General features: G+C 65.8%; 108 protein-coding genes, 2 pseudogenes and 2 riboswitches (1 of these 112 running past the window's edge). Of the genes and pseudogenes, 62 read left to right on the forward strand and 48 right to left on the reverse strand.

All coding sequences use genetic code 11. From position 1 onward, the window contains the following. Positions 1–34: 34 nt before the first annotated feature. The 5 genes and pseudogenes from ATO3_RS29630 to ATO3_RS00020 all read right to left on the reverse strand — a co-directional run. Positions 35–181 (reverse strand): annotated as a pseudogene (locus tag ATO3_RS29630) (IS110 family transposase); the annotation flags it as partial. Positions 182–300: 119 nt separating this feature from the next. Beyond that, the gene (locus ATO3_RS00005; protein WP_088647768.1) at positions 301–1,611 is read right to left on the reverse strand and encodes a hypothetical protein; all 1,311 of its coding nucleotides are present in this window, start codon (positions 1,609–1,611) and stop codon (positions 301–303) included. Beyond that, entirely contained in the window at positions 1,611–2,345 is a 735-nt protein-coding gene (locus tag ATO3_RS00010; RefSeq protein ID WP_088647769.1) for a hypothetical protein, read from the reverse strand. The genes ATO3_RS00005 and ATO3_RS00010 overlap by 1 nt, the downstream gene beginning before the upstream one ends. Beyond that, positions 2,342–2,923 carry a hypothetical protein gene (locus tag ATO3_RS00015; RefSeq protein WP_088647770.1) on the reverse strand — a complete coding sequence of 194 codons (582 nt, stop codon included), beginning with the start codon at positions 2,921–2,923 and terminating at the stop codon, positions 2,342–2,344. The genes ATO3_RS00010 and ATO3_RS00015 overlap by 4 nt, the downstream gene beginning before the upstream one ends. Positions 2,924–2,935: 12 nt before the next feature. Then, on the reverse strand, positions 2,936–4,219 hold the full coding sequence (locus tag ATO3_RS00020) for an HNH endonuclease (RefSeq protein WP_158217876.1): 1,284 nt from the start codon (positions 4,217–4,219) through the stop codon (positions 2,936–2,938). Between the two features lie 624 nt (positions 4,220–4,843). On the opposite strand from ATO3_RS00020, the gene trbB reads away from it, so the two are divergent. The 11 genes from trbB (at position 4,844) to ATO3_RS00075 (ending at position 14,499) form a co-directional block, all read left to right on the forward strand. Next, a complete protein-coding gene (gene trbB / locus ATO3_RS00025; RefSeq protein ID WP_456298933.1) occupies positions 4,844–5,794 on the forward strand; it encodes a P-type conjugative transfer ATPase TrbB in 951 nt (316 codons plus the stop codon). Then, a complete protein-coding gene (locus ATO3_RS00030; RefSeq protein ID WP_088647773.1) occupies positions 5,791–6,123 on the forward strand; it encodes a TrbC/VirB2 family protein in 333 nt (110 codons plus the stop codon). Before trbB ends, ATO3_RS00030 begins: the two co-directional genes overlap by 4 nt. A gap of 66 nt (positions 6,124–6,189) precedes the next feature. Next, complete coding sequence (locus ATO3_RS00035; protein WP_088647774.1) at positions 6,190–6,483, forward strand: VirB3 family type IV secretion system protein; 294 nt, start codon at positions 6,190–6,192, stop codon at positions 6,481–6,483. 6 nt (positions 6,484–6,489) lie between these two features. Next, entirely contained in the window at positions 6,490–9,000 is a 2,511-nt protein-coding gene (gene trbE, locus ATO3_RS00040; RefSeq protein WP_088647775.1) for a conjugal transfer protein TrbE, read from the forward strand. Continuing rightward, positions 8,997–9,779, forward strand: coding sequence for a P-type conjugative transfer protein TrbJ (gene trbJ, locus ATO3_RS00045; RefSeq protein ID WP_020042780.1), 783 nt, complete (start codon positions 8,997–8,999; stop codon positions 9,777–9,779). The genes trbE and trbJ overlap by 4 nt, the downstream gene beginning before the upstream one ends. Before the next feature lie 17 nt (positions 9,780–9,796). Beyond that, positions 9,797–10,084, forward strand: coding sequence for a putative entry exclusion protein TrbK-alt (gene trbK-alt, locus ATO3_RS00050; protein ID WP_088647776.1), 288 nt, complete (start codon positions 9,797–9,799; stop codon positions 10,082–10,084). 3 nt (positions 10,085–10,087) lie between these two features. After that, entirely contained in the window at positions 10,088–11,437 is a 1,350-nt protein-coding gene (gene trbL, locus ATO3_RS00055) for a P-type conjugative transfer protein TrbL (RefSeq protein ID WP_088647777.1), read from the forward strand. Further along, a complete protein-coding gene (gene trbF / locus ATO3_RS00060; protein WP_088647778.1) occupies positions 11,434–12,123 on the forward strand; it encodes a conjugal transfer protein TrbF in 690 nt (229 codons plus the stop codon). Before trbL ends, trbF begins: the two co-directional genes overlap by 4 nt. Beyond that, entirely contained in the window at positions 12,120–13,148 is a 1,029-nt protein-coding gene (trbG, locus tag ATO3_RS00065) for a P-type conjugative transfer protein TrbG (RefSeq protein WP_088647779.1), read from the forward strand. The genes trbF and trbG overlap by 4 nt, the downstream gene beginning before the upstream one ends. Continuing rightward, on the forward strand, positions 13,145–14,266 hold the full coding sequence (locus ATO3_RS00070) for a TrbI/VirB10 family protein (RefSeq protein ID WP_088647780.1): 1,122 nt from the start codon (positions 13,145–13,147) through the stop codon (positions 14,264–14,266). The genes trbG and ATO3_RS00070 overlap by 4 nt, the downstream gene beginning before the upstream one ends. A 2-nt stretch (positions 14,267–14,268) precedes the next feature. Further along, complete coding sequence (locus ATO3_RS00075; RefSeq protein ID WP_020042774.1) at positions 14,269–14,499, forward strand: DUF2274 domain-containing protein; 231 nt, start codon at positions 14,269–14,271, stop codon at positions 14,497–14,499. A gap of 215 nt (positions 14,500–14,714) precedes the next feature. On the opposite strand, the gene ATO3_RS00080 is transcribed toward ATO3_RS00075, so the two are convergent. Together ATO3_RS00080 and ATO3_RS00085 are read right to left on the reverse strand one after the other, a co-directional pair. Next, positions 14,715–15,308: an HAD-IA family hydrolase gene (locus ATO3_RS00080; RefSeq protein ID WP_198963177.1), complete on the reverse strand. Its 594-nt coding sequence runs from the start codon at positions 15,306–15,308 to the stop codon at positions 14,715–14,717. Between the two features lie 35 nt (positions 15,309–15,343). Next, the gene (locus ATO3_RS00085; protein ID WP_088647782.1) at positions 15,344–16,237 is read right to left on the reverse strand and encodes a LysR family transcriptional regulator; all 894 of its coding nucleotides are present in this window, start codon (positions 16,235–16,237) and stop codon (positions 15,344–15,346) included. A 69-nt stretch (positions 16,238–16,306) separates the two neighbouring features. Here ATO3_RS00085 and ATO3_RS00090 point away from each other — a divergent pair, with 69 nt between their 5' ends. Genes ATO3_RS00090 through ATO3_RS00100 form a run of 3 tightly spaced genes read left to right on the forward strand, consistent with a single transcriptional unit; the run spans position 16,307 to position 18,354 of the window. Beyond that, the gene (locus ATO3_RS00090; protein ID WP_088647783.1) at positions 16,307–17,257 is read left to right on the forward strand and encodes a DMT family transporter; all 951 of its coding nucleotides are present in this window, start codon (positions 16,307–16,309) and stop codon (positions 17,255–17,257) included. Between the two features lie 2 nt (positions 17,258–17,259). Further along, positions 17,260–17,880 (forward strand): LysE family translocator, encoded by a 621-nt coding sequence (locus tag ATO3_RS00095; RefSeq protein WP_020042770.1) that lies wholly within the window; start codon positions 17,260–17,262, stop codon positions 17,878–17,880. A gap of 51 nt (positions 17,881–17,931) precedes the next feature. After that, the gene (locus ATO3_RS00100; protein ID WP_088647784.1) at positions 17,932–18,354 is read left to right on the forward strand and encodes an ester cyclase; all 423 of its coding nucleotides are present in this window, start codon (positions 17,932–17,934) and stop codon (positions 18,352–18,354) included. 121 nt (positions 18,355–18,475) lie between these two features. Here ATO3_RS00100 and ATO3_RS00105 read toward each other — a convergent pair whose 3' ends face one another. Both ATO3_RS00105 and ATO3_RS00110 read right to left on the reverse strand, forming a co-directional pair. Beyond that, entirely contained in the window at positions 18,476–19,114 is a 639-nt protein-coding gene (locus tag ATO3_RS00105) for an FMN-binding negative transcriptional regulator (protein WP_088647785.1), read from the reverse strand. Between the two features lie 66 nt (positions 19,115–19,180). Further along, a complete protein-coding gene (locus ATO3_RS00110) occupies positions 19,181–20,074 on the reverse strand; it encodes an NAD(P)-dependent oxidoreductase (protein WP_088647786.1) in 894 nt (297 codons plus the stop codon). A gap of 144 nt (positions 20,075–20,218) precedes the next feature. After that, positions 20,219–20,337: riboswitch (TPP riboswitch) on the forward strand. Between the two features lie 103 nt (positions 20,338–20,440). Here ATO3_RS00110 and thiC point away from each other — a divergent pair. From thiC to thiE, 3 genes are read left to right on the forward strand one after another with little or no spacing between them, the layout of a single operon-like run. Further along, the gene (gene thiC, locus ATO3_RS00115; protein ID WP_088647787.1) at positions 20,441–22,243 is read left to right on the forward strand and encodes a phosphomethylpyrimidine synthase ThiC; all 1,803 of its coding nucleotides are present in this window, start codon (positions 20,441–20,443) and stop codon (positions 22,241–22,243) included. Further along, positions 22,240–23,049 carry a hydroxyethylthiazole kinase gene (thiM, locus tag ATO3_RS00120; RefSeq protein ID WP_021120406.1) on the forward strand — a complete coding sequence of 270 codons (810 nt, stop codon included), beginning with the start codon at positions 22,240–22,242 and terminating at the stop codon, positions 23,047–23,049. The genes thiC and thiM overlap by 4 nt, the downstream gene beginning before the upstream one ends. Beyond that, positions 23,046–23,684 (forward strand): thiamine phosphate synthase, encoded by a 639-nt coding sequence (thiE, locus tag ATO3_RS00125; RefSeq protein WP_020042765.1) that lies wholly within the window; start codon positions 23,046–23,048, stop codon positions 23,682–23,684. The genes thiM and thiE overlap by 4 nt, the downstream gene beginning before the upstream one ends. Before the next feature lie 4 nt (positions 23,685–23,688). Here the strand turns inward: thiE and ATO3_RS00130 are convergent, their stop codons facing one another. The 4 genes from ATO3_RS00130 to ATO3_RS00145 all read right to left on the reverse strand — a co-directional run bounded on the left by ATO3_RS00130 (position 23,689) and on the right by ATO3_RS00145 (position 26,489). Continuing rightward, a complete protein-coding gene (locus ATO3_RS00130; protein WP_088647788.1) occupies positions 23,689–24,147 on the reverse strand; it encodes an NUDIX domain-containing protein in 459 nt (152 codons plus the stop codon). Then, positions 24,144–24,962 (reverse strand): bifunctional hydroxymethylpyrimidine kinase/phosphomethylpyrimidine kinase, encoded by an 819-nt coding sequence (gene thiD, locus ATO3_RS00135; protein ID WP_020042763.1) that lies wholly within the window; start codon positions 24,960–24,962, stop codon positions 24,144–24,146. The genes ATO3_RS00130 and thiD overlap by 4 nt, the downstream gene beginning before the upstream one ends. Next, entirely contained in the window at positions 24,959–25,405 is a 447-nt protein-coding gene (locus ATO3_RS00140; protein ID WP_020042762.1) for an NUDIX hydrolase, read from the reverse strand. Before ATO3_RS00140 ends, thiD begins: the two co-directional genes overlap by 4 nt. 34 nt (positions 25,406–25,439) lie before the next feature. Then, positions 25,440–25,574: riboswitch (TPP riboswitch) on the reverse strand. Continuing rightward, positions 25,563–26,489, reverse strand: coding sequence for a LysR substrate-binding domain-containing protein (locus tag ATO3_RS00145; RefSeq protein ID WP_233151979.1), 927 nt, complete (start codon positions 26,487–26,489; stop codon positions 25,563–25,565). It overlaps the preceding riboswitch by 12 nt. A gap of 144 nt (positions 26,490–26,633) precedes the next feature. Here ATO3_RS00145 and ATO3_RS00150 point away from each other — a divergent pair, with 144 nt between their 5' ends. Then, positions 26,634–27,248, forward strand: coding sequence for a LysE family translocator (locus ATO3_RS00150; RefSeq protein WP_020042760.1), 615 nt, complete (start codon positions 26,634–26,636; stop codon positions 27,246–27,248). Between the two features lie 5 nt (positions 27,249–27,253). After that, positions 27,254–28,240, forward strand: a complete 987-nt coding sequence (locus tag ATO3_RS00155) for a LysR family transcriptional regulator (protein ID WP_088648667.1) — start codon at positions 27,254–27,256, stop codon at positions 28,238–28,240. A gap of 6 nt (positions 28,241–28,246) precedes the next feature. Here ATO3_RS00155 and ATO3_RS00160 read toward each other — a convergent pair whose 3' ends face one another. From ATO3_RS00160 to ATO3_RS00170, 3 genes are read right to left on the reverse strand one after another with little or no spacing between them, the layout of a single operon-like run. Beyond that, on the reverse strand, positions 28,247–28,852 hold the full coding sequence (locus ATO3_RS00160; protein WP_084513993.1) for an FMN-dependent NADH-azoreductase: 606 nt from the start codon (positions 28,850–28,852) through the stop codon (positions 28,247–28,249). Beyond that, entirely contained in the window at positions 28,849–29,286 is a 438-nt protein-coding gene (locus tag ATO3_RS00165; RefSeq protein WP_088647790.1) for a GNAT family N-acetyltransferase, read from the reverse strand. Before ATO3_RS00165 ends, ATO3_RS00160 begins: the two co-directional genes overlap by 4 nt. Then, the gene (locus tag ATO3_RS00170; protein ID WP_198963178.1) at positions 29,286–29,735 is read right to left on the reverse strand and encodes a carboxymuconolactone decarboxylase family protein; all 450 of its coding nucleotides are present in this window, start codon (positions 29,733–29,735) and stop codon (positions 29,286–29,288) included. The genes ATO3_RS00165 and ATO3_RS00170 overlap by 1 nt, the downstream gene beginning before the upstream one ends. A gap of 81 nt (positions 29,736–29,816) precedes the next feature. On the opposite strand from ATO3_RS00170, the gene ATO3_RS00175 reads away from it, so the two are divergent. Continuing rightward, positions 29,817–30,302 carry a MarR family winged helix-turn-helix transcriptional regulator gene (locus tag ATO3_RS00175; RefSeq protein WP_037372012.1) on the forward strand — a complete coding sequence of 162 codons (486 nt, stop codon included), beginning with the start codon at positions 29,817–29,819 and terminating at the stop codon, positions 30,300–30,302. Between the two features lie 146 nt (positions 30,303–30,448). Here ATO3_RS00175 and ATO3_RS00180 read toward each other — a convergent pair whose 3' ends face one another. The 3 genes from ATO3_RS00180 to ATO3_RS00195 all read right to left on the reverse strand — a co-directional run bounded on the left by ATO3_RS00180 (position 30,449) and on the right by ATO3_RS00195 (position 33,789). After that, entirely contained in the window at positions 30,449–31,315 is an 867-nt protein-coding gene (locus ATO3_RS00180) for an NAD-dependent epimerase/dehydratase family protein (protein WP_084513994.1), read from the reverse strand. Beyond that, complete coding sequence (locus tag ATO3_RS00185; RefSeq protein ID WP_198963179.1) at positions 31,303–32,202, reverse strand: LysR substrate-binding domain-containing protein; 900 nt, start codon at positions 32,200–32,202, stop codon at positions 31,303–31,305. Before ATO3_RS00185 ends, ATO3_RS00180 begins: the two co-directional genes overlap by 13 nt. Positions 32,203–32,892: 690 nt before the next feature. After that, positions 32,893–33,789 (reverse strand): LysR family transcriptional regulator, encoded by an 897-nt coding sequence (locus ATO3_RS00195; protein ID WP_233151980.1) that lies wholly within the window; start codon positions 33,787–33,789, stop codon positions 32,893–32,895. Between the two features lie 187 nt (positions 33,790–33,976). Here ATO3_RS00195 and ATO3_RS00200 point away from each other — a divergent pair, with 187 nt between their 5' ends. After that, positions 33,977–35,179, forward strand: coding sequence for an MFS transporter (locus ATO3_RS00200; protein ID WP_088647792.1), 1,203 nt, complete (start codon positions 33,977–33,979; stop codon positions 35,177–35,179). Here ATO3_RS00200 and ATO3_RS00205 read toward each other — a convergent pair. Beyond that, the gene (locus ATO3_RS00205) at positions 35,176–35,646 is read right to left on the reverse strand and encodes a GNAT family N-acetyltransferase (protein WP_088647793.1); all 471 of its coding nucleotides are present in this window, start codon (positions 35,644–35,646) and stop codon (positions 35,176–35,178) included. The genes ATO3_RS00200 and ATO3_RS00205 overlap by 4 nt on opposite strands. Before the next feature lie 617 nt (positions 35,647–36,263). Here ATO3_RS00205 and ATO3_RS00210 point away from each other — a divergent pair. Continuing rightward, positions 36,264–37,337, forward strand: a complete 1,074-nt coding sequence (locus ATO3_RS00210) for an alpha/beta hydrolase family protein (RefSeq protein ID WP_088647794.1) — start codon at positions 36,264–36,266, stop codon at positions 37,335–37,337. A 287-nt stretch (positions 37,338–37,624) separates the two neighbouring features. On the opposite strand, the gene bioB is transcribed toward ATO3_RS00210, so the two are convergent. The 5 genes and pseudogenes from bioB to ATO3_RS00235 all read right to left on the reverse strand — a co-directional run bounded on the left by bioB (position 37,625) and on the right by ATO3_RS00235 (position 41,620). Continuing rightward, the gene (bioB, locus tag ATO3_RS00215) at positions 37,625–38,599 is read right to left on the reverse strand and encodes a biotin synthase BioB (RefSeq protein WP_088647795.1); all 975 of its coding nucleotides are present in this window, start codon (positions 38,597–38,599) and stop codon (positions 37,625–37,627) included. After that, on the reverse strand, positions 38,599–39,153 hold the full coding sequence (locus ATO3_RS00220; protein ID WP_088647796.1) for a biotin transporter BioY: 555 nt from the start codon (positions 39,151–39,153) through the stop codon (positions 38,599–38,601). Before ATO3_RS00220 ends, bioB begins: the two co-directional genes overlap by 1 nt. Before the next feature lie 84 nt (positions 39,154–39,237). Beyond that, positions 39,238–39,906 carry a GntR family transcriptional regulator gene (locus ATO3_RS00225; RefSeq protein WP_088647797.1) on the reverse strand — a complete coding sequence of 223 codons (669 nt, stop codon included), beginning with the start codon at positions 39,904–39,906 and terminating at the stop codon, positions 39,238–39,240. A gap of 409 nt (positions 39,907–40,315) precedes the next feature. Then, positions 40,316–40,690: pseudogene (locus tag ATO3_RS00230) on the reverse strand (SAM-dependent methyltransferase); the annotation flags it as partial. Positions 40,691–40,702: 12 nt separating this feature from the next. Continuing rightward, positions 40,703–41,620: an NAD(P)/FAD-dependent oxidoreductase gene (locus ATO3_RS00235; RefSeq protein ID WP_020042238.1), complete on the reverse strand. Its 918-nt coding sequence runs from the start codon at positions 41,618–41,620 to the stop codon at positions 40,703–40,705. 121 nt (positions 41,621–41,741) lie between these two features. On the opposite strand from ATO3_RS00235, the gene ATO3_RS00240 reads away from it, so the two are divergent. Next, on the forward strand, positions 41,742–42,212 hold the full coding sequence (locus tag ATO3_RS00240) for an Rrf2 family transcriptional regulator (protein ID WP_020042239.1): 471 nt from the start codon (positions 41,742–41,744) through the stop codon (positions 42,210–42,212). Between the two features lie 312 nt (positions 42,213–42,524). Here ATO3_RS00240 and ATO3_RS00245 read toward each other — a convergent pair whose 3' ends face one another. After that, entirely contained in the window at positions 42,525–43,595 is a 1,071-nt protein-coding gene (locus ATO3_RS00245) for a site-specific integrase (protein ID WP_088647798.1), read from the reverse strand. A gap of 119 nt (positions 43,596–43,714) precedes the next feature. Between ATO3_RS00245 and dusA the strand changes: the two genes are divergently transcribed. Next, positions 43,715–44,722 (forward strand): tRNA dihydrouridine(20/20a) synthase DusA, encoded by a 1,008-nt coding sequence (gene dusA / locus ATO3_RS00250; RefSeq protein ID WP_088647799.1) that lies wholly within the window; start codon positions 43,715–43,717, stop codon positions 44,720–44,722. Positions 44,723–44,762: 40 nt separating this feature from the next. Here the strand turns inward: dusA and ATO3_RS00255 are convergent, their stop codons facing one another. After that, positions 44,763–45,956, reverse strand: coding sequence for a multidrug effflux MFS transporter (locus ATO3_RS00255; RefSeq protein WP_088647800.1), 1,194 nt, complete (start codon positions 45,954–45,956; stop codon positions 44,763–44,765). Between the two features lie 387 nt (positions 45,957–46,343). Here ATO3_RS00255 and ATO3_RS00260 point away from each other — a divergent pair, with 387 nt between their 5' ends. Next, positions 46,344–47,099, forward strand: coding sequence for a hypothetical protein (locus ATO3_RS00260; RefSeq protein ID WP_088647801.1), 756 nt, complete (start codon positions 46,344–46,346; stop codon positions 47,097–47,099). Between the two features lie 112 nt (positions 47,100–47,211). Here the strand turns inward: ATO3_RS00260 and ATO3_RS00265 are convergent, their stop codons facing one another. From ATO3_RS00265 to ccmI, 3 genes are read right to left on the reverse strand one after another with little or no spacing between them, the layout of a single operon-like run. Further along, positions 47,212–47,442 (reverse strand): DUF1289 domain-containing protein, encoded by a 231-nt coding sequence (locus tag ATO3_RS00265; RefSeq protein ID WP_088647802.1) that lies wholly within the window; start codon positions 47,440–47,442, stop codon positions 47,212–47,214. After that, positions 47,439–47,933, reverse strand: coding sequence for a Holliday junction resolvase RuvX (gene ruvX, locus ATO3_RS00270; RefSeq protein WP_088647803.1), 495 nt, complete (start codon positions 47,931–47,933; stop codon positions 47,439–47,441). Before ruvX ends, ATO3_RS00265 begins: the two co-directional genes overlap by 4 nt. After that, positions 47,933–49,156, reverse strand: a complete 1,224-nt coding sequence (gene ccmI, locus ATO3_RS00275; protein WP_088647804.1) for a c-type cytochrome biogenesis protein CcmI — start codon at positions 49,154–49,156, stop codon at positions 47,933–47,935. Before ccmI ends, ruvX begins: the two co-directional genes overlap by 1 nt. 198 nt (positions 49,157–49,354) lie before the next feature. On the opposite strand from ccmI, the gene ATO3_RS00280 reads away from it, so the two are divergent. The 6 genes from ATO3_RS00280 (at position 49,355) to ATO3_RS00305 (ending at position 55,423) form a co-directional block, all read left to right on the forward strand. Next, the gene (locus ATO3_RS00280) at positions 49,355–50,599 is read left to right on the forward strand and encodes a sarcosine oxidase subunit beta family protein (protein ID WP_088647805.1); all 1,245 of its coding nucleotides are present in this window, start codon (positions 49,355–49,357) and stop codon (positions 50,597–50,599) included. Between the two features lie 187 nt (positions 50,600–50,786). Further along, positions 50,787–50,990, forward strand: coding sequence for a hypothetical protein (locus ATO3_RS00285; RefSeq protein ID WP_088647806.1), 204 nt, complete (start codon positions 50,787–50,789; stop codon positions 50,988–50,990). 119 nt (positions 50,991–51,109) lie between these two features. Next, complete coding sequence (locus tag ATO3_RS00290; protein ID WP_088647807.1) at positions 51,110–51,445, forward strand: TfoX/Sxy family protein; 336 nt, start codon at positions 51,110–51,112, stop codon at positions 51,443–51,445. A 4-nt stretch (positions 51,446–51,449) separates the two neighbouring features. After that, the gene (locus ATO3_RS00295) at positions 51,450–51,785 is read left to right on the forward strand and encodes a sarcosine oxidase subunit delta (protein WP_088647808.1); all 336 of its coding nucleotides are present in this window, start codon (positions 51,450–51,452) and stop codon (positions 51,783–51,785) included. A 64-nt stretch (positions 51,786–51,849) separates the two neighbouring features. Further along, positions 51,850–54,867 (forward strand): sarcosine oxidase subunit alpha family protein, encoded by a 3,018-nt coding sequence (locus ATO3_RS00300; protein WP_088647809.1) that lies wholly within the window; start codon positions 51,850–51,852, stop codon positions 54,865–54,867. Beyond that, positions 54,860–55,423: a sarcosine oxidase subunit gamma gene (locus tag ATO3_RS00305; protein ID WP_088647810.1), complete on the forward strand. Its 564-nt coding sequence runs from the start codon at positions 54,860–54,862 to the stop codon at positions 55,421–55,423. Before ATO3_RS00300 ends, ATO3_RS00305 begins: the two co-directional genes overlap by 8 nt. A 63-nt stretch (positions 55,424–55,486) precedes the next feature. Here ATO3_RS00305 and ATO3_RS00310 read toward each other — a convergent pair whose 3' ends face one another. Continuing rightward, positions 55,487–56,206 carry an FkbM family methyltransferase gene (locus tag ATO3_RS00310; RefSeq protein WP_233151982.1) on the reverse strand — a complete coding sequence of 240 codons (720 nt, stop codon included), beginning with the start codon at positions 56,204–56,206 and terminating at the stop codon, positions 55,487–55,489. Between the two features lie 172 nt (positions 56,207–56,378). Between ATO3_RS00310 and ATO3_RS00315 the strand changes: the two genes are divergently transcribed. From ATO3_RS00315 to ATO3_RS00335, 5 genes are all read left to right on the forward strand, one after another. Then, positions 56,379–56,978: a superoxide dismutase gene (locus tag ATO3_RS00315; RefSeq protein WP_088647812.1), complete on the forward strand. Its 600-nt coding sequence runs from the start codon at positions 56,379–56,381 to the stop codon at positions 56,976–56,978. Positions 56,979–56,980: 2 nt separating this feature from the next. Beyond that, positions 56,981–57,889 (forward strand): metallophosphoesterase, encoded by a 909-nt coding sequence (locus ATO3_RS00320; RefSeq protein ID WP_088647813.1) that lies wholly within the window; start codon positions 56,981–56,983, stop codon positions 57,887–57,889. Between the two features lie 427 nt (positions 57,890–58,316). Beyond that, the gene (locus ATO3_RS00325; protein WP_088647814.1) at positions 58,317–58,919 is read left to right on the forward strand and encodes a PD40 domain-containing protein; all 603 of its coding nucleotides are present in this window, start codon (positions 58,317–58,319) and stop codon (positions 58,917–58,919) included. Positions 58,920–59,048: 129 nt separating this feature from the next. Then, positions 59,049–61,628, forward strand: a complete 2,580-nt coding sequence (locus ATO3_RS00330) for a S41 family peptidase (RefSeq protein ID WP_088647815.1) — start codon at positions 59,049–59,051, stop codon at positions 61,626–61,628. Then, a protein-coding gene (locus ATO3_RS00335) for an IS3 family transposase (RefSeq protein WP_088647816.1) occupies positions 61,574–62,703 on the forward strand; the annotation gives its coding sequence in 2 pieces (ribosomal slippage) (positions 61,574–61,817 and positions 61,817–62,703; 1,131 coding nt in all). The genes ATO3_RS00330 and ATO3_RS00335 overlap by 55 nt, the downstream gene beginning before the upstream one ends. 454 nt (positions 62,704–63,157) lie before the next feature. Here ATO3_RS00335 and ATO3_RS00345 read toward each other — a convergent pair. Together ATO3_RS00345 and ATO3_RS00350 are read right to left on the reverse strand one after the other, a co-directional pair. Continuing rightward, entirely contained in the window at positions 63,158–65,047 is a 1,890-nt protein-coding gene (locus tag ATO3_RS00345; protein ID WP_088647817.1) for a M10 family metallopeptidase C-terminal domain-containing protein, read from the reverse strand. 335 nt (positions 65,048–65,382) lie between these two features. After that, a complete protein-coding gene (locus ATO3_RS00350) occupies positions 65,383–65,940 on the reverse strand; it encodes an LOG family protein (protein ID WP_269845396.1) in 558 nt (185 codons plus the stop codon). Positions 65,941–66,050: 110 nt separating this feature from the next. Here ATO3_RS00350 and ATO3_RS29090 point away from each other — a divergent pair, with 110 nt between their 5' ends. From ATO3_RS29090 to ATO3_RS00375, 5 genes are all read left to right on the forward strand, one after another. Continuing rightward, positions 66,051–67,772: a LysM peptidoglycan-binding domain-containing protein gene (locus ATO3_RS29090; RefSeq protein ID WP_233151983.1), complete on the forward strand. Its 1,722-nt coding sequence runs from the start codon at positions 66,051–66,053 to the stop codon at positions 67,770–67,772. A 215-nt stretch (positions 67,773–67,987) separates the two neighbouring features. Next, positions 67,988–69,796 carry an ABCB family ABC transporter ATP-binding protein/permease gene (locus ATO3_RS00360; protein WP_088647819.1) on the forward strand — a complete coding sequence of 603 codons (1,809 nt, stop codon included), beginning with the start codon at positions 67,988–67,990 and terminating at the stop codon, positions 69,794–69,796. Positions 69,797–69,913: 117 nt separating this feature from the next. Beyond that, positions 69,914–70,237: a hypothetical protein gene (locus tag ATO3_RS00365; protein ID WP_088647820.1), complete on the forward strand. Its 324-nt coding sequence runs from the start codon at positions 69,914–69,916 to the stop codon at positions 70,235–70,237. A gap of 316 nt (positions 70,238–70,553) precedes the next feature. Then, positions 70,554–70,985, forward strand: coding sequence for an FKBP-type peptidyl-prolyl cis-trans isomerase (locus ATO3_RS00370; RefSeq protein ID WP_088647821.1), 432 nt, complete (start codon positions 70,554–70,556; stop codon positions 70,983–70,985). A 254-nt stretch (positions 70,986–71,239) separates the two neighbouring features. Beyond that, positions 71,240–71,542 (forward strand): hypothetical protein, encoded by a 303-nt coding sequence (locus tag ATO3_RS00375; RefSeq protein WP_088647822.1) that lies wholly within the window; start codon positions 71,240–71,242, stop codon positions 71,540–71,542. Positions 71,543–71,813: 271 nt separating this feature from the next. Here ATO3_RS00375 and ATO3_RS00380 read toward each other — a convergent pair whose 3' ends face one another. Next, positions 71,814–75,629: an efflux RND transporter permease subunit gene (locus ATO3_RS00380; RefSeq protein ID WP_088647823.1), complete on the reverse strand. Its 3,816-nt coding sequence runs from the start codon at positions 75,627–75,629 to the stop codon at positions 71,814–71,816. Between the two features lies 1 nt (position 75,630). Beyond that, positions 75,631–77,079: an efflux RND transporter periplasmic adaptor subunit gene (locus ATO3_RS00385; protein WP_088647824.1), complete on the reverse strand. Its 1,449-nt coding sequence runs from the start codon at positions 77,077–77,079 to the stop codon at positions 75,631–75,633. Between the two features lie 274 nt (positions 77,080–77,353). Between ATO3_RS00385 and ATO3_RS00390 the strand changes: the two genes are divergently transcribed. The 5 genes from ATO3_RS00390 (at position 77,354) to ATO3_RS00410 (ending at position 83,938) form a co-directional block, all read left to right on the forward strand. Next, a complete protein-coding gene (locus ATO3_RS00390; RefSeq protein WP_088647825.1) occupies positions 77,354–78,049 on the forward strand; it encodes a hypothetical protein in 696 nt (231 codons plus the stop codon). Positions 78,050–78,148: 99 nt separating this feature from the next. Further along, positions 78,149–79,504, forward strand: coding sequence for a PQQ-like beta-propeller repeat protein (locus ATO3_RS00395; protein ID WP_088647826.1), 1,356 nt, complete (start codon positions 78,149–78,151; stop codon positions 79,502–79,504). 49 nt (positions 79,505–79,553) lie between these two features. Beyond that, complete coding sequence (der, locus tag ATO3_RS00400) at positions 79,554–80,990, forward strand: ribosome biogenesis GTPase Der (RefSeq protein WP_088647827.1); 1,437 nt, start codon at positions 79,554–79,556, stop codon at positions 80,988–80,990. Positions 80,991–81,271: 281 nt separating this feature from the next. Continuing rightward, positions 81,272–82,258, forward strand: a complete 987-nt coding sequence (locus ATO3_RS00405; RefSeq protein WP_088647828.1) for a fatty acid desaturase — start codon at positions 81,272–81,274, stop codon at positions 82,256–82,258. A 216-nt stretch (positions 82,259–82,474) separates the two neighbouring features. Beyond that, positions 82,475–83,938: a helix-hairpin-helix domain-containing protein gene (locus ATO3_RS00410; protein ID WP_088647829.1), complete on the forward strand. Its 1,464-nt coding sequence runs from the start codon at positions 82,475–82,477 to the stop codon at positions 83,936–83,938. A 26-nt stretch (positions 83,939–83,964) separates the two neighbouring features. Here the strand turns inward: ATO3_RS00410 and ATO3_RS00415 are convergent, their stop codons facing one another. From ATO3_RS00415 to ATO3_RS00430, 4 genes are all read right to left on the reverse strand, one after another. After that, positions 83,965–85,059, reverse strand: coding sequence for a linear amide C-N hydrolase (locus tag ATO3_RS00415; RefSeq protein WP_198963180.1), 1,095 nt, complete (start codon positions 85,057–85,059; stop codon positions 83,965–83,967). Between the two features lie 317 nt (positions 85,060–85,376). Continuing rightward, positions 85,377–86,105: a hypothetical protein gene (locus ATO3_RS00420; RefSeq protein ID WP_233151984.1), complete on the reverse strand. Its 729-nt coding sequence runs from the start codon at positions 86,103–86,105 to the stop codon at positions 85,377–85,379. Then, positions 86,102–87,394 (reverse strand): serine--tRNA ligase, encoded by a 1,293-nt coding sequence (gene serS, locus ATO3_RS00425; RefSeq protein ID WP_088647830.1) that lies wholly within the window; start codon positions 87,392–87,394, stop codon positions 86,102–86,104. Before serS ends, ATO3_RS00420 begins: the two co-directional genes overlap by 4 nt. A gap of 175 nt (positions 87,395–87,569) precedes the next feature. Then, on the reverse strand, positions 87,570–88,268 hold the full coding sequence (locus ATO3_RS00430; RefSeq protein ID WP_158217877.1) for a trypsin-like serine peptidase: 699 nt from the start codon (positions 88,266–88,268) through the stop codon (positions 87,570–87,572). A gap of 350 nt (positions 88,269–88,618) precedes the next feature. On the opposite strand from ATO3_RS00430, the gene yajC reads away from it, so the two are divergent. The 11 genes from yajC to ATO3_RS00485 all read left to right on the forward strand — a co-directional run bounded on the left by yajC (position 88,619) and on the right by ATO3_RS00485 (position 96,559). Then, positions 88,619–88,903 (forward strand): preprotein translocase subunit YajC, encoded by a 285-nt coding sequence (gene yajC / locus ATO3_RS00435; RefSeq protein WP_088647832.1) that lies wholly within the window; start codon positions 88,619–88,621, stop codon positions 88,901–88,903. 51 nt (positions 88,904–88,954) lie between these two features. Beyond that, complete coding sequence (gene secD, locus ATO3_RS00440; protein ID WP_088647833.1) at positions 88,955–90,616, forward strand: protein translocase subunit SecD; 1,662 nt, start codon at positions 88,955–88,957, stop codon at positions 90,614–90,616. Positions 90,617–90,618: 2 nt separating this feature from the next. Beyond that, the gene (gene secF / locus ATO3_RS00445; RefSeq protein WP_088647834.1) at positions 90,619–91,587 is read left to right on the forward strand and encodes a protein translocase subunit SecF; all 969 of its coding nucleotides are present in this window, start codon (positions 90,619–90,621) and stop codon (positions 91,585–91,587) included. After that, positions 91,580–92,332: a sulfite exporter TauE/SafE family protein gene (locus ATO3_RS00450; RefSeq protein ID WP_088647835.1), complete on the forward strand. Its 753-nt coding sequence runs from the start codon at positions 91,580–91,582 to the stop codon at positions 92,330–92,332. The genes secF and ATO3_RS00450 overlap by 8 nt, the downstream gene beginning before the upstream one ends. Before the next feature lie 4 nt (positions 92,333–92,336). Next, positions 92,337–92,690, forward strand: a complete 354-nt coding sequence (locus ATO3_RS00455; protein ID WP_088647836.1) for an Mth938-like domain-containing protein — start codon at positions 92,337–92,339, stop codon at positions 92,688–92,690. Positions 92,691–92,826: 136 nt separating this feature from the next. Continuing rightward, positions 92,827–93,450 (forward strand): heme ABC exporter ATP-binding protein CcmA, encoded by a 624-nt coding sequence (gene ccmA, locus ATO3_RS00460; protein WP_088647837.1) that lies wholly within the window; start codon positions 92,827–92,829, stop codon positions 93,448–93,450. Further along, positions 93,447–94,103 (forward strand): heme exporter protein CcmB, encoded by a 657-nt coding sequence (gene ccmB, locus ATO3_RS00465; RefSeq protein ID WP_088647838.1) that lies wholly within the window; start codon positions 93,447–93,449, stop codon positions 94,101–94,103. The genes ccmA and ccmB overlap by 4 nt, the downstream gene beginning before the upstream one ends. A 45-nt stretch (positions 94,104–94,148) precedes the next feature. Then, positions 94,149–94,883: a heme ABC transporter permease gene (locus tag ATO3_RS00470; RefSeq protein WP_088647839.1), complete on the forward strand. Its 735-nt coding sequence runs from the start codon at positions 94,149–94,151 to the stop codon at positions 94,881–94,883. Next, positions 94,880–95,038 (forward strand): heme exporter protein CcmD, encoded by a 159-nt coding sequence (ccmD, locus tag ATO3_RS00475; RefSeq protein WP_198963181.1) that lies wholly within the window; start codon positions 94,880–94,882, stop codon positions 95,036–95,038. The genes ATO3_RS00470 and ccmD overlap by 4 nt, the downstream gene beginning before the upstream one ends. After that, positions 95,031–95,570 carry a DsbE family thiol:disulfide interchange protein gene (locus ATO3_RS00480; protein ID WP_088647840.1) on the forward strand — a complete coding sequence of 180 codons (540 nt, stop codon included), beginning with the start codon at positions 95,031–95,033 and terminating at the stop codon, positions 95,568–95,570. Before ccmD ends, ATO3_RS00480 begins: the two co-directional genes overlap by 8 nt. Positions 95,571–95,749: 179 nt before the next feature. After that, a complete protein-coding gene (locus ATO3_RS00485; RefSeq protein WP_088647841.1) occupies positions 95,750–96,559 on the forward strand; it encodes a calcium-binding protein in 810 nt (269 codons plus the stop codon). Here the strand turns inward: ATO3_RS00485 and ATO3_RS00490 are convergent. Both ATO3_RS00490 and ATO3_RS00495 read right to left on the reverse strand, forming a co-directional pair. Beyond that, a complete protein-coding gene (locus ATO3_RS00490; protein WP_088647842.1) occupies positions 96,556–97,248 on the reverse strand; it encodes an SDR family NAD(P)-dependent oxidoreductase in 693 nt (230 codons plus the stop codon). The two genes, ATO3_RS00485 and ATO3_RS00490, sit on opposite strands and share 4 nt — an antisense overlap. Before the next feature lie 12 nt (positions 97,249–97,260). Next, positions 97,261–97,878: a trimeric intracellular cation channel family protein gene (locus ATO3_RS00495; protein ID WP_158217878.1), complete on the reverse strand. Its 618-nt coding sequence runs from the start codon at positions 97,876–97,878 to the stop codon at positions 97,261–97,263. Positions 97,879–98,127: 249 nt separating this feature from the next. On the opposite strand from ATO3_RS00495, the gene ATO3_RS00500 reads away from it, so the two are divergent. Then, a complete protein-coding gene (locus ATO3_RS00500) occupies positions 98,128–98,736 on the forward strand; it encodes a glutathione S-transferase family protein (RefSeq protein ID WP_088647844.1) in 609 nt (202 codons plus the stop codon). Between the two features lie 179 nt (positions 98,737–98,915). Here ATO3_RS00500 and acnA read toward each other — a convergent pair whose 3' ends face one another. Further along, a complete protein-coding gene (gene acnA / locus ATO3_RS00505; protein ID WP_088647845.1) occupies positions 98,916–101,705 on the reverse strand; it encodes an aconitate hydratase AcnA in 2,790 nt (929 codons plus the stop codon). A gap of 221 nt (positions 101,706–101,926) precedes the next feature. Here acnA and ATO3_RS00510 point away from each other — a divergent pair, with 221 nt between their 5' ends. Further along, positions 101,927–102,628 (forward strand): DUF1223 domain-containing protein, encoded by a 702-nt coding sequence (locus ATO3_RS00510; protein ID WP_088647846.1) that lies wholly within the window; start codon positions 101,927–101,929, stop codon positions 102,626–102,628. Between the two features lie 64 nt (positions 102,629–102,692). Here ATO3_RS00510 and ATO3_RS00515 read toward each other — a convergent pair whose 3' ends face one another. From ATO3_RS00515 to purB, 6 genes are all read right to left on the reverse strand, one after another. Next, positions 102,693–103,580, reverse strand: a complete 888-nt coding sequence (locus ATO3_RS00515; RefSeq protein WP_088647847.1) for a lysophospholipid acyltransferase family protein — start codon at positions 103,578–103,580, stop codon at positions 102,693–102,695. 141 nt (positions 103,581–103,721) lie between these two features. Beyond that, a complete protein-coding gene (locus tag ATO3_RS00520) occupies positions 103,722–104,627 on the reverse strand; it encodes a DMT family transporter (RefSeq protein WP_088647848.1) in 906 nt (301 codons plus the stop codon). A 499-nt stretch (positions 104,628–105,126) separates the two neighbouring features. Further along, the gene (locus ATO3_RS00525; protein ID WP_088647849.1) at positions 105,127–106,251 is read right to left on the reverse strand and encodes a flagellar motor switch protein FliG; all 1,125 of its coding nucleotides are present in this window, start codon (positions 106,249–106,251) and stop codon (positions 105,127–105,129) included. Positions 106,252–106,331: 80 nt separating this feature from the next. Beyond that, a complete protein-coding gene (locus ATO3_RS00530) occupies positions 106,332–106,880 on the reverse strand; it encodes a tetratricopeptide repeat protein (RefSeq protein WP_088647850.1) in 549 nt (182 codons plus the stop codon). Positions 106,881–107,086: 206 nt separating this feature from the next. Next, entirely contained in the window at positions 107,087–107,245 is a 159-nt protein-coding gene (locus ATO3_RS00535) for a chitin-binding domain-containing protein (RefSeq protein ID WP_143747197.1), read from the reverse strand. Positions 107,246–107,361: 116 nt separating this feature from the next. Further along, positions 107,362–108,666 (reverse strand): adenylosuccinate lyase, encoded by a 1,305-nt coding sequence (purB, locus tag ATO3_RS00540; protein WP_088647852.1) that lies wholly within the window; start codon positions 108,664–108,666, stop codon positions 107,362–107,364. Positions 108,667–108,760: 94 nt separating this feature from the next. On the opposite strand from purB, the gene ATO3_RS00545 reads away from it, so the two are divergent. The 3 genes from ATO3_RS00545 to ATO3_RS00555 form a co-directional block, all read left to right on the forward strand. After that, positions 108,761–109,792, forward strand: coding sequence for a sodium:calcium antiporter (locus ATO3_RS00545; RefSeq protein ID WP_332888684.1), 1,032 nt, complete (start codon positions 108,761–108,763; stop codon positions 109,790–109,792). A gap of 11 nt (positions 109,793–109,803) precedes the next feature. Further along, the gene (locus ATO3_RS00550; protein ID WP_088647853.1) at positions 109,804–110,238 is read left to right on the forward strand and encodes a DUF6314 family protein; all 435 of its coding nucleotides are present in this window, start codon (positions 109,804–109,806) and stop codon (positions 110,236–110,238) included. A gap of 97 nt (positions 110,239–110,335) precedes the next feature. After that, positions 110,336–110,636 carry the 5' portion of a biotin transporter BioY gene (locus tag ATO3_RS00555; protein WP_088647854.1) on the forward strand. The gene runs 299 nt beyond the window's last position, so only the first 301 of its 600 coding nucleotides appear in the window; it begins with the start codon at positions 110,336–110,338; its stop codon lies beyond the right edge, outside the window.

Genomic DNA, 110,636 nt, shown 5'->3' on the forward strand with positions numbered 1-110,636 from the left:
AATTCTACTTCCGCATCCCACTAAGATCGGGGGGGATTACCCCGGGCGACAGTCGCTCGAAGAACGCCAGCACCTGCGCCCAACGCAAAGGCCGATTGAAAGCGACCTCTCCGGTCTGGGTAACTCCGTGGACGTGGAAGATGTTCTTGGCCAGGTCGAGGCCGACAGTGGTAACGTGCATGGGGTGGCTCCTCTCAGTTGCAGATTCTGACACCTGCAGTATGGCGCATTGCGACGCCGGGAGCGGGAGCCATCCACCCCATCTGCTTTCCGCCCATACCTCCCCCTTTCAATATCCCCTTATAAGAGCGGCGCACCCTGATCGAGCAGCTCCGACAGAACTTCGACGCGCGGGCGCGGACCTTGCAAGGCCACGTCCACGATCCCGGCGGCGACTCTGCGGGCTAGGCTTCTCGCCAGCACACGCTGTTGGGTCGATATTTTCTGCAGATCGGCCCGACCATGGATGAACTGACTGCGCAGCTCGAACAGGTCCTTGTAGGCCTGCACGCTTGACCGATCGTTGAGGAGCGCGCCGATGCGAGCTGCAACCCGGTTTGTCGCCTTCATGCCCTTGTGCGGGTCCGGCTTCGGTCGCATAAACGCCTTATGATCCATCTCCAGACCAACCGCCGCTTCGATCGCGGTCATGTGGGCCATGACCTCATCGATGCCGTCCGACAGGAAGGCCCGCACTAGAAAGTGCACGATCGGCGTCTCGAATAGGGGGGTCGCGCGGGCGGCCTCAACGACGCGCCAAGCCTGATCGGTCATCAACGCGAGCCCCCGCTTGGCATCGTCGCTCAGTGGAAGCTCAGTCGCCCGCTCAAGCTCGATCTCTTCGCCGTCGTCATCGACAATCCATGGTTCGAGCGTAAGGCTGTCCGCGCTCGGTGGGGTCGCCGGCCGGATGAACAGGTCCTCGTCCACCGTGTGAATCCAGGGCAGCCGGAAGCCGCGCCAGTCGACCTCCTGCATAGTCGACCAGTCCTCCCACGGGGCGAGGATCAAGTAGAAGAGCGCAGCCTCAACTGCCGGTGGAAATTGCCCAAGGTGCGGGTCGATCTCCCCGAAGTCGCGGTTCATCGCCATATACAGCCACGGCGACGCGCGCTTCTCCGGCTGAGGATCGAGGGCAATCTCCTCCTCGATGACCAACCACTGAAATTGCGCAAGCCGCCGAGCGTCGAGCGGCTCGTTGGGCATGGTCCGCTCAATCCGTGGGGCATCGAAAAGAACGGCCAACTCGTCGGCACTGAATTGCGCAACCCGCGACCGCCCAAACGTCATGACCGGGAGATCGTCGGCGAGATCGAGCGGGCATAAGTGACGGCGCACCGACGTCTTGCGGCGGCAAGCCTCATCGAGAGCGTTCGCCGCAACGACAGGATCGAGCGCCAGATGAGTCTTCCCTGCCGGCAGATGGCACGGGAGCCCAAGCGATCGCAGAGCGGTGCTGAGCGCGAACACGGGCTTGTCGATGCCATACTCCGCCGAGCAGAGCTCGCTCAGAGCGTTGAAGCGCGGCGCTCTCAGGAGGTTCTTGGGGCCTGGCCGAGGGATGCGCCAGAGATCCTCGACCACGGCGATCATGGCGGCGTTCGCGCCCATCAGCCGGCCTCGCTGCGCGCCTGTGGAAACCAGCTGCGCTCCGCCCGCTGCTTGACCAGATGGGCTTCGAGGTTCTCGTGCTTCCGCTCGATGCTCTCATTGTAGATATATTCGGCATCCCGCCAGAACGCGGCGATCGCGGTGACGAACTCGCGCAGGGCGGCGACCGGGATCACCATCGAGCCTGCAGGCGGTGGCGCGGGCCCTGCCTGCGGCTCGCCAAAGCCGGGCGGCATGGGCGGCATCACAGGCCAAAGGTCGGGTCGGCGCCGATGCAGTTCTATCGCCGAGTCCCCGTCACCATGGCGGCACGCATTGCCGAGGTGCTGGAGGATATCGATGAGCGGGAAGCTCGGAAACTCGTCCAAATTTATGCCGCGCAACCTTCGGAACCACTTTTGCAAATCTTTCCAGTTGGCCTTGTCGATCTTGTCGGCGATGGGCTCGCCGGGGCGTAGTTCGTTCGCGCAACCGCGCAGATAGCTGCGAATCTGCCGTTCCCAGATCGACTGGATCGACAAGCCGAAGGCCAAGATCGCCTCACTCTTCACCGCTTCCATGTCGGCCTGAGCGAATTGATGACCGGGCGAGTCGCTCGCCCCCAGTTCCGCGATCTTTGCGTCGAGCGTCTCGAGCGCCGGCACCATCACGTCGTCCAGGTAGGAGTGGATGGTCAGGCCGTGCTTGCTCGTCAGGACGTCGGCGAAGCAGTTCTTCCAGCGAAACGTGGTCATGTTGGCGCTCCCAACGAAGCTGCCTCGGCGATGCAATCGCGATAAGCGTAGTTGATCAGGTCGCGGACGAGCTCAAGGAGGCCGCCGGTCGGGAGGCCGTCGAACGGGTCGCCGTAGGCGAGTGTGTTCCGCCGCTCGGCAAGGGTTGGGTGAACGTCGACGGCGAACTGCCCGATCGCTGTCCCACCGCAGCGCTCGACCGTAGGTATGTCCCTGCCGGTCAGCCCATCGGCTGTCACCATATGCTTGAGGCGTGCAGCGAAGCCGCGTTTTCTCTTCAAGAGCTCCCCGCCGTGGCGGTCCATCACGGCCCGTTCGAGCGCAATCAGTGCCGCCAACTCGCCGGCCTTGATCAGGCTGAAGTCGATCCAGCCCAACAAGTAGAGCGTCTGCGCCCGGACGAATTTTCGCTGGATAATCTCTGGGATTCGCCGGTCTATCCCCAGCCCAGCGATGAAGCCCCTCCAGGCGTCCGCGCGGTCGAAATGCAGGAATGCTGCGGCGTTGCCCGTCGCCGGCCAGGCCAGGGTCAGGGGTTCGTCACGGTCCTCCAATGTGATGTGGGAAAACGTGCTCATTACGGAGCCGCGCTATGGGACGAAACAGTGGGCGCGATGATGCGCAAGGTACGCCCCATGGCGTGCGTCGAGTCCGGAGATCATCGCGCCTCGGACGATACCCAATCGGTCGAGATTATCCTTGCTCAGCGTGTTGGAGACGAGCAGCGTTCCGTTGTCCTCGAAGGAAATGAGACCTCGATCGAACAAGGCATCGACATGCACTGCGAGCAAGAGTCCGTTGAAGGGGTCGAGCCGCTCAGTGTTCGTGGAGCTTCGCCACGGCTTGATGTGGGAGGCACGCAAAAGCGGAAGATGATCAACGCCAGCCAGCGGACACGTCCCGCCCCAAGCGACGACGAGGGCGTTCCGAAAGTCGCCTTGACCGATCCTCGCGGCTTGCAAGCGCTCCTTTTCAGTGAGCGGGTCCTCGGGAGGCGCCACCACCCTGACTGGGCCGTCGTCAGTCTCCAGGCGACTTGAGCGCTCCAACAACGCGATCGTAGTAGCCAGATTCCTATCGGAGACGCCGAGAGCAAACCCGTGACGGCCGACGGTCGTGCGATGTGGCGCGATGTATTCCGGGAATTCCCGAAGATGCGCGTTCACGTAGCTCCGAGGTGGCTCGACGGTATCGACGCCTAGAGCCCGAAGGCTATCCGCCACGTCGAGGAAGCCTGGGTGAACGACCAGGGGCCGAATAGCAGTTTCCCGCTTCACGTAAACAATGAAATCGCCACGTCGCATCTGCACTACCTTGCCGGTGCGATTACGCTGTTCGAAACCCAACGTTTCCAGCGCATCGACAAGGTCCGCATCATGAATAGGAAGTCCAGTCTGCCGCACGAGCGTCGATGGCACCACCGGGAGGCTCAGCCCCTCAGCTTTGCGTTTCCAGGTTCGGACATTGGAATCCGGCCAGTCAACGCGGAGCTTCCCAATCTGCTCGGACAGTTCGCTCCGGAGGTGCGTGGAAAAGCGGTCGACGGGCTTTCCTTCACCGGGCCGGTCCCCGCGATACGGACAGGTCCAATCGGCCGCTCCCGTATTCAAATACTTCGCATCGAATAGCCCGACGAAGAGTGTATCGCCCGGATTCGGTGAGACGAACGAGGCCCATATCCTTCGCTTGCGCAAGATAGGGCGGTTCTTCTCTTGGGTGTCTTGGTAGAGGATGAAACCCTCCGGGTTGTCGCGCCAAAGATCTGCGATGCTCGCCGCGGAAGCGCCGCGTTTGGGAGTGTGATGGCGAAGAAGCGCGACCTCCTCTGGAGCAATACCACGTTCCAAAAGCAGATTGTTGAAGGTGGCGCTCATTGATGAAATCCAATCTGGCAGAGTGGCCAAATCGTGCATTGCTGATGACAGACACACATTGAGTACTACGACCTCAGTAGGTCGAAAAACAAGCGAATCTTGAGATTTTGAAGCGTGCGGATCAACCCGCCCAGGCTTTCGAGTTCGACGACGTCCGAGGATGACAGGTGGCTGGTCGCGGCGCGCTCGTAAATTGCCAGGCACTTGCGGCGATGGAGGCCGGAGAAGTAGGGGATGCTGCATTGCCGTCAGGCCGATCTCCGCTCGACACGGAATACTCGCCCACGGTGGTCGCGGCGACCTGCATGAACGTCTGGTTCGCCAGAGTTGTTGCGCTCGCCATGCAGCACTGCCATCAGGCTGCTTCCCGCCCGAATTCACCATGTTCTCATGACGGTTGCCACGATGCCTTCCTCACGGAATGAAACTGGGGATCATTCCGCCGATTTCCTGTCATTACACGCCACGCTACTACGCCCCTAGGAACCCTGTTGAGTCCTATGCAATTACGGCTTTCTTAATCGACCCCGATCCAGGGCGGCCTGTTGGAGGCGCCCGTAAGGGAACGGGGCCGGCATGGCGAAGACCGATCAGAGACCAGAGGTGATCCGCAGAGGCGCGCGGATGCTGCGCACCGCGCTCGGGCCGGCGATCGCCGGGTTTCTGGACGACCCCATGACCGTCGAGGTGATGCTCAACCCCGATGGGCGGCTCTGGGTCGACCGACTTTCCGAGGGGCTGGCCGATAGCGGTAAGACGCTGAGCGCAGCGGACGGCGAGCGTATCGTTCGCCTCGTCGCCCACCATGTTGGCGTTGAAGTTCATGGCCTGTCCCCTCGCGTTTCCGCAGAACTGCCGGAAACCGGCGAGCGCTTCGAGGGGCTCTTGCCGCCCGTGGTCTCAGCCCCGGCTTTCGCCATCCGTAAGCCTGCCGTAGCCGTCTTCACGCTCGACGACTACCTCGCCGCCGGGATCATGACCCCGACGCAGGCCGAGGCGCTGCGCCAAGCAGTTGCGACCCGTGCCAATATCCTGGTGGCGGGGGGCACCTCGACCGGCAAGACCACGCTGACCAATGCGCTGCTCGCCGAAGTGGCCAAGACCTCCGATCGCGTCGTGATCATCGAGGACACCCGGGAACTGCAATGCGCCGCGCCGAACCTCGTGGCGATGCGCACCAAGGACGGTGTTGCCAGCCTGTCCGACCTGGTTCGCTCTTCGCTGCGTCTGCGCCCCGATCGTATTCCGATCGGTGAGGTGCGTGGCGCCGAGGCGCTTGACCTGCTCAAAGCCTGGGGCACCGGACATCCGGGCGGCATCGGCACCATCCATGCCGGTTCCGGGGGCGGTGCGCTGCGTCGTCTCGAACAACTCATCCAGGAAGCCGTCGTTACCGTGCCCCGCGCCATGATCGCGGAGACCATCGACCTCGTGGCGGTCCTGGCCGGGCGAGGGTCCGCGCGTCGTCTGGTCGAACTCGCCTGCGTCGAGGGCCTCGGGCCGGAGGGCGACTACCGGATTTCACCTGTCATTTCTGAACCCGCCATCCCTCACGAACCAGGAGATCCCAAATGATCCGTCACGCCCTGCGCATCCGCCAGCACATCGCCACCGCGGCCGCCGCCACCTATGTCAGCCTGTTCATCGCTCCGGCTGCGCATGCCTCCGGCTCTTCCATGCCCTGGGAAGCGCCTCTGCAATCCATCCTCGACTCCGTTGAAGGGCCGGTGGCCAAGATCGTGGCGGTGATCATCATCGTCGTCACCGGTCTTACGCTGGCCTTCGGCGATACCGGCGGCGGCTTCCGGAGGCTGATCCAGATCGTCTTCGGGATTTCCATTGCCTTTGCGGCCTCGTCCTTCTTCCTGAGCTTCTTCAGCTTTGGTGGCGGAGCGCTGATTTGATGGTGACGACCGTTGGCCCGCAGGGACACGAAAGGCTCCGGGGGAGCGTTTCGAGGGAGGAACGCCATGAGCGGTAGCGAATGGCAAAGCTTCGAGGCCCTCGACGCGGTGCCGGGGTTCAGCGTGCCGGTTCATCGCGCGCTGACCGAGCCGATCCTGCTCGGCGGCGCACCACGCTCGGTCGCCATTCTGAATGGCACGCTCGCAGGTGCGGTCGGCCTCGGGCTTCAGCTCTGGCTGGTCGGGATCCTGATCTGGGCCATCGGCCACATCGCAGCTGTCTGGGCGGCCAGGCGCGATCCGCTCTTCGTCGAGGTCGCGCGCCGCCATCTGCGCGTTCCCGCTCATCTCTCGGTGTGAACCCCCATGATGAATCTTGCTGAATACCGTTGCACCGCCTCGCGCCTCGCCGATTACCTGCCCTGGGTGGCGCTGGTCGGGGAGGGCGTGGTCCTCAACAAGGACGGCTCGTTTCAGAGGACGGCGAAATTTCGGGGTCCCGATCTCGACAGTGCCGTCGCGGCCGAACTGGTCGCAGTCGCCGGGCGGCTGAACAACGCTTTCCGCCGCCTCGGTTCCGGGTGGGCAATCTTCGTGGAAGCGCAGCGCTCCGAGGCCTCGACCTATCCGCTGAGCACCTTCCCGGATGCGGCTTCCGCGCTGGTCGATGCCGAGCGCAAGGCCGATTTCGAAGAGGAGGGGAGCCACTTCGTTTCCGGCTATTTCCTGACCCTCGTGTGGCTTCCGCCTGCCGAGGACGCGGCACGCTCAGAATCCTGGCTCTACGAGGGCCGCGAAACCTCAGGTCTGAACCCTTGGGAACAGGTGCGCAGCTTCATTGATCGAACGGATCGTGTGCTGGCACTGCTCGCCGGTTTCATGCCGGACTGCCACTGGCTCGATGACGCCGCTACGCTGACCTACCTGCATTCGACGATCTCGACCAACCGGCATCGCGTGTGTGTGCCCGAGGTGCCGGTCTATCTCGACGCGCTCTTGCCCGACCAGCCGCTGGCCGGCGGGCTGGAGCCGCGCCTGGGCAATCATCACCTCCGCGTCCTGACGATCACCGGCTTTCCCGGCGTCACGACGCCGGGCCTGCTCGACGAGCTGAACCGGCTGGCCTTTCCCTATCGCTGGTCGACCCGGGCCATCCTCATGGACAAGCTGGATGCAACCAAGCTGCTAACCCGGATACGTCGTCAGTGGTTTGCCAAGCGTAAGTCCATCGCCGCGATCCTCAAGGAGGTGATGACCAACGAACAATCCGCGCTGGTCGATACCGATGCGGCGAACAAGGCCGCTGACGCAGACATGGCCTTGCAGGAACTCGGCGCGGATGTGGCCGGCATGGCCTATGTCACCGCGACGATCACGGTCTGGGACGAGGACGTCCGCCGCGCTGACGAGAAGCTGCGGCTGGTCGAGAAGATCGTCCAGTCCCGCGATTTCACTGTCATGGTCGAGACGGTCAATGCCGTCGATGCCTGGCTCGGCAGCTTGCCCGGACATGCCTATGCCAATGTCCGCCAGCCACCGATCAGCACATTGAATCTCGCCCATATGATCCCGCTCTCGGCGGTCTGGGCGGGGCCGGAACAGGATGAGCATTTCGGCGACGCTCCATTGCTCTACGCCAGGACCGAAGGCTCCACCCCGTTCCGGTTTTCTCTTCATGTCGGGGATGTCGGTCACATCCTCGTCGTCGGCCCGACCGGCGCGGGCAAATCCGTGTTGCTGGCGCTGATGGCGCTTCAGTTCCGGCGGTACTCCCGCAGCCAGGTCTTCGCCTTCGACTTCGGCGGCTCGATCCGCGCCGCTTCGCTCGCCATGGGCGGCGACTGGCATGACCTCGGCGGAGAGCTGACCGACGCGGACGAGAACTCCGTCTCGCTGCAACCGCTGGCCCGCATTCACGAGACGTCGGAGCGCGCCTGGGCGGCTAACTGGATCGTCGCCATCCTGACGCGCGAGAACATCCAGATCACCCCGGATGTGAAGGAACATATCTGGACGGCACTGACCTCGCTGGCCTCGGCCCCTGTGAGCGAGCGGACCATGACCGGCCTCGCGGTCCTGCTGCAGTCCAACGACCTCAAGCAGGCGCTCCGCGCATACTGCGTGGGTGGGCCCTATGGCCGGCTGCTCGATGCCGAAGCCGAACAGCTGGGATCGGCGGATGTGCAGGCCTTCGAGATCGAGGGACTGGTGGGAACCGGCGCGGCGCCCGCCGTCCTCTCATACCTGTTCCACCGGATCGGCGATCGGCTCGACGGGCGACCCACGCTGCTCATCATCGACGAGGGCTGGCTCGCGCTCGATGACGATGCCTTCGCGGAGCAACTCCGCGAGTGGCTGAAGACGCTGAGGAAAAAGAACGCCTCGGTGATCTTCGCGACGCAGAGCCTCAGCGACATTGATGGCAGCGCCATCGCGCCTGCGATCATCGAAAGTTGCCCGACACGGCTCCTGCTGCCGAACGAGCGGGCCATCGAGCCGCAGATTACGGCCATCTATCGCCGCTTCGGCCTAAATGACCGGCAGATCGAGATCCTCGCGCGGGCCACGCCCAAACGCGACTACTACTGCCAGTCGCGGCGCGGCAACCGGCTGTTCGAGCTGGGTCTCAGCGATGTCGGACTCGCACTCTGCGCGGCGTCGTCCAAATCGGATCAGGCGCTGATTGCCGAGATCTGCGCCGGGCAAGGCCGAGACGGGTTTCTCTCCGCCTGGCTGACGGCGCATGGCCTCGATTGGGCCGCCGAGCTGATCCCCGACCTCACCAATCTTGCCATAGACGCTGACGGGGCCTTTCCGGCTACCGCTGTTGTCGAGGACGTCGAACCTGTCCTGAAAGAAGAGGAGATCACATCATGAATCGCAAGATCACGCACCTGTTCGCCGGCCCGTCGCTGCTCGCCCTCGCGCTGGCGATGCCCATGGCCATGTCGCCCATCGCAGCGCCGCCCGCACACGCGCTCTTCGGTATCGGCGGGGGGCCTTTCATCGTCTACGACCCGACCAACCACGCCGAAAATCTCCTGACCGCGGCGCGCACTCTGGAGCAGATCAACAACCAGATCGCACAGCTCCAGAACGAAGCGCAGATGCTGATCAACCAGGCGCGCAATCTCGCCAACCTGCCGTATTCCGCGCTCCAGCAGATCCAGCAGAACGTCAGCCGCACGCAGCAACTCCTGGCCCAGGCGCAGAACATCGCCTTCGACGTGCAGAGCATCGACCAGATGTTCCAGCAGGACTATGGCAACCTTTCCCTGACGGCGACCGACCGGCAGCTGATCGCCGAGGCTCGGTCCCGTTGGGAGAACACGGTCGGTGGCCTACAGGATGCCATGCGCGTGCAGGCCGGTGTCGTCGGCAATATCGATACCAACCGCGCCGAGATGTCCGCGCTCGTGGGGAAGAGCCAGAACGCGGTCGGTGCTCTTCAGGCCACGCAGGCGGGCAACCAGATCCTCGCACTGCAATCGCAGCAGCTCTCGGACCTGATAGCGGTGATCTCGGCCAACGGTCGCGCCAACGCGCTGACCGAGGCCGAGCGCGCCACCGCTGCAGAACAGGGCCGCATCCAGCGCGAGCGCTTCCTGACGCCGGGCGCGGGCTACCAGCCCGGCAACGCGCAAATGTTCAACTGAGGCCGGGAGGGAAGACGATGGAGGGGAAGGTGCTGGCCCGGATCGCGGCCATCGTGTTCGTGGCGATCGCGATCACAGCCACGGTGACCGAAATGACACGCGAGGAAGCTCCCGCGCCGGCCAGCACCGCGCCCGCGCTCCAGCCGTCTGCCGATCCTCTCCGCGCGACGCTGCGCCGGTGCCAGCAGCTTGGCGAGGCCGCTTCCAGCAATGCCGATTGTCTCGCCGCCTGGGCAGAGAACCGTGACCGGTTCCTCGGCCGGACGTCTGCACCCGAAGTACCACAGCGGTCGGGAGACCAATGAGACATGGGTGGAACCGGCGTCATCGACAACTTCCTGGGCATCTTCACCAGCTATATCGACAGCGGGTTCGGGCTGCTTGGTGGGGAGGTGGCTTTCATTGCGACCACGCTGATCGTGATCGACGTGACGCTGGCGGCTCTGTTCTGGGCTTGGGGCGCCGATGACGACATCATCGCCCGGCTGGTGAAGAAGACGCTCTTCGTTGGGGTCTTCGCCTATATCATCTCCAACTGGAACAACCTCGCCCGGATCATCTTCGAGAGCTTCGCGGGCCTTGGTCTGATGGCCTCGGGCACCGGGTTTTCCGCCGCCGATCTTCTGCGCCCCGGCCGCGTGGCCCAGACCGGGCTCGAGGCCGGACGACCGCTGCTCGAGAGCATCTCCGATCTGATGGGCTGGGTCGCGGTCTTCGAGAACCTCGTCCAGATCCTCTGCCTGTTCTTCGCCTGGGTGCTGGTGATCCTCGCCTTCTTCATCCTCGCGGTTCAGCTCTTCGTCACCTTGATAGAGTTCAAACTCACGACCCTCGCGGGCTTCGTGCTGATCCCCTTCGGCCTCTTCGGCAAGACCGCTTTCATGGCCGAGCGCGTGCTGGGCAACGTCATCTCGTCCGGCATCAAGGTTCTCGTCCTCGCCGTGATCATCGGCATCGGATCGACGCTCTTCGGTCAGTTCACCGCAGGCTTCGGAGGCGTGACGCCGACCATCGATGACGCCATGGCGATTGTGCTGGCCGCCCTGTCTCTGCTGGGCCTCGGTATCTTCGGCCCCGGCATCGCCTCGGGTCTGGTGTCCGGCGGACCCCAACTCAGCGCGGGAGCGGCCATAGGTACAGGCCTTGCCGTTGGTGGTGCTGCGATCGGGGCCGGAGGGGCGACCATGCTGGCTGCACGCGGAGCCGGATCAGTGCTCTCCGGTGGCGCCGCTCTGGCACGCGGCGGTGCCACCGCGGCGGGCGCTGCCTCGAGCGCCTACACGCTCGGCTCGATGGGCGGAGGAGGTCTCCCCGGCGGGATGGCTGGTGTAGCGCGCGCCGGGGCCGCTGCCGCGGCATCACCCCTCAAGAAGGCGTCCTCTCGCGCTGCTGGCGGGATTCAGTCCAGCTACGCCGAGGGCGTCAAGGGCGGTGTTGCGGCGACGGGCGGAACCACCTCGATGGGCACGGTCGGCGGCGCGGCGCCCGAGCCTTCTTCCAGCCCGTCCGCCTCCGATGGCCCGCCAGCCTGGGCGAAGCGCATGCGCCATAGCCAGGCCGTGAGCCATGGCGTGCGCGCTGCCGCCCATGCCGTCCGGTCCGGCGACAGCCACGGCTCGGGCTCCTCCGTCAATCTCTCCGAAAGGGATCGCTCATGAACCTCTTCAGGCGCTCCGCCACCCATTATGGCAAGACACCTCAGCCAGAGACGCCCTACCAGAGGGCCGCGCAGGTCTGGGACGAGCGTATCGGCTCCGCCCGCGTTCAGGCCCGCAACTGGCGCTACATGGCCTTCGGCAGCCTGATCCTGGCGGCGGGTTTTGCTGGCGCCCTGGTCTGGCAATCCGCACGCGGCACGGTAGTGCCCTGGGTCGTTCAGGTCGACGCGCTCGGCGAGGCGCAGACCGTCGCCCCGGCCTCCGCCGATTACGAGCCGACCGATCCGCAGATCGCCTTCCATCTCGGTCGCTTCATCGAACAGGTCCGGTCGATCCCCGCCGACCCGATCATCGTGCGGCAGAACTGGCTGCGCGCCTATGAGTTCACCACGGACCGTGGCGCGGCGGCTCTGAACGACTTTGCTCGCGCCAATGACCCGTTCACCCGCGTCGGTCGCCAACAGATCGCTGTCGAGGTGTCCTCCGTCATCCGGGCCTCACCGGGATCGTTCCGCGTCGCCTGGACCGAGCGCCACTACGAGAACGGTCAGCTTTCCACGACCGAGCGCTGGACCGCGATCCTGACCGTCGTGATCCAGACGCCGCGCAGCGCCGAGCGCCTGCGCGCCAATCCCCTCGGAATCTATATCAATGCGATCTCCTGGTCGCGGGAGATGAGCCAATGACTGAACAGCATCTTCATGCAACCAGGTCTCCGGGCGTCAGGACGCCGATGTTGGTGGCCTTGCTGCTATCCGCATCCGTACTGGCGGGATGTGCCAGAAACCCGGTGCCGGAATTCAGCTACGACGAGTCCGTGCCGCCACTGCCCACTCCTCCCGCCTCGGCTGCCGAGGAGCGCCCTCGGCCGTTGTACACGCCGCCGGTCTGGACAGTGGCGCATGGCGGAGCGGCGGCGGGCACACCAACCGGTCGTGTCGAAAACGCCAATGCCGCCGCCCGGGTCGAACCGCGCCGCGAGGGCTATTACAATGCGATCCAGATTTATCCCTGGTCGGAAGGCGCCCTCTATCAGGTCTATGCCGCGCCGGGTCAGATCACCAACATCGCACTTGAGCCGGGCGAGCGTCTGACCGGCGCAGGCCCGATCGCCGCGGGAGATACCACGCGCTGGATCATCGGCGACACGGAGAGCGGGACCGGATCCAACGCCCGCGTCCACATCCTCGTCAAACCGACGCGGGACGACATCTCGACCAATCTGGTGATCAGCACTGACAGGCGGGTGTATACGATCGAGCTGCGTGCCCGCGAGTCGCTCTACATGCCCTCCGTCGCCTGGGCCTATCCGGCAGCGCCCCGTGGTGGGCGACAGGCTGTGGGAACCGCGCCGGCCATTCCGGCGCCCTCTGCCCGCATACATCGCTACGGCTTGCAGATCCAGGGCGAAAGCCCGCCCTGGCGTCCTGTCTCGGTCTTCGACGATGGCCGTCGTGTTTATGTCGTCTTCCCGGCTGGCATCGCCCAGGGCGAAATGCCGCCGCTCTTCGTGCTCGGTGCCGATGGAGAACCGCAGATCGTGAACAGCCGCATTCACCGGAACATGCTGATCGTGGATCGCCTCTTCGGTGCGGCGGAGCTCCGGCTGGGCGCAGGAGACCGCCAGCAGGTGGTCCGGATCGTGCGCATGGAGGAGCGCGAGGCGGATGCGCGAACGGAAGGGGATGCGCGAAGGGGAGGGGCGTCATGAGTGACACCGATACCGCAGCTCCGATGCGTCTGCGCCCCGATCCTCCGCGCGTGACCCGGTTGTCGCGCAAGGTTCTGGCCGGTGTCGGGGCGGTCGCCCTGTTCGGAATTGGGGGTGCGCTGATCTATGCGCTCCAGACCCGTGAGGCAGGGCCGGGAGGTGGAGAACTTTATTCCATCGACAACAGACCGGCAGCGGATGGTCTGGAAGGGCTGCCGTCCGACTATACTGGACCGGTTCTGGGGCCTGCGCTGCCCGGTGACCTCGGGCGGCCGATCCTCGACGCGCAGGAGCGGGGAGTGCCCGTAGGCCCTCCGCCGATTGTGGGCCCGACCGTCGATCCGGAAGCGGAGCGCCGCAGGGCAGAGGAGGAAACCGCGCGTCTGAGCGGTGTCTTCTTCCAGACGGCGTCTGGCAGGGCAACGACGGCCGGGGCCGGCGTGAGTCTTCCGGGCCTGGGTGGCACCGAACAACCCGAAGGGAGCCGGCATACGGCTTTCCTCAACGGTCCGGTGGACCGGCAGACCGTCGCGTCGGATCGCATTCAGCCGCCAGCCTCGCCGTACATCCTTCAGGCGGGAGCGGTGATACCCGCCGCGCTCATCACCGGCATTCGCTCCGACCTCCCAGGGCAGATCACCGCGCAGGTCACCGAGAATGTCTATGACAGCCCGACCGGATCGCTGCTGTTGATCCCGCAGGGAACCCGCATCATCGGCCAATACGATGACGGTGTGACGTTCGGCCAACGCCGCGTTCTGCTGGTCTGGAACCGCCTGATCCTGCCCGGTGGCCGGTCCATCGTTCTCGAACGTCTGCCAGGCGCGGATGCGAGCGGCTATGCCGGCCTCGAAGATGGCGTCGACTATCACTGGTGGGATCTGATGCGCGCGGCGGGTCTGTCCACACTGCTCGCGATCGGCGCGGACCTCGCCACCGATGACGAAGACCGCCTGGTCCAGGCGATCCGCGATGGCGCTGTGGACACGATCAACCAGGCCGGCCAGCAGATCGTCCAGCGTCAGCTGCAGGTCGCGCCGACACTGACCATCCGTCCGGGGTTCCCGGTCAGGATCATCGTCACCCGCGATCTGGTATTCGAGCCCGCAGGAGGTTGATCATGTCGAAACTGAAGCTTGGGCCGTTGCCCGAAGACAAGCCGGTTAAGGTGACAGTGGAATTGCCCGCGTCCGTTCATCGCGATCTTGTCGCTTATGCAGAGGTGTTAGGGCGGGAGACAGGGCAAGCTGTTGCCGATCCTGTCCGGCTGATCGTGCCGATGCTGGAGCGGTTCATGGCGACGGATCGCGGGTTTGCGAAGGCGCGGCGGGAAGACGTCGGTACCACCTGACCGACTCGTCGAGGATTGCTTGAGCAAGGCGGCAAGGACTATATACCTTCTTCTTTTTCGTCCCCTCGACTGGGGAGACGTGAAGTGAGGTTTTGTCGTTCAACGCGCGAGGGAGCGTAGTTCTGTGTGCAGACCTTCTTGACGGTCCCGGTCACGATTTTCTAACGTGAACAGTGCGGGTTTGCGACTGGAACTGAAGTGGGTCATTATGTGCATTAAGCTCTCACATCGTCCAGAATATCGGACAGGTTTTTCCGACTGTCCCAGACACGACCTGACCACTTGGCCGCTATTGCAGCTTTGACATTTTCAAGCGTGTCGTCGATCAGAATATGCTCGTGAGCTGGTTGTTGCGTCTTAGTCATTGCCGCGGTGAAGAAAGCCGGATCGGGTTTTGCGACCCCTATATCCGCAGAATAGACGATACCGTCCACGTAGTCGGCCAGCTTCAGGGTGCTCATGATGTAATTTGCACGCTGGTGTTCCTGATTTGTTGCAAGAACAATCTTCAACCCTCGGTCTCTCAACGCCACGCAATCTGCTAGGACGCTTTCATCCAGACGTGCGTCATTCTTGAACCAGTACTGCATAAACTGCTCTGTTGTGATCCCATCGCCCAGCCTTGGAAGGCATTGATCAAGTACGTCGCGTATATCGAGTTGACCGGTTACGACCTGTTTCCAGAAGGGTTTGAAGAAATGTTGCTGCAAGCCGGTGGGGTCCACACCCAGATCCTCTCGCAGAGATGTGGCCCATGAGGCGCCATCCCTAGGGCGGCCGTTGATCAGGACGCCATCGACATCAAGCATTATGCAGCTAGGCATTCTCAGAGTCCCTTTGAGTGTCAGGCCAGTTCCGCTTTCAGCCATGAGATGAGGCAATCCACGGCGGCGTAATTCGAGCGCCGGGTGCCTCTGAAGACGGAAATCTCGTTTGGTCTGTCAATTTTCTGATCGCCGGCGGGGCGCAATCTGCCGTCCTCTATCATCTCTCCGACCGTTCTTTTCCATCCCAAGGCAACCCCCTGGCCAGTGACCGCCGCTTGTAGCACGAGGGGATAGCTGTCGAATGAAACCATCCGCAAGCGGGACGGACGGGGAAGGCCCGTGGCGGCGAACCATTCGGGCCAGTCAAACCAGTCCTGCGGCGTGACACGATGCGACAGGAGAGGGAAGTTGCCCAAAGTGTCCGGCGCACCCGGAGCGGTGCTATTCGCGAGCAGGGAGGGCGCGCAGACCGGATAGATGCTGTCCGCCGCGGTGAAGAGCAGCCGGGCCGAGCCCGAGGCGCGTCCGGTGGTCTGCAGGGCGATGTCGAAGGGTTCGGTGGCCTCCGTAAGCGGGGCAAGCGCACTGACCAGTTGAAGCTGAACCTCGGGATGGCTGGCATGGAATACCGAAAGACGCGGCATCAGCCAGTAGAAGGCCTCGCAGAGCTGGCAGCGCAGCACGACGGTGTCGGGGTCGCGGCTGCCGCGAAGGGCGGCGACCTCGGCCCGGATCGCTGCCAGAGCGTCGCCAGCGACCTGCCCCAATCGGCGACCTTCCTCGGTCAGGAACACCGCGCGGTTCCTGCGTTCAAACAGGCGCAGGCCCAGCTCTGCCTCGAGCTGGCCGATCTGGCGGCTGACGGCGGTTTGCGTCAACCCAAGCTCTTCGGCGGCACGGGTGAAACTTTCAAGCCGGGCCGCGGCCTCGAAGGGGCGCAGCCGGGCAAGTTGGATGTCGTCTATTTGCATTACCAAGACTCATGTATTTTATACCTTTTATCATTTTTAATAGGGTGTTGTGAATGATTGCATGCGCCCATGACATCATTCAGATCCATTTGGCAGAGGGGGCCGGGCCTTGGTTCGGGCATCGCCGCGATCACGGCGGGCGTCTTGCTGCTTTCGCTGTCCGACGCGCTGGTGAAACTCAACAACGAGGGTCTGTCACTCGGGCAGGTTCTGACAGTCCGATCCGGCATTGCTGTGCTGTGCCTCGGGGCGGTCTTGCGGCTCACCACACGTATGAACATCGGCCTGGCCCGTGTCACGGGCTGGGTGTGGTTGCGCAGTTTGTGCCTCGCCCTGATGTGGGGCTGCTATTATGCCGGGCTGCCGGAGTTGTCGTTCTCCATCGCGGCTGCCTGTTATTATACCTCGCCGATGTGGATGGCTTCCCTGTCTTCAACGCTGCTCGGAACTCGCATCGGGGGACGCGGGTGTGTTGCGATCCTTCTGGGTCTTGCGGGCGTGATAACAATCCTGCGTCCGGGCCTGGATGAGGTGTCGCCGATGATCGCACTGCCATTGCTTGCCGGGTTCTTCTACGCACTCGCGGCCGTGATCACGCAGGGACGGTGCCGTGCCGTGCCGGCGATGTCGATGGCAATGAACCTCAACCTTGTTCTGTTTCTGGGTGGCCTGGGGCTGATCGCCGGCCTGTGGTGGAGCGGACAGGGGAACGACGCGGGCTTCTTGCTGTCGGTCTGGCCTTCGCTGAAGGTGGCGGATTTGGGGTTGCTGGCCGGGTTGGGCGTGCTGCTCGCTGTCATCACCGCCTTGGTCGCCTATGCGTATCAGAGGGCGTCCGCACCGATCATCGGCTTGTTCGATAATGGGTATCTTGTCTTCGCCCTGTTCTGGAGCATCTTGATCTTTGGTGATCGACCGGGCTTCATTGATCTTCTGGGCATAGTGCTGATTGCGAGCGGGGCGCTCCTTGCCACCATGGCGTCGGCCAATCGCGGACCGGACCTGAGCGAAGGGAATTGATCATGTCGCTGGACACCTGGATTGCCTACACCATTGCCTGCGTTGTCCTGACGGTGATCCCCGGACCGAGCGTCCTGCTCGTGATCGCGCAGTCGCTGACGCGGGGCAGGGTGGCTGCGGCGATGTGCATTCTCGGCGATGTCGTGGGGAGCATCGTGCTTGTCGGGCTGTCCTTCGCCGGGGTCGGGGCGATCCTCGCCGCCTCCGCGATCCTCTTCCAGATCGTGAAATGGGCCGGGGTGCTTTACCTGGCGTGGCTGGGCATCGGCCAGATCATGCAGGCGCGGCGCGATGCACCGGAGAGGGTCACCCATGAAGGTGGGGCTTCTTCCTGGAGCAGCTTTTGGGCCGGAACCGTGACCGCCGTGCTGAACCCCAAGGCGATCGTTTTCTACATGGCATTCCTTGCCCAGTTCATCGACCCGCAAGGCGATTTGCCCGTGCAGCTTGCGGTGCTGACGGTGACCTCCAGCCTTGTTGTCGTGGTGCTGTTGGCCGGGTATGCGCTGATCGCGGAGCGGGCGGGGCGGCTCTTTGATAGTCATCGCGCGCGTCGCCGCATGGGCTATGCCGGCGGCGGGTTCATGATCGGCGGAAGCGCGGTCATGGCGGTGACGCGTTAGAGCTTATCGGGAAGGTTGAACGTTGGATCATATTTGTCTTGGTCTGCAGAGATGACAGCGACATCGACCAAACTGGTCGAGAGTTTCTACAACGACGTGTGGAACAAGCGCGACTTCCGAGTGGCGCATGAGATAATTTCAACTGATTTCAGGTTTCGAGGTTCGCTTGGACCTGAAAAGCGTGGTATCGACGGCTTTCTTGAATACGTTGAAGCCGTCCACAAAGCACTTGGAAACTATACTTGCATAATCGAGGACTTAGTTTGCAGTGATGACAGGGCGGCTGCCCGTATGATTTTTCGAGGAACACATCAGTCTGAATTTTTCGGAGTTAGTTGTACCGGCAAAGACATTGAATGGGAGGGCGCCGCTTTCTTTGGAATATCGCACGGCAAGCTCTCCAAGCTTTGGGTGCTTGGCGACCTGGACGCTGTAAAGCAGCAATTGGGTGCGCCAACAGTCGGCCGGTTCTGACGTTCTTTGTCCGCTTTGTCACGCGCTTTGCCAAGTCGCAGTCGTCACAGCGAAGTCATCCAAGCAGGACTGCCCCGGTGGCAGCATCTCGAACGCGGTTGCCTGCTCGCCAATTGACGTTTCAGGTGTCCTCGTCCGTTTTCCGGGACCGTTCCGCCATCAGGTTTGCCATGGTGGGCTTCCCGGTAGCCCTGAGCCCGGCAACCGCGCCAAGATAGTCTCGCTCTTCGCGGTTCTGGCTGATCTTCGATTTTGCGAGTGTCCGGCTTGCCGTTATTCGGAACGCCACGATGCTTTCCAGCATCCCCTGCATGTAGTCTTGTGGCGCATCTGCCATAAGCCAAGCATTCTCGCCGTTCAGCTTTCGCTCGTGCGTGCGCGTCAGAAGACCTACGGCTGCACGTTTGGCCTGTTCGTCGTGCTGGAACGAAATGGTCCCGTAGATATGTACCGCCTGATAGTTCCAGGTCGGAACGTGGCGGTGGTGGTCAGCCTTGCTTGGAAAGAAGTTCGGTGAGATGTAGGCGTCTGGACCACGGAATATGGCCAGAACCTCTTGCTCCTCGGCGATCAGCCGGTGCATGGCATTTGCCTGTGCGACATGGCCGACCAGTGATCCGTCCGGGGCCCGGAGCAACGGGATGTGGTTTGCCAACAATCCTTCTCCCGTCTGCGCCACGATACAGGCCAGTGGCGCTGTATCGAGTATCTCACGGATCGCCGCAGGATCGGTCTCTTCAAAATGCGATGGTGTGTACATTCCCGGCCCCTGTTGCGGTTGAAGTATCGTGCCGCGCGGACGCAATGATGCCCCAACGCTTTTGTATCAAGAAGCGCACCGGCCGGTGCGCGCTTCGATAGCCTGGACCACTGCGATCATGTCATCCTCATCGCGGCCCATGGCTTCGGTTTCCGCATAGAGCGCTTCACAGACGTTCATCAGCGGGGAGGCAGTGTCGGCGGCTCTCGCAGCTTCTAAGACTAGACGGCTGTTTTTCAGCACGTCAGAGATGCCGGCCTGGCGACTGAAATCACGGTTGCGCAGCTTGTCGATCTTCACGCGGGAGACATCGCTGGCCATCGGCCCGGCGTTGAGGATGTCGGCGAAGCTGTCCATGTCGAGCCCGTGGCGCGCCGCGAAATGCGCAGCTTCGGCAAGGCCGGTGACCATGGTGATCAGGAAGGTATTTACCGCGAGTTTCATTTGCAGGGCGCCGGGCACGGTGCCGCAGTCGAAAAGCTGTTTGCAGATCGGCGAGAGCAGGGGGCGCAGGCGTTCGATCTCCTCGGGAGGTCCGGCCAGCATGCCGATGAGTTGGCCTGCCACCGCCGGCTTTCGAGAACCAGAGACCGGCGCCTCGACAAAGCGTCCGTTGGCGGCGGCGATATCCTGTGACAAGCCTTGGGAGTATTTCGCGGAGGTCGTGCCCATTGACACGATGCAATGCCCGGCGACGCGGCGCATGAAGGCCTCGGTGCCGCGGCCCAGCACGGCATCTGTCGCCCCTTCGTTTTCCAGCATAAGAAGCATGGTGTTGCACTGCTCGAAGACCTCGCCCACATCGGCGGCGACCACGGCCCCGGCCTCTCTCAAGGGCGCGGTACGCTCCGGCGTCCGGTTCCAGACCATCAGGGGGCGTCCGGCGTGGCGCAGGTTTAAGGCCATAGGTTGGCCCATGGTTCCCAGCCCGATGAAACCGATCTGTTCTCCTGTTTGCATGACTGTCTCCCGTGTCTGCGGGACGCAGGCTAGCTGACCTAAACAATTTAGAATAACGAATTGATCAAAAGTCTGCGTTCTATAAAGCGGGTAAGTTTTCCTGGCGTCGATATTGACATTGGTGCGATTGCCACGCAGCTTGTCGCCACTCACCCGGGGGGTCTCGACAAGAGGCTGAGATACTGCTGGCACCAGTGCAGCGCAGTGACCCGATGAACCTGATCCAGTTCACACTGGCGTAGGGATGGTGCACTGGCCGCGCGGGCCCCGATCACGTGACGCACGTGGGGGCGAAAACCACACCGGCAATCCCATTCGAACGCGGAACTGGGTCTCCAACGCATATAGCCATGGAGGCTCCGACCGATGAAAGACCAGACCCCAACCGTCACAACGGGCCCGCTACCCGCCTCCCGCCGCGTCTGGCGCGCGGGCGAGCGCCACCCCGATATCCGCGTGCCGATGCGCGAGATCGACCTGCACCCAACGGCGGGCGAGCCGCCTGTCACCGTCTACGACAGCTCCGGCCCCTACACGGACCCGGATGCGGAGATCGTCATCGACCGTGGCCTGCCGCGCCTGCGCGAGGCTTGGATAACGGCGCGCGGAGATACCGAGGCCTACAAGGGGCGGGACATCTCCCCTGCCGACAACGGCTTTGCCGAAGGCGCGCGGCTGGTGCCCGAATTCCCCGTGGGCCATGCGCCGCGCCGCGCCACCAAGGGCCGCACCGTGACCCAGATGGCCTATGCCCGCGCCGGGATCGTGACGCCGGAGATGAAATTCGTGGCGATCCGCGAGAACCTCGGCCGCAAGGCGCAGGCCAAAGCGCTGGCGCGGGACGGCGAAGGCTTTGGCGCGGCGATCCCGGATTTCATCACACCGGAATTCGTGCGCGACGAGATCGCCCAAGGCCGCGCGATCATCCCCGCCAACATCAACCACCCCGAGGCCGAGCCGATGGCCATCGGGCGCAATTTCCTCGTCAAGATCAATGCCAATATCGGCAATTCGGCGGTGACTTCTTCGATGGCCGAGGAAGTCGAAAAGATGGTCTGGGCCACGAGGTGGGGGGCGGATACCGTCATGGACCTGTCGACGGGCCGCAACATCCACAACATTCGCGACTGGATCATCCGCAACAGCCCGGTGCCCATCGGCACCGTGCCCCTCTATCAAGCGCTGGAGAAGGTGAACGGCATCGCCGAAGATCTGACATGGGAGGTCTACCGCGACACGCTGATCGAACAGGCCGAGCAGGGGGTGGATTACTTCACCATCCACGCAGGGGTGCGGCTGCACATGATCCCGATGACGGTGGACCGGGTCACGGGGATCGTGTCGCGCGGCGGGTCAATCATGGCCAAGTGGTGCCTGCACCATCACCGCGAGAGCTTCCTTTACGAGCATTTCGACGAGATCTGCGACATCGCGCGCGTCTATGACGTGTCGTTCTCTCTGGGCGACGGACTGCGGCCGGGCTCCATTGCCGATGCCAATGACGAGGCGCAGTTTGCCGAGCTGGAGACGCTGGGCGAGCTGACGCAGGTCGCCTGGGCGAAGGATTGTCAGGTCATGATCGAGGGGCCGGGCCATGTGCCCATGCACAAGATCAAGGCCAATATGGACAAGCAGCTTGCCACCTGCGGCGAGGCGCCGTTCTACACGCTCGGGCCGCTCACGACCGATATCGCGCCGGGCTATGACCATATCACCAGCGGCATCGGCGCGGCGATGATCGGCTGGTTCGGCTGCGCGATGCTTTGCTACGTCACGCCCAAGGAGCATCTGGGCCTGCCCGACCGCGACGATGTCAAGACCGGCGTCATCACCTACAAGATCGCCGCCCATGCCGCCGATCTGGCCAAGGGGCATCCGGCGGCGCAGGCCCGCGACGATGCGCTGTCGCGCGCAAGGTTCGAGTTCCGGTGGGAAGATCAGTTCAACCTATCGCTCGACCCTGAAACGGCGCGGTCGATGCATGACGAGACCCTGCCCAAGGAAGCCCACAAGGTCGCGCATTTCTGTTCGATGTGCGGGCCGAAATTCTGCTCGATGCGGATCAGCCACGATATCCGCGCCGAGGCCCAGAAAGAGGGGATGGAGAAGATGGCCGAGAAGTTCCGCGACGGCGGAGACCTTTATATCCCGCTGGAGGACGTGAAATGAGCCAGTCACCTCAGGAATTGCTGACCGCCCTGCGCGCCGCGCCGCCGCTGGTGCAATGCATCACCAACTATGTCGCCATGAACATCGCCGCCAATGTGCTGCTGGCCGCCGGGGCGTCCCCCGCGATGGTCTCGGATGCCGAGGAAGCCGGAGAATTCGCCCGCATCGCCGGTGCGCTGACGGTGAATATCGGCACGCTGTCCTCGCCCTTCCTGTCGGGGATGCGCGCGGCGATCGAGGGGGCTCAGGCCGCCGGGAAGCCGTGGGTTCTGGACCCCGTCGCCTGTCAGGCCACGGCGCTGCGGCGCCGGACGGCGGCGGATCTGGTGGCGCTGAAACCGACGATCATCCGGGGCAACGCGTCCGAGATCCTGTCGCTGGCGGGCGAGGCCAGTCAGGGGCAGGGCGTCGACGGGCGCGACAGCGTGAGCCTCGCGGAAGACGCGGCGCGCTGGCTTGCCGTGCAGACCGGCGGCGTGGTCGCGGTGACGGGCGAGAGCGATTTCGTCACCGACGGCACGCGCGCAGCACGGATCGCGGGCGGCTCGCCCTTCATGCCGATGAACACCGCCTTGGGCTGTTCCCTGACCGGGTTGTGCGGCGCTTACGCGGCGGTTGCGGATGATCCGTTCGATGCCACTCTTGCGGCGCTTGCGCATTTCGCCGTTGCGGGGCGTCGCGCGCATGAGGGGGCGCAGGGGCCGGGCAGTTTTGCGCCGCGTTTCCTCGACGCGCTGCATGCCGTGACCCCCGAAGCGCTGGGGGCCGAGGCTGAAATCCGCGCGCTGGAAAGCGTCGGGGCATGAAGCCGTCTTTCGACCTGTCGCTGTATCTCGTGCTCGATCCCGGCCTTTGCGCCGGGATCGGGATGGTCGAAACTGCGCGCCGGGCGGTCGCGGGCGGCGCGACGATGGTCCAGCTGCGCGACAAGACGGGCGGCACGGCGGCGATGATCGAAACCGGCCGTGCCCTGAAACGCGCGCTTGCGGGAAGCGGGGCGCGTCTGATCGTCAACGACGATGTCGAGGCCGCGGTCGCGATCGGCGCGGATGGCCTGCATATCGGGCAGGGCGACATGCCCGTGGCCGAGGCCCGCGCACGGATCGGAGAGGCGATGCTTCTGGGCCTGTCGGTGGAAAGCCCCGCGCTGGCTGCGGCGGTCGATCCGCATCTGGTCGATTACATCGGCGCCGGGCCGGTCTTTGCCACGCCCACCAAACAGGACCACAAGCGCCCGGTTGGCTTTGACGGATTGGCGGCGCAGGTCGCGGCCAGCCCGGTCCCGGCGGTCGCCATCGGCGGGCTGAAACGCCAACACATCGCACAGGCCTTCGCCGCCGGTGCGCAGGGCATCGCGGTGGTGTCTGCGATTTGCGGCCAGCCCGATCCAGAAAAAGCGGCGCGGCGATTGCGGTGCGCAACCGATGGGGCGAGGAACTGAGGCCTCAGAAGATAGAGGTCTTCAGGGGTAGCCGCACGATGCTCTCAAAGCCGCGCGACCAGTCGTGCCAGAATCTCCCGCGCAGGACGGCAGGAAAGACATGGGCTTCGGGCAAGTCGTCCTCGGCGAACCATCCCGCGTCGCTGATGATTTCCCGTGGGTCCGGGTTCCGGGACAGCGCCATGCTGCCGGACACCAATCGCGCGGTGAACCAGAATTTCACCATCCTGCCTGAGCTATCAATCAACTCGTCCATATAGGCGAGCTGTTGCGTCTCGATCCGCAGGCCGGTTTCCTCGAAGGTTTCGCGCCGGGCGGTTTCTTCAAGCTCTTCCCCGCCCTCAACGCCGCCGCCGGGCGGTGCCCAGAAGTCGTATTCGCCCTGACGGAAATGGCGTAGCAGCAGGAGCCTGCCCTGGTTGACGACAAGCGCTCCGGCCGAAATGCGGTGCGGCAAGGTCATTCTGGCGCTTCGGCCTCAGCGGGCCAGAGTGCGTGGAAATGGTGCACCGGCCCGTGGCCTTGGCCCACGTCCAGCGCGTCGCTTTGGGCAAGCGCGGCATGCAGATAGGCCTTGGCGCGCGCCACGGCCTCGGGCATGTCGTGATTTGGCAAAAGCGCCGCGATGGCCGAGGAGAGGGTGCAGCCGGTGCCGTGATCGTTGGTCGTGGCGAGGCGCGGAGCGGAAAAGGTCTGCGTCGCTTCAGGACCGGCCAGCAGGTCGGTGCTGTCCGCGCCCGCCAGATGCCCGCCCTTGAGCAGCACGTAATCGGAGCCGAGTGCCAGGAGGTCGGGCAGGGCGGTCTGCATCGTCTCGGCGGTCCAGTCGTCTTCTCGGGCCAGCAGCACGGCGGCCTCTGGCAGGTTCGGGGTGATGACGCGGGCCAGCGGCACCAGCGCCTCGCGCACGGCCGAAACCGCTTCGGGGTCGAGCAGCGCATGGCCGCTTTTCGCGACCATCACCGGGTCGAGCACGATGTTGCGGATGCCGTGATGACGCAGCCGGTCGGCCACGGCGCGGGCGATGCCCGCGTTGGCGATCATGCCGATCTTCACCGCGTCAATGCGCACATCCTCCAGCACCGCGTCGATCTGGTCGGCGACGAAACTGGGGTCGAGCGCCTGGAAAGACCGGACGCCGCAGGTGTTCTGCGCCACCACCGCGGTGATGGCGGAACAGGCATAGGCTCCAAGCGCGGACATGGCCTTGATGTCGGCCTGGATGCCCGCGCCGCCCGAAGGGTCGGTGCCCGCGATGGTCAGGACATTGGCGATCATGCCAGCACCTCCGCCATCAAGGCGGCCTCGTGCGCGACCTCGGCCACATCGAGGCTCAGCGCGAGGCTGGTGTCATTCAGCGCGCCTAGTTCGAACCATCGCGCCTCGAGCGCGTCATCTCCAGCGACCGGTTCTCCGGCGGTCCATCGGAACAGCACAGCGATCAGGATGAAATGATGGCGCACGTTACCGGTGGTGTCGTGGTCAAAGGCGTCAACTGACGTGAATACGCGGAGCGGCTCGGCGGAAACGCCGGTTTCCTCCGCCAGTTCTCTTGTTGCGGCTTCGAACAGTGTTTCGCCGTGCTTGATCTTTCCGCCCGGAAATCCCCATCGTCCCGCGTCGGGCGGATTCGCGCGGCGAACGAGAAGGACCTGGTTGTCGCGTATGACGGCGGCGATGGTCGCCGAAATCGGGCGGGGGGCTGTTGATGGTGATAGCAAGGAGGCCTCGTTATGCTGAGGCCGGCAAGGGCAAGAGGGCGCTGCGATCCTGTCCCTTCGCCGGCATGATCCGGATCAGGTTCAAAGGGTCACCGCGCTGCTCAAAGATCCTGCGATCGATACGCCAGCGATATCTCAGCCCCTTGTCGGGACACCCCTAGGTGGTTCGCAGCCTATCAGGATGGTGCACGAGATCAACGCCTCGCGCGCTGCGGATTGCCGGGTCCAGATGCCTGAGGGCCTCTTCCCGCAGCACTTGCGCAAGTCTTTCGGCAAAGCGCGACAGGTTCGGCGCCCGCAGCAGACGCACCTCGATGTTCGGCAAGTTCGGCAGGCCAAGCTCTGCGCCGACACAGGCGATATCCTCCGGTCTGCCGTGATCCGTGCGCACGGCGATACCCAGACCACTGCGCAGCCCGGCCCAGACAGCGGGCAGACTGGGCGTGGTGAGCGCTGCGCGCCAGCGCGTCTGGCTGTGATCCAGCGCGGCAAGCATGGCCTGCCGAAACAGGCAGGGGTGGTTGAACATGATGAGGGGGAGGGGATCGGCGACGGTCTTGTCCAGCAGATCGACATGCGCCAGCCAGTGCATGGGGCATTCGCAAAGCGTTTCGCCTTCGGTCGGGCTGCCGGGCAGGAAGAAGGCAATCGCGGCGTCGATGCGCCCGGCACGGACCTCTTCGGCGAGCCTGTGGTTTTCCCCGGCCTGTACGTCGACATGCACGTTTTCCACGTCCTGTCCGAACCTGCCGAGTGTCGCAGGCATCACGTCATCGAAGAAATCCTGCGGCAGGCCGAGCCGCACGGAGGCCTTGCCTGCCGCCGCGCCGACCGAGAGCGCGGCTTCGTCGTTCAGCGCGACGATACGCCGGGCATAGGCGATGAAAGCCTCGCCCGCTTCGGTTGGCACGAGGCCGCGTCCCTTGCGAACGAACAGCGTTGTGCCCGCCTGCTGTTCCAGCTTCTTGAGGTGCATGCTGACGGCGGATTGCGAGCGGCCGAGTTGCACGGCAGCGCGCGCGAAGCTTCCCAGATCCGAGCCAACGACGACCGTACGGAGCGCGTCCATGTCAAAGCTTGGCATTGGTTCCGATTCTCGAATTATTGGGTTTCGATCTATTTGATTTTCTTAAGTCATAGCCTTGGATACCGTGCCGTTCAAGAGGATGCTCTCCGGCAGGCCGCGATTTTGCGGCAGTCGAAGGAGAGCTTAAGGGCCAGAACCAAGATGATCGGAAATACCCTGATACTCATCGCGGCCGCCCTGCCGCTCATGGGCAGCCCGGGGCCGGCCACGATCAGCTTGGCGAGTCTGGGCGCTGCATTCGGGTTTCGGAACGCTCTGCCGTATCTCATGGGCATAATACTTGGAACCATCGTGGTGCTGGCGATCATCGCGACCGGCGTGACCGGGGTCATGTCTTCCGAGGCCTGGTTGCTGGTGGTCCTCCGCATTGCTGCGGTGGCCTATATTCTTTACCTGGCGTGGAAGATTGCGACGGCGCCTGTCGGGCGAACGCCAACTGGCGCTGAAGGTCGTTCAGGCGTTGTTATAGGGTCGTTTCTACCGGGCCTCGGCCTTTCCGTCGCCAACCCCAAAGCCTACGCGGCGATCGGCGCCGTGTACGCCGGATATTCGATCACGCCCGAGCACCTCTTGCTTGACACGCTCCTGAAATTTGCCGCATTGGCCTTTGTGGCTGCGGCCGTGAATACCGCTTGGCTTGCGTTCGGAAGCACATTCGCCCGCTTTCTGGAAGATCCGAGCGTGGGGCGCGCAATCAATATCGCATTCGCTATCATGCTCATATTGTCGGTCGGCGTTGCGTTGGCCCTCGGTTGAACACGATGACGCAGAGAGTTGGAAATGCGGAGAGCAACGAGAAGGAAGCGTCTATTGAGAGTCTCCATTTGGCAAGCGACTTATCCCGCCTCTCACTGAACCAGCTCGTTTACTTTATTGCGGCTTGCAATGCTGGGAGTTTCCGAAGATCTGCGATCGAATTGAACATACAACAGTCCACGGTCAGTCGCGCCGTTCGAGAACTAGAAGATTCTCTTGGTGCATCTCTGTTGCACCGTCTTAGTCACGGAGTCCGTCCTACTGAGGCTGGTAAGCGATTTCACAAGCGTGCTCGGGCGATCGTACGGGACGTACAACTGGCTTGCCGCGAGGTCTCTGCCATAGGGCGGTCAGAGTGCGGCACTGTCAGGGTGGGGTTTTTCTCATCTCTGGCGTCAGGATTTCTTGCCGACCTGTTGAAAGTCTATGACTTCGCCCACAAAGGCGTGAGGATTGATCTGCTCAATGGGAATCCCCAAGATCATGTGGTTGCCATTCGTCAGATGTCGATGGATGTCGCCTTTGTTTCAGGCGAGCGACTTTGGGATGGTTGTGAGGCTTGCCCTCTATGGTCAGAACGCGTGTACCTTGTCTTGCCCACATCTCATGAACTCGCAGAGAAGTGCGAAATCTCATGGTCGGATGTCACCGATGAGCGCTTTATTGTAAGTGACAGTGCACCCGGCCCGGAAATAACTGACTATCTTGTGCAACGCCTCGCTGGATTTAGCCATCATCCCGAGGTTGATACACTTTGCGTCGGTCGTGACGACCTTTTCGCTCTTGTTGCTGTGGGGCGTGGTCTGACAGTTACCAGCGAAGCAATGACGGTTGCAAAGCTCCCTGGTCTTACCTACCGCCCAATAACAGGTGAGCGAGTTCCATTCTGTGCTGTGTGGTTACGGGAAAATGACAATCCCGCCTTGCGCAAATTTCTTAGTGTGGCTCGCTCGATGGCAAGGACTGCCGAAGCGGCGCATGACCCGGTCTAATTGTTTTCAGTAGCCCTCCGATCCAGCGATCAAAATCTCGATCCGTCTCTTGGTGCTGGGCTCTCCCGGCGCGATCAACGATAAAGACTTGGCTGCTGCCGATGCCAATGGTTTGCAGGGCCAGTTCACCTGGCGGAGATAGGGCGTGGCAAAATCGGGCTGCGCCTGGGGGCCGTCAAAGCGCCCGCCGGCGGCCATGATGCAAATCGCCGAGCGATCTGCGAGCACCCCGATTTTGCCCTTCGCGGTGACGCGGAACGTTCGGTTCGGCCGGAGAACCAGATCCAGCCAGGCCTTCAGGCTGGACGGCAACGCGAAGTTGTACATCGGAACGTCGATAACAAGCAGGTCAGAGACCTCCAGCTCGGCGATCAGGCTCTCGGACAGGGCGAGGGCTGCGCGATCGTCCGCATCCCGGTCCAAGGGAGGGCGCAGGCTGGCCTCGACAAAAGCTTCGTCGGGGTGCGGCAGGAACGGTTGTGTCAGGTCGCGGCGGCAAAGCTTCAACGCGGGATGCGCCCCGCAGATCCGTTCGCTGGCGCGTTGTCCCAATCGCCGACTGCGGGAGTTCGCCGTCCGCGAGCTGGCGCTGGTGTGGAGAAGCGTGCTCATTCCACGCCGGTCAAGGGGATATTGAACCGCAAAGCGCTGGCAAGCATCCCTTGGTGGAAATAGAAACGATGGCCCAAGGCGTTCGACAACGGGGTGTCGAGGCTCAGCCGGACACAGCCCGCCGCCCGGCCGATCTCCTGTACATGTTCCAGCAGGCGCTGACCAAGACCGCGGCTGCGACGGCCCTGGTCCGTCACCAGATCGTCGAGGTAGATATGCCGCCCGTGTACCGGGTTCTCCTGAAGCCGGTATCCGGCCAGCGCCTCGGGCTTGCCGCCTTCGTGGATCACAAGCAGCCGGTAGCCGTCGGCGCTCTGGCTTTGCCAACGGGCCACGAATTCGGCGGCGCTTCCAAGATGCGGACGGAGCTGCCGCATGAGTACGAAACAGGTGGCGACGGTGGCGGCATCCTCGACCGGAACGATCTTGCTCATCAGGCCTCCGCCGGGGTCCGGGTGGGAAAATGCAGCGCCCCGGCAATGCGGTTCCAGGCGTTGATATTGGCAATCGCGACGGTCAGGTTGACCTGTTCGGACGCGTCGAAGACCGTATCGAGCGCGGTGCGGGTCTCGGCGGGCAAGGCGGCTGTCGGCGTCAGGGTGACATGTTCGGCCCAGGCGAGCGCGGCGCGGTCCCGGGCGCTGTAAGCGGCGCTGTCGTGCCAGGCCGGCAGCAGGTCGAGCTTTGCTTCATCGACGCCCGCGCGCCGCGCCATGCTCAGGTGCAGTTCAATACAGAAGGCGCAGGCGTTGATCTGGGAAACGCGCAGTTTCACCAGTTCGGTCAGGGCCTTCTCGAGCCCGGAGGCATCGACCGCCTTGCTCATGGCAAGGAGCGCAGCCAGCGCTGCGGGGTGGTCCCGCTCGAAATCCGAATAGGTCATGTTCCGGTCAGTTTTCATCTTGGACAAGATCCTCGTTAATCCTATTATCAGAGCCCTGACAATAATATCAGAGTTCTGACAATGAGCAAGGCGGCGAAGGTTCTTCCTGACGAAGGTACGGGCAAGCGCGGACCGGATGGCTACTTGGGCTATCTTCTGCGCCAGGCGGCGAACGGTTATCGGCACCGAGTGGAAACCTCTCTGCGCGAGACCGGGCTGACGCAGCCGCAGTTCGCCGCACTGACCATGTTGGACGCCTATCCCGAGCATTCCAGCGCCGATCTGGCGCGGATCGCGCTGCTGACCCCGCAGACGATGAGCACAATCATGCAGAACCTCGAAAATGCGGCGCTCATCCGGCGCCACCCGCATCAGGAGCATGGGCGCAAGCGGCGGATCGAGCTGACAGATGCAGGGCGACAGGTGCTTGTCCGGGCAAAAAGGCTGGTATACGCGCTCGAAACCGACCTGGCGGAGGGGTTCTCCGAGGAGGAGCAACGCACGGTCCGCCGTTGGCTGGTCGCGGCGGGAGGGCGAAGCCTTGAGGGAGGTGCCGCCAAACCATGACCTTTGCATGCCGGAATGGCGTCGTAGAGTTTGGAATGTGAAGGTGCCTTGTGGGAAGAGGCCGCGACTGTGCGGCGAATGTGCACCTTGTCCGGGGATGGATCGAGCCAGACTGAACACCAGACCTGCGAAGTTCAGATAAGGGTTTAGCGGAATTGAGGTTCTAGCATGGTTTCCGGCCCCAGTTTCGGGGTCCAACCCCATCGTGACCGGGCAGTGCTGCTATCGTATACCCTGTCGATTGTTTCCGGGAGTGACCAGCCAAGCATGTCGAAACGTCGCGCCAGATCGGGGCAGCGGTTGCGGATGACTCTCGCGGCATGGTGGCCGAGCCCGCCACAGTCAGATCGCTGGAAAGGCGTTGAATAGCTTACGATGAGCGGCTCCGGATCCCGTTTCGTAAAGCGGGCGGCACGCAGATGCGCCATGGCGGCGTCACGGGGATCAATGCCGCGCGACAAACGATGTATCGCCATGATATCGCGCGGTTCCTCGAAACAGCGCCCGACACGCAATATCGATGCCGAGAGCGACGCACCACATGCTGATCGGATGAGGTGCTCTGCCGCTATCTTTGTCTCGTGATAGATGCTGCGCGGTCGCGGCTGGGTCGCATCATCGATCCAGCGTGCAGGTTCACCCGCGCGCGCGCCGCCACCAAGCAGGGCCGTGGTGCTGGTGAACACAAGCGAGCGGACCCCAACCTGCCGCATGGCTTGCAGAACGGTTGCGGTCCCGTCGACGTTAATGTCACGGAACTCAGCGTCCGGCCTGACGCCGACATGGGGCGCATGCAGCCCGGCGCAATGGATTACGCAATCCGCGCCGTCGAACAGCGAGGCAAGCCGATGCAGATCGCGGATGTCCGCAGTCACCACGTTCGGCGCCGGAACGCGATCACAGGAGACGACATGCGCACCAGCCCGTCGGGCGGCCGTGGCGATTGTTTTGCCCAGACGCCCGCTGGCACCGGTCACAACGATCCGTTCGGGTTGCCGGGTCATTCCAGACATGCGTTCAACTCTTCGCGCAGCCAGTCGAGGAACCGCTGCACGGGCTTAGATCTGGTGTGCTGCGCGTTTTCGACGAACCAGTAGGCAGAGCTGGTACGAAATCGTCCCGGCAGGGCGTGCAGCCGCCCCATGCGAAGCGCGTCGTGCGACAGGGTTTCCCAGGATAGAAAGACGCCCTGGCCGGCAATGGCGGCATCCAGGCAGAGCGATGCATCCGAATAGCATGGTCCGTCCGGTAGTTGCGCGGCGTCCATGTCGTTTGGTCGCAGCCAGTGGTTCCAGTCAAAGCCCGAGCCTGCGTCACGGATTATCGGAATGTTCAGCAGGTTCGCAGGGGTACGAATTCGGTTCGCAAACTCGGGGGCGAAAACAGGAAAGACGCGAATGTCGGCCAGGTGTACCGCCCTCGTTCCGGCCCAATCGCCCCTGCCGACGCGAATGCAGGCGTCGATCCGGTTGTCGTCGAGATCCGCGAAATCCGTCGTGGCCTCAATCGAGATTTTCAGCTTGCTTTGAGCCTCGGTGAAACGATGCAGGCGCCACACGAGCCATTTAGCGGCAAAAACGGGTGGCGCTGAGACAGCAACACTGTTGGGGTGTGGCGGCTCTACGAGCGCAACGGCGCGGGCAATGTCCCGGAAGCCCGTATGAAGATGCTCCGCCAGCCTTCGCGCCGTTTCCGTCGGTACGAGCCCTTGGGGAGTCCGCCGGAAAAGCTTGATCCCCAGATACGTCTCGACCTTGATCAGCTGTTGGCTGACGGCACCCGGCGTGACGCAAAGCTCGTCTGCCGCGGCGTTCAGGCTACCCAACCTCAAAACAGCTTCGACAGCGCGCAGGCCAACAAGAGGCAGGCGGCCACCGTGAGGGCTATAGTTTTTCTTCACGAGCTTCGTTCAAACCTCGATTGCTGCGAGGCCTCGGTCACTGGATGCTATCGGCATGTTCAAACCGTTCGCCAGAATGTTGCGCCGCTGGCGCCGCGCTCGTGCCTTGCGCCATATCCGTAATGCGCGTCTTGAGGGGGAGGCCCTTCGCCGCCAATGGGACGAAGATCCTTTGTCGCATCCGGTCATCAGGAAGATGAGCCGTCGCGAACTCGCGGACTTGCCAATGACGCGAAACCGAGTTCCGCCCAGTTAGATGCGATCTGGTCACCAAGGTGGGCACAGAGTTGTTGCGGCGGGGCATTGCGCTACTCGCCAAGGTGAAATCGGTGAGCATAGAGATGTCCTCTGCCTCAAGGTTTTCTACACACGCTAAGGCTCGGGGCGGCGGTCGAAAAACGAATAATTCGAAAGTGCGGATTTCAGAAAACGGTATCCGTCAGGTCTTTTGGGATCGACCCGAGTGAACGTGGTCTGCGCAATAGAGCTCCGAGGCGAACATGTTGGCCCAGTGTTCCTGCATCGCGGTTCATTTCCTGATGGGGGCGACGCTCCGGTCCCGGCGATGGAGGCGAGGGTCGAGCCCGGCGTGGGCGCACGCGCGCTTATCTCCTTTCACGAGGACATAATCTTTCATGTTTCCTGGGGCGGAGTATTCGTCCCGGTCGGCGAACTGCTGAACGAGGCCGCTTACGGCGCGCCTGCAAACAGGGTTTCGGCCATGAAGTCGACGAAGACCCGCAGTTTCGGCGAGATATGCCGGCTCGACGGCCAGTAAACGCGAAACTCCGCATTTCCTTTCGCCGCATCCTCCAGCACCGCAACAAGCCGCCCGTTTGCGCAATGGGCGCGCACCGCGAAATCGGGCAGACAGGCGATGCCCCGGCCATGCTCGGCCATGTCGAGCAGCGGCTCGATGGCGCTGGAGATGGCCGTGCGGGGCAGGGCGCCCTCCGCCAGCCCCTCGATGTGCCAGGGCTCCAGCCTGCCGGTGCTGGGGTAGCGGTGATGCAGGCAGCGGTGCTGCGCAAGCTCTGCCGTGCTCTGGGGCGTCCCATGCCGTTCAAAATAGGCGGGCGCCCCGACGATGCGAAAGCCGGAACTGCCGAGGCGCCGTGTCATCAGGCGTGAGTCCGTGGGTTCGCCCGAACGGATCACCGCGTCAAAACCTTCTTCGATCACATCGACCAGCCGGTCGCCGAAATCGAGATCCAGCTCGATCTCGGGCCAGGCCTCCATAAAGGCGGTCAGCGTCGGCATCATCAGCATCCCGACAAGCGGCAGGCTGACGCGCAACTGGCCGGCAGGGCGCGCGCGGGTTTGTGCCAGCTCCAGCTCCGCCGCCTCCAACTCGCTCAGAACGCGGCGGCACCGTTCGAGGAACATCTGCCCTTCCGCTGTCAGCGTGATCGCGCGTGTCGACCGATGAAACAGCCGCACACCCATGCGGTCCTCGAGCCGGGCAATGGCCTTGCCCACCGCCGAGGACGACACGCCGAGCTGCCGCCCGGTGACGGTGAAGCTGCGCGTTTCCGCCGCTTGAACGAAGACATTCAGGGCGCCGAGGCTGTCCGTGATGATCGACATGCCGGACATTTTAGTCCGAAGTTATCGGAATTGAAGCCTGTTTTTCCGGAATGGCAAAGCCCGCACAATCCCTCAGACATTTCAATCGATTGAGGGCACAAGATGATCCACACGACACCATCGGTTCTGGCGGCAGGCTGCCCCCGGCCTGAAGGCCGCCCCGCCACACAGGCGCGGGAGACCGGCCATGAGTGATATACATAGACCTGGTTCGGTTCACAGCGCCGAGGCACCGTTTCCCTGGGCGGCGCTGCTGGCGCTCTCCATGGCGGCTTTCATCACCATCCTGACCGAAGCCCTTCCCGCCGGCTTGCTGCCCGCCATCGGGCAGGGGCTGGGCGTGTCGGAGGCCGGGGCCGGGCAGTTGGTGACGGTCTACGCCATCGGCTCGCTGGTGGCCGCGATCCCGCTGACGACCCTGACGCAGGGCCTGCGCCGAAAGCCGCTGCTGATGACCGCGATCGTCGGCTTCCTGATTGCGAACACGGTCACGGCGCTGTCGACCAGCTACGCCCTGACACTGTCGGCCCGCTTCGTCGCCGGGGTCGCGGCGGGGCTGCTCTGGGCGCTGGCGGCGGGCTACGCGGCGCGCTTGGCGCCCGATCATCTGAAGGGGCGGGCGATTGCCGTCGCCATGGCGGGCACGCCGCTGGCCCTGTCGATCGGCGTGCCCGCCGGCACATTCCTCGGGGCCGTCCTCGGCTGGCGCGCCTGTTTCGGGCTGATGAGCTTGCTGACCGTCGGTCTGATCGTCTGGGTTCTGGCCAAGGTGCCGGATTTCTCCGGTGAGCCCGCAGGTCGGCGTCGCACCCTGCGCGGCGTACTGACGCTTCCGGGCATCCGCCCGGTGCTCGGTGTCGTGCTCAGCTTCGTGCTGGCGCACAACATCCTATACACATATATCGCGCCTTTTCTGGCGGGCGCGGGGATGGTCGGGCGCACGGATGCTGTGCTGCTGGTCTTCGGCCTCGCCTCGCTGGTCAGCATCTGGATCGTCGGTGTGCTGATCGACACGCGCCTGAGAGTACTCACTCTCATCAGTATCGCGCTCTTCGCCTTGGCGGCGGCCATGTTCTGGCTCTGGCGCGACACGCCGACGGCCATCTATGCGGCCAGCGCGATCTGGGGGCTCGCCTTCGGTGGATGCGCGACCCTGTTCCAGACCGCCAGCGCCAAGGCGGCCGGACCTGCTGCGGATCTGGCGCAGTCCATGCTCGTGACCATGTGGAACACCGCGATTGCCGGCGGCGGCTTGGTGGGCGGGCTGCTTCTGGAGAGGTTCGGGCCTGAGAGCCTTGCGCCGGGCCTGTTGCTGCTGATCGCGCTGGCAGGAGCGATGACCTTTGCCGCCCGAGATCACGGGTTTCCGGCCGGTCAAAGGGAGGATTAGGTGTCGGTCAGGCCTTTTCCCGGTCGTTGCATGTACCAGTCGGGGTGCTTCAACGAATAGAAGCCAGCCTTCGCGTAAACGCCATGCGCGTCCTCCGTCGCCAGCATCCAGTTCTGCACTGTTTGCAGGCGGGGGTGCGCCAGCGCGGTCTCGGTCATCCACAGACCGAGGCCGCGCCCCCGGTACGCCTCGTCCACGAACACATCCCTCAGATACGCAAAGAGGGCGTAGTCGGTGACGATCCGGGCAAAGCCGATCTGCCGTCCGGTCTTCTCATAGAGGCCGAGAACTTCGGAATTGCGCAGCGCCGAGCGGATAAGGTCTGGGTCGATACCCCGGGACCAGTAGGCGGTGGTCGTCAGGAAATCGACGACATAGGCCCCGTCGATCAGCTCGGGATCGGTCGAGATAGTGAACCCGTCCTTCCGTATTGTCAGGTGGCGGCTGTCATCGGATCTCTGCGTCATGTCGGCTGTCTTTCGGGCATTGGGTTTGTGAACTGCGGAGGCTCGCTTCGAGCGGAAATTACGCAGAATGTTCCCTGCCGAAAAACGCATGTTTCGAAAGTTACGATTGCGAAAACCGGAATGAAAGCCGGCGCGGCGTAGCCCGGATGTCTGGTGCCTTGCCCGGCGGGGCATATGCCATCTGCTCTAGGGTGGGCTACGTGCGCAGCGCGCTGGAGCTGGCCGAGCTGATGCTGAGGACCTCATGAACTACGGTGGTAATGCCGCTTGTGGTGGCATATCCGGCGACATGAGCCAGGTGTTGCCAGCGACGGAGCGATGGCCAGGACAAGCCTTAGCTCACGCATCTAGGTGAGCCGGTTTCGACCAAGATCCCGAACCACGAGTCTTTGGGGGCTAGGCCGCGACCGTACGAGTACTTTCTATGGCACATTTTTTTGACGAGGGCGGTGTCCGACCCGTGCCGAAGAGGAAAGGCACCTGCAGACCGCTGGACTTATTCTCGATACGGTCGAAGGGTTCGCGCTGCGCGTGGGACTCGGCGGAAAGCCTGCCACCGACGCCGACAAGCTGGCGCTGATGGCCTTCATCGACCGTGCCGTGAATGGCGATGTTCCATGAAGAGGCGGTGGATCGTTTGGGTCACCCTGGGTCTTATAGCGACAGTGGCATCGCTGGCGGGCGCGTTGGTGGCGTTCTCGCGCATTGCGGATTTCGAGATCCCGGCCGTCCCGGCCACGGACATCGGATTCGAGCATGATGGAGCGACGCTGCAGGGAACGCTCCTCGCGGCTTCCGAGATCGGACCGATCCTCTTGATCGTGCATGGCGATGGTGCGCAGGATCGCTGGTCCGACACGGGTTATCTGCCTCTGATCAATGCGCTGGTTGGAGCGGGCGTTTCGGTGTTCAGTTGGGACAAGCCAGGCGTTGGTGCGTCATCCGGCAATTGGTTGTCGCAGTCGATGCATGACCGAGCGGCCGAAGCCGCCGAAGCGCTAGCCGCAATTCGTGCGCAGCCCGGCAACGAGAACCGGCCCATCGGTCTTCTGGGCTTTTCCCAAGCCGGATGGGTGTTGCCGCGTGTGCCATCACTGACGGAGCAAGCGGATTTTCTGGTCCTGATCGGGGCCGCGATCAACTGGCAGGACCAGGGGCGATACTTCACTACGGTGCAGCTCTCGCGGGAAGGCAGGTCGTTGGAGGAGATCGCGGCTGAGCTGGATCGGCAGGCAAAGAGCGACCAGCGCCGCTTCGGGCCGGGCGCGACCTATCGAGATTACGTCGCTGCGGAACGTGCCGCGGGTCGGCCCGAAGGCGAAATCCTGACAGAGGATCGCTTCGGGTTCATTCGTCTCAACCATGGCGAAGACGCACGGGAGCATATTGCCCGCCTCACCCTGCCGATGTTGGTACTCATGGGCGCGGACGATCTGAACGTCGATCCGCTGGAGACGGTCTCAGTCTATCAGGAGTTGATCGGCATGGCTCATCCGCAGAACCGAATACACCTGATCCCCGGCGCAACCCATTCGCTGCTCGATGCCCGTTACTACAATTACCAGCTGCCGGACCAATGGCCTTTCGCTGCGAAGGTCAGGTTCGCGCTGGCCGGTCGCGATGCCTATTCGCGGGACGTGATCAACATCATTGCCGGATGGATCGATGAAACAGCCGTGATAACGCAATGATCGAACGAATTCACGCAGTGCTCAGGCAGCCTTTCTGGTTGGGAAAGCAGCCCCAGATCGACCGCTTTTTCAGCCCCACGCATATCGAAGCGGACCTTGGCGCAGCTGCAGCGAATTGGTGGTTTGTCCGCATAGCCAACGCTCCTGACCGCCGTAGCGAATGTCCGCGTCGGGCCTGCCGTGCAGTCAGACGCAATGCTGCTGATCGCAGGGGCAGACCTATATCGTGCCGTTCAGGAGACCAAGGCAGATCGCCCCGGCAGCGGAGATCCTTGTCGGGGCTGAGCCTATACCGCTGCGAGCCGGGCGGCGGCCTTCGCAGGGGCAATGTGCATCCCGAGCCGGACCAGCAGATCCTGATCTTTCCACACCGCCGGATTGCCGGTGGTCAGCAGCTGGTCACCCACGAAGATCGAGTTTGCGCCCGCAAGAAAGCACAGCGTCTGCACCTCGTCGCTCATCCCCGTGCGCCCGGCGGACAGGCGCAGGACCGAGGCGGGCATCAGGATGCGGGCCAGCGCCACCATGCGCACCAGCGCGAAGGGGTCGACGGCTTGGGCGCGCGCCTGCACCGGCACGCCCTCGACCTCGTTCCACAGGTTCACCGGCACGCTGTCGGGATGCGCGGGGAGGGTCGCCAGCGTTACCAGCATGGCGATGCGGTCTTCCTCGGCCTCGCCCATGCCGAGGATGCCGCCGCAGCAGACTTTGATGCCGCCCTTGCGGACCTGCTCGACCGTATCGAGGCGGTCCTCCATCGTGCGGGTGCTGGCGATCCGGGCATAATACGCCGGCGAGGTGTCGATGTTGTGGTTGTAGAAATCGAGCCCCGCCGCCTTCAGCCGCGCGACCTGGGCGGGGGAGAGCATCCCCAGCGTCATGCAGGTCTCGAGCCCCAGATCGGCCACGCCCCGCACCATGTCGCACAGCTTGTCCATGTCGCGGTCCTTGGGGCTGCGCCAGGCGGCGCCCATGCAGAACCTTTGCGCCCCGGCGGCCTTGGCGCGCCTGGCGGCTGCCAGAACCTCCTCTGGTTCCATCAGCTTGGTGGCCTTTACGCCCGTGTCGTGATGGGCGGATTGCGAGCAATAGCCGCAATCCTCGGGGCAGCCGCCGGTCTTGATGCTGAGCAGGCTCGCGGTCTCGATCGTGGTCGGGTCGAAATGGGCGCGGTGCAGCGTCTGGGCGCGGTGCAGCAGGTCGGGAAAGGGCAGGGCGTGGAGCTCCCGTGCTTCTTCCATGGTCCAATCGGTCCGGATCATTATGTGCGCCCCTTCAGGCGGGTGATCGCCGCGTTCAGGCCGCTGGCCAGGGCGACCTTGAGCAGATCGCCGAGGATGAATGGCGTGAAGCCTGCTGCGATCAGGCCGGGAAGGGGGACGAAGGCGGTCAGCCAGAGCAGGCCGACGGCATAGACGACGGCAAGACCGGCGAGCATCGCAAGTGCCTGGCCGATCCACCCCCGATCGCGGGACAGCGAGCCGATGATCAATGTGGAGAGCAGATAGCCCGCGAGGTAGCCGCCCGTCGGCCCGACGAGATAGGCAAGCCCGATGCCGCGTTCCGGCGCATTGGAAAAGACCGGCAGGCCCAATGCACCAACGGCCAGGTAGGTTGCCATCGCCGCGAAACCAAGCCTCGGTCCGAGCGCGGCGGCGAGAAAGAACACGGCCAGCGTGTGAAGCGTCATCGGGACCGGCCAGAACGGGATCTGCACCTTGGCGCCGATTGTTATCAGCAAGGCGCCACCAAGTACGACGGCGATGCCGCGCCAGAGCGATGCGGGGCGGGTCCGGGATGGCTCGAGAAATGCCATGTGTCTGTCCTCCGAAGATAGGCGTGGAATCTATCTATAATTAGGAGGGTCGGATCGGGTGGAGGCAATCAGGATTATAGATAATTATCCGAGAATCTCGTAAGTCTCTCTTGAATCAGAGTTTTTTCCAACAGGTTTGCGTTTTCCAATCCAGCCGACGTGGCGTGCAAGCGTGGTGCAGGCAAGATCGGTCTGCCCTCTGCGCAGCGCGTCGAGGATGGCGCGGTGATCGTGATCGGTGCGCGCCTCCCAGTCGCGTCGCCAGGCGGCGAAAAGAAAGCGCGCGGTTGCCGCCTGAAGGTCGTCGATGGTTCGCAAGAGCCGTGGCATCCGGCAGGGGGCAAGGATCAATCGGTGGAAGTGACGGTTCGCCGCGTCCCAGTCGCGCACCGTGCTGGCGCTGTCGCCGCGCCGCGTAACTTCCTCCGCCTCCTGAAGAATCCTGCGCGTCATGTTGGGCGCGGCGTGGCGCAGCGCGAGGCTTTCGAGGCTGGAGCGCATCTCGGCCACCTCGCGCAATTCGGCAATGTCGAACTCGGTAACACGAAAGCCGCGCCTTGGTTCGCTCTCCGCCAGGCCCTGGGTCTGCAGCACGCGAAAGGCCTCGCGCACGGGAACGTGACTGGCGCCGAACTCGGCGGCGATGTGATCCTGCCGCAAGCGTGCGCCGGGCGGAATCTCGCCCGAGATGATGCGGTCGGCGAGGATGCGGGCAATGCGGGCGGATTGGGTCTCTTCGGGGGCGTGCTTCATGAATTATAGATAATTGATGCCCCGCGGTATGTCGATACGCTTGGCAGGCCTGCCGCCACGGAGTCTGTCCGGCAGCGCCAAACACACCCCGCCCCGGGCACAAGGGCCGGGTGTGTCCGGTCCGAAGCGAGAAAATGGGGGCGCTGAACGATACCCCTTCCTCAGCCCAGCCGCTGCAGGAAAACCACGTTGTCCTCGGCCGTTTGGCCCTGCACCTCGGGCCGGGTGCTCTTGCGCGCGATGGCACAGAGCGGCACAGCCGCCGCCAGTGGCGCGGGTCGAGGGCAAGCGAGGCCAGCGTTTCCTCGGCGCCGGGAAACACCCTATCCTCCGCCGCCTCGGAGCCCGGCGGGCGCTTGCCGTGTTCGGTGATCAGCAGTCGCCCGCCGGTGGTCACGGCCCCCGCTGCCCGGGCCAGCACCCGGGCGCGCGGCCAATCCCGCGGCGATTGCAGAAAGCTGGCGACCACGAGGTCGTGGCTGCCGTCCGGGAAGGTTTCGGCCAGATCGTGTTCTTCGAAGCGGAGGGACCCAGCCAGTCCGGCTCGGGCGGATCTTTCAGAGGCGTGGGCGAGCGCCACGGCGGACACGTCCACCGCCGTCACCTGCCAACCTTGCCGGGCCAGCCAGAGCGCATCGTCGCCCCGGCCGCAGCCCAGTTCCAGCGCCGTCCCCGGCTGCAGCGGACCGGCGAACTGGGACAGGACGAGGCCGGGTTTGCCGGAGGTCTCGCCGGTCTTTTCGCGGTAGCGGTCGTTCCAGAAGTCTCGGGTGGTTTGTTGCATGGCGATGTTCCTTCAAGCCGTTGCGGTCAGATCGGGGTCGAAGATCAACGAGCGGTGCGCGGCGCTGCCCGCCATCACGCCCGAGGCCGCGGCGATCGTGGCGTTGGGCATGGAGCTGGCAAGGTCGCCGGCAGCGAAGACGCCGGGCTGGCTGGTGGCCTGCATCGGGTCGACGGCCACGTAGGGGCCGGTCGGGCCGTCCGTCAGTGCACAGCCAAGATCGCTTGCCAGATCGCAGGAGGGCGCGGTGTCGGGCGCCAGGAACAGGCCCGCCAGCGCAACCTCTCGCCCGTCGTCCAGGCGCACCCCGTCGAGCGCCGGGGCGGTGCCGAGCAGGTCCACGACAGGCGTTTCCTCGACCGTGACCCTCCGGTCGGCCAGGCCTTGCCGCTGATCCGCGGAGAGGGCGAGCCGGCCTTGCGTGAAGAGCGTGGTCGGCCCCCAATCCGGCAGCAGCATGGCCTGGTGCAGCGCCGCGTCGCCGCGCGCCAGAACGCCGACTGGCCTGCCGTTCAGCTCATATCCATGGCAATAGGGACAATGCAGCAAGGTTTTTCCCCAGCGTTCGGTCGCCCCCGGCAGGTCGGGCAGGCTGTCGCGGACACCGAAGGCCAGCACCAGCCGCCGCGCGGTGATGTCGCCGCCCTTCGCCAATGTCACCTGAAATCCCTCTTCGTCGCGCGCAGCCGAAACCGCCGTGCCGTCCCGGAAGGACAGAGTGGGGTAGGCCGAGAGTTCGTGTCTGAGGGTCGCGCGGATGACCTGCGGGGAGCGCCCATCCTGCCCGGGGAACCCGTGCGAGGCGGCGGCAAAGCGGTTTCGGGGGGCGCCGGTGTCGAGCACGCAGACGCGTCTGCGGGCGCGGGCAAGCTGCATTGCGGCGGCGAGCCCGGCAAAGCTTCCGCCGATGACGATGACATCATGTTCCATGGTCTTCCCTCATATGTATCATTAAGAGTTACGTGATTCGCGGCGCGCCTTCAAGACACGAAACTTTCATTGTTACTTGAGTGCTGCTAAGGAGGCTGGAAAGATCAGGAAAGGAAACCCCATGGCGCGCGATCTTCGCATGTCCCGCATGTTGCACGTGTTGATCCACATGGACCGGCACCTCGGGCGTGCCACCTCGGAACAGATCGCGCAGATGATTTCGACCAATGCCGTGGTGGTGCGCCGGATGATGGCGGGGCTGCGCGAGCGGGGAATCGTGACGTCGGAAAAGGGTCATGGCGGCGGCTGGCAACTGGCTTGCCCGCTGGCCAGGATCAGCCTGCGCGATGTCTACGAGGCGGTCGGTCACCCGCCGTTGTTCAACATCGGGCCACAGGCGGATTCCTCGTCCTGCCTCGTCGAACAGGCGGTCGACGCGCGGCTGGACGCGACGCTGTCAGAGGCCGAGGCGCGGCTGCTGGCGCAATTTTCCACGATCACGGTGGAGGAGGTCGCGCAGGATTTCGAGCGGCGGTTTGCGGAGAGCGGGCACTCGGTGCCGTTCCAGTGGCATGGTTCGACGGACGAATGATTTGGGGAGCTGTTGTTCCGAGGTCGACCGAAAGCCAAGGTCGCTTGGACATAAAGCGCCAGGCCAACTCACCAGAAGCGTTCGTAGGTGATCGCATCTTCTGGTTCAGGGGGGGCAGGCGAATTTCAAAACGCGGGCTTTTCAGGGAATCCAGTCAACGGGAGTATGTGACTTTCTGCGCGCTCGGTGTCTCGCCTACCAAGATTTGATTTCCTCATAGATGCGGAGATTGCCTTCTCCGGTCCACATGCTCCATTATCTTCGTGGGTAAAGCGAAAGCGGTCGCGCGAAGGTCAAGCTTGGGTCGCCGTATCACGCGTTGTCGATTGCGAGCTGCAGTCCAGGCCAGCTCGCATATTTGTTGCCTGTTTCCCGGATGTGCGTGTATCGCTTCAGGCTGACCCAAGACCTGTGCCCACTGACGGCTGCTACATGGGGAATGTTCCAACCCATCTCGAATAGCCGAGAAATGCCTTCGTGGCGCAGATCGTGGAAGTGCAGATCCTCGATTCCGAGCAGCTTACAGGCGCGGGTGAAGTTGGCCGTGATCGCGTCCGGAGAGTAAGGAAAAATCTCAGCCTTGCTCTTGCACATACTGTCTATGATCTGAATGGCCTCCTCGGGCAGATCGACCCAGGTATCGTTTCCGAGCTTCTCGCCGGGATGCTTCATGTCACGGACCAGGATGCGCTTGTGCTCCTTCTGGAAGTCATCCCAGGTGAGGCGGGTGATCTCTGCCTGTCGGCGCGTCGAGAAGAGAGCGAACACGATCACCTTGTGCATGGGCATGGCCTGAGGTGTTCTTTGGCGCCGATCAACGAAATGGACCAGCAACCGGTCGAGTTCATCGAGAGTGGGTCTGCGGTTCCGCTGGGCTGAGCGGGAGGTAATCCCCATACGGCGCGCAACAGTGATCGCATCTCTCATCTCCCGGTCATCCAGTCGGAAATCCCACATCGGTCGTGCTATGGCGAATATGGAGGCGAGATGGCTCGCGTAGTTCCCGACTGTTTGCGGTTGTCCGGGCAGTGACTGAAGAAACTCGATGATATCCTTCGACTTGATGGTGGAACAGGGTAGATCGGCGATCGGGTAGGTGGCGATGGTCCTGAGGACCTGCGCCTTGGTACGACCGATATCCTTCACCGTTTCTTCGGTGTAGCGCTCAATCGCTTTGGACAACGGGGGGTCAGATACGTTCAACTCCTCCAAGGCACCAGGTTTTGCTAGCTCTTTCTCGCGCTTCTTTATCCAGGCGGTTGCGGCAGGGCGTCTGTCAAAGGTCTTTGTCTCGTGATAGACGGTTCCCTCGCGCATCACTCGTACACGTGCCCTGTAACTGTGACTTCCATCCTTGCGTTTGCGTGTGGTGATCGAGCCCATGATGGTCTCCCCATTTGGTCCACGAAATTGTATTTGGTCCACGGGACCAAATCCAGTGTCAAAATCGACGAATTTGGTCCATAATGAGCGGAAACGAGACGAACTGTAGGTGCCTGTAAGTGACCGAAAAGAATAAAAAAATAGAGATTTCAACGGCCTCCCGCCTGTCCGTTGCACCCATGATGGACTGGACCGACCGGCATTGCCGGTACTTCCACAGGCTCTTCACGCGCGACACGCTGCTCTACACCGAAATGGTCACCGCGCCCGCGCTGGTGCGAGGCGGGGCGCTGCATCTGCTGGACTTCTCGCCAGAGGAGCACCCCGTCGCGCTGCAGCTGGGCGGCTCGGACCCGGATGAGTTGGCCGAGGCGGCGCGGATCGGGGCCGCGGCCGGATATGACGAGATCAACCTGAACGTCGGCTGCCCCTCGGACCGGGTTCAATCGGGCTGTTTCGGGGCCGTGCTGATGGAACAGCCGGCGCTGGTGGCCGATTGTGTCACTGCCATGCGCAAGGCGGTGGAGGTCGAGGTCACCGTGAAATGCCGGATCGGGGTGGATGACCAGGACCCCGAAACCGTGCTGCCCGATTTCATCGCGCGCATGGCCGATGCGGGCTGCGAACGGCTGATCGTGCATGCGCGCAAGGCCTGGCTGCAGGGACTGTCGCCCAAGGAGAACCGGGATATCCCGCCGCTGGATTACGACCTGGTCCTGCGGATGAAACAGCGCTTTGCAGGGTTGCACCTGTCGATCAACGGCGGGATCACCTCGCTTGCACAGGCCAGGGCGCTGCTGGATCAGGGGATGGACGGGGTGATGATCGGGCGCGCGGCCTATCATGATCCGGCGGGGATCTTAAGTGCCGCGGATCCCGAGATCTACGGCACCGGCACGCGGGCCGATCCCGTAGCCGTGGCCCGTGCCATGCTGCCTTATATCGAGACGCACCTCGCCAATGGGGGCAGGCTGCACCAGGTCACGCGGCACATGCTGGGGCTGTTCCTGGGCCGGCCCGGCGCGCGGCGTTGGCGGCAGCTGCTGTCGTCCGAGGCGCCCAAGCCCGGCGCGGGGCCCGAGGTGGTGGAAGCGGCGCTGGAACCGATCCTGTCGAACGCCGCCTGACCGGCCGGAAAAAGGCCCGGCGCGGTTGCCCGGGCGCGGATCAGATGTCCTGCACCACCGGCGCCGGCGTCTCGCGCGACAGGAAGACCAGCGCCAGCCCCATCGCCATCGTCGCGCAGATCGACGTGGCCATGACCATCGGCAGCGCCGTGCCGTCGAAGAACAGGCCCGACACCATGATCATCCCGCCGCCCGTCAGCATCTGAAGCGTCCCGCCCAGGGACGAGGCCAGCCCGGCCTTGTCGCCATGCGGCTCCAGCGCCAGAACGGCGGTGGTCGGGATCACCAGGCCCAGGCCCGCGTTCGCGCAGAACAGCCCCGTCATGATCACCGGCAGCGGGGCCAGCCCGGCCAGCGCGGCGCAGAGCAGGACCATGTTGGACAGGAAGAACAGCCCCACGCCCAGACGGACCACCCGGGTCACGCCCATGCGGGCGGCCGCCGGGCCGGCGAATTGCGAGGCGCCGAAAAAGCCCAGGGCGTTCAGGGCGAAGGCCATCGAGAACTGGGTGCTGTCCATGCCGAACTGGCCCATGTAGACAAAGCTCGCCGAGGCCAGAAAGACGAAGAAGCTGGCCATACCGAAGCCGCCGATGAAGGTCAGCCCCATGAAGGTCCCGTCGGTCATCAAGGCCTTCGCGTTCCCGGCCAGCTTGCGCAGGTTCACCGGCACCCGGCGCTCCTTCGGCAGGGTTTCGGGCAGGGCGAACAGGGTTATCGCGATGGCGATCAGCGCCAGCGTCGCCATGAAGACGAAGACGACGCGCCAGCCCGACACGGCGATCACCAGCGACCCGGCCATCGGCGCCAGCATCGGCGAGACCGAGATCACCAGCATCACCATCGCCATCAGCCGCGTGGCATCCGGCCCGCGATACAGATCGCGCACGATCGCCCGCGGCATCACCATCATCGCGGCTCCGCCAAAGCCCTGCACCGCGCGCCACAGCGTCAGCGCCGCAGCGCTCGGCGCCATCGCCGCGCCCACGGCGCCCAGCAGGAAGATGCCCGCGCCCAGCAGGATCGGCAGCTTGCGCCCGGTCTGGTCCGCCAGCGGCCCGTAAAAGATCTGCGCCACCCCGTAAGAGACGAAATAAGCCGTCAGCGAGAACTGGATCTGGGCTTCGGTCGCGGCGAGGTCCTCGGCGATCCGGGGCAGGGCGGGCAGGTACATGTCGATGGCGAACGGGCCGACAACCGACAGAAGCCCGAGCATGAGGGCAATCCGGAACATGATGACACCTTTGTGGGGTTCGAATCGCGGCAATATGTGCCGCAAACATTTATGTGCGATTAGCACGTATGTCGCGCCCTGTCAGTCCCTTCAGTTTGGTATCATGAACAGGACGCAAATCTGTCAACGAAACGATAGCCGACCTTAAGACTCGGGACGGGTTTCATATTACTTGCACTTGTGAACCAAACCGTTATCTGGTCCGTCACGTTCTGAAAGGTTTTCTCATGGTTGCAATCGCTCTCCATGATCCCGCGACATCCATAGGCAACGACGGCACAACCCAGGCCATCGGGGAAGGGGCCCGCGGCTGCAAAGCCGTGCAATCCGCCCCGCATGACAGTAACCCGGCCGCGACACCCGCGCCGGGCGGGAAGCGGTGATGGCATGCTAGGCTCGGAAGGCTACCGGATCTATCCGGTGCATGCCGGCACGCTGCACTGGGCGGCCACGGCGCTGGCAGCCGGCCGGCGCATCGCCGCCGACCCGGAGGTGCGCCGTCGCAACCTGCGCCACGGCGAGACCTGGTTCGTCGGGGTCGATGCCCTGCCCACCGGGACCGAGGGCGATATCCAGGGCGTGCCGCTCGACGGGCCGTTCCACGCGGATCTGCCGCCGCTGCGGTCCTGGCCGCTGGCGCAGCTCTCGATCGTCTACCCGGGCTACCCGGGCCGCGATCCGGGCGAAAGCGACGGAGGGTACATCTATCGCCTGACACGGGCGGCGGCCCATGTGGACGGGCTGCTGCGCGTGGGGGCGGAGGGGCGGCGTTACCCGCTGGAACTGCACGGTTTCATCCTCGGTCTTCCGCTGACCGAAGTCCGCCAGGCGCCGACATTGTGCTGGCCCGGCTCGCACCGGATCATCGGGGACGCGCTTGTCGAAGCCGTGGGCGACCAGAGACCGGAGGACGTGGATGTCACCGATGCCTATGTCGCCGCGCGGCGCCAGGTGCTGGACCGGATCCGGCCTGTGCCGCTGGTGCCGCCGCCGGGCGGGTCCTTCCTTTTGCATCGCTTCACGCTGCACGGCACCGGCCCGTGGGAGGATGACCGGGCCGAGGCGCCCGACGGGCGGATGACCGCCTTCTTCCGCCCCGAGGTCGCGACGGCGGCGCAATGGCTGAGGCCGGACTGGTCGTGACTGGCGCGGGCCGGTTACGGTCCACCGGTCTCCGAGCGTCCGGAGACTGATCCGCACCGGGTCAGGCGAAGAGCGCCACCGCAGAACTGCCCGGCGCCACAGGCAAGACCGCTCAGCGCGACATCCGCGCCTGCCGTCCGCCCCGCCGCTTGCGCAGCCGCGGCGCACGCGAGGGCAGCTCGGCTATCACCTTTTCGCGGGCCTCCGGGGACATCTGCGACCATTGCGCGATCTCGTCCAGCGTGCGGTAGCAGCCGGTGCAGATCTTCTCTTGCGGGTGCACGAGGCAGATCTTCACGCAGGGCGACGCGACCTCCTGACGTTTCCAGACATCGTCGCTCACGCATCCCCCTCTCGGGCCGTTTCGCGGGCCAGGTGGGCGATCCGGTCCAGCGCGCCCTGCAGGATATAGGCGGCCGCCACGTGGTCGATCACTTCGGCGCGGCGGCGGCGCGAGGTGTCGGCCTCCAGCAGGGCGCGCTCGGCGGCCACCGTGCTCAGGCGTTCGTCCCAGAATGTGATCGGAATGTCGGTGATCTGCGTCAGGTTCCGCGCGAAGGCACGGGTCTTCTGACAGCGCGGCCCCTCCGAGCCGTCCATGTTGCGGGGCAGGCCCAGCACGATGCCGGTCGCCTCCAGCTCGGCCATGACTTCCATCAGACGCGCGGCGTCCAGCGTGAACTTGCGCCGGCGGATCGTCTCCATCGGCGTGGCGGTGCCGCGCAGCCGGTCCGACAGCGCGATGCCGATCGTCTTGTCGCCGAAGTCGAGCCCGGCCAGGGCCCCGGTCGGGGGCAGCGCCGTCACGAAAGACGGGATGTCCTCTATGATCATTACTTCAATCCTGCCTGTTCCGCCGCGGCCGTCACGGTCGCAAGCGCTGCCGCATCCCCGGCAAAGACCTCGGCCGCTTCGGTCCAGATGGCCTCCGCCCGGTCCGTTTCGCCAAGCACGCCCAGCGCCTGGATCAGCCGGGCCCATTCCTCGGGCGCACCACCCTGGGTGGCCAGCCGGTCGGACAGGCCCTCGACCATGCCCCGTACCATGCTCATCCGATCCTCGTCGCTCAACTCCGACGCCGCGTCGATATCCGACTGGCTCGGCCCGGGCTGTTGCACAATGGGCGCACGGGGCTCCCATGTCACGCCGGCCAAGCGGGCAAGCTCGGGCATCCGCGCCTCGATCGGTTCGCGCCAGGGCGCGTCGGGCCGGCTTTCGCCCAGCAGCCCGTCCCAGGTCGAGAACGCCAGGTCCGGCCGCCCGATCTGCTGCAGCAGCAGGCCCCAGTAATAGCGCGCCACCGGGTTGCGGCCGTCGCGTCGAAGCGCCTGGCCCAGCGCGCGCTCGGCCTCGGGCGAGACATAGCCGCCGGCAGCCAGGATCATCATCTCGGCCAGCTCGGCGTAATCCTGGGGCAGGGCATCCTCGCCGCGAATGCGGATCACCTCGGCCTGGGCGCGCCACGCGGCCGCGAAATTTCCCATCGCGGCCTCGTTCTGCGCCAGCAGCACATGGCCCTGCAGGTCGTCGGGACGGTCCGCGACCGTGGCGCGAAGCTGGTCCATCAGCTCGGCGTATTGCGGATCGGCCTGCGACGGGGTGCGCTCGGGCATGTCGGCCTCTGCCTCGGCCTGGTCGGGACGGTTGAGGCGCACATATTCCGCCTGCTCGATCCGCAGCTGGCGCGGCAGGTCCGCATAGCCCGGCGCCCCGAGCCCGCGATAGAGAAGCGCGCCGCCCAGAACCAGCGCCACCGCCAACCCCGCCGCAAGCAGCACGACACCGGGGCCGCGCTGCCGCCCGCCGCCGGTCTGCTCCTGCAGCTGGGCATCGGCGGCCAGGATCCGGCGCGAGACCTCGGTGCGGATCCGGTCCGCGTCGGCCGGGTCGATCACGCCGCGCGCCAGATCGCGGTCGACCTCGCGCAGCTGGTCGCGATAGACCCGCAGGTCATAGGCCGCCGGCGGTTCGCCCTGGCCGCGCGCGCGCAGCAGTGCCAGCGCCAGAAGGCCGGCAACGGCGATGGCCAGAAGGGTCGAGACGATCCAGAACAGCATGCGGTCCCCGCATATGGTGGCGTTTCCATGGATCTACAGGCCGCGGCCTCCGGGCAAAAGAGGCAAATCCCCGCGCCTTGTCGGGATGTCGCACCCCGCCTGTCGCAACAGGAGTGCATTGCGCCGGGGCGAGGCCTGCGTAAAATCGTGCTGCGGGCGATGACCCGTGCATGACCGGATCCGGGGAATCGCCTGACCATGAAAAGATATTCCGCCTTCGCACTCGTCCGAGAAGCGCTGAACGATCACAAGGGCTGGACCCGGGCCTGGAAGGACGCCCAGCCGAAGGATCGCTATGATGTGATCATCGTCGGCGCCGGGGGTCATGGCCTGGCCACGGCCTATTACCTCGGAAAGCGCTTCGGCATCACCAATGTCGCCGTGCTGGACAAGGGCTGGCTGGGCGGCGGCAATACCGGCCGCAACACCACGATCATCCGCTCGAACTACCTGCAGGACCCCTCGGCCGCGATCTACGAAAAGTCGCGCGCGCTTTACGAGGGGCTCAGCCAGGACCTGAACTACAACCTCATGTTCTCGCCCCGGGGCGTGCTGATGCTGGCCCAGACCCAGCACGAGGTGCGCGGCTATCAGCGCACCGCCCATGCCAACCGTCTTCAGGGGGTCGAGACCGAGTTCGTGGGCCCCGAGAAGGTCAAGCAGCTGGTCCCGATCATCGAGCTGAACGGACCGCGCTATCCCGTCCTCGGCGGGCTCTGGCAGGCGCGCGGCGGCACCGCTCGGCACGATGCGGTGGCCTGGGGCTATGCCCGGGCCTGTTCCGACATGGGCATGGACATCATCCAGAATTGCGAGGTCACCGCCGTGCGCTCCGACGGCGGGCAGGTGACAGGGGTCGAGACCACGCGCGGCGCCATCTCCTGCGAGAAGCTGGGCATCGTGGTCGCCGGCCATTCCGGCGTGCTGGCCGAGAAGGCGGGCTTCCGCCTGCCGGTGGAAAGCGTCGCGCTGCAGGCGCTGGTGTCGGAGCCGATCAAGCCCTGCATGGACATCGTCGTGATGGCCAACACCGTGCACGGCTACATGAGCCAGTCCGACAAGGGCGAGATGGTGATCGGCGGCGGCGCCGACGGGTTCAACAACTACACCCAGCGCGGCTCCTTCCAGCATATCGAGGAAACCGTCCGCGCGCTGATCGAAACCTTCCCGATGATCTCGCGGCTGAAGATGCTGCGGCAATGGGGCGGGATCGTCGACATGACGGGCGACCGCTCTCCGATCCTGTCGAAGACGCCGCTGGGCAATTGCTTCATCAACTGCGGCTGGGGCACCGGCGGGTTCAAGGCGATCCCCGGCTCCGGCTGGGGCTTTGCCGAGCTGATGGCCAAGGGCCTCGCGCCATTGTGCGAGGCCTTCTCGCTGGATCGATTCCCCGAGGGGCGGTTCATCGACGAAAGCGTCGCCGCCGGGGTGGCGCATTGATGGCGGGCAGGTGGCCCATATCCTTTCCGCCCCGCATCGGGCGGCACGCATGGCGCGTCCGGTATCTTCGGCGTCTGGCGCCCGCGCCACAGGCAAAAGAATTTTCGGGGACAAGGAACTTTGTCAGTTCGGTGACACTTACCTCAGTGAGGTTGATCCACAATTTCTTTGACGACAGGACGTGGACATGCACCGGGAGACAATCCCTTACCCCCGTCGCGGCAGTGTCGCGCTTGCCGTCTTCGTGGGCGCCATCGCGATTGCTGTCACCACGGTCGGCTTCTTTGTCTACAGCGGGACATGGGCCGTGCCCGATGATCCCGGCGTCCGGATCGAACTGCCGGCCGCCGTCGAAGACGGAACGCAGCCGGGCAGCACGACCGGCAACTGAGCCGGACCTCCCGAACACCGTCCGGGCCGTCAGGTTCCGCGCTGTGGCGCGATCCGACCGCCCGCGCCAGCTCCGCCTGACATACGGCTCCTGCACATCCCTCCCGGAAAGGCCATCCCATGGCCTATGACGAGAGCCGCGCCGAGATCATGCGCGCCGACTTCGGGTTCGAGCCCGGATTGTCGGAAAAGCCCATGTTCGGCGGTATCTGCTTCCTGCTTCACGGCAACATGCTGGGTGCCTACGGCCCCCAGGGCGCGCTGTATCGTCCCGGCAAGGCGGTCGAAGCGCAGGTGCTGTCGCGCGACGGCGTATCGCCGATGATGCAGGGCACCCGCCGCATGGGCGGCTTCGTCCGCCTCGACCCCGGGGCCTTCGACGAGGATGCCGACCTTCGCCAGGAACTGACCCAACTCTCGCTGGCCCACGTGGCCTGCCTGCCGCCTAAGGAGTGAGCCGATGCTGACCTTCCGATGCCCCGTCTGCGGTGTCGACGCCGAGGAAACCGAGCTGAGCCCCGGCGGCGAGGCGCATCTGAAACGTTACGGCCCCGGCTCCTCGGACGAGGATTTCTCCGGCTACCTGTTCCAGCGCGAGAACCCGCGCGGCGTGCATTTCGAACGCTGGCGCCATGCCTATGGCTGCGGCAAGTGGTTCCACGCCGCCCGCTGCACGCAAACGCTCGAGGTGTTCGGGACCTACCCGGCCCAGACCACCGAGCCGCCGCAAGAGATCCTCGACACGATTACGAAAAAGCGCCCGGGCTGGACCTGGCGGGAGCTGGGCGCGAAATGACGACCCCGAAGACGAAGACCAAGATGGCGACCAAGACGACGACCGACAGCAAGGGAGGCGCGGCATGACCAGCCGCCGCATCGCCGGCAAGGGCCGGTTCATCGACAGCAGCAGCAAGGTGGCCTTCACCTTCGACGGCCGGCGCCTGACGGGTCATCCCGGCGACACGCTGGCCTCGGCGGTGCTGGGCGCGGGCCAGGTCATCATGGGCCGGTCGTTCAAGTACCACCGCCCGCGCGGCCCGGTGGCCGCCGGGCCGGAAGAGCCCAACGCGCTGGTCGAGCTGGGGCAGGGCAACCGGTTCGAGCCGAACCAGCGCGCCACCACCACCGCGCTCTTCGACGGGCTCTATGCGACGTCGCAGAACCGTTGGCCCTCGCTGGAATACGACATCGGCGGCATCAACGCGAAACTGGCGCGGCTGCTGCCGGCGGGCTTCTATTACAAGACCTTCATGTACCCGCGCGAGTTCTGGAAGGACATCTACGAACCCTTCATCCGCAAGGCCGCCGGCCTTGGCAAGGCCCCGACGGAGAAGGACCCGGATACCTACGAACATGTTCATTACCACACCGACATCACAATCCTCGGCGGTGGGGTCGCGGGCCTTCAGGCGGCGCTGACCGCGGCCTCGGGCGGGGCCCGCGTGCTGTTGCTGGAACAATCGCCGCATTGGGGCGGCCGCGTGATGGCCGATGGCGGAGAGATCGACGGCAAGCCCGCCGCCGACTGGGTCGCCGCCACCATCACCGCTCTGGAAGAGATGGACAACGTCACCATGCGGCTGAACTGCATGGGCGCGGGGGTCTACGATCACGGTTACCTGCTGGGCTATGAACGCCTGCGCGACGACACGCCCAGCCTGCCGGGGCCGCGCCACCGGCTGTGGCGGATCCGCTCGACCCGGGTGATCACCGCCACCGGCGCGATCGAACGGCCTTTGTCCTTCGCCGGCAATGACATACCCGGCGTTATGCTGGCCTCTGCCGTGCGCGATTACCTCGAACTTTACGGCGTGGCCGTGGGTCGCAAGGTCGTGGTCGTGACCAACAACGACGACGGCTATCGCACCGCCATCGCGCTGAAGGCCGCCTATGTCGACGTGCCCTGCGTGATCGACGCGCGCCCGCTGGGCGGTGGCCCCCTGATGCGCGAGGCCGAGGCCATGGGCATCCCCGTCGAACGCGGCCGCGCCATCGGCAAGGTGAAGGGCGGGCAATATGTCGAAGGGGTCGCGATCTGTTCGCATGACGGCAGCGGCGGCGTGTTCGAACGCGAGATCGAGTGCGACGCCGTGGCCATGTCCGGCGGCTGGTCGCCGGTGGTGCACCTGTGGTCCCATTGCGGCGGCAAGCTGACATGGGATGCCGAACAGGCGCTCTTCCGCCCCGACGCCAAACGCCCGCCCACCGGCGCCGATGGCGAGGGGTTTGTCCTGCCCGCCGGCGCGGCGGATGGCGAGCTGCTGCTGGGCGACGTGCTGGGCAATGCCCATGACGCGGGGCGCGAGGCCGCCAAGGCCGTGGGCAAGACCGCCAAGGTCCGCCGCCGCCCGGTGGCCGTCTCGGTCGCGCAGGCGCCGATCCTGCCGGTCTGGATGATGCCGGCAAGGGCGGGATACGAGCTGCGCTCGAAAGCCTGGCTGGATTACCAGAACGACGTCAAGGTCTCGGACGTGGCGCTGGCCGCGCAGGAAGGCTACCAAAGCGTCGAGCACACCAAGCGCTACACCACGCTCGGCATGGCAACGGACCAGGGAAAGCTGAGCAACATCAACGGGCTGGCCGTGCTGTCCGATGCGCTGGGGCAAGAGATCCCGGTGACCGGCACAACCACCTTCCGGCCGCCCTACACGCCGATCTCGATGGGCGCCATCGCCGGCGAGGCGCGCGGCAAGGTGTTCCAGCCGGTGCGCCGCACGCCGATGCATGACTGGCACGACACCCATGGCGCCGACTGGGAACCGGTCGGCCAGTGGCGGCGCCCCTATGCCTATGTGAGGCGCGGCGAGACCGTGCATGACGCGGTCACGCGCGAGGTGAAGAACGTCCGACAAGGCGTTGGTATCCTTGACGCTTCCACGCTTGGAAAGATCCTCGTGAAGGGGCCTGACGCAGGGAAATTCCTCGACATGATGTACACCAACATGATGTCGACCCTCGCGCCGGGCAAATGCCGCTACGGGCTGATGTGCTCGGAAAACGGCTTCCTGATGGACGACGGCGTCGTCGCCCGCATCGACGAGGACACCTGGCTGTGCCACACCACCACCGGCGGCGCGGACCACATCCACGCCCACATGGAGGAATGGCTGCAGACCGAATGGTGGGACTGGAAGGTCTGGACCGCGAACCTGACCGAGCAATACGCCCAGATCGCCGTTGTCGGCCCGCGCGCGCGCACTGTGCTCGAGGCGCTCGGCGGCATGCGGCTGCACCCCCAGGCGCTGCCTTTCATGAGCTGGACCGACGGGCAGCTGGCCGGGTTCGACGTGCGGGTCTTCCGCATCTCCTTCTCGGGCGAGCTGTCCTTCGAGATCGCGGTGAAGGCCGGGCACGGGCCGGCCCTGTGGGAGAAGATCCTGGAAGCCGGCGCCGAGTGCGGGATCCAGCCCTACGGGACCGAGGCGCTGCACGTTCTGCGGGCCGAGAAGGGTTATATCATGATCGGGGACGAGACCGATGGCACGGTGATCCCGCAGGACCTGGGCCTGAACTGGGCGATCTCGAAGAAGAAGGACGATTTCATCGGCAAGCGCGCGCAGGAACGGGTCCATATGGCCGATCCGGACCGCTGGAAGCTGGTCGGGCTGCTGGCCTATGACGACGCGGTGCTGCGCGATGGCGCCTATGCGGTGGCCGAGGGCCGGAATGCCAACGGCCAGCGCAACGTGCAGGGCCGCGTGACCTCGACCTATTACTCGCCGACGCTGGGGCGCGGCATTGCCATGGGTCTGGTCCACGACGGGCCCAACCGCATGGGCGAAGTGCTGGATTTCCCGGGCACCGATGGCAAACTCTACCGGGCGCAGATCGTCGATCCGGTCTTCTACGACAAGAGCGGGGGCAGGCTCCATGGCTGAGACGCGCGAGTACAAGGGCATCGCCTTGATCCGGGCAGAGCCGCCCTGCGGCATGATCACCCTGCGCGGCGGGCCGGATGCGGCGAAGGGTCTGGCCACGGCGGGCAAGCGGCTGGGGGTGAAGATGCCCGGCCCGCTCGGGGCTGAACTGAAGGACGACAGAGGCTTGCTGTGGATGTCTCCGGACGAGGTACTGATGCTGTGCCCCGCCGAGGATGTGCCCGACCATCTGGACGCGCTGAGAGGGGCGCTGAAGGGCCATCACGCCATGGCGGTCGATACCTCGGACATGCGAGTTCGGTTCTCGGTCTCGGGCGCCCATGCGCGCGAGGTGCTGGCCAAGCTCTGTCCGCTGGATCTGGCGCCCGACCGGTTCGGCCCGGGCCATGTGCGGCGCACCAGGCTGGGGCAGGTGGCCGCGGCGATCTGGATGCGCGGCGATGGCGCCTTCGAGGTGATCTGCTTCCGCTCGGTCGGGCAGTACGTGCTCGACCTGCTTCAGGTCGCGGCCGCCCCGGGATCCGAGGTGCATCTTTTCAGCCAGCCCGTCGGCTGAGCGTTTCAGCAGCGGGCCGGGCCCCGGGACACGCGGGGTGTCCCGTCCCGCGCTGCCCGGCCGTCACGCGGTCAGCAGGACCGTATCGAACCGCTCCAGCGCCGGGCCCTTGTCCAGCGTTGCGGGATCCACCGCGCCGCCGCCCGGCCAGGACCAGCTGCCGTAGAACGACAGCGCCTCGACCAGCGCCCGCATCCGTGCGGCGCGGGTCTCGGCGTCCAGCCAGGGCGCGTGAGTCGACAGCAGCAGCGCGGGCCGTTGCGCCTTTAGCCAGGGCGCCATATGCGGCACCAGGTCGAATTCCGCGCCCTCCACGTCGATCTTCACCAGTCCGACGCCCGACAGATCCACCTGGCCCTGCAACGTCGCCCAGTCCAGCGTCACCACGTCGGAGCCGGCCTCGCCGCCGGGGTTCAGCAGGCTGGTCGTGCTGTCGCCGCGCTCACCCCGCATTCCGGCCATCCGCGTCACGCCCACCGTGTCGGCCAGCGCCACGGGCAGGGCCGAGACGTTCTCCATCCCGTTCAGCTCGATGTTCCAGGACAGGGCGCGGAAGGCCACCGGATCAGGCTCCAGCGCAACGACCCGCCGCGCCTTGCGCGCGCCGTACAGCACCGTGGGCCCGATCCAGGCGCCGATATCCAGGTAATCCACGTTCGGTGACAAATGCGATGCCAGCACCGCGAAGGTCTCCGGCTCCCAGCGTCCGGCCGCCGCCTTGCGCCAGAATGTCGAATGATAGGGATCCAGGCGGAACTTCTCGTCCGCGAGATCGGTTTCCATATAGCCCCGCGCCCGGAGATACGTCTTTCTGAGGGATGTCAACATGCCTGCCCGGCCAGCTAGTGTTCGTCGGCACACATGTCGCCCGACGCATTTCCGAGCGCAAGCCTTGACCTGCGGCGGTGACGGCCGCATGTACCTCACAGCCAATCATTAACTGGGGAGGCCCAAAATGGCTTTCGAACTTCCTGATCTTCCTTATGCCCACGACGCGCTTGCCGACAAGGGCATGTCCAAGGAAACGCTGGAGTTTCACCACGACATTCACCACAAGGCCTATGTCGACAACGGCAACAAGGCGATCGCCGGCACCGAATGGGAAGGCAAGTCGGTGGAAGAGATCATCAAGGGCACCTACGACGCCTCCGCCGTTGCCCAGAACGGGATCTTCAACAACGCATCGCAGTTCTGGAACCACAACCAGTTCTGGGAAATGATGGGCCCGGGCGACAACAAGATGCCCGGCGAGCTTGAAAAGGCTCTGGTCGAGGCCTTCGGCTCGGTCGACAAGTTCAAGGAAGACTTCTCCGCCGCCGGCGCCGGCCAGTTCGGTTCGGGCTGGGCATGGCTGGTGAAGGACACCGACGGCTCGCTCAAGGTCACCAAGACCGAAAACGGCGTGAACCCGCTGTGCTTCGGCCAGACCGCTCTGCTGGGCTGCGATGTGTGGGAACATTCCTACTACATCGACTTCCGCAACAAGCGCCCGGCCTACCTGACCAACTTCCTGGACAACCTGGTGAACTGGGAAAACGTCGCCAGCCGGATGTGATCTTGCCCGACGGCGGACAGACATCCCGCCCGCGCGGCGCCACGCAACAGGGCCTGCCGGAGACCCCGGCGGGCCCTTTCCACAAGCTGTGGCACGCCCTTGTGCGGCCCACGCAGCGGCTGAAGGTGCGTCGCTACGACATCGCTCCCGCCCGCTGGACCACGGCACGCATGCGCATCGTGATGGTCAGCGACCTGCACATCTGCGACCCGTGGGTGCCGCTGTCACGCCTCGACGAGGTGATCGAACGCGCCCGGTCCCTGACCCCCGATCTCGTGCTCTTTCCCGGTGATCTCAGCCAGGGTCCGAACTATGTCACCTCGGTCGATCTGCCGCTGGACGAGATCGCCACGCGGCTGGCCCGGCTGACCGCGCCGCTTGGCCGTTATGCCGTTCTGGGCAACCACGACTGGTGGCACGACGCGGCCGCGCAAAAGCGTCGCGCCGGTCCCGTGGGCGCCGCACAGGCGCTTGAGGCCGCGGGGATCCCCGTCCTGTCGAATGCCGCGGTCGAGCTGCCCAACGGTGTCTGGCTCGCCGGCCTGGAAAGCCAGGAGGCGCTGCGCCGCGCGCGCGACGACATCGAAGGGCTCGACGACTTGCCGGCCACGCTGGCGCAGGTGCCGCAAGAGGCCGACACCATCCTGCTTGCGCATGAGCCCAACGTCTTCGCCGATGTTCCCGACCGCGTGGCGCTGACCCTGTCGGGCCATACCCACGGCGGGCAGATCCGCTTTTTCGGCTGGGCCCCGATCCTGCCGCGAGAGATCGACCGCCGCTTCCTGCATGGCCATATCCGCGACGGAGACCGGCACCTCGTGATCTCCGACGGGATCGGCTATTCGAAACTGCCGCTGCGCATCGGCGCCCTGCCGGAAATCACCGTGGTTGAAATCGGCCCCGCCGGCTGAGGACAGGGCAGGGGACTGAAGGCCATCGTGCGGTCTGGCCTGTTCCATACGCTCGGACCGGTGGACATATCTGATTTTAGGAACAGAGGCCTGCGCGGAAGGAAAAGAGAGAAGCTGGGTCAGGCAGGTCCGCTATGCGGGACTTTCCGGACTTTCGTGGCGCCGCAATCTTCTAGTTCTGCCATGTCAGCAGCGCAATGTGTTCGTCTCAACTGCTAAGTCTGAAATCTGGCGGTCCCGAAGTTGCGGTTTCGATTGGCACGGCCTTGGTCTTGCTGCGCTCATCTTATGCTGCGCTGCGAAATCGCCTCACCGGCGACGGCGATCGGGACCCCTATTTCAATATTCAACAGGTCGGATGACTCGGTGACTCAATTGTGAGGCCTTGCTACGCTCGATCCGAACGGCGCACAATTTTGGTGGCTCGATGAATTTTTTCGAATATGTTCTTGGCGTTGCTGCTGCAGGTTTGCTCTGCGCTCCCCTATCATGCCAGGCCGATGCGGCCTCTCCTTATTGGCTCCGCGACGCGCAGGTCTCGCCAGATGGCGCGCCCATCGCCTTCACTTACCGCGGCCAAATTTGGATCGTCCCAAGCGAAGGCGGCGATGCTTCCCCGCTGACTGAGCGCGAATTCAGAAGCACTGCGCCTGTCTGGTCTCCCGATAGCAGCCATATTGCCTTCGCCTCGGACCGGTTCAATGTCTCCGACGTCTTCGTCATGCCCGACAAAGGCGGTGACATCACCCGGCTCACGCATCACTCGGCACCGGAAACGCCGCTCGCCTTTTCGGCGGACGGGGAAGAGGTCTTTTTCGGTGCAGCGCGGCAGGGGACGCCGGAAGCGGACTATCTCGACGGGCTCGGTCAATCGGTGGGCGTGCTCATGAAGGTCGCCACGTCTGGCGGCCGGGCAAGGATGGTACTGCCTCTGCCCATGGCACAGGCCGACCTGAGCCCGGACGGGCGCACGCTGGCCTATGTCGAGCGCAAGACGGTCGAGAACTTCTGGCGCAAGGGCGAGATTTAGGACAGCACTCCCGACATCTGGCTCTACGATTTCGAGAGCGGCAGCCACGAAAAGCTGACAACCTATCGCGGCGTCGACCGTAGCCCGGCCTTTGCGCCGGATGGGCAGAGCCGCTAGTGGACCACCGAGATGCCGCAAACCGGCATAGAGGATCCGAACGCCGCGCCGGACAGCTTCAACGTCTGGCGCATGCCGATGGATGGCGGTGTGCCGGAACAGGTGACGTCGCATGACAATCTGCCGGTGCGCTTCGCCTCCATCGCGGATGACGGCAGGCTGGTCTACACGTGGGACACGCAGCTCTGGCGGCTGGACGCCGGTGCGCAAGAGCCGGTGCAGGTGCCGGTCAATATCCGTCAGGGCACGCTCTATACTGGCGAGGTTTACAGCGATCTGGCCGGTCAGGTCTTCGAAGCCGTCGCCTCGCCCGACGGGACGGAGATCGCCCTGATCGCCCGCGGCGAGGTCTTCGTCGCGTCCCCCGAGACCGGTGAGGTCCGCCGCATCACCGACACGCCGCAGGCGGAGCGTTCCGTGAGCTACGCGCCGGACGGCAAGCGATTGCTCTACGCCGCCGAGCGCGAGGGCGACTGGGATATCTACGAATCCAAGCTGGGCGACGAGGACACGGCCTTCCTGACGGCGCTGGCGATGTCGGAACGGCGGGTAATCGACACGCAGAGCGACGCATTGCAGCCAGCCTATGCGCCCGATGGACGGCGCACCGCCTACCGCGACGACCGCAACGCGATCCGCATATTCGTCCCGGGCACCGGGACCAGCACGGAAATCCTCCCCGAGAGCGCCAGCTACTTCTACAGCGTCGACCAGTTCGATTTTGAATGGTCCCCGGACGGGAAGTATGTCCTGACCACGACCGGCTTTATCTCGACCAATACCGAAATCGAGATGATCGAAACGACGGGTGCACACCGTCGCTACAACCTCAGTGACAGCGGTTTCGGCGATGACGAGGCAGGGTTCAGCCCTGATGGCAGCGTCGTTTTCTGGGTGAGCGACCGTTTCTCGCAGCGGAACTTGTCCTCCCAAGGCGCAATGGTCGATGTCATGGCGACTTGGCTCACGGCAGACGGATATCTTGCCCGCGAATTGGGCGAGGCAACGGCTGCGGACGCGGGGACGGAACCGGACTTTGATGGCGTGCCCTACCGTAGGTCGCGCATCACAGACAGCCCTGTCTTGCCGATCCTGACCCGCATGACCGCCGACAACAGTGGGCTGCTCCTGGTCACCCTGCAGCTGACCTCCGGCATGATTGAGGCCGAGCTGATCGACCTTGCTACCGGTCGGCCGCAACAGGTCTTTGCAAAGCCCGGCACCGGCATCGAGCAGATCATCGCGAGCGGGGACGCCTCGACCCTCTTCCTGATCAAGGCCGGGTCGATCGAGACGGTGCAGGTCGCCAGCGGCGCAAGTACCCAGGCGCCGTTTCAATTGCGCGCCAGCTTCGATCCGGTCGCCGAGATGAAATACATCTTCGATCACCACTGGCGCTTTGTGCAGTCGAAATTCTACGATCCCGCGCTGCATGGCGTCGACTGGACGGCGATGCGGGACGCCTATGCAAAGTACCTGCCGCACATCACCCATTGGGAAGATTTCGTCACCTTGATGAACGAGTTCCAAGGAGAGTTGAACGCCTCCCACATGACGGCGCGCTTCGTGCAGGATAACCCCGGTTGGGATAGCACAGCGGACCTTGGGCTCTACTACGACACGGCCCATATGGGTGCAGGTGTGAAAATCGCAGCGACGCTGCCCGGCGGACCGGCAGCACTGGCAGGCGGACCGCTCGGTCCCGGCGCGGTAATCCTCGCGGTGGACGGGGCGCGGATCGGCCCCGAGGAGGACATCTATCCGCTCCTGAACCGCATGGCGGGGCGCAAGCTGCGCCTCACCGTTGCCCCGGCGGATGGCGGGGGTCTTGTCGATGTAACCCTGCGCGCGGCCGATCCGGGCAGCGACGGAGAGTTGGCCTACCGTGCCTGGGTCGAGAAGCGGCGGGTCATGGTGCTGGAGCTCTCGGGCGGACGGCTCGGGTATACCCATGTGCGGCGCATGATGGATGACTCCTACCGGCAGGTCTATTCCGACCTGATGGGTCGTGACCGTGACAAGGAAGGCGCCATCTTCGACACCCGTTTCAACTTCGGCGGCAACCTGCACGACCAGTTGAGTGCATTCCTCACCGGCCAACGCCATTCGGGAATGGCGACCCGCAACGGCGTCGATCTGGGGACGACGCCCTATCTTCGTTGGGCCAAGCCGAGCGCGCTTCTGATGAACACCTGGAATTACTCGGATGCCTCGGTCTTCCCCTACTACTACATCCGCGAGGGCATGGGCCCCTCGGTCGGCGACCGCGTGCCGGGCACCGGGACTGCGGTGCTGCGCCCCAACCAGCTCGATACGCGGGTCGTTCTTGGGGTGCCCCAGCTGGGCTTCCGTACGATTGAGGGAGATTTCTTCGAGAACCGCGAGATCGTCCCGGACGAAGTTGTCCATACGCCGCCGGAGGCGATGCTGAGCGGTCGCGACCCTCAGCTTGAGGCAGCGGTGACCGCCCTATTTGGACCTGTCGCGGTTTGGTGCCGCTCCTTTGATAGCATGATGTGCAGCAAAGGAGACGAACTATGGGCACAGGAAGAACGGATGAATTTCGCAAAGACGCGGTGCGAATTGCACTGACCAGCGGGCTAACAAGGCGTCAGGTTGCCGACGATCTTGGTGTTGGGCTTTCGACCCTGAATAAATGGGTGACTGCGCATCGGGACACGGATGTGGTATCGCCCGAGGATCGCGAGCTTGCGCGGGAGAACGAACGACTTCGGCGCGAGAACCGCATCCTCAAGGAGGAGAGGGATATCCTAAAAAAGGCCACCCAGTTCTTCGCGAGCCAAAAGCCATGAGGTTTCGGTTCGTCGAAGAACAACGTGGTGTCTTCCCGATCGACCGGCTGTGTCAGGTCATGAACGTCAGCCCGCGCGGATTGCGGGCTTTCAGGAACCGTCCCGCCAGCCGCAGGCAGCGCAAGGATATGGTCGTTCTGGCCCACATCAAGGAACAGTCGCGTCTGAGCTTGGGCAGCTACGGCCGCCCACGGATGACCGAGGAACTGAAGGAGGTCGGTGTCGATGTCGGGCACCGGCGTGTCGGTCGCCTGATGCGCGAAAACAGGATTACCGTTGAAAGAACGCGCAAGTTCAAGGCGACCACAGACAGCGATCATACGTTCAACATCGCCCCGAACCTACTGGATCGCGACTTCAAGGCAGATCAGCCGACCCAGAAATGGGCGGGCGACATCAGCTATATCTGGACCCGCGAGGGGTGGCTGTATCTGGCCGTCATCCTTGATCTGCATTCCCGGCGTGTCATTGGTTGGGCTGTCAGCAATCGCATGAAGCGCGACCTGGCGATCCGGGCCCTGAAAATGGCCATCGCCTTCCGAGCGCCACCCAAAGGCTGCGTATTCCACAGCGATCGCGGCAGCCAATACTGTTCGCACGACTATCAGAAGATCCTGCGCCAGCATGGCTTCAAAGTCTCCATGAGCGGCAAAGGTAATTGTTATGACAATGCCGCCGTCGAGACGTTCTTCAAAACCATCAAGGCCGAGCTGATCTGGCGGCGGTCATGGGCAACCAGGCGGCAAGCTGAGATGGCAATCTTCGAATACATCAACGGGTTCTACAATCCGCGACGACGCCACTCAGCACTGGGCTGGAAAAGCCCCGTCGCCTTCGAACGGAAAGTGGCCTAAACGAGCACTCGGGGCGGCACAAATACGCGACAGGTCCATCGTCTTTGGCGCCGCCTACGTGATGGTGACAGGGGTCTACCTCGTATGGGGCATCCACGCTCTCCCGAACCGTCCCGCAACCGGACTTATGATCGGGTTCCTGACCATTGCCGTGGGACAGACCGCCGGCGCACCTCTTTTCGGATTTCTGATGGCAGGCTTGGGCGCGGGGCCAGCCGTGATGTGCTTTGCCGCAGTTGCACTCCTCGCCGGGGTATTCAGGGCAAAACCCTTGACCGACCACGTGCCCGCATAGCCTTTCGTGAAGACAGGGCACCTATGGAAGGTCTTGAAAGGGCTCGAACCAGACATCACCGCCAAAGAAACAGGCCGCCCACGCCGATGCGCGACCCACAAACATCCGCCAAGTGGCCCAGGGCTTGACCCCAAAGGCGCACCCAAGCCCCGTGACGGGTCAGACGAACAGCGACGTGTCCGAGAAGATCAGCTCTTCCACGGAATAGAGCGTGTCCACCGTGTTGCCGAGCGTGTCCGCAACGGTCCAGTTGCCATCCGATCCCGCGATGTCGAATTCGTCCGATGCGCGCGTCAGATAGCTGGCGATGTCGCTGCCGCTGCCGCCGTAACAGACGTTGTCCCCGTCACCGGTGCCAAGCACGAAGGTGTCGTCTCCGCCAAGCCCGTACATCGTGTTGGCGCCGTCGCCGCCCTCTAGGCGGTTCCCGCCGTCGTTGCCGGTGATCAGGTCATCGCCGCCGCCACCGGTGGCCTTTTCGATCACCACGCCGTTGGCAATGGTGTAGCCGCCGATCACGCCATCCACGTAGGACAGATAGCCGCCGCCGCCCTCGGAATAATCCAGCGTGGCCGCCCGCAGGTCGATGACCGCGTTGGCACTCCCCTCGTAGAGGATCTCGTCCGTGCCGCCGGTGTCCCAGATCGTGTAATAGCCCGAGGCCGTCCCGGTCCCGTTGGCCTGCCACAGAGCGTATGTGTCGTTGCCGGAATTGTGGGTGGTGTTCGCCCCGTACCACGCCTGCAGCACCGCGATGTCGAGCGCACCGAAGGTCGCGCCATGGCCCGAGGAGGCGGTGTTCGAGGCCACGCCGGCAAGGGTCGAGCCCTCGTTGTAGCTCATCGCCGTGTAGGCGGAGGAGTTCAGGTCGTACAGGCCACGCTCGTTGGCGTTTCCGACGCCCGTCATCACCGTCGACGCGTTGCCGGTGTCATGGGGGTGGGCCAGCCCCATGGCATGACCGAACTCGTGGATCGCGACCCCGTACATGAAGCCGCCGGTGTCCAGCGTGCCGCCCGGCGCGTCGTTCCAGACCGGCAGGGTGACGGGGTTGTTGTTGAGCAGCCCGTAATTGCCGGTGCCGTCCGCATTCGGAAACATGAAAAAGCCCAGCAGCGTGCCCTGGGACTCGGTCGGAAGGATCGCGGTGCCGATCTGAAGATCCGCGGCGGTCTTGTTCGTGGTGATCTCAAAGTCGATATCCGCGAAGTCCTCGACCCCCTCGAAGATCGAGAACAGCTGCGCCTGCTCATAGGCATTGGTGCCCGAGGCGACGAAGGTGTCGCCGCTGTAGCTGTAGGCGTCACCTGCTTCGGCGAAATAGACCAGGATCGTGGTCCGGTCGTCCAGCGTGTTGACCCCCGCGATCGCGTCCAGCGGTGTCTGGGGCGCCGGGGTGAAGATGGACCGGGTGCCGCGCACGCTCAGCACGTAATCGCCGGTCATGTCCGCGTAGGCCCCGTCGACCTCGACAAAATAGGTGCCGGCCTCGGCCGCTTTAAAGACGGTGGATCCGGCCAGCAGGAGCCCCGGGATCACGTCGTCATTCTCGGCCACCAGGACGCCGGAGGCGTCGTAGATCCGCACCACCGGATCCTCCAGCCCGCCCAGGCCGTTGGACCGGTCGTGGTTCCAGCCGAAGGTGGTGACCCGGACGGTCTGATCCTCGGCCAGGGTCAGCCGGAACCAGTCCTCGTCGCCGGCCTGTTCCAGCGTCTCGGGCCGCCGCTCGCCGACCGCGATGGTCTCGGACGTGCTCATGTCACCGGGGATGGTGTTGGCGATCTCGCCGTGGGTGCCGCCTGTGGCCGCAAAGGCATCCGCCGGGCTGTTCCCCTGCACGAAGGACCGGCCCGTGAGCCAGTCCGCGACCGGCGTCGCGTCGGGCACGTCATTGGTGAACCAGCCGATGGGGCCCGCGACCTTGGCGTGATACGCGGCCGTCTCGCCCCAGGCGTCCAGCCGGGCCGAGATCCGCGCCGCCAATCCTCCCGGAGCGTTCAGCCCACATGTCTTCGTCAGCGTTGCCGCCTCGCAAAATCCGCACATCCTGCCGGTCTCCTGCCTGGTCCCGTGGGCGTTGCGCCCGGGGCTGCGTCCTTACGTCGTCCTGTTTCGGTCCCGCACCGGCAAGGCCGGCAGGGGACGCGCGCAACCGGCAACCACGGCCGGCTTATGCCGGGTGGTACCTTTACCGTAGGTTAATCGAGCGGATCTCAAAAGCATACCGGCGCCGCGCGACGGCGCGGGAAAATCGGCCTCCGTGGCCTGGGCAACGCACAGGGCCCTTCGGGCGCGCCGCGGACCGGTTTCACGGCATGTCCGGCGCGGATGCGCCAGAACCCTCAGTCGGGGATTCGGGGCAGGGCGCCGCTACGGGCGGTTCAGGCCAGCGCCGTGCGCAGCAGGTCCATCGCCTCGTCCGGCGTGGCCGCCGGTTGCAGGAACCCCAGCAGGCTGGGCGCGGCAAAGCCGGTGTCCACCACGTGGCTTACCAGCTGCAACAGCGGATCCCAGAAGCCTTCGGTGTTCAGCACCACGATCGGCTTGGCATGCAGGCCCAGTTGGCGCCAGGTCAGCGCCTCGAACAGCTCGTCCAGCGACCCCGCGCCGCCGGGGATCAGCACCACCGCGTCGGCGTTCATCAACATGACCTTCTTGCGCTCGTGCATCGTCTCGGTCACCACGAAACGGGTCAGGTCGGTCTTGCCGACCTCCATCGACATCAGATGGGTGGGAATCACCCCGAAGGTATCGCCCCCCGCCGCCTGGGCCGCCCGCGCGACCTCTCCCATCAGGCCCACATCCCCCGCGCCATAGACCAGCCGCCAGCCTTCCCGGGCCAGCGCGGTGCCGAAGGCGCGGGCATGATCGGTATAGACCGGCATTGAACCGGAACGGGAACCGCAATAAACACAGACGGATTTGGGCGGATGGGTCACAGTTTTTCCTTGGCCTGAGGGCCGTGCGGCCCGTGTTTTGACCGCAGATTGCCGCGTTGTTACAATAGCTTCAAGCCGGCACCGCGGGGCGCCGGCACAGAGGATGGAAAATGGCCGCAAGGACCGGGCTTTTCGGGATGCGCACACCGGGTGCCGTCGCAGTCGCCGTGATCGGCGCCGCTGGCCTCGGTCTTGTCGGCTACGAGATCTACAAGCGCAGCCGGGATGCGGCCCCCGAAACGGCCGTCATCGGGGGCGACACTGCCGAAAACTCCGCCGCTTCGCAACCCCGCGACCCCGCCGCCGACCCTGCATCCCCCGCCACGGGCGAGAGCCCGCCGACAGGCGACAGCGTCGCCGATGCCCCTGACGGATCCCCAGACACGGCGGCGGACTCGGCGGCGGCACCGGACAGCACGGCCGAGGCCTCCGACAATACCACAGATCCCACGCCCACCGACGATGCCGCGCCGCCCGCGCTTGTTCCTCCCGCCTTCGACGTCGTGCGGGTCGAGCCCGACGGCACCGGCGTGATCGCCGGAACCGGGCCGGCCGAGGGCACGGTCACCCTGTATGTCGACGAGGTCGAACAGGAGACGGTCGAGGTCACCGGGTCCGGCAAGTTCGTCGCCTTCCTCTCGCTTGAGATCAGCGACCGGCCCCGCCTGCTGACCCTGCGCGCCCGTCGCGAGGGGCTGGAAAGCTGGGCCCGCGACCAGATCATCCTTGCCCCCGGTGCGGGGGCCCCGGCATCCGCCCCCGACCGGCTGGCCGCCGATACCACCGCTTCGGATGTGATCGCAGAGGCCGCCACCGTCGATGTCGCCGCCACGGATGACTCTGCGGACGACACCACGGCAGCGATAACCACCGTCGCCACCGAGACTGGCGGCGGCACCGGTGCGACCACGGCCTCGGAGACGGAGACTGTCGCGACCGCCGCCCTGTCCTCCGCCGACGCTCCGTCCCAGGGCGGTGCCACCACCGGCCCCGACGCCATGGCCGCCGCGCCGTCGGGCCCCGGCGACACCGCCACTGGCCGCCTGCCGCAGACCCCGGGCGCCGAAGGCACTGCCCCCGATTTTGGCCCCGACATCGCCGCCGCCGGACAGCCCCCCGCCGGCAGCGCCGGTCCCGCCGATCCACAGGCCAATGCGCAGTCCGATCCCGCCCCGCGCCCGCGCGACGCGGCCGCGCCGGTCTCTCCGGAGGCGCCCGGCGCGCCCGACGCGCCCGGCACCGAACCCCGCGATTTCGCCGCACCGGACAGCCGGGACGCGCCCGGCGGGGTGTCGGTCCTGCGCGCCGGGGCCGACGGGGTGGAGCTGATCCAGCCCGGCACGCCCGACCGGCCCGAGGCGCTGGACCGGCTCGCGCTGGATACGATCAGCTATTCCGACAGCGGCGAGGTGCTGCTGGCCGGGCGCGCGCCCGAAGGCACGGCGGTGCGCGTCTATCTCGACAACCGGCCCGTGGCCGACCTGCCCATCGCCGCCGACGGCCACTGGCGGGGCGAGGTGCCGGGCATCCGCCCCGGCGTCTATACCCTGCGGCTGGATCAGGTGTCGGATGACGGCCGTGTCGGCGGCCGGCTGGAAACCCCGTTCAAACGCGAAACGCCCGGTGCGCTTGCCGAGGCCCGGGCCGAGCTGTCGTCGGACGCGGCCTCGATCGCCGCCGTCACCGTGCAGCGCGGCGACACGCTCTGGGCGATCTCGCAGGAGCGTTATGGCTCGGGCTTTCTCTATGTCCGCGTGTTCGAAGCCAACCGCGACAGCATCCGCGACCCCGACCTGATCTACCCCGGCCAGGTGTTCTCCATCCCCAATTGAGCGCCGGGACGCCTGTTCGCCAGCCCTGGCCGGGACTGTCTCACGACCCGCGTCAGGCGCGCACAGATCCGGTCTTCCCGCCACGGCCGGCCTGTCCCTGGCTCGGCCGCGCGGCCCGGATCCCGGGGTCCCCGGCCGGCCCATGCGCCGCCAGATCTGGTCTTCCGGACGCGGCCGGCCTATCTCTGGGCCAGCCGCCCTGCCAGGACATCCTCATGACCGCCACGCCCGATGCCACCACAGCCGCCGAGGATCGCCGCGCGGGGCTCAAGGTGATCCGCGACGTGGCGCCCTATCTCTGGCCCGAGGAAACCCATATCCGCGTCCGCGTCGTGCTGGCCCTGTCGGCGCTGATCTGCACCAAGCTGATCGCCGTGGTCACGCCGCTCTTCTACAAAAGCGCCGTCGACGCGCTGGCCAAGGACGGCGGCGTGCCGATCCTGGCGCTTGGCGCGGTGGGGCTGACCGTGGCCTACGGCATGTCGCGCCTGATGCAGGTGGGGTTCGAACAGCTCCGCGACCTGCTCTTCGCCCGTGTCTCGCAACAGGCGCTGCGCCGGCTGGCCCTGCGCACCTTCCGCCACATCCACGCGCTGTCGCTGCGGTTTCACATCACCCGCAAGACCGGCGCGCTCAGCCGCGTCATGGACCGCGGCGTCAAGGGCGTCGCCTTCCTGCTGCGCTTCATGCTGTTCTCCATCGGCCCTCTGGTGCTGGAGCTCGTGCTGATCTGCGCCATCGTCGTCGGCGTCTTCGACTGGCGCTTCCTGGTCGTGCTGGTCGCCACCTTCGCGATCTACTGCGCCTTCACCTTCGCCGTCACCGAATGGCGGGTGAAGATCCGCAAGGTGATGAACGACCAGGACAACGAGGCCAGCCAGCGCGCCATCGACAGCCTTCTGAACTTCGAGACCGTCAAGTATTTCGGCGCCGAGAAACGCGAGGCGCTGCGCTATGACCAGGCCATGGCCGGCTACGAGGAGGCCGCGGTCAAGACCGCCTATTCCCTCTCGGCCATCAATGCCGGCCAGGCGGTTATCATCAACGTGGGCCTCGTCTCGGTCATGGTCATGGCGGCCCAGGGGGTCGAGGCCGGGCTCTTCACCGTGGGTGATTTCGTGATGGTCAACGCCTACATGATGCAGGTCATCGCGCCGCTGAACTTCCTGGGCTTCGTCTACCGCGAGATCCGGCAGGCGCTGGTGGACATGGGCCAGATGTTCGACCTGCTCGACCAGCCGTCCGAGATCACCGACAAGCCCGGCGCGCCACCGCTCAGGGTCGACACCGGCCGGATCGACCTCGACGCGGTGCGCTTTTCATACGAGCCCGAGCGCGAGATCCTCAAGGGCGTCTCCTTCACCGTCGAGGGCGGGCAGACCGTCGCCATCGTCGGCGCCACCGGCTCGGGCAAATCCACCGTCGGCCGGCTGCTGTTCCGCTTCTACGATGTCACCGGCGGCGCGGTCCGCATCGACGGGCAGGACATCCGCGATGTGACCCAGGACAGCCTGCATGCCGCCATCGGCGTGGTCCCGCAGGATACCGTTCTCTTCAACGACACGATCCGCCACAACATCGCCTATGGCCGCGAGGCCGCGACCCAGGCCGATGTCGAAGACGCCGCCCGCGCCGCCCAGATCCACAGCTTCATCGAAAGCCTGCCGCAGGGCTACGACACGCTGGTCGGCGAACGCGGTCTGAAACTCTCGGGCGGCGAGAAACAGCGCGTCGGCATCGCCCGGGCGCTTCTGAAGAACCCTCCGATCCTGCTGCTGGACGAGGCGACCTCGGCGCTGGACACGGATACCGAGCAGGAGATCAAGGGCGCGCTGCGCCGCGCGGGCGAGGGGCGCACGGTGCTGACCATCGCGCACCGGCTGTCCACCATCGCCGAGGCCGACCGGATCATCGTGCTGGAAGACGGACAGATCGTCGAACAGGGCAGCCATGCCGAGCTGCTGAAGTCCCGGGGCCGCTATGCCCAGCTTTGGGACCGGCAACTGGCCGAGGACGCGGCCTGATCCGGCATGCCGGGGGGCGGCACAGCCGGGGCAGGCGACAGAGGCTTGCCAGCCCGACCAAAACCGCCGACCATGGGCCGGCCCACGCGCGGGCCGCGCGAAACCCGGAGGACCCCAATGCGCCTTGCCTCATCCCTCAGCCTGCTGATCCCGGCCGCCGCCCTGGCGGCCCTGGCCGCCTGCGACGACGCGGTGACCTCCGGCCCGGCCAACAAGGCCGACGCGCCGGCCTCGATCGGGCTTTTCGGCGACGGCTACCCGCAGCCCGGCGACGCATGCTACCGGGCGGGCGAAACGCCGGTCACCTCGCCCTACCTGGACGATTCGGCGGACCTCGTGGCCTGCCCGCCCAATACCGAGGCGCAGAGCTATGCGGCGGCCACCGGCGGCAGGCGGGTCGCCGTTGTCGAGGGCTGGCAGCTGTTCTCGATCCCGCGCTAGGCGGCTACGGTTCCGAAAGGGCAGGGCGGCCTTCACCCGCGCGATGCCGTTCTTCACTCCCCAAAGGCTATCGATCCGAAAGCCTCCGGGCGGTCGGCCCCGTCGCGCCCCGGCGCCCAGGCAGGACATCGGGGCAGGTCCGGCCGGGCAAGACGGCGGCCCGGGCACCGATTTGCGATCCTCGCGCGCCTTTGCTACCAATATCTCACGCGCCAAGACGCATCTTGGTCGTCCCTACCTCTGTGGGCGGCCCGATGACCGAGCACCCGTGACGAAGCGGCCTCGGCAAACCCACACCAGACGACAGGACATCGACATGACCCAAGCCGCAAAGGCCGGAGACACTCTGCATATCCATTACACGGGCCGCCTCGACGACGGCACCGTCTTCGACAAGTCCGAGGGGCGCGAGCCGCTGGGCTTCACCCTGGGCAACGGCGAGATCATCCCGGGCCTCGAGAAGGGCGTTCTCGGCATGGAAGTGGGCGAGACCCGCGCCGTGACGATCGAGCCCGAAGAGGCCTATGGCAGCCGTGACGAAGGCAAGATCCAGTCCGTCCCGCGCGAAGCGATCCCGTCCGACATCCCCGTCGATCCGGGCACGCAGCTGAACGTGACGACGCAGGAAGGCCAGACCATTCCGGTCGTGGTCGCCAAGGCCGACGAGAACCACGTTGAACTTGACGCGAACCACCCGCTGGCCGGCCAGACGCTGACCTTCGACGTGACCCTCGTCGAAATCGCCTGAAGAAACATATGGCCCGGCAGCGGCGCCCACGCCCTGCCGGGTCATCCACATCCCCCGGACGCGCCATCGCGCTCCGGTCCCTGTGCCCCCAGGCCAGCCGTTGCGCCAGCGGTGGGGTGAAACCCCACCCTACGCCCGTGCTCTTGGCCCGCAGCCACGCCCCCGGCAGACCCGACCCGCACAAGGTCCCCGTCCGGTCCGGTCGCGCCCGCCCGCTGGCCCCGCGTGCGCGCACCGTCCAAAGGCCTGACCTCATGCCCCGCCTGTCCCTTTGCTCCCTCGCGCTGCTGGCGCCGCTTCTTGCCGCCTGCGATGTAGAACCCGGCCGCCCAGCCGGCCCGCCCAGCCTGGCGCTCACAGGCGAAGGCTATCCCGATCCCGGCGATCCCTGCCAGCGCTCCGCCGCGCAGGTGGAGGACCTGGATTTCATCGCCCCGGATGCGCCGCTCATCGCCTGTCCGCCCGGCACGGACGGGATCTACGCCAACCAGACGCCGTGGCTCACATGGCTGGGCGAGGTCGACGGCTGGACCGTCTACGCGATCCGCCCGATGTAGGACGTGGCGAAGCGACGTTGAGGCGACGTGCACGGATGTAGGGTGGGGTTTGACCCCACCGCCCGCGCCGCATCTCTCGGGCCGCCGGGGTCATGCGACAGCCTTCCGGATGTCCGTAGGGTGGGGTTTCACCCCACCGCCCCGAACCGGCCATCAGCACGATACGTCCGGCGCGGTTTTGCGGCCCAAATCCTGCCAAAGGGTTAACACGCGCCTGCAACCCATTGAAATTCCACACCCGCACCCCTGTCCCACGCGTGGGACACCCGCGCTACTCCGCCGCTTTCAACGGCGGCCCTACCGGCGGCTCGGCCTCTTTCGGCGCGGGCGCCAGGGTGACCCGCTCGTCGCCCCACAGGATCTCCGGCATCTTCGCCTTCCGCGCCGCCCGCCGCAGCGCCCAGTCGCGGGCCGCCCGGCTCGACCGGCCCATCGACAGCCGCGCCAGCAGACCGGCGATCCAGCTCATGTAGGTCGAGAACCAGACCCGGATCGCCAGCAGCGAGGGCGTCACCACCAGCGTCAGCACCGTCGCCACGCCAAGCCCGAAGACCACCGCCGTCGCCAGCTGCTTCCACCACAGCGCCGTGGGGCTGTCGATCGTGTAGCCACCGTTGATGAAATCCAGAGAGATCCCGAACATCATCGGCGCCAGCCCCGCCATCGTCGTGATCGTCGTCAGCAGCACCGGCCGGATCCGGCTTTCGGTGGTGTAGATGATCGCCTCGATCCGCGGCATGTAGCGGGAATATTCCTGGTAGGTGTCGATCAGCACGATATTGTTGTTCACCACGATCCCGGCCAGCGCCACGATCCCCGTGCCCGTCATGATGATCGAGAACGGCTGCTGCATCACCATCATCCCGATCAGCACGCCCGTGGTCGACAGCACCACCGCCAGCAGCACCAGCACCGCGTTGTAGAAGCTGTTGAACTGGGCCAGCAGGATGATGAACATCAGCCCCAGCGCCGCCGCGAAGGCCGAGCTGAGGAAGGCCTGGCTCTCCGCCTGCTCCTCCTGGTCGCCGGTCCATTCCCAGGTCACCGCGCCGGGCAGATCGGCGGTGCTGTCAAGCCAGGCCGTCAGCGTCTCGATCCGCTCGTTCGCGTTGATCGGCACATAGCGCGCGCCGTCTTCCAGCGCCTGCTCAAGCCAGCCCGCATCCGGCGCGCCGGTCAGCGACATCAGCGCGTAGGATGTCCCGTTCGGCGCCTCGAAGACCGGGCCGTCGGGCGCGCCGCCCAGCATGGCGACATCCCGCACCACCGCCAGCGGCACCTCGGCCCCGCCATCCGGGCCACCAGGGCCGGGGCCCACGATCTTCGCCAGCCCCGGCGCCACGTCGGCCTTCACGTCGTAGAACCGCTGCTGATCCACGCGGCTGATCGTGGCCAGCTTCGGCACCGGCTGGCGGGTGATGAAATTCGACAGCGGCACGAGCCCCTGGCTCGTCCGGACCTTCAGGTTGTCCAGCGTCGACAGCACCCGGTCGGCCTCGGGCAGGCGCACGCGGATCTCGATCTCCTCGTCGCTGGTCTCCACCCGCATCGTGTCCAGCAGGATGCCCCGCGTCACCAGCTGCACCATCGCGCCCACGCTGGCCACGTCGGCGCCGAAGCGGCCGGCCTTCTCGACATCCACGTCGATCTGCCAGTCGATGCCGGGCAGGGGCAGCGTGTCCTCCACCTGGATCAGCCCGGGCGTCGCGTCAAAGACCTCCCGCGCGCGTTCGGTCGCGGCGATCAGCGGGGCCCACTGGTCGGCCTTCAGCCGCAGGTGCACCGGCTTGGCCGAGGCCGGCCCGCCGGTCAGCGGCAGGATCTCTGTCTCGATGCCGGGGATCTGCGCCAGCCGCGTTTCCAGCTGGTCGACCACCAGGTCGCCGTCATAGCGCGGATCGGCGATCTCGCGGTCCAGCACGCCGTCGATGATCGGCTCCGACAGCTTGGGCCTGTCCTCCCACGGCAGGATCTCGAACTGGATCTGGCCGACCGTGTCGGCCGGCGCCACCGAGCCGCCGGTGTTCTGGTTCAGCCCGCCTTCGCCCGCGAAGGCGAAGACATTGATGACCGACGGATGCGCGGCGATCACCGCCTCGGCCTCCTGCACCAGCGCATCGGCTTCCGAAAGCGACAGGTTGCCCCGCGCCCGCACATAGGCGGTGGCTTGTTCCGGCTCGACCTCGACGAAGAATTCCACGCCCAGCTGGTTGCGCCCATAGGCCTGGAAGACCGCGGCGACGCCGACGAAGACCAGCACGATCATCACGATCGGCATGACCGGATTGCCGGTCAGCAGCGTCACCAGCCAGCCCATCGCAGTGCGCCGGTGGCCCGCGCGCACCGGGCGTTCGCGCCGCTCGATCCGGGCCGCGCCCATGGTGATCGAGGCGGCGAAGGCGAAGACCAGGAACAGAAGCGCGCCCAGCAGCGGCCCCGCGATCGGCGGAATTTCGGACAGGAGCGGCGCGGGCAGGATATAGGCCGGGTTCAGCATCTGCATCGCGCTGACGAACATGCCATACAGAGCCACCGGCACCAGCGCCGCCCGGATCACCCAGGGCAGCGACGCCCGCAGCCCGTCCGAGGCGCGCCCGAAGACGCGGCTGATCCGGCCCGTGACCCCGCCCATCACCGGCAGGTAGATCAGCGCCACCACCAGCGAGGCGCTCAGCACGAAGATCAGCGTGACGGGCAGCATCCCCATGAACTCGCCCGCCACGCCGGGCCAGAACAGCATCGGCAGAAAGGCGCACAGCGTCGTCGCGGTCGAGGACACGATGGGCCAGAACATCCGCTGCGCCGCCTCGACATAGGCATGCATCGGGCCGGTGCCCTCGCTGATGCGCTTGTCGGCATATTCCACCACCACGATGGCGCCATCGACCAGCATCCCAACCGCCAGGATCAGCCCGAACATCACGATGTTGGAAATCGACACGCCCATCGCCGCCAGCAGCGCGAAGCACAGCAGGAACGAGGTCGGGATGGCAAAGCCCACCAGCAGCGCCGCCCGCGATCCCAGCGCCGAGAGCACCACGATCATCACCAGCGCGATCGCCGTCAGGACCGAGCCTTCCAGCTGGCTGACCATGGATCCCACCTGGCGGCTCTGGTCGTTCGAGGTGCCCAGCTCGACCACCGCCTGCAGCTGTTCGGGCCAGCGCGCCTCGGCCTCGACCAGCTTGGCCTTCACCTGCTCGACCGTGTCGATCAGGTTGTAGCCCTTGCGCTTGACCACCTGCAGCGCAACCGTGTCCTCGCCGTTGAAGCGCGCCGTGCCCTCGCGGTCCTCGAAGGTGAAGTTGATCTCGGCCAGGTCGCCCAGCGTGACCACGCGGTCGCCGTTCACCTTGACGGGCAGGCGATAGATGTCCTCGACATCCTTGAAATTCGACGGGATCTTGACGCCGAAGGCGCCCTGTTCGGTCTCGTAATCCCCGGTGGCGATCAGCTGGTTGTTGTTGCGCACCACGTTGATCAGCTCGGTCGCGGTGACGTTGTAGGCCTCCAGCCGCAGCGGGTCGATCACCACCTCGACCATCTCGTCGCGGTTGCCGGCGATCCCGGCCTCCAGCACCGCGTCCATGCTTTCCAGATCGTCCTGCAGCTCCTTGGCGATGCGCGCCATGGTGCGTTCCGGCACCGGGCCGGTCAGGTTGACGATGACGATCGGGAATTCGGAAAAGTTGATCTCGGAGATCGTGTATTGTTCCGCACCTTCCGGGAAATCCGCCGAGGCCGCGTTCATCGCGTCCCGCACGTCGGCCATGATGGCCGTCTTGTCCCAGCCGAACTCGAACTCCAGCACCACGCCGGCATAGTTCTCGGCGGCGGTGGAGGTCATCTTGTCCAGCCCGTCGAGATCGGCCAGCTCGGTCTCCATCGGCTTGACCAGCAGGCTCTCGCTGTCCTCGGCCGAAATGCCGGGGAACTGGACCGACACAAAAAGCGCCGGGATCTCGATATCTGGCTCGCCCTCCTTGGGCAGGCTGACATAGGCGAATCCGCCGATCAGGATCGACAGCACGATGAAGGCGATGACCATCCGGGCCCGCGAGGCGGCCCAGGCTACAACACCGGTCATGTCACGGCTCCTTGCTGCCCTGGCCGCCGTCGGCGTCCGGGATGCCGGGGCTGGCGTCCTGTCCGGCAGGGGTGGCGGCCGGGTCGCCAGGGGTGGCGACCGGTTCGGCCCCGGTCCGCATCTCGTCCTCGTAGGTCACCGCGACGCGCAGGCCGGCGGTCACGAAATCCTGGCCCACCACGATCACATGCGCCTCTTCGGTCAGGCCGGTCACCCAGATCCCGTCGATATCGTCGCGCAGGATCTTCACGGGGCGGAACTGCACCAGCCCCTCCCAGTCGACGACCCGCACGCCCAGCTTGCCGTCGTTGTTCAGCGTCAGCGCCGATTGCGGCAGCCGGTGCGCCATGGTCCCTGCAGACGACACAAAGATCTCGGCCGTCTGCCCGTCGCGGATCGCCAGGTCGGGGTTCTCCACCTCGACCTCTACCGCGAAGGTGCGCGTCACCGGGTCGGCGGAGCGGCTGATGAAGGTCACGACCCCCTCGGCCGAGCCGCCATCGGCCAGCCGCGCGGTCGCCGCCGCGCCGGGCGCGATCCGGCCCACCTGGGTTTCGGGCACGTAGCCCACCAGCTTCATCGGATCGAGCTGGAGCACCGTGGCGCAGATCCCGCCCGCGGCCAGGAAGGAGCCCAGCTCGGCCGTGTCGCTTTCGAGATAGCCCTCGAACGGGGCGGTGATGGTCAGGTACTCGATTTCCTTTTCCGCAAACGAAACCTGCGCCTGCGCCGATTCGACGCCCGAGCGCGCGCTTTCCAGCCCGGCATCCGCCGTGGCCACTGCCGCCTCGGCCGAGCGCACCGCCGACCGCGCACCGGCCAGCCGGATATCGGAGGCATAACCGCCCTCGGAAAGCTTCTCGGCCGCGTTCAGATCGATCTGCGCCTGTTCCAGAACCGCCTCGGCCTCGGCCCGGCGCGCGCGGCTCTCGGGAATGCGGCTTTGCGCCTGCGCCAGCTGCGCCTTGGCATTGGCGAGCGTGACATAGCGCGTGCCGGGATCGAGCTCGCACAGGACCTGGTCCTTTTCCACATGCGCGCCCCGCCGCAGCGGCTCGGACGTGACCACGGCCGAGGTCTCGGACGGCACCGCGACCTGGCGCATGGCGCGCGTCTCGCCGCGCAGGGTCACCGCGCTGTCCACCTGCTGCGCGACCGAGCGCCGCACGACGACCCTGATCGTCGGCGTGTCGCTTTCGGTTCCGGCTGTGGGGGCAGAGGACGGGGCAGGCGGGGCGGAGGCCGCGTTGCCCGCATTCCCGCCCTCGGGGGGCGTTGCGGCGGCGGCCAGCTGCTCGCCCCCGACCATATCCGCGACGGCATCGTCGGACATCGCGGCCTCGGCCGGATCGGTCCCGCGCGCGAAGGCGAGCAGCTTGTCACGCTCCAACACCAGGAAATAAAGCGCCACGATCACAACAAGGGCTGTCAAAGTCGGGATAAGTCGCATGGTTTCGCCTTCTCGTCACACACAGCGGCGCGGGGTCCGGTTTATCCCGTCTCCGGATCACGCGCCCGTGTTTCCGCGCCGCATCCCGGATTATATGGCGCGCCCGATCTGAACTGACCAGTTCACATTTGCATTTTTCCGCATTTTTTAACAGAGCCGTTGCGGCATTGGGTCGCCGCTGCCCCTTGGCTTGGCATTTTCGCCACGATATAGCGGGCCAACCCGTCGCGACGCGACGGCGTTTGTAAAATAAGGCACAAATCCGGGGGACGGCGTGAGCGACACCGACAGTTTCATCGACGAGGTGACCGAAGAGGTCCGTCGTGACCGGCTTTTTGCCCTGGCCCGCAAATACGGCTGGATCGCCGTCCTGATCATCGTACTGATCGTCGGTGGCGCAGCCTGGAACGAATATACCAAGTCCCGCGACCAGGCCGCCGCACAGGCCCTGGGCGACGCGATCACCGTGGCCATGGAAGCCGGCGACGCCAAGGCCCGGGCCGAGGCGCTGGCCGCGATCGAGACGGACGAGCCCGGCGGCACGGCGGTGGTCGATTTCCTGCGCGCCGCCGCCCTGGCCGAGGACGACCGCGCCGAAGAGGCCGGCAAGCTGCTCGACACGATCTCTCTCAACGGGGATCTGCCGCTGATCTACCGCAACATCGCCGCCTTCAAGGCGCTGACCCTGCGCGCCGCAACCGCCGACCCGGCAGAACTGCGCACCGGTTTCTCGGCGCTGGCCACGCCCGGCAGCCCGCTGCGCCTGCTGGCCGAGGAGCAGCTGGCCATCATCGATATCCGCACCGGCGAGACCGACGCGGCCATCGACCGGCTGCAGGCGATCCTCGAAGACGCCGAGGTCACCGCGGACTTGCAACAGCGCGCCACGCAGGTGATTGTGGCGCTCGGGGGCGACCCGCAGGCCATTCCGGGCGCCACAGGTGCCGGCGATGACGGATCCCAGGGCTGAGCACAGTTGACGTAACGCCTCCGGCAGGACAGGAACGGGGGCGCGGCGCCGGTCTTTTTGACGGGCGCATCAAGGACGGAACGGACGACGGGCAGGTACATGTATAAGGCAATCGAGTTCACAACCGGGCTGCTCCCGAAGCGCGGCCTGCTGTGTCTGCCCGGTCTCGCACTGGTCATGGCGGTTTCGGGCTGCCAGGAACCCGACGTGGTGCTTCCGGGCGACCGCGAGGATATTCCCCAGATCGCGGCTTTCAGCAAGGATCCCGATCCCGACAACAACACCGCGCCGGCGATCTCGCTGCCGAACCAGGTCAGCAACAGCAGCTGGGAACAGGGCCCCGGCACGCCCGCGAACCGGGTGTCGAACGCGGCCCTGCGCCAGGCCCCGGTGCTGGCCTGGGCCACCGATATCGGGGACGGCGACGACCGGCGCCACCGCATCACCGCGGCCCCTGTTGTGGGCGGCGGACGTATCTACACACTCGACAGCCGCGACCAGGTCACGGCACTCGGCCCCAACGGCGCCGTGCTGTGGTCGGTGCACGCGCGGCCGCCCTATGCCGGGGCCAACGATGCCACCGGCGGCGGGCTCGCCTATGCCGACGGCACGCTTTACGTCTCGCTGGGCTTCGGTGTCCTGGTGGCGCTGGACGCCACCACCGGCGGCACCCGCTGGACCCAGAAGCTGGACGCGACGGGCTCGGGCAAGCCGCTGGTCGCCGGCGATCTCGTCTATCTGGTCGCGGGTGATTCCACCGGCTGGGCCGTGGAACGCGCCGACGGACGGATCCGCTGGCAGATCGCGGGCACCTCGAGCGTGGCCAATGTGCTTGGCGCGCCGGATCCGGCGCTGGCCGACGATCTCGTCGTCTTCGCCTATGGCTCGGGCGACATCATCGCCGCCTTCCGCCAGGGCGGCCTGCGCCGCTGGGGCACCAATGTCTCGGGCCAGCGCCCGGGCGTGGCCGCCTCGACCATCGGCGACGTGACCGGCGCCCCCGTGGTGGTCGGCAACACGATCTATGTCGGCAATGCCTCGGGCCGGATCGCCGCGCTTGACGCCTCCAACGGCGAACGCCGCTGGACCACGCCCTTCGGCGCCATGACCCCGGTCTGGCCGGTCGGCGGCAGCGTCTTCGCCCTGACCGATTCGAACCAGCTCGTGCGGCTTGACGCCTCGGACGGCGAGGCGATCTGGGCCGTGGACCTACCGCGCTACATCAAGGACCGGCCCCTGCGCCGTGGTCCCGTCTATGCGCATTACGGTCCGATCCTGGCCGGCAGCCGCATCTGGACGGCCTCCAGCGACGGCTACCTTCGGGCCTTTTCGCCCACCTCCGGCCAGCTTCTGTTCGAGGCCGAGGTGCCCGGCGGCGCCTCCTCCGATCCCGTCGTGGCGGGCAACACGCTGTACGTCGTGGGCCGCAAAGGACAATTGTTCGCTTTCCGTTGACCGCGCTTTAGGGTAAAGGGCGCGTCTTACACTTGATCGGCCCGTTCCAATGACCCTGACCCTCGCCATTGTCGGACGCCCCAACGTGGGCAAGTCCACCCTCTTCAACCGCCTTGTCGGCAAGCGCCTGGCCCTGGTCGACGACCAGCCCGGCGTGACCCGCGACCTGCGCGAGGGAGAGGCGCGGCTGGGCGATCTGCGCTTCACCGTGATCGACACCGCGGGCCTTGAAGAGGCGACCGACGAAAGCCTTGAAGGCCGCATGCGCAAGCTGACGGAACGGGCGGTGGACATGGCCGATGTCTGCCTCTTCATCGTCGACGCCCGCACCGGGCTGGCGCCCGCCGACCGTGTCTTTGCCGAGATCCTGCGCCGCCGCGCCAGCCACGTGATCCTGGCCGCCAACAAGGCCGAAGGCGCCGCCGCCGATGCCGGCGTGATCGAGGCCTGGGAACTGGGCCTGGGCGAGCCGCTGCGCATCTCCGCCGAACATGGCGAGGGGATGACGGACCTTTATGCCGCGCTGATGCCCTTCGCCGACGCGGCCGAGGCCAAGACCGCCGAGACCGCGCCGGTAACGGATGTGGCTGTGGACGAAGACGGCGAGGCGCCGGCGCTGCCAGGCAACGACAAGCCGCTTCAGGTCGCCGTGGTGGGCCGCCCCAACGCGGGCAAGTCCACGCTGATCAACAAGATCCTGGGCGAGGACCGCCTGCTGACCGGCCCCGAGGCCGGGATCACCCGCGATGCCATCTCGCTCCAGATCGACTGGGCCGGCACGCCGATGCGGATCTTCGACACCGCCGGCATGCGCAAGAAGGCCAAGGTCCAGGAAAAGCTTGAGAAGATGTCGGTCTCGGACGGTCTGCGCGCGGTGAAATTCGCCGAGGTCGTCGTGGTCCTTCTGGACGCCGCGATCCCCTTCGAACAGCAGGACCTGCGCATCGCCGACCTGGCCGAACGCGAAGGTCGCGCCGTGGTGGTGGCGATCAACAAGTGGGACCTTGAAGACGAAAAATCCGTCAAGCTGAAAGCCCTGCGCGAAGCCTTTGAACATCTTTTGCCGCAGTTGCGCGGCGCGCCGCTGGTGACCGTTTCGGCCAAGACGGGCAGGGGGCTCGACCGGCTTCAGGCCGCGATCCTCAAGGCGCATGACGTCTGGAACCGCCGGGTTTCCACCGCGCGGCTGAACCGCTGGCTGACCGGCATGGTCGAGGCGCATCCGCCCCCCGCGCCCCAGGGCAAGCGGATCAAGCTGCGCTACATGACCCAGGCCAAGACCCGGCCGCCGGGCTTCGTGGTGATGTGCTCGCATCCCGAAAAGATGCCGGAAAGCTACAACCGCTACCTGGTCAACGGACTGCGCGAGGCCTTCGACATGCCCGGCACGCCGATCCGCCTGACCCTGCGGTCGCAATCGGACAAGAACCCCTACAAGGGCCGCAAGAAGCCGGGGCCAAGCAAGCTGCGCAAGCATCTCAAGTAATAATCGCCCGCCGGGCCGCTTTTCCGGCCCGGGGGCCGCACGACGCCGATCCGAAGGCGCCCGTTGTCCCGGATGCCACGCCTCCGGGCGGCGGATTGACGCGACGCTTCCATCGCGATCAGAAAAAAGATTACTATTTCGTTACAGCAGTGTAATCGAGTTGTGGCACTTCGGCCTCATACGGCCCCAGGCTCCGGTCCGCGCACTTGTCGCGGACCTTCCCATGCCTAATTGACCGGAAGTGTCAGGAAAGCGGTCAACAGGGAGACCGAAGCATGTCCATGGATATCAGAGCCCACACGCGCAAGTATGTCGAAAAGGACAACCGTCTGGCAGCATTGAGCTATTTCGGAACCTTCGCGGTCTATTTCATCTCCTTCTACCTGGCGGTCAGCCATGCCACGACCTGGTGGATCGTGATCCCGATGGGCATGGTCATGGGGCTGGCAGCGGTCCGGCTATACGTGCTGCAGCATGACACCGGCCACCATTCCCTGTTCGAAACCCGGCGCCAGAACGAACTGGCCGGCCACGTCCTGTCGGTCTTCACCTTCGCGCCCTTCGAGGTGATGAAGCAGAATCACAACCTGCATCACGGCTTCATCGGCAATCTCGACCACCGCGACACCGGCGAGATCCACACGATGACCCTGCGCGAATGGAACGAGGCGGGGTTCTGGGAGCGGCTTGGCTACCGGCTGTACCGCAACCCGCTGATCCTGATCCCGCTTGGCGCGCTCTTCACCTATTTCGTCCGCTACCGCTGGCCCAAGAACGCCGGCCAGTTCGGCGTCAAGGGCGTGCTGCTGCACAACGTGGCGGTGATCGTCTTCATGACGCTGGTCTACCTCATCGCCGGCTGGACCGGCCTGCTGGTCTGGTTCGGGGCCAGCTATTTCGGCGGCATGTTCGGCGTCTGGCTTGTCTACCTGCAGCACAATTTCGAAGACACCTACTGGGACCGCCGGCCCGATCTCGACCCGCAGGTCGCGGCGCTGCAGGGCTCGTCCTGCCTCGATTTCGGCTGGTTCTTCGATTTCATGGTGGCCAACATCACCCTGCATGACATCCACCATTTCAACGCCCGCATCCCCAGCTACCGGCTGCGCCAGTGCCATTATGCCATCCCCGAAGAGATGGGCCTGCGCCGCATCAAGTTCGGCGAGGCGGTCCGCGCGATGAGCCTCAAGCTCTGGGACGAAGACCGCGAACGGCTTGTGCCCTTCCCGCCGTCGGGCGGCACCCGCACCGCGGCCATCCCCGGGTGATCCCGGGGCCTCGGGACGCGGGGCCAGTGAAAGTGACCAGGATGACAAGGGGCGGCTTCGGCGGCCCCTTTTTCATGTCCCGCACCGGGTGACGGGCGCCGGGACGGGGCCGCGATTGGGGCCGTCGCGCTTGCCAAGTGCCTGCACGGCCTTGTACATTTGTCCCAGCCGGGGACGCGGGACAGCACGGGCTGTCCTCCGCGGGAAGGGGGCCGAATGCTCGAACTCAGCGATATCCGGGGCATCGGGCCCGTGTTGGCGCAGCAGCTCAATGACCTTGGCATCCGGTCGGTCGCCGATCTTGCCGCCACCCGGCCCGAGACGCTTCTTCAGCTGCCGGGTATCGGCCCGCGCCGCGCGCAGGCCCTGATCGACGCCGCCGCGCGGGGCGAAACCGACACCGCCGGTCCGCCCGCCCGCCGCCGGCGCCGCCGCGCCGCCCCGGAGGGTCAGGCCACGGCCAAACCCCCGACAGAGCCGTCTGCGCGCCAGCCGCGCCGCCTGCGCCGCGGCCAGCCGACGCCAGAGCCCGCCGCGACCGGGGGCAGGGCGCGCCGCCGCGCCGGGGCCGGGCAACCGGCCAAGCCGCCGCCCGCATCCCCCCCGCAGGCGCCACCCTCCGACCCCGCGACCGCCAGCACGCCGCCCGCGCCGCGCCGCGCCCCTCCCGCAACGGAACCCCGGCCAGAGCTGGAGGCGCCCTCGCGCCACGCTACCTCAGCCCTGTCGATCCCGCGCGCGCCCGAGACCCGGCTTCCCCCGGCGCCGGCCGCCCCAGCAGAGGCCCAGACCATGACACAGACCGCCCCGCAGCCCCGCAGGAAACAGCCCCCGGTCTTCTTCACCCATCCCGGCCCGTTGACCTGGGTGACCGACCTGAAGGCGGACATGACCCGCAGCGGCAAGAGCCCCGCGCCGCCCGTGCACCGGCCCGCGCCGGTCCCCTCCGGCGCCCCGTCCGATCCCGGAACGTCCGCGCGCCTGCATGGCAACGACGTCGGCATGGTGCCCGGCCAGATCTCGGTCGTGGCCATGGCCCATCCGTCCGATCCCCCGGCCACGCCGGATCCGGGCCCGACCGAGGTACCCGGCACACCGTCGCCCGATCTGCCGCCCGAGACGCCGCCCTCCGAGGCGCCCGGCGACCTGCCGACCGAGATCCCCGACGACCGCCCGCCCGAGGCCCCCGATCTGCCCGATCCAAAACCGGAAATCCCGCCCGAACACAGCCCCACGCCCGATACGAACCCGCCCCAGGAAACGCCGCCGACACCGCCCACCGAAGCGCCTCAGGACCTTCCGCCGGAAACTCCGCCCGCGCCACCGTCCGAAACCCCGCCCGACGCCCCCGTCGAGGCCCCGCAGGACATTCCGCCCTCGGCGCCCGATACCCATGAACTGGCGACCGCAGCGCCCAAGGGCCGCAAGAAGCGCAAGGCCGAAAAGGTGGCCAAGGCCGCGGCCAAGGCCAAGGGCGGCAAGGTGAAGGCCTCGAAACTGGCCAAGCCCGCCAAGGCAAAGCCGGCCCAGGACCCGGTGGGCAAGGCCAAGCCCGCCAAGCTCAAGGCCGACAAACACCGCGACGACAAGCGCGGCCATGACAAGCCCGCGACGCAAAAAGACGGCCGGCCCAAGGACGGGCCGGCCGGCAAGAAGCGCAGGAAATCGGGAAAGGACTGACCGGCAACCCGGTCAGCCCGGCCGCTTCAGAAGTCCGAGGTACGGTCGCTCACGGCGAATGTGTTGTTCACCTTCAGCGCCTTGGGGGCTTCCAGCCCTTCGACCGCGGCGCGGATGTCGACCTTCTCGACCTGCTGCGATCCATAGGACTTGAAGTAGTAGATCCGGTTCTTCGTGTCCGAAGCCGCGGTCCACAGCGTGTATTCCGAGATCGCCTGCCCCTGGTGCTGCTCGCGCACCGCGCCCTTGGGGATGTCGAAATTGTTGAGGATGTGGAACGCCTCGAAGATCGCGTCATCGGCGGTGGCGGGCTTCAGCGCGCTGTTGGCATAGGCCACGGCCCGGACAAAGCGCGACGGCGAGGTGAAATCGCCCGGCAGCCCGGCCATGCCGGTGCCCTGGCCGAAGGGTTTCAGAACCTGATTGCCCACGGTGATCTCGTCGCGGTTGTCGACGCCCAGGCCGATGTAGTTCTGCAGGTTGGTCAGGTGCCAGTCATAGGGCGGGTTGTTCGTGACCGCGTTCACCGTGTTGTCGTGGATGCGCAGCCCGGCCGAGGTGTATTCGATCACCACCGCGTCGCCCGTGGCATCGGTCACCGCGTAATGCACCGGCGCCGGCCCGCCGATCTGCTCGATATCCGTGCCGACGACGGCGACATGCGGGATCGCCGCGCGCACCTCTTCGACCGTGGCGAACTGGCCCAGGACCCAGTTGCCCAGCTCTTCGGACGAGATCGCGTAATCCTGGTTGTCGAGCGTCAGCTCCTCCAGCTTGACGGCGCCGGCAAAGTAGAACACCCCGAAGTAAAGGCCTTCGGTGTTCAGCCCGTCGATGATGATCCGCTCGCTGAAGGCATTGGCGCCGCCGAAGCCGTATTTCGTGGTGTAGGTGAACCCGCTCTCGTCGGGGTTCAGCGCCAGCGTCGTGAATTCGGTCCCCGCCGGCACGGCAACCAGATCGGATTCAAGATCAAGGCCGAATTCCATGGTGCGCGCGGCGACGGTGGTGCCGTCATCGGCATGCAGGACGATGCCGGTGCAGGCCAGCGCCGACTGGCCGGCAAGACCCAGGACCATGGTTGCGGCGGCAACATGTTTCAGAAGGGGGGGAAGTGTCATGACATCTGTCTCTTTCTTGTGACCCCGGTGCCGATCCGGCTGCCGCAGAGGGGAGGGCCGGACCATCGCCTGTTCCGGGGCGCGGGTTTGCCTGTCGCACTATCAAGCAAGCTCCGGCGTCCTGCCAGCAGCCAATTGTCGCGACAGGCACGGAAATCGCCGCGCGGCCGGACATTTGATTGTCCCAATCGGGGCAATTCAAAGACATCTTCAAAAGGTCCGCCCACAAGAAAAAAGGCGCCGTCCGGGATCCGGACCGCGCCCTGTCGTGATGCCTTTCGATGGCCCCGCCACCGCGCCCGGCAGGGGCCGCCGGCCTATTTCGTCTGGGCCAGAATCCTCTGCGTGCTGCGCAGCGCCATCAGCCCGATGACAACCGCGCCAAGGCCCGAGAGCGCCGAAACCATCCGGTCATGCGGCAGCGACGACAGGAAGATCCCCGCCAGCGCCCAGGCGATCGCCGCTTCGTACATTGCCGTATCCCGCACGGTCCAGATCACGAAAGCCGCCACCGCCAGTGCCAGCAGCAGGCACAGGATCGCCGCGCCCCGGTCCGAAAACAGCCCGTAGCCCGCCAGCACCAGGCCCAGGCTCACGAAGCTCGCCGCCGTCAGCCAGCCGGCAAAAAGCCCGGCCGGCGCCCGCGCCCACCAGTGATCCAGGAAGGGCGCGTCATGCAGCGCCACGATCGCCGAGACCGCCATCACGAAGATCAGCACCGTGGCGAGAAACGGGCTGACCTGCGCCACCGGCAGCCACGTCGCGCCCACCGCCGTGGCCAGCGCCATGGTTGGCCGCATCGGCGCCCAGTCGGGCTCGGTCATGCGCATCACCACGCCATAGCCCGCGCTGACACCCAGCCAGACGTAAATCACCGCCCAGATGCCAAAGGTCCAGCCCGGCGGCTGGATCAGAGGATCGACCTGCGGCACGGGGAATTGCGTCGGGTCATAGCCGCGAAAGCCCCCGGTCAGCAGGGGCGAGGCGATGAAGGCCGCCGTCGCCAGCAGGACAACGATGGCCATCAGGGGCGAGGGTCTGGTCATGCAAGCTGTCCGTCCGCTGTAAGTGTGGTCCTGCCCCCAAGATAGGGCGCAAGTGCCTCGGGCAACAACACGGAACCGTCTTCCTGCTGCCCATTTTCCAGAGCCGCGATCAGGCAGCGCCCGACCGCCAGGCCAGATCCGTTCAGCGTGTGGACATATTCCGGCTTGCCGCCGCCCGCCGGCTTGAACCGGGCATTCATCCGCCGCGCCTGGAACGCCCCCGTGGTCGAAACCGAAGAGATCTCGCGATAGGCGTTCTGCCCGGGCAGCCAGGCCTCGATGTCATAGGTGCGCCGCGCGCCGAAGCCGGTGTCGCCCGAACACAGGATCACCGTGCGATAGGGGATGCCCAGCAGCTCCAGGATGCCCTCCGCGCAGCCCAGCATCCGCTGCTGTTCGGCGTCCGAGGCGTCGGGATGGGTGATCGACACCATCTCGACCTTCTCGAACTGGTGCTGGCGCAGCATGCCGGCGGTGTCCTTGCCCGCGCTGCCCGCCTCCGACCGGAAGCACAGCGTATGCGCCGTCATCCGGATCGGCAGATCGGCTTCGGCCAGCGTCTCTTCGGCCACGGTATAGGTCAGCGGCACTTCGGAGGTCGGCACCAGCCACCAGCCATTGGTGGTCTGATAGCTGTCATCGCCGAATTTCGGCAGCTTGTCGGTGCCGTACATCGCCTCGTCGCGCACCAGCACCGGGCTTTGCATCTCGGTCAGGCCGTTCTTGTCCACATGCGTGTCGACCATAAGCTGCGCCAGCGCCCGGTGGATGCGGGCCACCGCGCCCTTCAGGAACACGAAGCGCGAGCCGGAGGTTTTCGCCGCAGTCTCGAAATCCATGCCCGCCGCCACGCCGGGGATGTCAAAATGCTCCTTCGGATCGAAGGCGAAATTCGGCACATTGCCCCAGCGATGGACCTCGACGTTGCCGTCCTCGTCGGCGCCGTCCGGCACATCCTCGGCCAGCACGTTGGGGATCCGCGCCAGCATGTCGGTCAGCTGCGCGTCCAGCGCCTTGGCCTCGGCCTGCATCGCGGCCACCTCGGCCTTCTTCTCGCCCACCAGCGCGCGCAGGCGCTCGAACTCGGCCTCGTCGCCACGCCCCTTGGCCGCGCCGACCTCCTTGGAGGCCCGGTTCTGCTCGGCCTGCGCCGTCTCGGCGGCCTGGATCTTGGCGCGGCGCGCCTCGTCCAGCGACAGGATCTCCGACGACATGGGCGCGTCCCCCCGACGGGCAAGGGCGGCGTCAAAGCCTTCCGGGTTCTCGCGGATCGCGCGGATGTCGTGCATGTCGTGGCACTCCTTGGTGAATCACTCACGGGTGGTTGATAGCTGCCTTATGTCAAAGCGCGGGGCAAAGGGGTAGGGGAGGCAGGTTAACACGGTCTCTCCGCGCGTGCGCCCCGTGCCACATGACCCGGACCGGTCCGCCCCGATCGTGCTTGATCGTCCGGGGCGCGCGGGCCTAACCGCCGGCGATCGTCTCGGCGACCCAGTCCAGCGCGCGCGCCACCAGCGTCCATCCCCCGGAGCCGGCCGACACCACGCCCACCACGGCCCAGCCTCCTTCGACGGGGGCAAGCATCGGGCCGCCCGAACTGCCCGGCTCCATCCGGCAGGCCGTGCGCACAAGGCTCCGTTTCTGCAATTCGGCCCCGCAATCGAACCGCCCGCCCACCAGATGCGGGCGCGAGCCCTGGTAGGCCACGATCCCGTAGGGCGGCTCCGGCAGGTCATCGCCCAACAGAGGCACCGGCGCGATCTGCATCGGGCTTTCCAGCCGCAGCAGCGCCACGTCGCGGGCCGGGTCGATCATGCCGTCGCGCCAGGCCTCGGGATGGGCGAAGGTCTCTGCCACCGCGCGGTCGTCCACGGCGATCCCGCGATCCCAGCCGGCGACGAAATGCAGATCCTCCAGCGCGACCGTCCGCCAGTTCTCGCGATAAAGACAATGCGCCGCCGTCAGCACCCACTCCGGCGCGATCAGCACGCCCGAACACATCCCCCGCGTCCGGTAGCCCGCGACGTTCACGCGCCCCACCGCATCCCAGGCCCCCGGCGCCTGGTCCCGCATCACCGGCAACATCGACTCCGCCGCCACCGGCGCGCACATCAGCGCCCAGATCACCAACGCCCCTGTCTTCACCTTTGGAAAAATACTCAATCCGACCTCTCCACCTGCGCGCCGCACAGTCCTCCGGAACCGGCCTCTCCGCAAGCCTCGCGCACCCGTGGACGCCCGGCCCGCACCCTCTCCCGCGTGTCCCCCACCGGGTGGCAGCGGCCACCCCATGGTGCCCCCTCCTGAACCGGGAAACCCGCCGCTCAAACTGTACAAAACGTCCAAACCGCCCGGCTCCCCCTGTACAAAACGGACAAATCGTCTCGCCCCCGGATCGCGCCGAATTGCCCGCCGGAGCGCCTTGCGCCTCCCAGCCAACGCCCATATGTTCCGCCCAACCTTGACCGGGGGGCCAATCGGGCCGCCCCCGCCAACCCCAAAAGGACACCTCCATGGAAAGCGCAATCGCCCAGTTCCTTCCGCTCATCCTGATCTTCGCGATCATGTATTTCCTGCTGATCCGCCCGCAGCAGCAGAAGGTGAAGCAGCACAAGGCGATGGTCGAGGCGCTGCGCCGGGGCGACCAGGTGGTCACGCAGGGCGGCCTGATCGGCAAGGTGTCCAAGGTCAAGGACGACAGCGAGATCGAGGTCGAACTGGCCGAAGGCGTGCGCGTGCGCGTCGTCAAATCCACCATCGCCCAGGTCCTGAGCAAGACCGAGCCGGCAAAAGAATAAGCCGCGCCAACACTTTAACTCGGACCAACGACGCAACAGGCAGGGGCTCTCATGCTGCAGATCGAGCTATGGAAACGGGTGCTGATCTGGCTCACCTGTGCGGTGGGCCTGTGGCTGGCGCTGCCCAACGCCTTCTACACACGGGTCGAGCTGCACAATGATGCCGCCCAGGCGATCGAAAACGGGCTGACCACGCCCGAGACCGCCGCAGATCTCTCGCTCTGGCCAGACTGGCTGCCTTCGTCGCTGGTCAACCTCGGTCTCGACCTGCGCGGCGGCGCGCATCTGCTGGCCGAGGTCAAGGTCGACGACGTCTATGCCTCGCGGATGGAGGCGCTCTGGCCCGAAGTCCGCGACGCGCTGCGCCCCGAGCGTGACACCGTCGGCACGATACGCAAGATGCCCTCCGATCCCACCGAACTGCGCGTGGCGATCTCGAACCCAGACGGCATGAGCCGCGCCATCACCGTGGTGCGCGGCCTGTCGCGGCCGGTCACCTCGGCGACCGGGGTGGGGGCGCAGGATCTCGACGTCAGCTCGGACGGGGATCAGATCATCGTCACCCTGTCGGATGCGGAAAAGATGGCCTCGGACGACCGCACCGTGCGCCAGGCCCTTGAAATCGTGCGCAGACGGATCGACGAGGTCGGCACACGCGAGCCCACGATCCAGCGCCAGGGCGCCGACCGGATCCTGATCCAGGTGCCCGGCATCGGCTCGGCCTCGGAACTCAAGGACATCATCGGCACCACCGCGCAGCTGACCTTCAACCCTGTCGTGTCGCGCGGCACCGACGCCAATGCCTCCGCCGGCGTCGGCAACAAGGTGGTCCCGGCCCTCGACCAGGAGGGGCTGTACTACACCATCGAAGCGGCCCCCGTCGTCACCGGCGAAGAGCTGACCGACGCGCAGCCCTCCTTCGACCAGAACGGGCGCCCGGCGGTGAACTTCACCTTCAACGCCCATGGCGGGCGCAAGTTCGGCGATTACACCCGCGACAACATCGGCTCGCCCTTCGCCATCGTCCTCGACGACGAGGTGATCTCGGCCCCCGTCATCCAGGCCCATATCGCCGGCGGCTCGGGCATCATCACCGGCGATTTCACCATCGAGGAAAGCACCAACCTTGCCGTCCTGCTGCGCGCAGGCGCCCTGCCGGCCGAGCTGGAGTTCCTCGAGGAACGCACCATCGGTCCCGAACTGGGTCAGGACAGCATCGACGCCGGCAAGCTGGCGACCATCGTGGCCTTCGTCGCGGTGCTGGTCTTCATGGCGCTCAGCTACGGGCTCTTCGGGCTGTTCGCGAACGTCGCGCTGATCATCAACATCGTGATGATCTTCGGGCTTCTGTCGCTGATCGGGGCCACGCTGACCCTGCCGGGCATCGCCGGCATCGTGTTGACGGTCGGCATGGCGGTGGACGCCAACGTGCTGATCTTCGAACGCATCCGCGAAGAGCTGAAGACCGCCCGGGGCCCGTCGCGCGCGATCGAGCTGGGCTATGAAAAGGCGCTCTCGGCCATCCTGGACGCCAACATCACCACCTTCATCACGGCCGTGATCCTCTTTGCCATGGGCTCCGGCCCGGTGCGCGGCTTTGCCATCACGCTGGGGCTCGGCATTCTCACCTCGGTCTTCACCGCGATCTACGTGACGCGGCTGCTGATCGTGATGTGGTTCGAACGCCGCCGTCCCAAGACGATCGAGGTCTGATCATGCGCCTGCGACTGATACCCGACGAGACGAATTTCGACTTCTTCACCAAGTGGAAGATGTGGCTGGGCATCTCGGCCTTCATGATCCTGCTTGCGCTGGTGTCCTTCGGGGCGCGGGGGCTGAACTTCGGCATCGATTTCATGGGCGGCACCACGATCCGGACCGAGGCATCGTCCCCGGTCGATGTCGGCGCCTACCGCGACGTTCTGGCCCCGCTGGAGCTGGGCGACATCTCGATCACCGAGGTCTTCGATCCGTCCTTCGACGACGACCAGCACGTGGCGATGATCCGCATCCAGGCCCAGGAGGGCGGCGAGGCGCTGCCCGCCGACACCATCGAGGCGATCCAGACCGAGCTGGCCACCGTCGCCCCGGACATCCAGTTCATCCAGGTCGAAAGCGTCGGGCCCAAGGTCTCGGGAGAGCTGATCCAGACCGCGATCCTGGCCATCGTGCTCGCGATCGGGGCCGTCCTGGTCTACATCTGGCTGCGCTTCGAATGGCAATTCGCGCTTGGCGCCGTGATCGCGCTGATCCACGACGTGGTACTGACGATCGGCGTGTTCTCGGAACTGCAGATCCGGTTCGACCTGGCGATCATCGCCGCGCTTCTGACCATCGTCGGCTATTCGCTCAACGACACCGTGGTGGTCTTCGACCGGGTCCGGGAAAACCTGCGCAAGTACAAGACGCGCGAGCTGAAAGAGGTGCTGAACCTGTCGATCAACGAGACGCTGAGCCGGACGGTGATGACCTCGCTGACCACGCTGCTGGCGCTGATCTCGCTTTTCGTGCTGGGCGGCGACGTGATCCGCGGGTTCGTCTTCGCGATGATCTGGGGCGTGATCGTGGGCACCTATTCCTCGGTCTTCGTGGCCTCGACCATCCTGCTGTGGCTGGGGGTCAAGCGCGACTGGTCCAAGCCCGACAATTCCGCCGGAAACCAGTTCGCCAATATCGATGCCTGACCTGCTGGCCGAGGTCCTGGGGCAACCCGGGCTCGGCTGGCTGATCGGCGCGGCGCTGGTCGCGGGCACCGTCCGCGGCTTTGCCGGTTTCGGCACGGCGCTGATCTTCGCGCCCGTCGCGGCGCAGATCCTCGGCCCGTTCGAGGTGCTGACCGTCATTCTCGTGATGGACCTGCTGGGCACGCTGCCCAACGTGGCCCGCGCCTGGCCCATGGCCGACCGGGCCGACCTCGCGCGGCTGATGGCCGGATCGGCGATCTGCCTGCCGCTGGGGCTGTTGGCGCTGGGATATGTCGCGCCCGAGGTCTTTCGCACCACGGTCGGTGTCGTCGCGCTCGCCATGGTCGCCTGCCTGGTGCTGGGCCTGCGGTACCAGGGGCGGCTGGGGCCGGGGCTTGTCCTGGGCACGGGCGGGGCCTCCGGGTTGCTGGGCGGGGTGTCGGGGCTGGCCGGGCCGCCGGTCATCCTTCTCTACATGGCCAGTCCGAACCCGGCGGGGGTGGTCCGGGCCTCCACGATGATCTATCTCTTCGGCTATGACCTGCTGCTGGGGGCCGTGCTGGCGGTGAAGGGCGTCCTTGTCGCGGCGCCGGTGCTGACCGGGCTTGTGCTGGCGCTGCCGAACGTGCTGGGCAACCTTTTCGGCGCCTGGCTGTTCCGCCCGGAGTTCGAACGTGGCTACCGCGCCGTGGCCTATATCATCATCACCGCGTCGGCCCTGTCGGCGCTCAGGATCTGGGAGTGAAACCATGCGGCTCAACGAGATCGAATTCAACGAGTCCGACCCGATCGAAGGCTACGGTCCCGGCTTCTTCCGCATCGGCGGCCAGGTCTGGTCCGGCGCCGTGCTGACCGGGCCTGCGGGCACCGCAAGCTGGGGCGGCTACGCGGACAGCGCGGCGCTTCTGGCGCTGAAGTCCGAGGTCGACGTGATCTTTGTCGGCACCGGGGCCGAGGTGGCGCACCTGCCAAAGGACCTGCGCGCAGAGATGGACGAGGCCGGCATCGGGGTCGAGGCGATGACCTCTCCGGCGGCGGCGCGCACCTACAACGTGCTGCTGTCCGAGGGCCGGCGCGTGGCGGTCGCGCTGCTGCCGGTCTGAGCCCCGGACCGGAGGCCAGGGCAAAGGGACCGCGCCCATCGGTCCCAGGGCCGTCGCGCAGCCATATTCATCCGAAACCAAGGCGCCCGGCGTCACCGCTCTTTTGCGCCCGGTCGGGATACGGTAATCGATCTTCATGACGCTTGGCCTGACCGATCTTTCGATTGCCCGCGGCGGAGTGCCCGTGCTCGACCATGTGAACCTGTCCCTGGCCCCGGGCGAGGCGCTGATCCTGCGCGGGCCCAACGGGATCGGCAAGACGACGCTCCTGCGCACCATCGCCGGTCTGCAGCCGCCGCTGTCGGGACAGATCGAGGGCGCCGACGAGACCATCGCCTATGCCGGTCACGCCGACGGTCTGAAACCCACGCTGACGGTGACCGAGAACCTGGCCTTCTGGGCCAGCATCTTCGGCCAGCCCGATATCGCGCCCGCGATCTCGGCCTACAGCCTGGGCGCACTGGCGGATCGGCCCGCCGGCACCCTGTCGGCCGGGCAGAAGCGGCGGCTGGGGCTGGCGCGGCTGCTGGTCACAGGGCGGCCGATCTGGGTGCTGGACGAGCCGACCGTGTCGCTGGACACCGATGCCGTGGCGCTTTTCGCGGGTGCGGTGCGCGGACATCTGGGGCAGGGCGGGTCAGCCCTGATCGCCACCCATATCGACCTTGGCCTGCAGGCGCGGGTGCTGGACCTGACGCCGTTCCGGGCGATACCGCGCGCGCTGGCCTCCGACGACGCCTTTGACGAGGCCTTCCTGTGATCGCACTTCTGGTCCGCGACATCCGGCTGGCCTTCCGCGCCGGTGGCGGCTTTGGCCTTGGGCTGGCGTTCTTCCTGATCATCACCATCCTCGTGCCCTTCAGCGTCGGCCCGCAATCGCAGCTTCTGACGACCATCGCCCCCGGCATCCTCTGGCTTGGCGCGCTGCTGGCCTGTCTGCTTTCGCTCGACCGGATGCTGGCGCTGGACTGGGAGGACGGCACGCTGGACCTGCTGGCCACGGCGCCCCTTCCGCTTGAGGCGACGCTGGCGATCAAGGCGCTGGCCCACTGGCTGACCACCGGCCTGCCGCTGGTGCTGGCCGCACCGATCCTCGGCGTGCTGCTGAACCTCGACCCCCAGGGCTTCTCCTGGCTCGTCGCCTCGCTTGCCCTGGGCACGCCCGCGCTCAGCATCATCGGTGCCTTCGGTGCGGCCCTGACCGTCGGCTTGAAGCGGGGCGGCCTGCTGCTGTCGCTTCTCGTCCTGCCGCTTTACGTGCCGACCCTGATCTTCGGGGCCGAGGCCGCGCGGCGCGGGGCCACCGGGCTCGAAGCCTTGCCGCCGCTTCTGCTGCTGGCCGGGATCACCGCCGGCAGCTTTGCGATCCTGCCCTTCGCCGCCGCCGCGGCGCTGCGCGTCAATTTGCGTTAACCTCCGGTGATTGTGCCGGGTCAAAGGGAGGACTAGATAGCCACCATGTCGCTCTGGGAATACGCCAATCCGAAGAAGTTCCTCCGCACCTCCGAGGCGGTTCAGCCGTATCTCTGGGGCACGGCGCTGCTGTGCCTCGTGGTGGGGCTGATCTGGGGCTTTTTCTTCACGCCCGACGATTACCGGCAGGGATCGACGGTCAAGATCATCTACCTGCACGTGCCCTCGGCCCTGATGGCGATCAACGCCTGGCTGATGATGCTGGTGGCCTCTTTGATCTGGCTGATCCGGCGCCACCATGTCAGCGCGCTGGCCGCCCGCGCCGCAGCACCCGTGGGCATCGCCATGACGCTGATCGCCCTGATGACCGGCGCGATCTGGGGCCAGCCCATGTGGGGCACCTGGTGGGCCTGGGATCCGCGCCTGACCTCCTTCCTGATCCTGTTCCTGTTCTACCTGGGCTATGTCGCGCTCTGGGCCGCGATCGAGGATCCCGACACCGCGGCCGATCTCACCTCGGTCCTGTGCATCGTGGGCTCGATCTTCGCCATTCTCAGCCGCTATGCCGTCAACTTCTGGAACCAGGGCCTGCACCAGGGCGCCTCGCTGTCGCTGGACAAGGAGGAAAACGTGGCCGATGTCTTCTACTTCCCGCTGCTCGTGGCCATCGCCGGTTTCGTGCTGCTCTTCGTGGCGCTGGTGCTCTACCGCACCGGGACCGAGATTCGCGCGCGCCGCATGCGGGCGCTGATGGCCCGCGAACGGGCGGCGGCCGCATGATGCCGGATCTGGGCAAATACGCCGACACGGTGCTGTCGGCCTACGCGGTCTCCATCGTGGTGCTGATCGCACTTGTCGTCCTGTCGGTCTGGCGCGGGCGCCGGGTGCGGGCAGAGCTGAAACAGGTCGAAGAGAGGATCCGCCGCGATGGCTAAGATCTCCCCCCTGATGATCGCCCCGCCGGCGATCTTCGCCGCCTTGGTCGTGACCTTCGGCATCGGCATGTTCCGCGAGGACCCCGATGCGCTGCCCTCGGCCCGCGAAGGCGCGGGCGCGCCGCCCGTGGTCCTGACCCAACTGGGCGACAAGCCCTCCTTCACCGACGCCGACCTGCGCGACGGCGAGGTCAAGCTCGTGAACTTCTGGGCCAGCTGGTGCGCGCCCTGCCGGGTCGAACATCCCAACCTCGAAGCGCTCAAGGACGAAGGCCTGACCATCTACGGCGTGAACTACAAGGACGAGCCCGCCAACGCGCTCGGCTTCCTGGCCGAGCTGGGCGATCCCTATACCGCCATCGGCGCCGACAATTCGGGCCGAATGGGGCTGGACTGGGGCCTTTACGGCGTGCCCGAAACCTACGTGATCGACGGCGAGGGCGAGGTCATCCTGCGCTTTGCCGGCCCGCTGACCGAGCGCGCCATCGCGGACAAGCTGCGCCCCGCCCTGGCCCGCGCCGCCGCCGAGTAACACGGGCGGCGCCCCGCCGGTCGTTCCCGCCGGCTCAACAATTCCGCCGCGATCCCGGGATTGCATCGCGCCCGCCGCGCGGATCCGGCGACCAGCCCGCCGCAATCGCATTGCCCGCACATCCCGCCCGGCGTCGCGCTATCCTTGCCGGTGCAGATTTCGGACATGGGGCCGCGACCTTGGATTCCTACACGCTTGCGATGATCGGCAACGTCGCGCTGACCGCGCTGGCCTTCGGGCTCTTCCTCGACCCGTTCGACTGGTGGGGCGGCGACGACGACGAGGACGAGGACATCTTCGTCGAGCCCGCCGATCCGGACGAAACCGTGGCGCTGACCCCGGGCGACGACGTCTTCTCGGGCGGGTCGGGCGATGACACGGTCTTTGCCGATGCGGGCGACGACGAGGTCTCGGGCGAGGCCGGCGACGATGCGCTCTTCGGCGGCGAAGGCGCGGATCTGCTCGACGGCGGCTCGGGCGACGACAGGCTCGACGGCAACGCGGGCGACGACCGGCTGCTGGGCGGCGAGGTCGATGACACGCTCACCGGCGGCGCTGGCACCGACACGCTGGACGGCGGGGCGGGCAATGACCTCCTGATCTCCGACCGCCTCGACGAGAACGCCGATTTCTCCCGTGGCGGGGCCGAAAGCCTGTCGGGCGGCACCGGCGACGACGTGCTCATCATGTCCTCGGGCGACAGCGCCTCGGGCGGCGAGGGCGAGGATGCCTTCGGCCTCGTGGTCGTGGGCGAGGAGCCGGAACCGGCGGTGATCGAGGATTACGACACCGCCACGGAATCGCTCGCCATCTACTACGACCCGGCCGAGTTCGACGACCAGGCACCGGAACTCAGTCTCTCCGTCGACTCCGACAACGACCTTACCCAGGTGCTGCTGAACGGGCAGGAGGTGCTGACGCTGCAGGGCGTGCAGGACCTCGACCCCGAAACCATCGAACTGCTGACCGAGGAACAGCTCGCCGGTTAAAGCCGGTAACCGCCGCTGACCGTCAGGATCTCCCCGGTGATGAACCCGGCCTCCTCGGAAGCAAGAAAGCGCACGGCCCGCGCGATATCCTCGGGCACGCCGGGACGCCCCAGCGCCGTCATCTCGACGAATTGCGCCACCAGGTCGTCCGTGCGCGGCGCCTCGGGCAGTTCGATCGCACCGGGGGCCACGGCGTTGACCCGGATGCCGGACGGACCCAGCTCCTTCGCCATGGCCCGGGTCCAAAGGTTCAGCGCCGCCTTCGACGCCCCGTAGGTCACCGCATCGCGCGGCGGCAGCACCGCGTTCACCGAAGAAATCGAGACCACCGCCGCGCCCCGCTCCAGGTGCGGCAGCGCGGCACTCAGCAGCGCGGCAGGCGCCATGTAATTGACCTCGAGAATACGCCGGTGCTCCTCCGCCGTGGCACTCTCCTTCGGGGTGGGCGCGACGACACCGGCATTGTTGACGATCACGTCCAGCCGCCCGTAATGCGCGATCACATCCCGCACCACGCGCTCCGCCGCCTGCGGATCGGTGAAATCCGCGCGGATCGCCAGCCGGTCGGGATGCGCCTCCGGCTCCGTCGTGGACCAGGTGAAGGCAATGCGATACTCGCGGGCCAGCGTTTCGACGATGGCGCGGCCGATGCCGCGCGCGCCTCCGGTGATCAGGGCAACACGCTCCATGAGGCTTTCCTTTCAGTCGTCCGGCAGGGTGAGCACGGGCAGCGACCAGCCCCGTGCATGGGCGATCAGCCGCAGCACCACCGCGCCGATGAAGATCGCGGGCGGCGCGATGTCCGGCGCGATGGCCAGCCGGTCGCAGGCATAGACAGCCATGCCCACGAAGACCGCGATGATCCCGTAGAAACCCGACCGCAGCACCACGGGAATGTCTCCGATCAGGCTGTCGCGCAGCAGCCCGCCACCCACGGCGGTCAGGAAGGCCAGCAGCGTCGTGCCGAAGAAGGCCAGCCCGTGCGACAGCGCCAGTGTCGCGCCGGTCATCGCGAAGGCCGCCAGCCCGATGGCATCGGCGGTCACGAAGGTCCATCGCCGTTCGACCCGGCGAATCCCGGTCCAGTGCAGGGCAAGTCCGACCAGAACGGTGCCGAAGATCAGCCCGCTGGCCAGCCGGTCGGTCAGGATCCGCGGCACCTCTCCCAGCAGCACCTGGCTCAGCGCGCCCCCGGCCGAGGCGGTCAGGAAGGCCACGATCACCACGCCCAGCAGGTCAAGCTGCCGCCGCGCCCCCGCGACAAAGCCGGAATAGGCGAAGGCCACGGTGCCGATGATGTCGAAGGCGGTGAACCACATGTCTGCGTCCTGGTGCGTCCGCCACTTATCGCCACGGCACGGCGGCGATGTCCAGCACTGCACCGGCCCCGGGGGATCGACACGACGCGCCCCTCGGCAAAGCTCGGCCATAGCGGTTGAGGGTTTTTCCACGCGCCCGGCGCCATGCTGACAGGACCCTGTCAGCAGCTGTCTGTTACCTGTCGGGCATCCCACCACGTCTCTTTACCGGCCGCACGGGATGCGGCCCGAACCCAAGGACAGTCGCAGATGCTCACGCTCTACTATTCCCCCCGAAGCCGCGCCACCCGGGTCAAGGCGCTCCTCCATGCGATGGGGCACGAGACCGACGTTCGGATCCGCCGGGTCGAGATCCGGCACGCGGACGGCACCGGCCGGCGCGAACCCGCCAATCCACATCCCGAGGGCAAGGTGCCCGCGCTTGACACCGGACATGGGCTGATGACCGAAACCAGCGCCATCATGCTTTACCTGACGGATCGCTTCGACAGCCCCCTGGGCCGGGGCCCGAACGACCCCCAGCGCGGCGCCTACCTGATGTGGCTCAGCTATGCCTCGGGGGTGCAGGAGCCGTTTTACGTGGCGCTTGCCAGCGGGCGCGGCGAGGATCCGGTGGTGCAGGCGACCTATCGCGGCGGATCGGAAATCGCCGACCGGCTCGACGCCGCGCTGGCCAAGGGTCCCTGGCTGCTGGGCGAGGATTTCTCGGCGGCGGATCTGATGGTGGCCTCGCCCTATCTCTGGGCGCCCGACTGGATCCCCGACCGCCCTGCGATCCGCGACTGGGTCGCGCGCTGCGCGGCGCATCCCAGCCAGGTCTGGGCCGATGCCGAGGACCGGCTGGAGCTGGCGGCCTGACCTGCAGCCAGGGCCGCTGCGCGGGGCTGGCCCGGCTGGGCCATACCTTGACAGAAGGTTAATTCGACGATTCAAGCTATTGATTTCATTACACGGCGCAGGTGTCCCACGCGTGGGACACCGCAAAGGAAAAGGGCGCCTCGCGGCGCCCTTTCCCCATAATTCCGGTCCGTCGGCGATCACTCGGCCGCCATCGGCTCCTTGGCCAGGTTCCGCAGCACGTAGTGCAGCACGCCGCCGTTCTCGATGTACTCGATCTCCACGGCCGTATCGATCCGGCACTTCAGGGTAATCGTCTTCTCGGTCCCGTCGGGGAAGGCGATCGTGCAGGGCACCTCGGCCAGCGGCGAGATATCGTCGAGCCCGTGGATCGACACGACCTCTTCGCCGGTCAGGCCCAGCGACTTGCGGGTGTCACCGCCGGTGAACTCGAACGGGATGACGCCCATGCCGACCAGGTTCGACCGGTGGATCCGCTCGAAGCTCTCGGCGATCACGGCCTTGACGCCCAGCAGCGCCGTGCCCTTGGCCGCCCAGTCCCGCGAAGAACCGGCGCCGTATTGCTCGCCCCCGAAGATGACAAGCGGCACGCCCTTCTCCTGCCAGGCCATCGAGGCATCGTAGATCGAGGTCTGCTCGCCATCGGGGCCCTTGGTGTACCCGCCCTCGACGCCGTCCAGCATCTCGTTCTTGATGCGGATGTTGGCGAAGGTGCCGCGCATCATGATCTCGTGGTTGCCACGGCGCGACCCGTAAGAGTTGAACTCCCGCGGGGACACCTGGCGTTCGATCAGGTACTTGCCGGCCGGGGTGGTCTCCTTGAAGGAGCCGGCGGGCGAGATGTGGTCGGTGGTGATCATGTCGCCCAGCAGCGCCAGGACATGGGCGCCCTCGATGTTCTCGATCTTCTTGGTGTCCATGGTCATGCCCTGGAAGTAGGGCGGGTTCTGGACATAGGTCGAGGCGGCCGGCCAGTCATAGGTCTGGTTGTCGGTGGTTTCCACCGCCTGCCACTTCTCGTCGCCCTTGAAGACGTCGGCGTATTTCGACTGGAAGGCTTCGCGCGTCACGGTCTTTTCGACCAGGTCGGCGATCTCCTTCTGGGTCGGCCAGATGTCCTTGAGGTACACCGGGTTGCCGTCCTTGTCATTGCCCAGCGGCTGGCTGGAGATGTCGACATTCATGTCGCCCACCAGCGCATAGGCCACCACGAGCGGCGGCGAGGCCAGGTAGTTGGCGCGCACGTCCGGGCTGATCCGGCCCTCGAAGTTGCGGTTGCCCGAAAGCACCGAGGTCGCGACCAGGTCGTAATCGTTGATCGCCTTAGAGATCGGCTCTTCCAGCGGGCCGGAGTTGCCGATGCAGGTGGTGCAACCGTAGCCGACCAGGTTGAAGCCGATGGCATCCAGGTCCTTCTGCAGGTCCGCGGCCTCGAGATAGGCGGAGACCACCTGCGAGCCCGGTGCGAGCGAGGTCTTGACCCAGGGCTTGCGCGTCAGGCCCTTCTCGGCGGCCTTGCGGGCCACGAGACCGGCGCCGATCATCACGTAGGGGTTCGACGTGTTGGTGCACGAGGTGATCGAGGCGATCACGATCGAGCCGTCGTGCAACTGGTGCGACTGGCCGTCTTCGTCGGTGTACCAGCCCTTCTGGTGGTGACCGTCGTCGCCGGGGATGTCGCGCGGCTCGGGCGCGCCGCCTTCACCTTCCCAGCGGACCTCGGCATTGGCGCTGGCATCCTTGCCCTCGCGCAGGCCGGCGATGAACTTGCCGAACGCGGTCGAGGCGCTGTCGAGCGCGATGTAATCCTGCGGACGCTTGGGGCCCGAGATGGCCGGCACGATGGTGCCCATGTCCAGCTCAAGCGTGTCGGTGTAGACCGGATCGTAATCCGGGGTCCGCCAGAAGCCGTTTTCCTTGGCATAGGCTTCGACCAGCTGCACGCGCGCCTCGTCGCGGCCGGTGCCGCGCAGGTAGCGGATGGTTTCCGCGTCGATCGGGAAGAAGCCGCAGGTGGCGCCGTATTCGGGGGCCATGTTGGCGATCGTGGCCCGGTCGGCCAGCGGCAGGTTGTCGAGGCCGGTGCCGTAGAATTCGACGAACTTGCCGACAACGCCCTTTTCGCGCAGCATCTCGACGACCTTCAGCACCAGGTCGGTGCCGGTGGTGCCTTCCATCATCGCGCCGGTCAGCTTGAAACCCACGACTTCGGGGATCAGCATCGAGATCGGCTGGCCCAGCATCGCGGCCTCGGCCTCGATCCCGCCGACGCCCCAGCCCAGGACGGCCGCGCCGTTGACCATGGTGGTGTGGCTGTCGGTGCCCACGAGCGTGTCGGGATAGGCGACTTCCTCACCGGCCTGGTCCTTGTCGGTCCAGACGGTCTGGGCGAGGTATTCCAGGTTCACCTGGTGGCAGATGCCGGTTCCGGGCGGGACAACGCGGAAGTTGTTGAACGCCTTCTGACCCCACTTGAGGAAGACGTAGCGCTCCATGTTGCGTTCGTATTCGCGGTCCACGTTCATCTGGAACGCGCGCGGGTTGCCGAACTCGTCGATCATGACCGAGTGGTCGATGACCAGGTCGACGGGGTTCAGCGGGTTGATCTTCTCGGGATCACCGCCGAGGTTCACGATCCCGTCGCGCATCGCAGCGAGGTCCACAACGGCCGGAACGCCGGTGAAATCCTGCATCAGGACGCGGGCGGGGCGGTAGGCGATCTCGCGCGGGTTCTTGCCGCCAAGGGTCGCCCATTCGGCGAAGGCCTTGATGTCGTCGACCGAGACGGTCTTGCCATCCTCGAACCGCAGCATGTTCTCGAGAACGACCTTCAGCGCTGCGGGCAGCTTGGAGAAGTCGCCGAGACCGGCCTCGGTTGCGGCCGGGATCGAATAATAGGCAACGCTCTGATCGCCGACGCTGAGCGTGCGGCGGGTCTTGGCGGTGTCCTGTCCTACGGTGATGGGCATGGGTGGCCTCCCTCAGATCAAAGGAATGGGGATGTTGCTGATGGCTCTATGCCCCCGAGCGGTCTCGCGTTCAACAGCAAACCGTGCGGGTGCGGCAATTTTTGTATGCCATTGTACACAAACCTCGATGTCACAGGGTGCGACAATCTCGAAAGGGTGATTGGCGTTTCACCCATCCTGCTCATAAACAGATCCATGTTTTCAAGCAGAAAGGACCCTGGATGAAGCTGCTATTCGCCATCGCCCTGACAGCTGCACTTGGCTGTGCAGCCACGTTGCGTGCCGGGGAAAAGACGGTGGTGGTCGAGCTCTTCACATCGCAGGGGTGTTCTTCCTGTCCGCCGGCGGATGCGCTGATGGAAAAGCTGATCCGCAAGGACCACGTGATCGCCCTGTCGCTGCACGTGGATTACTGGGATTACATCGGCTGGAAGGACCGCTTCGCCAGCCCCGACTATACAAAGCGGCAGAAGGCCTATGCCCATGTTTCGGGGCGCAACATGGTCTACACGCCGCAGATGATCGTGAACGGCACCGACCAGGTTGTCGGCGCCCGGGCGATGGAACTGGCCGACCTGATCGTCGCCCATGCCACCGAAGACCGCCTGGCCGAGGTCATGGTCGAACGGGACGGGAACCTGCTGAAGATCGGGCTGCTGCCGCTGGGCGAGGGGCTGGACGGCACCTATCTTCTGCAGCTGGTGCGCTACACCAAGTCGCGCACCATCGACATCACCAAGGGTGAGAACGCCGGTCGCACGATGACCTACCTGCACGTGGTCGACGGTTGGGAAACCATCGGCGAATGGGACGGCAAGACGCCCCTGACCGTCGAAGCCGAAATCGACGGCGACCGCCCGGCGGTCATCCTTGTGCAGGAACACGGACCGGGCCCGATCGTGGCCGCCGCCGCGCTGGACTGAGCCGGGCCGCAAGGCCCGGTCGAAGGGCCCGCCGAACCAGACCTCTTTCGCGTCGGATTTCCCGTCAGACCTTCCAGCGCCGGTGGATCCAGAACCACTGGTCCATGTGCTCGCGCACGAAGCTTTCCAGCCGCTCGGTGATCTCCCGCGTCATCGTCTCGGGGTCGGTATGCGGGATCGGCTCCTGGGTGACGATCTCGAAGTGGATGCCGTCGGGCTTGCGCAGCCCGTAGACCGGCAGCAGCGGCGCGTCGAACCGCAGGGCAAGTTCCGCCGTCACCAGCGATGTCGCGGCAGGCTTGCCGAAGAAGGGCATGACCTCGCCGCCCACGGCGTGACGGTCGGCCACGATCGCCAGCACGCCGCCGGCTTTCAGGTGCCGCACCATGTTCGCCATGCCCTTGCGGCTCTGGGTAAAAAGCGGCTCGCCGATGGCGGTGATCGCGCGGGTATAGGGCTTGTTCACATAAGGGTTGTCGAGCGGACGATAGAAGCCGCCCACCTCGAACCCGTGGTGGATCAGGCTGGCCCGCGCCGCGTCGTAATTGCCGAAATGCGCGGTGACGATGATCACCGGTTTGCCCTCGTCCCGCGCTTTGGCCAGCACCTCCAGCCCCGGTCCGGTGACCTCGGCCTGCTGCGCGATCTCCACGAAGGGGGGGCCGGAATAGGTTTCGATCAGCGCGCGGCCCATGTTGTCGGGCACCGCGCGGACCAGGCGCTCGACCTCGGCCCGGTCGAGCCCGGGCATGGTGTGGGCCAGGTTGTCGCGGATGCGGCGGCGAAAGCCCGCGAGCGGCGCGATGATGCGCGAGGTCACCCAGCCGATGGTCCGCACGCGGGCGCGATACGGCAACAGCCCGGACAGGCGGATGACGGACATCAGCGCAAGGTTGGTCAGGTATTGCCCCGCGCGTTTGGCGAAGGGGCGATCGTCGGTCGTGTCACTCATGCGGCGCCGGTCATTGGGTGGGTCACTGGGTCGGTCATTGGGCGGTCCTTGTGGGGCCGGGTCTCGGGTCTTGTCCGGGGATCGGGACGATGGGCCCCGGTGCCCGGCTTGGCGTCTGTATCTGCGTCGTCTCGGCGGGCGTCAGTCGTGCAGGCTTGGCGGCGGCGGGCAGGGGCCCCGGCGCTGCCGGGTCTCACGATACCAGACATACAGCCCCGCGCCCGAGATGACGATGGCCCCGACGATCGTCCAGGGATCCGGAACCTCGCTGTAAAGGACCAGCCCCCAGACCGCGGACAGCACCAGCCCGCAATAGGCATAAGGCGCCAGCATCGCGGCCTCGCCCTCGGTGAAGGCGCGGATCATGAAGAGCTGCCCGGTGGTGCCGGCCGCCGCGATCAGCAGCATCCGGAGGATGTCGAAGGCGTCGAGCCCGACCCAGACAAAGGGGATGATCGCGGTCAGCACCAGCGTGCCGACCACGCCCGTGTAGAAGAGCGAGGTCCAGACATCCTCGTCGGCGCCCAGGCTGCGGGTCAGCAGCGCATAGGCGGAATAGCAGCAGGCGGCGGCCAGCGGCAGCAGGGCTGCGGGGCTGAAGACGGCGCTGCCGGGGCGGATCACGATAAGGGCGCCGACGATGGCAATGGTGATGCCGGCGATGCGGCGCGGGCCCAGCTTCTCTCCGAGAAAGAGCGCGGCGCCGAGCGTGATCAGCACCGGGTTCACCGACATCAGCGCCACCGCCTCGGTCAGCGGGATCAGGCTGACCCCGGTGAAGAAGAAACCGGTCGCCCCCATCAGCACGGTCGAACGCAGGACCTGCGTGGGCAGGTGGCGGGTGCGCACGACGCTGCCGAGGCGGGGCGCGACGAACAGCGTCACCACCAGCATCTGCCCCGCGTAGCGCGCCCAGAGCGCCGGTACGACGCCGACATCGGGCACCAGCCCCTTGACCGTGGCATCCATGACCGAAAAGGCAAGGATGGCCGCCAGCATGAAGAGGATGGCCCGGTTCTCGGCCCCGGTCATGGTGATCTGGGTCATGGTGCGAGATGGCGGAGAAAGAGGATTTTCATAAGCTGTCTCTTAGGTTGAGGCGCGCGGCGTGTCCATCGCTGCCGGGTCGCCCATGCGGCGGCAGGGCGCCAAGCGGCCGGAACGCGCGCAGGTTTCGCCGCGAAGACAGACACTTGCAAAGCGCGCGACGGCGCCGAGGCCCCAGAAGGCCGCGCCTTTGCTGCGCCGGACAGATCGACAGGCAGTCGGTTTCCGGCCAGGGCCTGGGGGTGGCGATGCGGCTTTGCCGAGGACCCCGCCGCGCCGTGCGGGCGGGGCGGATGGCCGGGGATCCCGCCGCGCCATGCGGGCGGGGCGGATGGCAGGGGATCCCGCCGTGCTGTGCGGGGGGCGAAGGGATGGGCCGTGGCGCCACGCGGCCCTGTGCGGAGCATGGGGCAGGGGCAGCCACGGGACGCGGATCACCTTTCGGTTCCGCGTCCTCCGCTGCGCCCCTCGCGTCCAGGCGGCGAAGGCGCCGGAGAGGTTACTCGACCTGCACGTCCGGCCCGTCGAGCGGGATAAGCTTGATCTCGCCCTTCTCGATCTCGCCGTTGATCGCCTCGATCACCGCCTGCATGGCGGCCTCGGCATCCTCGGGCCGGACAGTGCCGATCTCGACCGTCTCTTCCTTGAGGTTGTCGGACATCCGGTTGGAGAGGTTGCGATAGATGAATTCCGCGACCTCGCCGTAGCCCGCCGCCTCGCAGCCGGCGAGCGCCCTGACCAGCGTCAGCTGATCGGCCGAGCGGATGATCTTCGGCACGTCCATCGGGTCGATCCGGTCGGGGATATGTTCGAAGGTGAAGATGTGGCGCTTGACCTGCGTGCAGAAGGGCTGATCGACCTCGTCCAGCGCGCCCAGCACCTCGTCCCGGACCGAGGCCGACGTGCGGTTGAGGATGGCGCCCAGCCGTTCGTCGGGGCCCACGTCGAAGGCGAGGTCGGGCTGGTCGTCGAACTGTTCGGCCAGCGACTGGCCGATCCGCAGCACCGCCTCGGGCGTGACATTGCGGGTCAGCGACACGGCATGGGTGATCTTGCGCGCCAGCGGCCCCGGCAGCTGCCCCAGCAGCCCCGCCGCCTTCTCGGTCGAGAGTTTCGACAGCAGCACCGCGGCCACCTCGATGCTTTCGCCCTTCATGATCTCGGCCAGCTCTTCCTCGGAGCGTTCCATCAGGCGCGGCCAGGGATCGCCGGACTTCGGCATGCCGGCCGCCTTGCGCAGCTTGTCGGCGGTCTTGACGCTGATCCGGCCATCCAGGGATTCGATCGCGGCATGTAACCCGTGCGGGAAATGCAGCCCCACGCCATCCACCTGCTCGGCGAATTCCTGCACCACCTCTTCCAGCGTATCGCGATCCACCAGGCCCATCCGGCTCATCTGCTGGGCCAGCTTGGCCTGCAGCTCCTCCGGCAACTGCTCGAGAGGGAGGTCCGCGCCTTCCTTCAGCAGCAGCCGTACGACGATCGCCGCCTTGGACACGCTGTTGAGTTGCTGGGCACGGCCGCCGCCCGAGGAGAGCGGCGAAAAGGACGACGACGGGGTGTCGAGTGGCGATGAACCGAAGTCCATCGCCATCGGAAGCTGTGAGCCAACTTCGTTCTGCATAGCCTGCTCTTGCCTGTATTGTTGGGTCAGAGCTTAGGCGCAGAGATGTAAAGAAAGCCCTAAATTTGAGGGGTTTGTGATCAGTAGTTGAAGGTGATGCCCGACCGGATCGCCCGGCGCAGCGAGGCTTCGGCCCATGTGCCTTCGCCGCCACGGGCCATGATCTCGCGCCATTGCGCGATGGCGTCGTCGGTGCGGCCCTCGGTGACATAGCCCTGACCCATGTAGGACCGCGCGAGGATGTTGTCGGGATTGGCGTTCAGCGCGCGGCTGTACCAGGCCTCGGCCAGCGCCGTGTCGCCCATCTTGCGGTGGGTGAAGCCCCAGTAGGTCATGACGCGGTCGTCGCCCTGGTCCATCACCTTCAGGATGTCCTGGGCGCGGCCGTATTGTCCGTCATAGGCCAGCTCGCGCACGGCGCCATACAGCAGATCCTGGTCCAGCGCGGAGTCCTTGCGCACCTTCACGCATTTCTTGGTGGCCGGGTCGTAGACGCGGCCGAAAAAGCACGACTTCGTGGTCTGCGTCGTCTTCGGCGGTCGCGTCGAGTCGCCGCCGGATCCCGCGGCAAAGCCTGGGGCGGGCAGGGCAAGGACAAGGGCGGCGGTCAGTCCGAGGGCAAGGCGCATGGGGGTCTCCGATCAGTCTGCAGGCGGGCCGGTCGCCCGCGATCCGTGGTTCAGATTGTGCCACTGGGTCGTTCGAGACGGGCAAGAGGTTCATCACGAAAGCGTGAGGTTACCCCGTAACCCGAAAACCACGCCGCAGGCGCCGCCCAAAACCGGCAAGGCCGCCCCGGAAGGGCGGCCAGGGTCGTCCTGCCAGGGACTGGCGATCAGCTGTTCACCTGCTCCACGCAGGTCCGGGTTTCAGCGTCCCAGGTCGTGCCCGCAGCGCAGGACTGCGCCTGCTGATGGCTCCACGAACAATCGGCCGAGGCCAGTGCCGGAAGCGTGGCGAGGGCAAGGGTAACGATAGCGGTCTTCAAGGCCATGGGTTCCTCCTTGGGGGCCGTTTCGATGACGTCACGGTAGCAGATCAGGTCCGAATCCCGAAAGAAAAAGGCCCCGGCGCGCACGCCGGGGCCCTTGCATCGCCATCACGAAGCCGTCACTCGCCGAAGACGCGGGCGAAAATCGTGTCGACATGCTTGGTGTGATAGCCAAGGTCGAACTTCTCGTTGATCTCCTCGACGGAGAGCGCCGCGCGCACCTCCTCGTCGGCCAGCAGCTCCTCGCGGAAGTCGGTGCGATGATCCCAGACCTTCATCGCGTTGCGCTGGACCAGCCGATAGGCGTCCTCGCGGCTGACACCGGCCTGTGTCAGGGCCAGCAGCACCCGCTGGGACATCACGAGGCCCGGGAACTTGTTCATGTTGTCCAGCATGTTCTGCGGATAGACTAGCAGGTTCTCGATCACCGAGGTCATGCGCGCCAGGGCGAAATCAAGCGTGATCGTGCTGTCCGGGCCGATGTTGCGCTCCACCGAGGAATGCGAGATGTCGCGTTCATGCCAGAGGGCCACGTTCTCCATCGCCGGGACCACCGCCATGCGCACCAGCCGCGCGAGACCGGTCAGGTTCTCGGTCAGCACAGGGTTCTTCTTGTGCGGCATGGCCGAAGACCCCTTCTGCCCCATCGAGAAGAACTCGGCCGCTTCCAGCACCTCGGTGCGCTGCATGTGGCGGATTTCGATGGCGATGTTTTCCAGGGACGAGGCGATGACACCCAGCGTCGCGAAGAAGGCCGCGTGACGGTCGCGCGGGATCACCTGGGTCGAGATCGGCTCGGGCACCAGGCCCAGCTGCTCGCAGACATGCTCCTCGACCGCCGGGTCGATATTGGCGAAGGTGCCGACCGCACCCGAGATCGCGCCGGTGGCGATCTCGGCCCGCGCGTCGCGCATGCGGGAGAGGTTGCGGTCCATCTCGGCGTAGAAGCGGGCGAAGGTCAGGCCCATGGTGGTGGGCTCGGCATGGATGCCATGGCTGCGGCCGATGCGAATGGTATCCTTGTGCTCGTAGGCGCGTTTCTTCAGCGCGGCGAGCAGGCCTTCGATATCGGCAATCAGGATATCGGCGGCGCGGGTGAGCTGCACGTTGAAGCAGGTGTCCAGCACGTCCGACGAGGTCATGCCCTGGTGGACGAACCGCGCCTCGTCGCTGCCCACGTGTTCGGCCAGGTGGGTCAGGAAGGCGATGACGTCATGCTTGGTCTCGCGCTCGATCTCGTCGATGCGGTCTATGTCGAATTCGACATCCTTGGCTTTCCACACGGCCTCGGCATTGGCCTTGGGGATCACGCCGATCTCGGCCATGGCATCGCAGGCATGGGCTTCGATTTCGAACCAGATGCGGAACTTTGTCTCCGGCGACCAGATTGAAACCATGTCGGGACGGGAATAGCGCGGGATCATCGGCGGGCCTTTTCGTCTTTCGGAGGGTTGCGGCGGCTACTAGACTGCTTTCCCTGCCACGGCAAGAAGCGCGAACGACAGCAGGGACGGCAGCTTGATCATACAATCTTTCTCGACACTCGGCGTGGCGGGGTGTTTCGCCGCCGCGACGCTGGTCATTCTCATTCTCGGCACACGGCTGACGGACGTGGCCGACCGGCTGGCCGACCGCACCGGTCTGGGAGAGGCGCTGGTTGGCGGCGTGCTGCTGGGCGTGGCGACATCGCTATCGGGCACGGTGGTCTCGGTGACCTCGGCGCTGGACGGCTCGGCCTCGCTGGCTTTTTCCAACGGGATCGGCGGGATTGCGGCACAGACGGCCTTCCTCGCGCTGGCCGACGTGGTCCACCGCAAGGCCAACCTCGAACACAGCGCGGCGGAGGCGACGACGCTGTTCCAGGGCGCGCTGCTGATGGTTATGCTGACGCTGCCGCTGCTGGCCTGGCTCTCGCCCGAGCTGGCGGTGTGGCAGATCCACCCGGTCTCGGTCGTGCTGGTCGCACTCTATTGCGTGGGCGTCCTGACCTCCCGCCGGGTCCACGAAGAGCCGATGTGGAAGCCGGTGCGCACCCGCGAGACGCGGGAGGACGTGCCGGATGAGACCCACAAGCGCGCGAGCCTGACCGGGCTGCTGCTGCGGTTCTCGGTGATGGTGGTTCTGCTCGGCCTCGCCGGTTTCGTCATTGCCCGCTCCGGCGCGGCGCTGAGCGAGCGGCTGGGCATGTCGCAGACCGTGGTGGGCGCGCTGATGACGGCGGTGGTGACCTCGCTGCCCGAGCTGGTGACGACGATTGCCGCGGTGCGCCGGGGCGCGATCCAGCTGGCGGTGGGCGGCATCATCGGCGGCAATACCTTCGATGTGCTCTTCCTCAGCCTGTCCGATTTCGCCTATCGTGACGGCTCGCTCTACCATGCGATCGGCAAGGGCGATGTCTTTTGGCTGGGCGTGGGGCTGCTGATGACGGGGATCATGGTTCTGGGCCTGATCCTGCGCGAGAAGCAGGGGCCCTTCAGGATCGGGACGGAATCTGTCTGCATGCTGCTGGTCTATGCCGGCGCGATCGCGCTGCAGGTTCAGGCCGGGTGAACGGGACGGTGATGGACAGGATCAAAGCGCGCTGCCTGGAGGATTTCCTCGGACGCTGGCGGCTGGAGCGGGAGATCACGGACGCCCTGGGTCCGCCGGCCCGGTTCGAGGGTTTTGCCGAATGGCGTCCCGAGGGCGGCGCTGACGCGCGCAGCGAAGACGCCCCGCTGCTCTGCGTCGAGACCGGGCAGCTGGAGGTCTCGGGGCAGGGGCGCTTTGCCGCCGAGCGCCGCTATCTTTGGGCGCCGGACCTGTCGGTGTTCTTCGCCGACGGCCGATTCTTCCATCAGGTGCCGCCGGTTGGCGGGCCGGCCGAGCATTGGTGCGACCCGGATCACTACCGCGTGCTCTACGATTTCTCCGACTGGCCGCGGTTCCGCACCACCTGGGAGGTGTCGGGGCCGCGCAAGTCCTACCGAATGGTCTCGGACTACCGGCGCGTGTGACGACGCGGCCATGCTGCGGGTGCGAGATGACGCTTGCGACGGTCGCGGCGCTCGGGCATCAAAGCGGATACCGAGAACAGGACCAGAGGATTAATCAATGTCTCATGCCGCATCCGCGCCCACCCTGGCCGCGCTGGTGACCCCGCAGAGCGGGGCCGCGCGCCGCGTCAGCCAGGTGGCCCTTGTCATCGCAGGGATCGCCCTGCTGGCCGTGGCGGCCAAGATCCGCGTGCCGATGTGGCCCGTGCCGATCACCATGGGCACCTTCGCCGTGCTGACCATCGGTGCCGCCTATGGCGCGCGGCTGGGCCTGGCGACGATCCTAGGCTACCTCCTGATCGGCGCGCTCGGCTTCGATGTCTTCGCCGGCTCCTCGGCCGACGCTGCGGGCCTGACCT

The sequence above is a fragment of the Marinibacterium profundimaris genome (genome assembly GCF_002210095.1).
Classification (GTDB): Bacteria; Pseudomonadota; Alphaproteobacteria; order Rhodobacterales; family Rhodobacteraceae; genus Marinibacterium; species Marinibacterium profundimaris.

Excerpts from the sequence above, each read along its gene's own strand:
- ATO3_RS00005 (WP_088647768.1), bottom strand. The coding sequence starts at position 1,611 with ATGGGCGCGAACGCCGCCATGATCGCCGTGGTCGAGGATCTCTGGCGC.
- ATO3_RS00280 (WP_088647805.1), top strand. The coding sequence starts at position 49,355 with ATGAAAAGATATTCCGCCTTCGCACTCGTCCGAGAAGCGCTGAACGAT.
- trbE (WP_088647775.1), top strand. The coding sequence starts at position 6,490 with ATGATGAATCTTGCTGAATACCGTTGCACCGCCTCGCGCCTCGCCGAT.
- ATO3_RS00415 (WP_198963180.1), bottom strand. The coding sequence starts at position 85,059 with ATGACACTTCCCCCCCTTCTGAAACATGTTGCCGCCGCAACCATGGTC.
- ATO3_RS00210 (WP_088647794.1), top strand. The coding sequence starts at position 36,264 with ATGAAGAGGCGGTGGATCGTTTGGGTCACCCTGGGTCTTATAGCGACA.
- ATO3_RS00130 (WP_088647788.1), bottom strand. The coding sequence starts at position 24,147 with ATGACCTTGCCGCACCGCATTTCGGCCGGAGCGCTTGTCGTCAACCAG.
- ATO3_RS00010 (WP_088647769.1), bottom strand. The coding sequence starts at position 2,345 with ATGACCACGTTTCGCTGGAAGAACTGCTTCGCCGACGTCCTGACGAGC.
- ccmI (WP_088647804.1), bottom strand. The coding sequence starts at position 49,156 with ATGCTGTTCTGGATCGTCTCGACCCTTCTGGCCATCGCCGTTGCCGGC.
- ATO3_RS00285 (WP_088647806.1), top strand. The coding sequence starts at position 50,787 with ATGCACCGGGAGACAATCCCTTACCCCCGTCGCGGCAGTGTCGCGCTT.
- trbF (WP_088647778.1), top strand. The coding sequence starts at position 11,434 with ATGAACCTCTTCAGGCGCTCCGCCACCCATTATGGCAAGACACCTCAG.
- ATO3_RS00160 (WP_084513993.1), bottom strand. The coding sequence starts at position 28,852 with ATGAGCACGCTTCTCCACACCAGCGCCAGCTCGCGGACGGCGAACTCC.
- ATO3_RS00420 (WP_233151984.1), bottom strand. The coding sequence starts at position 86,105 with ATGACCAGACCCTCGCCCCTGATGGCCATCGTTGTCCTGCTGGCGACG.
- ATO3_RS00170 (WP_198963178.1), bottom strand. The coding sequence starts at position 29,735 with ATGACCTATTCGGATTTCGAGCGGGACCACCCCGCAGCGCTGGCTGCG.
- ATO3_RS00255 (WP_088647800.1), bottom strand. The coding sequence starts at position 45,956 with ATGTTCCGGATTGCCCTCATGCTCGGGCTTCTGTCGGTTGTCGGCCCG.
- ATO3_RS00080 (WP_198963177.1), bottom strand. The coding sequence starts at position 15,308 with ATGCTTGATGTCGATGGCGTCCTGATCAACGGCCGCCCTAGGGATGGC.
- ATO3_RS00550 (WP_088647853.1), top strand. The coding sequence starts at position 109,804 with ATGGACAGGATCAAAGCGCGCTGCCTGGAGGATTTCCTCGGACGCTGG.
- bioB (WP_088647795.1), bottom strand. The coding sequence starts at position 38,599 with ATGATCCGGACCGATTGGACCATGGAAGAAGCACGGGAGCTCCACGCC.
- ATO3_RS00220 (WP_088647796.1), bottom strand. The coding sequence starts at position 39,153 with ATGGCATTTCTCGAGCCATCCCGGACCCGCCCCGCATCGCTCTGGCGC.
- ATO3_RS00470 (WP_088647839.1), top strand. The coding sequence starts at position 94,149 with ATGTCGCTCTGGGAATACGCCAATCCGAAGAAGTTCCTCCGCACCTCC.
- ATO3_RS00515 (WP_088647847.1), bottom strand. The coding sequence starts at position 103,580 with ATGAGTGACACGACCGACGATCGCCCCTTCGCCAAACGCGCGGGGCAA.
- ATO3_RS00090 (WP_088647783.1), top strand. The coding sequence starts at position 16,307 with ATGACATCATTCAGATCCATTTGGCAGAGGGGGCCGGGCCTTGGTTCG.
- ATO3_RS00235 (WP_020042238.1), bottom strand. The coding sequence starts at position 41,620 with ATGGAACATGATGTCATCGTCATCGGCGGAAGCTTTGCCGGGCTCGCC.
- ATO3_RS00315 (WP_088647812.1), top strand. The coding sequence starts at position 56,379 with ATGGCTTTCGAACTTCCTGATCTTCCTTATGCCCACGACGCGCTTGCC.
- ATO3_RS00490 (WP_088647842.1), bottom strand. The coding sequence starts at position 97,248 with ATGGAGCGTGTTGCCCTGATCACCGGAGGCGCGCGCGGCATCGGCCGC.
- ATO3_RS00325 (WP_088647814.1), top strand. The coding sequence starts at position 58,317 with ATGAATTTTTTCGAATATGTTCTTGGCGTTGCTGCTGCAGGTTTGCTC.
- ATO3_RS00365 (WP_088647820.1), top strand. The coding sequence starts at position 69,914 with ATGCGCCTTGCCTCATCCCTCAGCCTGCTGATCCCGGCCGCCGCCCTG.
- ATO3_RS00205 (WP_088647793.1), bottom strand. The coding sequence starts at position 35,646 with ATGACGCAGAGATCCGATGACAGCCGCCACCTGACAATACGGAAGGAC.
- ATO3_RS00370 (WP_088647821.1), top strand. The coding sequence starts at position 70,554 with ATGACCCAAGCCGCAAAGGCCGGAGACACTCTGCATATCCATTACACG.
- ATO3_RS00145 (WP_233151979.1), bottom strand. The coding sequence starts at position 26,489 with ATGCCAAGCTTTGACATGGACGCGCTCCGTACGGTCGTCGTTGGCTCG.
- ATO3_RS00155 (WP_088648667.1), top strand. The coding sequence starts at position 27,254 with ATGACGCAGAGAGTTGGAAATGCGGAGAGCAACGAGAAGGAAGCGTCT.
- trbK-alt (WP_088647776.1), top strand. The coding sequence starts at position 9,797 with ATGGAGGGGAAGGTGCTGGCCCGGATCGCGGCCATCGTGTTCGTGGCG.
- ATO3_RS00300 (WP_088647809.1), top strand. The coding sequence starts at position 51,850 with ATGACCAGCCGCCGCATCGCCGGCAAGGGCCGGTTCATCGACAGCAGC.
- ATO3_RS00525 (WP_088647849.1), bottom strand. The coding sequence starts at position 106,251 with ATGCAGAACGAAGTTGGCTCACAGCTTCCGATGGCGATGGACTTCGGT.
- ATO3_RS00100 (WP_088647784.1), top strand. The coding sequence starts at position 17,932 with ATGACAGCGACATCGACCAAACTGGTCGAGAGTTTCTACAACGACGTG.
- thiC (WP_088647787.1), top strand. The coding sequence starts at position 20,441 with ATGAAAGACCAGACCCCAACCGTCACAACGGGCCCGCTACCCGCCTCC.
- ATO3_RS00095 (WP_020042770.1), top strand. The coding sequence starts at position 17,260 with ATGTCGCTGGACACCTGGATTGCCTACACCATTGCCTGCGTTGTCCTG.
- ATO3_RS00165 (WP_088647790.1), bottom strand. The coding sequence starts at position 29,286 with ATGAGCAAGATCGTTCCGGTCGAGGATGCCGCCACCGTCGCCACCTGT.
- purB (WP_088647852.1), bottom strand. The coding sequence starts at position 108,666 with ATGATCCCGCGCTATTCCCGTCCCGACATGGTTTCAATCTGGTCGCCG.
- ATO3_RS00070 (WP_088647780.1), top strand. The coding sequence starts at position 13,145 with ATGAGTGACACCGATACCGCAGCTCCGATGCGTCTGCGCCCCGATCCT.
- ATO3_RS00375 (WP_088647822.1), top strand. The coding sequence starts at position 71,240 with ATGCCCCGCCTGTCCCTTTGCTCCCTCGCGCTGCTGGCGCCGCTTCTT.
- secD (WP_088647833.1), top strand. The coding sequence starts at position 88,955 with ATGCTGCAGATCGAGCTATGGAAACGGGTGCTGATCTGGCTCACCTGT.
- ATO3_RS00360 (WP_088647819.1), top strand. The coding sequence starts at position 67,988 with ATGACCGCCACGCCCGATGCCACCACAGCCGCCGAGGATCGCCGCGCG.
- thiM (WP_021120406.1), top strand. The coding sequence starts at position 22,240 with ATGAGCCAGTCACCTCAGGAATTGCTGACCGCCCTGCGCGCCGCGCCG.
- trbJ (WP_020042780.1), top strand. The coding sequence starts at position 8,997 with ATGAATCGCAAGATCACGCACCTGTTCGCCGGCCCGTCGCTGCTCGCC.
- ATO3_RS00310 (WP_233151982.1), bottom strand. The coding sequence starts at position 56,206 with ATGGAAACCGATCTCGCGGACGAGAAGTTCCGCCTGGATCCCTATCAT.
- ATO3_RS00495 (WP_158217878.1), bottom strand. The coding sequence starts at position 97,878 with ATGTGGTTCACCGCCTTCGACATCATCGGCACCGTGGCCTTCGCCTAT.
- acnA (WP_088647845.1), bottom strand. The coding sequence starts at position 101,705 with ATGCCCATCACCGTAGGACAGGACACCGCCAAGACCCGCCGCACGCTC.
- trbB (WP_456298933.1), top strand. The coding sequence starts at position 4,844 with ATGCTGCGCACCGCGCTCGGGCCGGCGATCGCCGGGTTTCTGGACGAC.
- ATO3_RS00500 (WP_088647844.1), top strand. The coding sequence starts at position 98,128 with ATGCTCACGCTCTACTATTCCCCCCGAAGCCGCGCCACCCGGGTCAAG.
- ATO3_RS00535 (WP_143747197.1), bottom strand. The coding sequence starts at position 107,245 with ATGGCCTTGAAGACCGCTATCGTTACCCTTGCCCTCGCCACGCTTCCG.
- thiE (WP_020042765.1), top strand. The coding sequence starts at position 23,046 with ATGAAGCCGTCTTTCGACCTGTCGCTGTATCTCGTGCTCGATCCCGGC.
- ATO3_RS00245 (WP_088647798.1), bottom strand. The coding sequence starts at position 43,595 with ATGGGCTCGATCACCACACGCAAACGCAAGGATGGAAGTCACAGTTAC.
- ATO3_RS00520 (WP_088647848.1), bottom strand. The coding sequence starts at position 104,627 with ATGACCCAGATCACCATGACCGGGGCCGAGAACCGGGCCATCCTCTTC.
- ATO3_RS00225 (WP_088647797.1), bottom strand. The coding sequence starts at position 39,906 with ATGAAGCACGCCCCCGAAGAGACCCAATCCGCCCGCATTGCCCGCATC.
- trbG (WP_088647779.1), top strand. The coding sequence starts at position 12,120 with ATGACTGAACAGCATCTTCATGCAACCAGGTCTCCGGGCGTCAGGACG.
- ATO3_RS00480 (WP_088647840.1), top strand. The coding sequence starts at position 95,031 with ATGGCTAAGATCTCCCCCCTGATGATCGCCCCGCCGGCGATCTTCGCC.
- ATO3_RS00455 (WP_088647836.1), top strand. The coding sequence starts at position 92,337 with ATGCGGCTCAACGAGATCGAATTCAACGAGTCCGACCCGATCGAAGGC.
- ruvX (WP_088647803.1), bottom strand. The coding sequence starts at position 47,933 with ATGATCATAGAGGACATCCCGTCTTTCGTGACGGCGCTGCCCCCGACC.
- serS (WP_088647830.1), bottom strand. The coding sequence starts at position 87,394 with ATGCACGACATCCGCGCGATCCGCGAGAACCCGGAAGGCTTTGACGCC.
- ATO3_RS00290 (WP_088647807.1), top strand. The coding sequence starts at position 51,110 with ATGGCCTATGACGAGAGCCGCGCCGAGATCATGCGCGCCGACTTCGGG.
- ATO3_RS00075 (WP_020042774.1), top strand. The coding sequence starts at position 14,269 with ATGTCGAAACTGAAGCTTGGGCCGTTGCCCGAAGACAAGCCGGTTAAG.
- ATO3_RS00150 (WP_020042760.1), top strand. The coding sequence starts at position 26,634 with ATGATCGGAAATACCCTGATACTCATCGCGGCCGCCCTGCCGCTCATG.
- ATO3_RS00180 (WP_084513994.1), bottom strand. The coding sequence starts at position 31,315 with ATGTCTGGAATGACCCGGCAACCCGAACGGATCGTTGTGACCGGTGCC.
- ATO3_RS00305 (WP_088647810.1), top strand. The coding sequence starts at position 54,860 with ATGGCTGAGACGCGCGAGTACAAGGGCATCGCCTTGATCCGGGCAGAG.
- ATO3_RS00175 (WP_037372012.1), top strand. The coding sequence starts at position 29,817 with ATGAGCAAGGCGGCGAAGGTTCTTCCTGACGAAGGTACGGGCAAGCGC.
- ATO3_RS00450 (WP_088647835.1), top strand. The coding sequence starts at position 91,580 with ATGCCTGACCTGCTGGCCGAGGTCCTGGGGCAACCCGGGCTCGGCTGG.
- ATO3_RS00510 (WP_088647846.1), top strand. The coding sequence starts at position 101,927 with ATGAAGCTGCTATTCGCCATCGCCCTGACAGCTGCACTTGGCTGTGCA.
- der (WP_088647827.1), top strand. The coding sequence starts at position 79,554 with ATGACCCTGACCCTCGCCATTGTCGGACGCCCCAACGTGGGCAAGTCC.
- ATO3_RS00015 (WP_088647770.1), bottom strand. The coding sequence starts at position 2,923 with ATGAGCACGTTTTCCCACATCACATTGGAGGACCGTGACGAACCCCTG.
- ATO3_RS00260 (WP_088647801.1), top strand. The coding sequence starts at position 46,344 with ATGCTAGGCTCGGAAGGCTACCGGATCTATCCGGTGCATGCCGGCACG.
- ccmD (WP_198963181.1), top strand. The coding sequence starts at position 94,880 with ATGATGCCGGATCTGGGCAAATACGCCGACACGGTGCTGTCGGCCTAC.
- ATO3_RS00380 (WP_088647823.1), bottom strand. The coding sequence starts at position 75,629 with ATGACCGGTGTTGTAGCCTGGGCCGCCTCGCGGGCCCGGATGGTCATC.
- ATO3_RS00195 (WP_233151980.1), bottom strand. The coding sequence starts at position 33,789 with ATGTCGATCATCACGGACAGCCTCGGCGCCCTGAATGTCTTCGTTCAA.
- ATO3_RS00240 (WP_020042239.1), top strand. The coding sequence starts at position 41,742 with ATGGCGCGCGATCTTCGCATGTCCCGCATGTTGCACGTGTTGATCCAC.
- ATO3_RS00295 (WP_088647808.1), top strand. The coding sequence starts at position 51,450 with ATGCTGACCTTCCGATGCCCCGTCTGCGGTGTCGACGCCGAGGAAACC.
- ATO3_RS00530 (WP_088647850.1), bottom strand. The coding sequence starts at position 106,880 with ATGCGCCTTGCCCTCGGACTGACCGCCGCCCTTGTCCTTGCCCTGCCC.
- ATO3_RS00035 (WP_088647774.1), top strand. The coding sequence starts at position 6,190 with ATGAGCGGTAGCGAATGGCAAAGCTTCGAGGCCCTCGACGCGGTGCCG.
- ATO3_RS00395 (WP_088647826.1), top strand. The coding sequence starts at position 78,149 with ATGTATAAGGCAATCGAGTTCACAACCGGGCTGCTCCCGAAGCGCGGC.
- ATO3_RS00110 (WP_088647786.1), bottom strand. The coding sequence starts at position 20,074 with ATGCAAACAGGAGAACAGATCGGTTTCATCGGGCTGGGAACCATGGGC.
- ATO3_RS00030 (WP_088647773.1), top strand. The coding sequence starts at position 5,791 with ATGATCCGTCACGCCCTGCGCATCCGCCAGCACATCGCCACCGCGGCC.
- ATO3_RS29090 (WP_233151983.1), top strand. The coding sequence starts at position 66,051 with ATGGCCGCAAGGACCGGGCTTTTCGGGATGCGCACACCGGGTGCCGTC.
- thiD (WP_020042763.1), bottom strand. The coding sequence starts at position 24,962 with ATGATCGCCAATGTCCTGACCATCGCGGGCACCGACCCTTCGGGCGGC.
- ATO3_RS00385 (WP_088647824.1), bottom strand. The coding sequence starts at position 77,079 with ATGCGACTTATCCCGACTTTGACAGCCCTTGTTGTGATCGTGGCGCTT.
- ccmA (WP_088647837.1), top strand. The coding sequence starts at position 92,827 with ATGACGCTTGGCCTGACCGATCTTTCGATTGCCCGCGGCGGAGTGCCC.
- ATO3_RS00405 (WP_088647828.1), top strand. The coding sequence starts at position 81,272 with ATGGATATCAGAGCCCACACGCGCAAGTATGTCGAAAAGGACAACCGT.
- ATO3_RS00345 (WP_088647817.1), bottom strand. The coding sequence starts at position 65,047 with ATGTGCGGATTTTGCGAGGCGGCAACGCTGACGAAGACATGTGGGCTG.
- ATO3_RS00330 (WP_088647815.1), top strand. The coding sequence starts at position 59,049 with ATGCCGCAAACCGGCATAGAGGATCCGAACGCCGCGCCGGACAGCTTC.
- ATO3_RS00020 (WP_158217876.1), bottom strand. The coding sequence starts at position 4,219 with ATGAGCGCCACCTTCAACAATCTGCTTTTGGAACGTGGTATTGCTCCA.
- trbL (WP_088647777.1), top strand. The coding sequence starts at position 10,088 with ATGGGTGGAACCGGCGTCATCGACAACTTCCTGGGCATCTTCACCAGC.
- ATO3_RS00105 (WP_088647785.1), bottom strand. The coding sequence starts at position 19,114 with ATGTACACACCATCGCATTTTGAAGAGACCGATCCTGCGGCGATCCGT.
- secF (WP_088647834.1), top strand. The coding sequence starts at position 90,619 with ATGCGCCTGCGACTGATACCCGACGAGACGAATTTCGACTTCTTCACC.
- ATO3_RS00410 (WP_088647829.1), top strand. The coding sequence starts at position 82,475 with ATGCTCGAACTCAGCGATATCCGGGGCATCGGGCCCGTGTTGGCGCAG.
- yajC (WP_088647832.1), top strand. The coding sequence starts at position 88,619 with ATGGAAAGCGCAATCGCCCAGTTCCTTCCGCTCATCCTGATCTTCGCG.
- ATO3_RS00085 (WP_088647782.1), bottom strand. The coding sequence starts at position 16,237 with ATGCAAATAGACGACATCCAACTTGCCCGGCTGCGCCCCTTCGAGGCC.
- ATO3_RS00200 (WP_088647792.1), top strand. The coding sequence starts at position 33,977 with ATGAGTGATATACATAGACCTGGTTCGGTTCACAGCGCCGAGGCACCG.